Origin of the sequence: Marivivens aquimaris, from assembly GCF_015220045.1 — a bacterium.
Classification (GTDB): Bacteria; Pseudomonadota; Alphaproteobacteria; order Rhodobacterales; family Rhodobacteraceae; genus Marivivens; species Marivivens aquimaris.
The window spans coordinates 1-112454 of record NZ_JADBGB010000004.1; the positions used below are offsets into that span (position 1 = coordinate 1).

Here is a 112454-nt window from a genome sequence, read left to right on the forward strand (position 1 = left end):
GCGTTGGCCAGTTCGCCATTGGTGCCCCGCACCCAGTCCGGGGTAATCTCGAGAAGCTCGAACACCTCGAGCGAGGTGGCCTCGGTCGAAGAGCCGCGCATGCCGGGACCGAATTTCTGCCCCTCGAGCCCGGCGAGCTCGGTGATCTCGGCATCGCGGCGCACCACCACGTTCTGCGGTGCCAGCGAATAGGCCCAGAGCAGCTTCGACTCGACCGGACGGCCGTCAAACGACTTCACCCCGTTATAGGCATGATAGAGCGTCGAGGTGGTGATCAGGCCGATGTCCAACTGGTCGCGCGCCATCCGCTTGAGGTTGTCGACCGTGGCGCCGGTTTCCACCACCGAGGCCTGATAAGCATCGGGATAGGCATTGTTCACGATCTTCGCCAGCGAGGCGAAATAGGCGTAGTGCGCGCTTTGCGAATTGGTCGCGCCGAAGGCGAGCCGGGTCTCCGCCGCTGCCGGCAGGCTGGCCGCCAGACCGGCCAGCGTGAGTGCCGCGGTCGAAAGCAATTTGGTCACTGTCATGTCGAACCTCCCTTGAACATGAATCGCCCGACAATCGGGCGTCTGTCATGGGAGGAGCCACAAAACCAGGCGTCGTTGCAAGACCTGCCAAGCTCTATGAAATTTTTTCATCAGCCGCTTTCGCGTTCCTGCATCGTGCCCTGAAGGACCCGGATATCCCCCGCCTCGAGTGTCGCCTCGGCGCTGGTGAGAATATCGACTGCCTGCCGCAGCATCCGCCTCAGCGGCTGGCGCACGGTGGTCAACCGATAGGCCTCCCAAGAGGCCATCGGGATGTCGTCGAAGCCGATCACGGCGATATCATCCGGCACCGAGACCCCCTTGACCCGGGCCGCGTCGAGAAGGCCTATGGCCATGATGTCATTGGCACAAAACACCGCGTCCGGCAGCGGTCTCCGGGCCAGAAGCTCCTGCCCGACGTCAAACGCCTGCTGGTAGTCGAAACCGCCGTCGTATTGCTCGTCAATCGCCGTGCCGGCCACTTCAAGGTGGTCGCGAAAACCGCGCATCCGCTCGAGATGGGTCGAGGTATCCCGCCGCCCGCCGACAAAGGCGATTCGTTGCCGCCCCTGGGCCAGGAACCGCTCTGCGATTTGCCGCGCCCCGCCGTAATTGTCGCAGCAGACCGCCATCATGCTGCTGTCGGACTGCACGCGGTTCAGCAGCACTGCCGGCATTCCGTGCGCCCGGCAAGAGCGCGCCAATTGCGAGGTCATCGTCGAGCTTGCCAGAATCACCCCTTCGGTACGGAAATCCAACACCTGCCGTATCATCGTGTCGACCTCGTCAGCGGACGACACCACATGCACGATGGCGCGAAGCCCGCGCTCCGGCAACTGCCGGACCAGCTCGTCCACAGTGCCCGGGTAGAACGGATTGTGCAGCTCGCTGACCACCAGCGCGATGGTGTTGGTAGATTGTTGCGAGAGCACCTTGTCGACACTGCTGACAAAGCCCAACTCGTCGGCGGCGGCGAAGATCGCCTTGCGCTTGGCCTCGGCAATCGAGGCGTCCGCCCGATAAGCCCGCGACACCGCCGAAACCGACACCCCGGCCCGTGCGGCCACATCCTTGGCGGTGATCTTTTTCATGCTTTCAGTCATATCCCTATTTCAACTGAGCGTGAAATGTTTTCAACCAAGCATCGCCTGTTTCCGCGTCGGCAGCTGTGGCAGGGCAATCCGATGCCGCCCGACGATCCAACGCGGGCCGCGACCCTCGGGAGAAACAGGGCCGCGGTTCAGGTATCGCTCATACGCTGACAGGAAGTTTTCCTTGGCAGAATGGCCGTCTACCTGAACTTTGGCAGTCAAATTCTGCGCGCGGCGTAGCGATTTTAACTGGCGCCGGACGCCTGCATGATGATCGCCTGCCATCCGATCGACCTTGATGCTGACCGCGGCGTCGGGTTCCGCACCGCTCTCGTCCGCCGGCCCAGAGAATGGGGCGACGGCCCGGATGCGACGCTCGAGATGCTGGCCCCGGAATTGATGCCCTTGCCCACCACCCTGAAGCGCAGGCAAGTCTTGGGTCACACCCGGGGTTTTTGGTAGATTGCGAAGCATCCAGAGAACGGCCTTACCGTCCTACGCGTTCCGGATTGAGATCGGAAACCCGGCCGTTGCTTCCCCGAGGTCGGCTTTCATCAAACTGCAACCTGCATCTTGCACACGCGCCGAACTTCCGCTTTCCCGAAAGACTACCGAAGCTTTTGCAGCCGCAGCATGCGTCGGGTTTGGCTTGAAGAGCGGAAGACCTGTCTTGGCTTGGTTAGTATTGCGGCGACTGCGGTGCGTCAAACGGGCTTGACCGCGATCAGCGCCATTCTGTAGCGACCCTGCTGCGTCACCTCGTGGAACCGGCCTTTCTCTTCCATCCATGTTTCGTTGAACAGCTGCGCGACTTGCGCCGGTCAAGGTCTCAGCCATCGGGGCCGACACCAAAGGCCATTTGGTCAACACGGAGCGGAGAGCAGCAGGCGTGCGCCCGGAGAGCCGAGCCATCGCTGCGTCTGCCCGAGCCCCCCATGCGTCGATATCGTCCAGATGGCGCATCGCCGTCAGAACGGCACTGTTTAACCCATCCAGCCAGCAGGCCAAGCGCTCAATCGGCAAGCTGGAGGCACGCAGCCCCCCTGCCCCACCCATGGCCAGCGGCGCGAAGATGGCACCGCATCCCTCGCCGGCCGCGATCCTGGCTGCGGTGACGGCGGCTTCGATCTGATCGCCTTTGTGCCCGAGGCCGGCGAGGCGCCAGAGATGAAACCCCATGCAGGCGCTCGTGATCGGGTGGAGATCGGCCGCTGCCGTCATCACGTCACGCCATCCGCCCGCGCGATCATCGAAACGTTCGGCAATGTTCGCGAGCTTTTCGGGATCGCGGCGGTCCAGGAAGGCCGCCAGATCGGCCATCGGGCCCGGTCCTCCTGTCAGGCGACGCATGGCCCACCCGACCCGGGCAAAGGCATTTGAATCATCCCGCGCGCCCGACAGCCAAATGGACGTCCACAGCGCTAACCGATCAGAGCTCACTCGATCACCCGCGAACCAGCTGAGGTCGGCCGCCTCGATCAGAGCTAGCCGATGCCGCCAGCCTTCCGGGCCACGCAGCAGCCGATCATCCAGAGCTCCTAAGCGTCCAGCCACTCTTGCCAGTCGCGCAGCGTGAACGCCTTCTGCCTTTGCCCAGTCACCGATGACAGCAGTGTCTGGCGGTTCCGCCCGTGGCCCGGGAGGCAAATCATCCGGTTCTTCCTCGAGTGGCCCAGGCAGAAACCAGAGATGCTCTTCGTGAGCCTCTTCATCCTCCTCTATGGTGATGAGGGGATCGTTGAAATCATCAGTTAACGCGGATGCTTGGGGTTTCATATGTGCAAAATACTGTTCTTTTGCACATTACCCAAGTGATTTTGTGGCGGTTGCCTTTGCTCTTTATATAGTATGCGCGCGCGACTGCCGCTGGAACCTCTCAGATCGCGCTCAGCACTAGGAAACCAAGGGTTTTTGGACGAGCACGACGAGAGAGCACCTACTTGCATTCGTGTACAAACGGTCGTTTATTGATGATACATATAATTGCAAACGGCCCGTTTTCATGCCCCTGATAGGCTACGCCCGTGTTTCCACAGAGGATCAGACCCCCCTGCCCCAGTCTGAGGCCCTGCAGTCTGCGGGATGCGCCGAGATCTTTGAAGAGCACGCCTCGGGCGGCAATCGCGCGCGACCGGTGCTGGCACGCGTGCTCGAACGCGTCCAGAGCGGCGATACGCTGGTCGTTGTGCGGATCGACCGGCTTGCGCGATCTCTGTCGCACTTGCTGGAGGTGATCGAAAGACTGGAGGGAAAGGGGGCGTTCTTCCGCTCGCTCCAGGACCCGATCGACACTGCCTCGCCCCAGGGCAAGTTCACGTTGCAGGTTCTGGGCGCTGCGGCTGAGTTCGAACGCGCTCTGATCCGCGAGCGCACAAAGGCCGGGCTTGCCTCTGCGCGCGCCAAAGGGCGCGTAGGCGGCAACCCAGGGCTACGCGCCAAGGATCCCGCCGCGCTGCGCAAGGTGCGGCTGGCACGGCAGGACGGCTATATGGAACGCCTGAACGAGACCGCGCAGGATTGGGTGCCTCATGTGCGCCGCCTGCGCCCCGATATGGCTTGGGAAGACGTGCTGCGAATTATCAATGCCCCCCTGCCCCCAGATCACCATTGGACACAAGGCCGACTGCTCCGCGCTGTGAAGGCATATGTGCGCGACGGGTTCCTTCCTGCCGAGGTGCTTGGCCGCGCCGGACGCCGCGAAACCGATGACCGCCTGCCGGCCATCGTCGCAGCGATCAAAGGCGCGGACCCCGAAATCACGCTGCAGGCGATCTGCGATCGGCTAGAGTCGATGCGCGAACGGACCCCTCGAGGTCGTGCCAGCTGGCAGCCGTCTTCGGTCAAAATGTTGCTCGAACGAGCGGAGCGGCTTGGCCTAATTTCATCAGAATCGGCTCACTCCCAACTGTAACTAGCAGAGGCTCAAACAGCTGAATCTATCGCTCTAAACACCGTCAGAAGGTCAATTGTGCCATTGGTTGCATGGGTTTAGCCAATACCATCCAAACAATCCCCATGAATGGCTTGAAGCACGGTCTTTTGGATTTATCACCATAAAATCAACAACTTGCAGTTATCTTGATGTGACTGTACGTATTGGTGCTGTGGATAACTTTCACACTACATCTAGATTCTTCTTGCCGGACTCACTTGATCGTGGCATTCCCATTCTGACGGTAAAACGCGTCAGTCGCGCTGTACACCGTCAGAATGACCAAGAGCCTCAACAGAGGCCGAGAGTGGGCGGCAGGACATGGATGATCGTAACGTTGGATACGCGCAAGGCATAGGCTCTTCCGACATCGGAGCATTTGCCGACAATCTGGCTGAATCTTTGGATCGCCAGATGAAGATCGCTTTCGAGCCCGAAGAACGAAAGTCCCTGCGCCGATTCAGTTCTACCGAAGTTGCCAGCCTCCTGCGCGTTAGCACATCTAACCTGCGCAACCGGCACAAGGACGGCAGCTTCCCGGAAGTTCATACAGACAACCGCGGACACCGGTTCTACACAGCCCAAGAGATCGATAAGCTGCGCGACATTCTGGGGCGCACCGGAAAGAACGCAGAAAGCTACCGCCCCGGTCGACGTGAAGGCGATCGTCTCCAGGTGATATCTGTCGTCAATTTCAAAGGCGGATCGTCAAAAACAACAGCAACGATCCATCTTGCACAACGGTATGCTTTGCGAGGTTACCGAGTGTTGGTCTTGGATCTCGATCCGCAGGCAAGTTTGACCACCTTTTTCGGCTTTCGGCCAGAGCTCGAGTTCGCCGAAGGCGGCACAATCTATGATGCCCTGAGATATGAGGAACAAGTTCCGCTCTCAGCCGTCATCCAAAAAACCTACTTCCATAAGCTCGATATGGTCCCAGCGGGCCTGATGCTCTCGGAATACGAAACTGAGACGGCAAACGCCCTCGCCCGCCGGGTGCAACCCATATTTGCGGAGCGTCTTGCCTTAGCGCTTGAGGAAGTAGAGGCGAATTACGACATCGTTCTGATCGACTGCCCACCTCAACTTGGCTTTCTGACCCTAACGGCGTTGGCAGCCTCGACGGGACTCCTAGTAACGGTCGTGCCTGGCATGCTCGACATTGCTTCAATGAGCCAGTTCCTGAAACTTGCTTCGGAAACGGTAAAGGCTGTCGAAGAAGCCATTGGCAGGCGCGTTACATGGGACTTCGTAAAGTTCTTGATCACGAGATACGAGCCGTCGGACGGGCCTCAGACCCAGATGGCGGGCTACCTGAGATCGATCTTGGCCGGACAGGTCATGACTGAGCCAATGCTGAAATCTACAGCAATCTCGGACGCCGGTATGACCCAGCAAACCGTCTACGAAGTTGATCCGAGCCAATTCATTAGAAAAACGATTGATCGCGCTCTGACCAGCGTGAATGGCGTTGGAGATGAGTTGGAACAGACAATCCAAATGGCATGGGGGCGTCGCTGATGGCCCGAAATATCTTCAATCAGCCTCCAAAGGACGAGAAGGAGAGCGCGGCCCCCTCCCCTACCCCGCCAAAAGCAGCAAAACTGCCAGGATCTGTTGGCGGATTGCGCGACTCTTTGCGCGAGATTACCGCGAATTCGATCCGTGACATCGAGCCCGATCAGATTGACATGGATGGTCTGCGCGATCGGTTGGTGCTGGAGGATTCCAGTATTGATGAGTTGGCCGAAAGCATTCGCAAGCATGGACAACAAGTACCAATTATGGTCCGTCCATCAGCGCAACCGGACAGATACCGTATCATCTACGGACGACGCAGGCTCGCAGCGATCCGCATGGTCGGCGGAACGGTCAAGGCGATCGTTCGAAGCCTGGATGACGACGCATCTCTGATCGCACAGGGCCAAGAGAACAACCTCCGACTAGACCCGTCTTTCATTGAGAAATCTCTTTTTATCAAAGAGATGCAGGAATCAGGTTACAAGCCAAACGTCATTCAGGATGCTCTCGGCTTGACACGGCAGGGCGTGTCCAATCATCGCGTCGTCATAGAGCAACTGCCAGAAGGGCTTGTACAGCTGATCGGGCCGGCACATGGCATCGGACGACGGCAATGGGGTGACCTGGCCGCTTTGTCGAAAAAGATAGATCTGGTGAACACAGCCAAAGAGGTGATCGCCGCCCTGCCCGACGACACTCCAAGCGCGGATAAGTTTCAGGCAGTCTACTCGGCTTGCTCGAACAAGGCGCGTAGCGACAAGAAGCAAGCCAACCGCAGCCTAACGTCCGTTGTCAAAGATGGGGACGGTAGCTCTGTGGGAACGCTGACAGTCGACCAGAAAACGATCGCTATCAAGATCACCAAGAAGGACAACCCAGAATTCGGCCAATGGATCGAAGAGCGCGCGGAGGCAGCGCTTTTGAAGCTCTTCGAACAGTGGCGGAATGAGAGCGGCTCTGGGTCCTAAGCCCCGAGCCACACAGAGTAACTCGAGCAGAGGAGAAAAGCGAAGACCAGAAAGAAAAGAGCCCCCCAAAGTTTCCCCTGGAGAGCCCTCATCATTCGATTAGCACTCATGATGTAGCAACCTCCAGCAAACCGGTCAAGAGTCACCGATTCGGTGGACGGGTTTTTATTGCCTTTTTCTGAGCGAAATCTCGGGAAGAGACTGGGAAGTTGTGGGCCGAACGGTCGTCGTGAAGAAACCATGGCATTTACAAAACTATCGATCAGAACCGCTGATGCTGATGCATCACGCGGCTCAATTTCTGCGGCTGAAACCGACATCTGGACCATCTTCAGGGCACTAAGAGATGCACGTAGCGTATTCGGTCTGCGTCCTGGCCATATCCAAACACTTCAAGCCATGCTCAGTTTCTTGAAGCCCGGCCATGGCGAAACGGTTTTCGCGTCCAACGACTCGATTTGCCAGCGCGTCGGCGGAATCGACGAACGGACACTCCGCAGGCACATCAACCGCTTCGTCGAACTCGGGTTCATCAAACGCAATGACAGCTCGAACAGAAAGCGCTACCGCGTTCGCTCATCCAGCGGGGAATGCATCAGCTATGGACTGTCTCTAACCCCCCTCCTCCAACGTGCGAGCGAGCTTATCGCCATCGCACATGAGATGGAAAATAACCGGCGGGATCGGATATTTGTCCGCAAACAGATCCTGACAAAGCTCGCCCATTTGGAAGAGCATGATCCCAGCAACACATTCATCAACCACGCACGGAGAGCTCTACGCAGGAAGCTGAGCCTTACCGAATACCACGCGCTGCTCGCCGACACGGACAAAGAATGCCAGACTTTGTATACCCCAGATAACCCACCAGAAACTGTGGAATTGCCCGCCAATGACGGACAAACTGTCCGGCACCAATCTATGTCTGAAGAAGAAAAAAAAGATTTAGATAGCAACACAGGCAATGAAGCTCTGAAACCAGACTTGCTAACCTCAGTCTGCGATCAAGCGACATCGTTCTCCACAGAGAGACTTAGAGACTGGTTGGACATTGAAAACCATGCTCGAACTCTTGCACCCATGATGGGGATTCACCCAGAAACATTTGAGAAAGCCAAGAATGCAGTAGGAGCTCAGAAAGCGTCATGCGCGATCTTCATCATGCTACAACTTGGACAACGCATCAGGGATTTTGGAGCGTACTTTCACAGTATCACCTTGGGCCAACGTCAAGACCAGTTTGATCCAGTGGCTTTGATCAAGCGTCTATCCAAAACTGCTATGCAAACCGCCTAGTGTCCACCGCGGTGGACGTCTGGCCATCAACTAGTCCAATGACGCGCGGTCTCGCCACATGCATCAAAGCGACAGAGCCAAATTCCACTAGGGCGATACTACACAGTCAATCCATGTACCTCCGACCCGCCGATGTCCACCGCGGTGGACAGATCCGGCACCAAGTCTCACAACTCACATGCGCGACAGCCGCTTTTCGTCATCCACCACTTCCAAAGAACCCTTGTTGGCAGTCCAGGCCCACAGGACGATGTTGAAGTCCGTTGATGACGCACCCTTCGCAAAGCTTTGGATCAGAAGCCCCGCAAACCGATCTGCTATAAGGGCGCGTGCTAGCTCCTGTGTCGGTACCAATTGGCCATCGAGCATCTTCATGCGCCATGCAGAGTCGGCAAGCATCGCCTCGGTCACACCATACCGTTCGAGCTTGTCCTGATCGCGGGTATCGAAAATAGGCCCAAGGTCGGCTTTGTAGGACACCAGGATCGTGGGTTGCAGGCTGCCTACCTGGTTGGCTTCTCTAAGAGCGGTCGCGGGATCCAGCGAGGTGTAGAGGGCAGGGGTGCCCTTGGCGTTAAAGCGCCCTCCATAGAGTTCAGCGCCTCGTCCGGACAGAGGTTCACGCGCATAGACCGGGTTCAGGGCGCGATAGAGTGGCCCTGTGTAGCGTCCATCTTTCAGCGGCATCAGGCAAAGACGCCCGCATCGACCGCATCGATGTATTCCAGAACTTGCTGAGCTTTGCCTTCCTGCACCAGCTGCATGGCTGTCCGGCCATCAAAGCCGGGCAGGGGCTCTGACCGGTACCATGCATAGGCCATCAGTTCCGAGCCGAAGCGGGGCTCAACTTTGTTCAGCACTTCTACCAATTCGCGCAGGCGGCGCTGCGTCTTGTCCGAACCGATGCGGGCTCGCCTCTGCAACGCGTCTTTGCCCAAGCCGACGGTCAATGCGATCTCTTCTGCTGATGTGCGTAGCACCGCGGCGATCTTGCGCGGTTCGAATTGCCCAGCTTCAGCAAAGTTCGTGATGTGCATGATCTATGCTCCTACGGTGATACTGACGGTATATAGCGGCAAAATCGCTGAAATTCAAGCTGACAGGAGGCGCTGCGCCTTCGTTTCCCGTGCTTATCCGTAACGCTGCAGTGCTCTGAACGAAGCAAATCCTGATCTTTGGGCCTGAGAGGTCACCGTTGGAGCGCTTTTGCCGATCGAGAACGTCAGATAAGCTATTGATAATATGAGAAAGACTGCAGCAGTCGGGCCGGAGTTGCCGATATGGCTTGCCGATCTTGGATCGAAACCGCCACTTACTGCATGCCGTCACTGGGGTCCGCGGTGGTGTCGGACCCTCGGCCGTTACCCCGGACCAGTTGGCTGCTGAAAAGTAAAAGTGTCCTTCGGGTTTTGTGACTGACGGATGAGGGCCTTTGGGGTCCCTCGGATGGGTCCGGACCGGATTCCGGTCTGTCTTTCCTAATGAAGGGCATTCTAATGGAAACAGGTGTCTTGCGCGTGCTCCGCACAACCGCCGCCTCCTGGTGGCGGCATAGAGAGCTGCGCAGAACTGGCCAGACGGCGCTATCGCGGCAACTCGAGCGCGAGACCGTCCTGCGCGATCTTGGCTACCTCAGGCAGGCGGCATTATTGCCAAACGCGCATGTGATCTGCGGGGAGGGTGGGACGTTCCTTCATCTCGGCTGGACCACAGTGTCGACTTTCGCGCCGATCGAACGCTTTCCCTTGGCCGCTCTTGCGGTCGCACGAGGGACCCCGTTCATCGATATCCGACCCGTCACCGATGTTATCGCATTCGCGAACTTGCCGCGGGTGGCGCGGGACAGATCTGTCGATCCTGACCTTTCAGGTGCCGGCAGGTGCGTCTCGCTGACCACCTACATCGACACGGTCGAGCGGCTCGGCGCGAGGATCGTCAACGATCCGCGGCCCCGTCAGTCAATCTGATCACCACTCCCTCTCACAAACATTCGAAAGGAGGCCAGCCATGGCCCGATCCCCCACGCCCAAATTCGATGCCTCCGAGGTCATCACAAACGAAATCATCCGCATCATCGAGCGCGGCGTCCTGCCGTGGCGCAAGCCCTGGACCGCAGGCGGCAGCTCACGCCCCCTGCGCGTGGGCGGCGAACCCTACCAGGGGGTGAACAACTTCCTGCTGACGATGCGGACCGTGATGGCGGGCCACAGCTCTCCCTTCTGGATGACTCTGCCTCAGGCCAATGCGTTGGACGCAAAGGTCCGCAAGGGCGAGAAATCCTCTGTCGTCGTCTATTACGGCCAAAGCCGGAAAGACGCGGGCGGCGAGGACGACCGCAGCGATGGCGATGATCGCTCCGAGGAAGCCCGCATCTTCCGCTTCCAGAAATCCTACCGCGTGTTCAATGCCTGCCAGATCGATGGCCTGCCCGACAGCTTCTTCCCAGACCCGGAGCCCGCGCCCGAGCATCCGCCGTCCGAGCCCATCCCGCACATGCAGGCGTTTTTCGATGCCATCGACATCACGACCGTCTTCACGGGCACGGAGGCGTACTATTTGCCCCCCGTGGACAAGGTCTACATGCCATCCATCACGCGGTTCCAGGACCCGCGCAATTTCTACGGGGTCTGGGCGCATGAGCTGGCCCATGCCACGAAGGCCCGGCATCGACTGAACCGTGATTTCGGGTTCTCGAAGTTTGGCAACACCTCTTACGCGCGCGAGGAGATCGTCGCGGAATTGACCTCGGTGTTCCTGGGTCAGACGCTCGGCTTTACGGCGCATACGCTCGAGATGAATGCTGCCTACCTCCATAACTGGTTGCGCGTTCTTCGGTCGGACAAGGGTGCGATCTTCAAGCACGCCGCGGATGCGCAGCGCGCCTGTGATTACCTGATCGCCAGATCGGAGGCGGGCAGGGCAGGGGGCCGAGCCAAGGCCGCCTGACCACAGGGAGAACGGAGACGCCCATGTCACGTAAGGAACCCAAGACGCTGCGGGTGGCCTGCTTCAACGACGGCCGCCGCAAGATCATCACCTTCAAGCACGGCGCCTATTGGTGGAGCCCGTCCGAGGGCGCTTATCCGCTCTCGGCGGCACTTGAGACCATCAAGCACCAAGGCGGCTGGATCGAAACCATCCCCAACCCGAATTACAGACCCAAGCGATTGTTCGGGTAGGGCCCCTTCTGCTTCTGTCCTGCCGCCAGGGGGAAAAAGAAAAAGCTGGCTTTTGGAAGGGTGTTTCAACTTCTCAAAGGAGCACCCCATGTCCATGACAGGACAACCCCAGACAGACCGCCCTGATCCGAGTGTGATCGCAGCGCAGAACGACGCGTTTCGCAAGCTCGCGTGCCTCGGTGTGCCAACCGCCCAGTCTATTCAGGGCCGCATGCATGTCACCCGCTCAATTATGAATGCCGGTGACGGCTTCATGGCCGAGGCGGTGAAGGCCACGGGCATGTTCGAGACCTTCGAGCCCGAGAACGATCCCGAAGGATGGCATGATTTCGGGGCGGTCGAGGTCCGCGGCGAGACCGTGTTCTGGAAACTGGATTTGTACGAAGCGGATTCCGACTTCCGCTATGGCGCCGAGGCCCCGGACAATCCCGCCACCACCATGCGCGTGCTGACCATCATGCTGGCGCGCGACTGGTAGGGGAGGGGACACCCCTCCTGACAGCCCAGGCGATGAAGGCCCGCTGACCCCTCAAAGGGAGAGTGGGCCTTTTGTTGTGGTGATCCCTGAAGACGGGGATTGGCCGCGCATCTGAATGCGCGGGCCGCTCCAAACCCACCGAAAAGGAAACGCCATGACCACAAGCTTCAAACCCGTCTCCGTCGCCATCGGCGATCTGGTCTCACATCCCGCCAATGTGCGCAGCAACTCGCCGGAAACCTATGATCCTGAGAACATCGCCCATCTGAAGGCAAGCATCGCCGTTCTGGGTCTCCTGCAGCCGCTCATGGTCCAGAAGCTCGACGGCAAATATGCTGTCCTCGCCGGTGGCCGTCGGCATGCCGCGCTGAAGGAGCTGGTCGCGGACAGGGCCGCGAAAGGCTTCACGGCGAAGGCCAAGATCGACTGCCGTCTTGTGCCAGAGGATTGCGATGTCACCACGGCCCTGTCGCTCGCTGAGAACATCACCCAGGCGCCGATGAATGCCATCGACGAGTTCGAGGCTTTCGCGCGGATGATGGAGGTCGACGACCAGACGCCCGAGACGATCGCAAAGACCTTCGGCACCACGGTGGCGGCCGTGAAAGGCCGGTTGCGCTATGGCCTAATCCACCCCGACATCCGCGCCGCGGCCCGGGCCAAGACGATCACGCTCGACACGATGAAGGCCTTTGCGGAGCATCCGAGCCAGGAGGTGCAGCGCGAAGTCTTCGAGGCGCTCACCAAGGAAGATAGCTACCTGCAGGCCTATACGGTCCGCCAGGCGCTCAAATCCCGCGGCGTGCAGGTCAGTGACGATATCGGGGCCTTCGTGCGCGCGGACTACGAGGCGCGGGGCGGCGCTGTCGCCGCTGACCTTCTGGAAGAGCATTCCGTGCTCGAAGACGCCGCGCTGGTCGAGACCATCCTGCTCGAGAAGCTCGGTGCCGCCGCCGAAGAGGCCCGCATAAAGCTGGGCTTTGCCTGGGCCGATGCCATGGTCCGCTATGATTACGCGACCATGGCCGACTACGGCCGCGTTTATCCCGGCCCGATCGAGCCTGATGAGGCTGCGCAAAAGCGCATCGATGAGATCACCGCCGAGCTTGAGAAACTGCAGCTCGAGATGGAGGATGAGGGGCTCGAGGACGGTGCCTACAACGCGCTTTACGAGCGCGTGGACGCCTTGGAAGAGGAAGCCCGCGACCTGCAGGAGGCCTACAGCGCCGAGGACCTCGCGCGGTCTGGGGTAATCGCGTCCTGGTCGGGCGGGCAGGTGACCCTCCATGTTGGCCTCGTCCGCCCGGAAGACACCGTCAAAAAGGAGGGCGCGCGCGGCTCCTCGGCTAGCCCGACCGGGGAGGAGGCCCCAGACGCCGGCGAAATCACCTATCCGGCCTCACTGGCTGAGGACCTCAAGACCGAGCGAGCCATGGCGCTTGGGGCCGCGATGGCGCTGCATCCGGAAGCTACGCTCGATCTGACGCTCTTCAAGCTGGTGAGCGACGTTCTGGCCAGCGGCATGAGTGTCACGCAGGCGATCAAGATCGATGCCCGCAAGGAATACCGCAGCCATGCCAAGATGGACGAGATCGACGCAACCTCGCTCGAGCAGGTGGCGGCGGCGCATGAGGCGCTGGACCTCTCCTGGCTCGATGACACCCGCGCGCCCGCCGATCAGTTCGCGGCGTTTCGCGCGCTGGAGGCAGGCGAAAAGGCCAAGCTCGTGGCCTATGCCACGGCCAGCACCACGCAGTCCTGCTTCGCGCGGGACCGCCAGCGCGACAGCCTGATGCATGCGTTCGAGATCGAGATCATGCCCGACATCCGCTCCCACTGGACGCCGAATGCGGCGCTCTTCAACCGCTTCAAGAAGGCTTGGCTCCTGAAGATCCTCGGCGAGGATCTGGGTCTCGCCCAGGAGGCGGTGACGCTGGCCTCGTCGAGCAAGAAGGAGATCGTCGCCTTTTGTGACAAGCTCTTCGCCGAGCCCTTCGCCACGCTCACGGACGCGCAGCGCGCTGCCGTGGCCGCCTGGTGCCCGCCCATGATGCAGACAGCCGGTGTCGCCTGTGATGAGGCGGAGCCCGCGGCGGAAACCCCGGAGCCTGACGGCGACATCGCGCAAGCGGCCTGAGTCCTCACGCGACCCGCGCGTGGACCATGCCGCCCGCGCGGGTCGACCCTTCCAAACCGAACAGAAAGACATCCCCATGGCTATTCTCAAGTTCTCTGCGTCCGCTGTTGCGGCGCAGATCGCCCATGCACGCGCCTGCAAAACCTTCCTGCCCAACTGGAACGGGCCCGTGGACAGGCCCGCCCTGATCCTCATCGTCGGCAATGGCGTGCATCTGCGCTCAAACGGCATCGATGGCACGACCACCCGTATCGTCACCACCGAGCAGGCCGATCCGTCCTTTGCTTTCGCCGATGGCATGAACCCGTTTCGGGACACCGACTGGATGGCGCAGCGCCGCATGGCGTTTCGCGATCTGACCGGCCAGTTCTACACCGACATCCTGGATGACGTGCAGGTGCTCATCGACCGGGGGCGGGGTGCGATCCGGCTCGCCACCGATGGCCACAGCATCCGCGTCCTCAAACGCCGGGCCTCGGACTATCTCATCGGCGGGACCTACGAGGTGCCCTCGGGCCTCGGCGGCACCTTCCGGGTCATCCTCAAGGATGCCTGCGACACCTTCGCGATCGTGCAGAACTGCGGCAATTGCGAGGATTTCGACGCCATGCAGCCCTACCGCGTGCCGCTCGATGCGCTGATGGAAATCGATGACCGGAGGGCGGCGTGATGGGTTGGCTCTTCTACACCGACGGCCGCGTCCAGACCTACGCGGATGAGAAAGCGGAGATTGCCCGGCTCTGCACCTCTCATGGCGAAAGGCGCAAGACGGAACTGGTCAAAGCCTGCAAGGTGGGTTCGACTTGGTACGCGGCGGCAAAGGTCACAAATATCGACGGCACCCCTGTCGAAGACACGACCTATGTCACCGATGCGGATGGCTCCATCACTTTCGCCGCCGTATTCCTTACCCGATATGATGACGGCTGCTGGGGCTACAAGGACATGGAGGAAAGCGCGGGACCGGTCGAATCCCGCGCGCCACTGAGCCTATTGGCCCTGCTGTCCGAGCTGAAAGACCCAGACAGCTATGCTCATGCCTGGCGCCAGCGCTGCCAGGACTGGGCTGCGATCCCGGACTACGAGGAAGGCGACAAGATCAAGCTCGCAGCACCTGTGACGCTCACCGATGGCAGTACCTGCCAGATTGTCACCGCGACCCACTACAGGCGCGGGCGGCAAAAGCGCCGCTGCTACCGCATCGAGGAAACTGGTGGGCTCGTACGCCTGTCGAAGGCCTCGCTTGCGGGCTCGGAGCTGCTCAGCTCCGCGAAAGGTGCGGCTAGCCCGGTGCTGGCGGAGTTCCTGGCGGGGCGAAATTAGGTCCTGCGCCGGACGGTTCATCGACCTGCCCGGCGACAGCAGATGCTGCGGCTTGTCTTGACAAGGCAATGCAAATGCATTACCTATCGCGGGCAGCAAAGAACCTTTTCTTCAGGAGACTGCCATGACAGCCCTCGCACAAGATGTCTCGAAACTCACGGATCGGTATCAGACGACCGTGCCGGCGGGTGTGCGCAAACAGCTCAAGCTGGGCAAGGGCGACCAGATTCGTTACTGCACCGAGCCGAGTGGCAGGGTCTATATCGAGCCCGTGCGCAGCGACGAGGAAGATCCCGTGCTCGGAGCCTTTCTCGATTTTGTCGAGGCCGATATCAAGGCGCATCCGGACCGCATTCGGGCTTTCGATGGGGCTTTGCATGACCGTCTTGCAGCACTGGTCGGAGACGTTGATGTCGATCTCGATGCGCCGCTATCGCTCGAGGATGAATGAGCGGCGATAGCGTGCCCGCCCAAGCGCCCCTTGTCGTGAATGGATGGTCGATTTATGCGCACCCACTCTTTCTGGACCAGCTCGAAGGGCTGGTCGAGGAGGTAGAGGCGCGTAAGGCTCGCGATCCCAAGACCTGGCACAAGAAAAACCCGACGAAACGGCTGGCCGCCATCTTCAAGCTGGTCACCGAGGCCATACCTGCAGATCCGGGTGCCGCCGCCTTCCGGCAAGGCGGCACACTCGGCGATCACCGCAAGCACTGGTTCCGGGCGAAATTCTTCCAGCAGTATCGGCTGTTCTACCGGTTCAACAGCGATGCGAAGGTCATCGTGGTGGCATGGGTGAACGACGACAAGACCCTGCGCGCCTATGGCAGCAAGACGGATGCCTATGCGACGTTCAAAGGGATGCTGGAAGATGGCAACCCACCTGACAATTTCGACGCGCTCTTGAAAGAAGCTGCAGCGGCAGGCAAGCGGTTCGAGAAATCCCTTGAAGCGGTGCCCGATCGGTAAGTGGGCCAGCTTGCTATGACCCTTTGGCATTATCATTTACGACGCCACGCTCGAAGATGTAGCATCGGCTGATAATGCGGTCGGAGAAAGCACAATGAATGAGACGGAAAAGGATAGGCAGCACCTCGGTCTAGAGGAGCAATGCGCGCCTGACCTGACGGGGCACCGTTTCCCAATTGCTGTGCGCGTTGCAGACATGCCCGATGACCTCGGCAAGCTGCTGGATATCGGGCTCGAGGAGCATTTCCGTGGCCGCTGAAGCGAATTCTTATGACACGTGGTTTTGCGCGCAGGTGCAGGCCGCGCTGGAGGATGCACGCTCGGGAACATCTCAGGTTCAGGTGATGCAGGCCGCACAGGCATTGATTGATGCGAAGCGGCAGGTCGAACCCAAGTCCTGACCAAGCCTTTGAGGTCGGCGCGGTCTGACTACGTCACCCTGAAAAGCGAAAGCGGGCTTTTTGTCCTTTGGAACTCAGACCCTGATCCAAAGGAAAATCCCCATGTCCAAACCCAGAACGGCCAACCCGGCTCTCGCAATCTCCGAAGCCGATCTCGCCTCTGCCCTCGCGCAAATCGGCACGGAGGTCGATGACCAGCCCCTGCGCAGTTCAGCGCTCGCGCGTATCATGCGCGAGACGTTTCATGGCAGCGATGCCGGTGGCGCCTGGGACTGGCGCATGGCCTATGACATGATGCAGGCAGCGGCTGTCCAGGTGCTGCTGCGTGGGAACGGCGCGGCAGGTGACACCGCCGCTGCAAGGCTACTTGCCTCACGGCTCCTGACGGAAACCCGCCGGTCAGAGCAGCAGATCCGGCTACAGCAGTTTTCCACGCCGCTGCCATTCGCGGCGCTGGTTTTGCGGGCCGCGGCGATCCGCAAGGGCGAGACCGTTCTGGAGCCCTCGGCTGGCACCGGTGCCCTGGCTGCTTTCGCCGCCCGGGCCGGTGCCACGCTTCTGCTCAACGAGATCGACCCCTTTCGCCAGCGCCTCCTGCGCGCGGTTTTCGGCGGCGAGGTCACAGGCCATGACGGCGAGCATATCGATGATCTGCTGCAGACGCCGGTTCTACCCGAGGTCGTGGTGATGAACCCGCCCTTCGCCTCCTCGGTCGATCGCTCCCGAGACAAGCACATCGCCGCCAAGCATCTCATCGCGGCTGCAAAGCGCCTGGCACCCGGCGGGCGGCTGGTGGCGATCATGCCGCCGGGATTCACGCCCGAACGCGATGCCGCGCATTGGTCCCGCGCCTGCGGTCTCCTGACGCCGCGATTGGCGCTGACGATGCCGGGACAGGTCTATCGCAAGCTCGGCACCTCTGTCGAAACCCAGCTCATGATCTTCGACAAGGTGCAGGAGGATTGCGAGATGATCCGCGCCGTTGTGTGCGATCTGGATGAAGCCCTTCCTTTTGTCGACGCCGTGGCCGCAACCCGGCCTGAGATGCACCCCGCCCAACGGGCAGCAGCGATCCCGCACATTCGGCCGACCGTTCCATCCTCTGCTCCGCGCAAGACCGCCGCTGCGCCTGTCGCCGCCTCCAAGCCTCGGGCCAATGCCGTTGTCCCGCTAACTTTCACGAGCTTTGATATCCCGCGCGACAACACGCCCATCTCGGACATCTATGCGCGCTACCGTCCGCAACGGATCGAGATCGCGGGTGCGCAGGAACATCCCACCCCGCTCGTCGAGAGCATCGCCATGGCCTCGGTTGCCCCGCCCATGCCCTCAAATACGGGTCGTGATGACTTGCGCCTGCCCGCACGGTTGGTCGAGGAGGGTCACCTCTCCGAGGCGCAGCTGGAAACCATCATCATGGCGCATGACGCCCATGGGCGCGACCTGCCCGGTCGGTTTACCATCGATGACGACCAGACCAAGCTGACGCGCGCCGATGATGACCCGGATGCACGTGCCTATCGCCTTGGCTATTTCCTCGGCGACGGCACCGGTTGCGGCAAGGGGCGCGAATGCGCGGGGCTCATCCTTGTCAACTGGCTGGCCGGGCGCAGGAAGGCGATCTGGGTCTCCAAATCCGCCACGCTCATCGAGGACGCCATCCGCGACTGGACCGATCTCGGCGGCTCGCCCGCCGACATCCAGCCGGTCTCCAAATGGAAACCGGACCAGTCCATCCCGATGGGCGACGGCATCCTATTTGTCACCTACGCCACGCTGCGGTCCGCGGGCAAATGCGGCACCACGCGACTGAGCCAGATCCTCGCCTGGATGGGCGAAGACTTTGAAGGCGTGCTGGCCTTTGATGAGGCCCATGCCATGCAGAACGCGGCCGGGTCCGAGCAGGGCAGGGGGGTCAAACCCTCCCAGCAGGGCCTTGCTGGCCTCCGGCTGCAACTGGCAGCACCCCGCGCTCGCGTCTTCTACATCTCGGCCACGGGTGCGACGAGCGTCCACAACCTCGCCTATGCCGCGCGGCTGGGGCTCTGGGGGCAGGGCCCCGAATACCCCTTCCCAAGCCGCGAGAGCTTCGTTTCTGCGATGGAAGCCGGCGGCGTGGCTGCCATGGAGGTGGTCGCGCGCGATCTCAAGACGCTCGGGCTCTACACGGCGCGTGCCCTCAGTTTTGATGGGGTGGAGTATGACGTGCTCGAACACGCGCTGACCCCGGCCCAGATCGAGATCTACGACGCATACGCGGGTGCTTTTCGGATGATCCACCACAATCTCGAAGCGGCGCTGACTGCGACCGGCGTCAACGACGCCTCGGGGGAAACTAATGCGTCGGCCGCACGCGCCTCGGCCAAGTCCCGCTTCGAGAGCACGAAGCAGCGCTTCTTCAACCATCTCCTGATGGGCATGAAAGCCCCGACCATCATCCGTGCGATCAAGGACGACCTGGCGGCAGGCAATGCTTGCGTCATCCAGGTTGTCTCGACAGGCGAGAGCCTGCTGAAGCGTCGGCTTGAGGCGATGGACCCGGAGGATGAACTCGTCGAGGGTGCCTTGACGCCGCGCGACTATGTTCTGGGCTACCTCGAACAGGCCTTCCCGATCCATGCGCAAAAGCTCGTGGAGATCGACGGCAATATGGTGGCGGAACCCTTGCGGGATGAGACCGGGGCGCTCGTTGTCTCGCGCGAGGCGCTCGCTTTGCGTGACGCGGCCATGATGGAATTGATGACGCTGGCGCCGATCCCCTCGGCGCTCGATCAGATCCTCTGGGCATTTGGCGATGAGGCCGTGGCAGAAGTCACGGGGCGGTTCATCCGGCCACTCAAGGCCGAGGATGGCCATCTCTTCATCGAGAAGCGCAGCGCCAGCAGCAATTCGTCCGAGACCCAAGCCTTCATGGACGGCGAAAAGGATATCCTGATCTTCTCCGACGCGGGCGGTACGGGCCGGTCCTACCATGCGGCGCAAACCGCGAAGAACCAGAAACGGCGGCGGCACTATCTTCTGGAGCCCGGCTGGCGCGCGGATGCAGCCATCCAGGGGCTCGGCCGCACGCATCGCTCGGCCCAGGTCAGCGCACCGTTCTTTCGGGTCTGCACCTCCGATGTGCATGGCGAGAAACGTTTCACCTCGACGATCGCCAAACGCCTCGACCAGCTGGGGGCCCTGACCAAGGGCCAGCGCGAGACCGGCTCGCAAGGCATGTTCCGCGAGGAGGACAATCTCGAAAGCCCGATCGCGCGAGCGGCGCTGCGTGGGTATTTCGCCGATCTTGCCGCCGGGCGCGCCGAGGCGATGAGCTACGAGAGCTTCACCGACTGGACGGCCCTGCGGCTGATCGACAAGGACGGGGTGCTGCTCGAAGAGCTTCCCCCGATCCAGCGGTTTCTCAACCGGGTGCTTGCCCTTCCCATCCACATGCAGAACGCGCTCTTTGCCGAGTTCATGCGCCGGATTGCCGATCAGTCTGAGCGGGCGCGCGCGGCGGGCACGCTCGATCTCGGCGTGGAAACCCTACGTGGCGAAAAGATCGAGCAGGTCTCCACCGAGGATCTCTGGACCTGCCCGAAATCCGGCGCCGTGACGCGGATTATCGGACTTGAGGTGACGGACCCAGTGTATGTCCTGGTCGCCGAAGAGGCCATATCGCGCAATCCCGACAAGCTGCCGATGGTGAATCGCGCCTCCGGTCGCGCGGCGCTCATCTCGGCGCGGCCCATGCAGATGTATGACGAGGACATTGTCACGCTGATGCGCAAGGCGGTGCGGCCAAACGGGTCGAGCTATCTCGAAGAGGCACGGTTTGAGTCCTCGGCTTGGGAAGAGATCGACAGGCCCGAATTTGCGCAGATTTGGGAGGCCGAGGCTGCGTCCCTGCCAAAAACCACCACGACCAAGCTCTACCTGCTGACCGGGCTGCTGCTGCCGATCTGGAAGGACATTCCGACCACCAATGAGCGGATCTACCGTGTCACGCCAGACGGGGCGACGGCCATGATCGGGCGGACGCTGAGTGAGGAAGGGGCGGCCTCGCTGCGCGCCCGCTTCCTCGTCTCCAATCCGCAAACGCCACAGGAGATGTTGACCGCCGCCCTCGGCACCACCGCACCTGTCGATCTGGGCCGGGGTCTGACCCTGACCCGTCGCCGGGTCGCAGGCGAGATGCGCCTTGAGTTGGGCGGTGCGGATCGGGGCATGATCGATGGCCTCAAGGCGCTCGGCTGCTTCACCGAGATCATCGCCTTCCAGTTGCGTGTGTTCCTGCCGCATGGGGACGGGATCGACACGGGAAGCATTCTGGCCCGGATCGTGGGGCAGCGAGTCGCCAAGGTGGCAGAACAAGCCGCCTGAAAAGTCAAAGCGAGCTTCCGGTCGGGCGGCGTGGATGGGATTTGGCCGATCTGCGCTTTCCGGGCGCGCGCTGACCAATGCCAGGCCCGGCCCCCCCAAATTCAGATAAGAGGACAGACCCATGACCAATCCCCAGATCGACTATGCCGCAATGGCGGCTCAGTGGCGTGCAGAGCGCGAAACCACCTTGAAGGCATCCAGAGTGGAGCTGCTCGCGCAACTACGTGCGCTTGGCATCAGCGAGGTCGCTGTCGAATACGAAGGCTATGGCGACTCCGGCAATGTCGAGGATGTGACGGTGCAGCCTGCAGAGGTCCAACTGCCGGAGCCGCTTGCCACAGAGGTTGGCGACTTCGCCTGGTCGCTCGCCTATCACCATCACCCGGGGTTCGAAAACAACGAGGGCGGCTACGGCACGCTGACCTGGGACATCACCGCCGACAGTGTCACCTTGGATCATGCGGACCGCTACGTTGAATGCTCGCATAGCTATGACGAGGGGCTGTGAGATGGCGCATCCGCTTCATCATGCCGAAAGCTCGGCCCGGAAATTCGGCGGGGTGCCGTCTGACTATCAGGCTGTGCACGATTGGTTTGACGCCTCGAAAGAGCATCTCGCGCTCTTCACGCACCGAGCCATGCGCCACCACGCTCAAGGCCTGTTCGAGGCCGAACGTGTCTTCGGCCTGACCCTGACCAATAGCGCAGGTCGAGAGATCCCCGTGCGCTGGATCGGCGAGCAGCATGTCCGCGAAGACTGTCAGGGCCGTATCCCGAGCATGGCGGACTGGCTGCGACGGATACAGCCCGAGCCATGGATGGCCAATGGCCACATCGACCGGCATTCCGGCTCCGAGCCCTGCGGCGACCCAAGGGTTGCCTGGGCCTCCGAGGTCGCCGCCGGAAGAACGGTTCTTGGTCTGAAGGATTGGATGGCGGCGCACGCGACGCAAGCCACGCAAGTTGCCTGACAGCACTCGGCCGTTTGCCAAACGAATACTGCATGGAAGCCCGGTCGGACGATCGGGCTTCTTGCGTCGTTTCCCCACCATTCTTCGTAAGGAGGATCGCATGACACTCGATGAAATCAAAGCTGCGGTCGATGCCGGCCAAACCGTGCATTGGGCCAATACCGGCTACGTTGTCCACAAGGACCGGCTCGGTCAGTACCTGATCAGCTTTCTGCCGAACGGCAGCTGCATCGGTCTGACCGACCGGGGCAGGCATCGGTTGAACGGCAAAGAAGCGGAGTTCTTCATCGCGCGATCGGAGGACGGCGCGGAAAATCCGGGCAGCCAATCAAGACCAGACGGGCAGGAGGGGGGCGTAGCATCCGGAGGCGCGGGGGCACTCCCACTCGGACGGCAGATCTGACCCGTGGGCGGGACTGAAAGGAAAGCAGGCTTTCTGATTTGTGATCCCTCAAGGGGTCGAGAAAGCAATCCCGGATGCGTTGGCAAAAACGTCAGGCACCGGCCAATCCAAAAGGAACCATCCCATGTTCGCAGGAACCCTTACCCGCAATGTCGAGACCGCAGCCGCCGAATACACCGGCATGATCCATTCGACGCGCTTTGACATCGCCATCCAGCTTGAAAACCGCCCGAAGATGTCCGAACGCAGCCCGGATTTTGACGTAACGGCAGTCAACAAATCAGGCCGCAAGGTGCGCATCGGCACGGCCTGGAACGAGACCGGCAATACCAGCGGAAACCCTTACATCTCGATGCAGATCGATGTCGGCTTGGGCCCGTTCCGGGTCAATGCGGTGCAGACGAAAGAGGCGCGCGCGGCCCAGAGCGGCGAATTCGAGATCATCCCGCTGGTCTCGAACGGCCTGATGAAATCCGGCTCGATCTCGGGCGAGCTCACCGCTATGGACGCCGACAACGCCTTCACCGGCTACATCGCCAACATGATGTTCGATCTGGAATTCATGCTGATCGAGAACAGCTATAAATCCGAGGAGACTCACCCCGATTACCGGATCGAGGTCAGCTCGCCCCGGGGCACACCGATCCGCGTCGGCTCGGCCTGGATGGCGAAAAGCAGCCGCACGGGCAATGACTACCTGTCGCTGCTGATCAACACGCCCGATGGCGACCTGCGCGTGAACGCCGTGCAGAACGAAGAACAGCGCGGTGGGCAGACCTTCTCGATCATCCCGTTCATCGACAGCGGTGAGCAGCCGCAGGATGCAGGCACGGGGCTGTCGTTGGTCGCCTAATCGGCGCGCGAGATAAAACGATACGAACCGAAAGGGGAGCCGTGGGACCACGGTTCCCCTTTTTCCATGTCTGGCGGTACGACGCACACATCTGCTTGCGATCTGCTGAATATGATATACGATAATATATTATTGAGAGGACGAGGGTAGGCACATGGTGGCGAGACTGGGAAAAGCTCCGTGGTTCGAGAGCTTTGATGTAGACGCCGAGGTTGAAGAGCTTCTTGCTCATATCGTGCGTTGCACCGGATTTGCGCTGCCTGAACGACAGCGTGATGTCATCATGACCCATGCAAGGTCGAAGCTCGACAGGACAAGGCAGGCATATCTGGACGCCAAGGCAGGGGTCTGCTCCGGCTCAGTGCTAAATCCTACGTTAAGCAAAACCGGTCGTTCCTTCTCGATACAGCGAACGGCAGTTCAGAGCCCACTTTGACCGATGCTGCGTAAAGGATGTATCGCTGCTTTCGAGGGCGGTAGAAAACCTGCTTGATCGCAGCCGCGATGCGGAGGGAAAGCAGCGCCGAGTTGTCGGAACGCGTGAACCAAAAGGCGATCTAATCGAACGATTCAGCGCTTCACCCCGTCTGCGGCTGCCTCTCAAATACTGCGCGGTGCCCAGAGAATAATACCCGCACCGACAAGGCAAATGACCGCTCCAACTACATCCCATTGATCCGGGCGATGCCCTTCTACGCCCCATAGCCACAGCAGGGACGATACGATGTAAACGCCACCGTAGACTGCATAGGCGCGGCCCGCCTGATCGGCGGGGCTGAGCGCCAGTAGCCAGGCGAAAGCGGCAAGGGACAGCATGCCCGGTGCCAACCAAAACACGCTCTTGTCCAGCCGGAACCAGGCCCAGAAAGCAAAGCATCCGGCAATTTCGGCCAGCGCAGCGGCGAAGTAGATAAGAACCGTCTTCATCGGGCCAGACATACGTTCCGAGGAGGATCGGGTCTATTGCGAAAAATCTTTCAAATTCAGAGAAGCGAGCCCAAATCCGATCCAACACTTGGATAGGCCGCCGTCATCGACTTAAGTTGCTTGGCCGCCAGGCCCAGCTTGATTGCCAGCCCGAAGAAATTGATCAGTTCGCCGTATTCCGGGCCGAACAGGTGCGCGCCGAGGATCTTGCCGTTCGACTTGTCCACGAGGACCTTCGCGGCAGCAGAGGTCTCGCCGATCCGGTAGTTCGAATACCAATCGCCAGTGTCGGTGAACCGAACATCGACATCATACCCGGCGTCCCTTGCCTCACTTTCCAACATGCCGACACGCGCCACTTCCGGGACTGTGAAGACGGCTGTAGGAATACCGGCATAATCCGGTGCGGTCTGAGTGTCTTTGAGCATGTTGGAGGCCGCGACCTTCCCTTCGATCACTGCGACTGGCGTCAGCGGCATGCCATCGGTGTCGGCGGAATCTCCGGCGGCAAAGACCGCGCTGTTTGTCGTGCTTTGCAGATGCGGGGCTACAACGATGCCCTTGTCGCTGTAATCAACACCAGCCGCCTCAAGATTCAGATCGGCCAGGGCTGCCACACGGCCCGCGCCATGCACGACCAGATCGGTTTCGATTGTTCGGGTTTCATCGCCCGACTTCACCTCGACAGTGAATGCTCTACTGGCTTCCGAGACCGACACGATTTCGGTTTCGCGCATCAGGTCCACGCCGATACCGCCGCTGCGGTCGATCAGCATTTCGACCAGATCGGGATCGAAGCCGCGTAAGGGCCGGGCGCCACGATCCACGATGATCGGGTTGGCTCCGGCCCGTGCGGCGATATGCGCAAACTCGAAGGACACGAAGCCGCCACCGATAAAAAGAACCCGATTGGGAAGGGCCTCCAGGTTGAGGAAATCCGTGCTGTCGATCACGAGATCGGCCCCTGTGAAGCTCAGCGGCCTGGGCATGGCACCGGCGGCCACGAGGAACCGTTCCGACTGATATGCCGTTCCATCGACCTCCAGCGTGTTGCTTCCCGTGAACCGCGCGGCTCCATGCAGGGTTTCGACGCCGTTGCCCGACAGGCCCTTTTCCATCTTGTCCGGCACGGGATCGGTGAAGCCACGCTTGTGTGCCATCAGATCGGCCCAGTTGATCGACAGATCACCGGGATCGATCCCCTTGCCCTGCATGAGCCGTGCCGCGTCCATGATTTCCGCACCGCGCCGCAGGATTTTCTTTGGATCGCAGCCGCGCAATGCGCAGGTGCCGCCGTAGGGCAGCGCATCGACAATGGCGACACGCCATCCTGCCGCGCCACATTTGTTGGCCGCGGCCACGCCCGCCATGCCCGCCCCGATGACGATCAGGTCGTAGTCTTCATTCATTCTCCGGTCCTTGTCCTGATCTTCATCCGGCGCAGCAACTCAACTTTGCCACGTCCATATCGAAGGTTTGCGCCGCCAGCTTCAGCCCTTCCACGGTCGTCAGATAGGGGAAGATCGTCTCCCCGAGCGCCTTTGTGGTCATGCCAAACTTCAGCGCCATAACGAGGGTCTGGATCGTATCGGACCCCTCGGGCGCGATGATCTGGCCGCCAAGCAGCCGGTCGGACTTTCTGTCCGCCACCAGCTTGATCAATCCGCGCGTGTCGCGTGCGGCCAGTGCGCGCGGCACCTGATCGAGCGGTACGATGGACGTCTTGACGTCGAGGCCCGCGTCCCGCGCCTGGGCTTCACCGAGACCGACGCCCGCGACCTGCGGGTCGGAAAACACCACCCAGGGCATCGCGGCGTTGTCGTAGCGATGGTCTTCGCCGAGAACCGCATTTTTGGCCGCGAGCTTTGCACCATAGGCCGCCATATAGACGAACTGGTCGCGGTCGGTCACATCGCCTGCGGCATAGATGCCGCGCACCGATGTCTGCATGTCCTCGCCGACGACGATGGACCCACGCGCGTCGGTTTCCACGCCGATTGCGTCCAGGCCCATATCTTTGGTATTGGCCCGCCTGCCAGCGGTCGAAACGAGGTGATCCGCCGTCACTTCGACAGGCTTTCCGTTCTGGATCACGCGCAGTGTCACGCCCGCGTCGTCGCGGCGCACAGTGTCGTAGCTTAACCCGGTCAGAAGGGTGATGCCTTCAGCCTCGAACGCCGCCGCCAATGCCTCCGAGACCTCTGGTTCCGCGCCGGGCAACAGATGCGAACGGGCGACAAGCGTGACCTTCACGCCCATGCGGCTCATCATCTGGGCCAGCTCCGCGCCGATGTAGCCCGCGCCGATGAAGATCAGGCTTTTCGGCAGTACTTCGAGTTCCAGAAGACTGGTGCTGTTGAGCGCGCCGATTTCCTCGATGCCGTCGATGGTCGGCAGAACGGGACGCCCGCCCGTGGCGATGATGGTCCTCGGTGCTTTCAGGGTTCGCTCACCGACTGTCACGCCACCTTCGATCAGCCGCGCGGGACCGGCGTCGATGTAATCGACATCCTCATATTCCGGCAGAAGGTCCGCGTATTTCTTCTGGCGCAGGGTCGTGACCAGATCGTCCTTGGACTGAACGAGCGTCTGCCAATCATCCACTTGTGCCCGTCCCGACAGGCCGGGGAACCGCTTGGCAGCCCCCGCACAGTGCACGGCCTCTGCCGCACGGATCATCGCCTTGGAGGGCACGCATCCCACGTTGACGCAAGTTCCGCCGATGGTGCCATGTCCTACGAGGGCGACACGCTTTCCGGCATCCGCGCCGGTAATTGCGGCGGAGAACCCCGCCGATCCGGCCCCAAGAACGATCAGGTCATAGCCGCCCTGTTCATCGTCGTTTTTGTTCAGGTCTTTCATCTCAGCGCGCCTCGCCATGTTCGGGGTCTTTTGGTCTGGCGGCGAGCAGATATATGACCGCGCCGATGGCGATCAGCGGTGTCAACATGCCGAGGAGGCCGAAGACCATGCCGGTGGCGGTGCAACATCCCATCATCATAAGAGCGATCCTTTCTTTTGCGCACGGTTCAGGAGAACCGCGTAGAGTGCTGTGGCGGCGAAAACGCCGATTGTGATCCGTATTGCGAACCTGAATTCGAGAAGAATGATCAGGATCGACAGGGCCACCGCGAGGCCGGTGGCCCAAAGTTTCGGGGCCGGTCCCGGTTTGCCAGCGCGCAGCCAAAGGGCCTGTGCCACCACGGCGAGGCTGAAAAACAGCAGCGGGAACAGGGCGTAATCGAGCCAGCCCGTGAGGGCCGACAATCCGACGCCAGCGACGATGACGACCAGAAGCGGTGTAAAGCAGCAGAGCGCGGCGAAGAGCGCACCGCCAAGCCCCCATTTCAGCAGACGGTCGGAATTTTCAGGTGTGTCAGTCAAGGAGCCGTCTTTCTTTGTGATGGGTCGGGGCCGGAGGCGCGTTTCATTTGCGAACGACGCAGTGCGCGGACGATCAGGTAGGTCAGACCCGCCAAAACCAGCACGGCAATGCCACTCATTCCAGAGAGCCAAGCCCCAACGCCGCCGAACAACGCTGCAAGCACGGCAGTTCCGCCGCCGCAGCAGACGACCACGACCGGAGCTGCTATTCCGAAGGCCAGCAGGCCACCCATCAGATTGTCACGCATTGCAGGCGGCTCAGGAGGCTGTGTCGGGCAGCACCTGCGCCGGATAGCCATTGGCCGTCACCGCGCCGATGATGCTTTCGATGGAAGTTTCGGCGTCATCGTAGGTCACGCTGTAAACACCCTGCCCGTATTCGGGGCCGTCCTCGAATGCGGCGATCTCGACCGACGGAACACCGCGCATCGAGCTGGCAACAATGAACGAACAGGACGGGCATGTCAGTTCGCTGACGGCGATCTCGACCTGGCGCTCTTCAGCGAGGGCCGGGGTCGAGAGTGCGACGATGGCCAGGGCGGATAACAGGAGATGCTTCATGGTCATGGTCATGGTCCTCGTTCAGAATTTCAGGATGAAGGGGGTGATGTAGGGAAAGATCATGGCGACAGCGACAATCGCGGAAGCGGCCCAGAGGGTTGCGCGCATGATGCGGCGGTCGATGGGGCGGGCGCAGGTGCCATCGGCACAGGCCTCGGCATCTACAGGCTTGTAAGCCTTGTAGAAGCCGTATCCCAAAAACGCGGCGCTCAGCGCGAAGGTGTACCATTTGTAGGCATAGAGCGCCCCGAGCTGCGCGATGAACACGCCTGTCACGCCAAAGCTGACCAGCACCAATGGAAGGATGCAGCAAGAAGTCATCGCCAGCGCACCGAGGACGCCGAGGCCGGTCACGCCCCATCCCTTGGTGGTTTCGTCGCCAATTTTCTGCGACTGAGATTGCGGAAGTTCCGCCAAATGTTGTTCCATCGAATCTTCCTTGAACAGATGTTTCCACCGTTCTAGGGTCTGTAGTTGATACAGGCTCAAGGGATTTTTCGGCACAATGAGTAACACAAGCGTGAGATCAATTCGGCGGGGCGATTTGGCCCGCGCAACGGGCTGCAACCTGGAAACCATTCGCTATTACGAGAAAATCGGGATCATGCCGGACCCGCCGCGCAGTACGAAGGGCTACCGAAGCTACGACGATGCCCACGTCAAGCGGCTGAAATTCGTCATGCGGTCCCGCGATCTAGGCTTTTCTCTCGAAGAGGTTCGCGGGCTGCTTGGGCTGGTCGATGACCGATCCCGGACATGCGCCGAGGTGCAGATCATCGCCGAAGATCATCTGACTGACGTTCAGGCCAAGATTGCCGATCTGCAGCGCATCGAGCGCGTCCTGTCGGACACTGTTGCGCGATGCACCGGCGATGCTGCCCCAGAATGCGCGGTGATCGATGCGTTACTCGATGCTTAGTCCACCCTAAAGAAGAGGGGGCAACGGACCTTCGTGAACGGCGCAGCGAAAGCCCGAAAAGTCCCGCACTGTGTGATTTTATGCGCAGCGCAGCGAATGGCGGCTTTCACAAACGCAGGTTTGTAAAACGGATGTAAAATAGGCTCTCAGATAGCGAACTCGTGCATCTCAGCTCGTGTCTCAATGTAAATTCCGCAAAGGGTGCCAGCGTCAGGGAAAAATATTTCTTAACGTAGGATTTTGCACTGAGCCGGAGCAGACCCCAGGCAGCAGGAAAGCCGGTGTCCACCTCGCGGCGTGCGTATCTGACCGACCTGCAGGACACGATCTTCATGGCGATCCCGGAAGAGAACCTCGCGCTGATGCCGCTAAGCCAACAGGTCCTGAACGACCCTTCATTTTACGCGGACGCCATGCACTATGCCGCCGCGATCAGCGAGGATGAGCTCTTCATGGCGCTGTCCTCTTCGCTGAAGGACATGACGGTGCAAGACGCCCGGGCGTTCGTCTCGAAGCTCTGGCACAGCACGATCGATGACAATGCCCGCAAATATGCCGAAGCGTTGAAGCGCCCCGAGCGTGAAATCATGCCGCTGCGGCCTGGGAACACCGTGTAAGATCGGAGCCATTCTCTTGGCTTGAGCCCTACCGAGGTTGGCCGCCGCGAATCCCCTTTCCCGGAGGTGGCACCCTGTGCAGCGCGCGAAAGCCGTTGAAGGCGCTGTGGGGACGACTACTGTCGCCAACATGATGAACTGGGATCACATGCGCGTCTTCTTCCGGCGCACCGCGGCGCTTGCCGCTTTTGTCGCGCTGCTCTGGGCGATCCAAGTCGTCAATTGGATCACCGGCTACGGCCTGAACCCGGCCTTCGGCCTGATCCCCAGGCACGGCAGCGGGTTGGATGGTGTCATCGCTATGCCCCTCCTGCATGGGAGTTTCTCGCACCTGATGGCCAATACGCCGCCGCTCCTGGTGATGGGTGGGCTGCTGGTGGCAACGACCACGCGAGGCTTGCTGTCGGTGAACGCCGTGGTGATCGGCCTAGGGGGCGGTCTCGTGTGGTTGTTCGGCGGCTCGGCGATCCATATCGGTGCGTCGGGGCTGATCTTCGGCTGGTTTGGCTTCCTCATCGCGCGCGGTCTTGTGGATCGCTCTCCGATCACGCTGGGCGCGGCGCTGGTGGTCGGTGTCCTCTATGGCTCTATTCTCTGGGGCGTTCTTCCGGGCCAACCCGGCGTGTCGTGGGAGGCGCATCTCTTCGGCGCTATCGCGGGCGCGGGCGCTGCGTTCCTAATCCGAACGCATGTCCATGCGCCGCGCCTCGGCGGCGTCGATCTGAACTGAAACAGTGCAATCGGGCCTAAGCTGCCGATCGACCTCGTTTGGTGCAGCGTATGCTTCATGATCTTGCCAAGAAAGTGCTCTGAACGGTTGCCGTGACTTCTCGAAAGATGGAAATGGCCCACGTTGTTGTTCTCTCCTCTCGTAAACAGAGAAGAGGTGGAGAGGACCAGAACTTGCTCGGCAAGTGGGCTCGCAGGTCAGGGCCAAGGAAAAGTGTCGGATTGCGCCCTAGCAGCTACGCAGTCATAGTGCCACTGAGGGCAGGCGGGAGCAAATAGCATGGACGTTCGAATTCAAACCGGCTGGGACAACGACCCCGCAGGGCGCATTCGAAACTTATCGCTTGCTCCGAATGCCAAGAACTCACTTTTCCCACTTTTTGAAGCTGTGATGAACTCCATTCACGCCGTCGAAGACAGATTTGGCAAGGATAATCTCAGCAAGGGCGAAGTCACAATCGAACTGCACCGCACTGAATCTGGGGAGATGGAAGGCTTTACTATTTCTGACAATGGAATTGGCTTTAACGAAAGCAATCTCGAGTCTTTTCGCCGAATGGACTCACGTGCCAAAGAAAAGATTGGCGGAAAAGGCGTAGGGCGCCTTGTTTGGCTCAAGGTGCTGGACGAGGTGCGTATTCAAAGTGTTTACGATGACGGGTCCATCGGTCGTTCTATTTCTTTTGATTTCAAGGTTTCCAACCCAACGGACAATCTGACCCTTGCGCCAGCGGATCAAAGCACTCCAGGCTCAATTATTCAGTTGACTCCCTACAAACGTGACTACGCTCTGCACATACCGAAGAAGGCAAGCACGATCACAAATCGGCTTTTGGCTCATTTCATAAGTTACTTCATCAATATCAGTCATCCAAAAATTACGGTCTGTGATGTTGATGCCGAGATAGACCTGTTCGAGGCATTCTCAGAATCAGTTGAGCGCGATGCAGATTATCGGTTCACTTTATCCGCTTCTGGCGGGTCCGAAGATTTTGTCTGCCACTGTTTTCTGCTTCCCAAAGCAATCTCTGACGACGAAAGAAGCACGAACGCACTTTACCTTGGAGCAAACGGACGTGCTGTAAAACGGTTCGACATGGACGGGGTGATTGGCCTTAAGGCTATTGATAGTAAATTCGCATTCCTTGGGTATATTGAAAGTGCGGCCCTCGATGAATCTGTGAATGACACAAGAACGGACTTCTCTTTGTCAGAAGATGAGATTGAGAGCATCGTCGATCAGGCGAAAGAGCGCGTCAAGGAGTTCCTCGCCCCCGAACTCGCTGAGATTCGAGAGAAGCAGACAGGCATTGTCAGCGCCCTCCGCATCGAGCATCCTCGTTTCCTTAGTATTCAAGGTACGGATGCTGAAGTCGCGGAAACGCTCCATTACGGCACGAACCGGAAAGAGGACATATTTGTGGAAATGTCCCGTCAGTCGCTGCGTCAATATGAACGCCGTAAGAATGCTTTCAAACGGTCAATTGAGAAGAAGTTGCCTGACGTGGAGGCGAAGGCCAAAGAGTATGTCGCAGAACTCAAGCAAGAGTCGGTGTCGTCGCTTGCTGAATATGTCATGAAGCGCAAGTTGGTTCTCGATGTGTTCGAAGAGAGCTTGAAATTCAAGCCTAATACAGATCAAGATTCCGAGTATGAGGACGTTCTCCACGACATAATCTGCCCTCTGAAATCCACTTCCTCGGATTTGGATTACGACGATCACAATTTATGGATCGTTGACGACCGACTGGCATTCTACTCATATTTCAACTCTGACACCCGCATGGAAAAGCAAGTGTCAGATCCCACTCACCCAAAAGATAGGCCAGACGTCTCCATTTTCGACCTTGGCCTTGGCTTTGAAAATGAAGACAAGTCTTCCCCAATCACTATTGTAGAATTCAAGCGTCCGAAAATCGACAACTACACTTTGGAGAAAAACCCCATCACGCAAGTCCGAAAATATGTTGAAGACATGCGGAAGTCTGGTGAGGCGATCAAGTATGACGGGACTCCCATACGCTCAATCGAAGAAACTACGCCGTTCATGTGTCACATCATCGCGGATATAACACCCAAGCTACGTGATGTCATGAAGGCTCTCGGGAACTTCCACCGAAAGGCGGGTTCAAACACATACTATTCGTGGGACGCGTCCTATTCGATTTTTATCGAGGTCTCGTCTTTCAAAGACGTTCTCGAGTCCGCTAAGTCACGCAACCGAGCATTCTTCGAACGTATCGGGATCTCAGTATAATCAAGTTTGCTTCCGCGTTTCTCTGCCACTTTAACTAATACGCAGGGAACCACCACTTTCCACCCTTCCTTGCGGAACGTAGCGCCAACCCATTCCTCATAAAGAAGGGCGCACGGGTCGCTGTGACTGACCTGCAACGCAGCTTTTCTGAACCGGCCTTTTGGGACATCGTGCGGCAATGTCGGATAGCAGGAAGTCGGCGGGTCAGTTCCAGATGGCCTCGTACTCCCAGCCCTCCGGGAACCCGGCTGTCTGCGGACGAATTTCGTAAGGGAGGTCTTGGGTCAAGATCTTGTCGCGAAGACGGATGTGCCACCTGGTGCGCGGATAATACTGCCGCAGCATGAAGATCATGATGACGATCGCGCTGTAAATCTTTTTCGTGGGCGCATCGTCCCCCATCCTGGGCTGGCGGAGGTGGTCGAGCTGTCCAAATGTCGTTTTTGGGGGAACCCCAGGGCTGTTAACCAAGGGCTTGTTCCACGTTCGGGCGTGATGTGCGCAGCTGTTGCGGACGTCATTGAGCGCTGTGATCCATGAAGCGAATGTCTTCATGGGGAGGTCCGGGTGAATACGCGCCGCGATTGCCATTTTGTTTTTGTCGGACAGGTGGGCGATAATGTGGGTCAGGTTGCCCCAGGTCCATGTCCCAGCCTCGATCCAAATCGGTGGAGGACCAAAGTACTTTAGTGAGAAGTGCTTCGCGAAGTCCTCTTTAGAGCTTCTGAAGTGCTGATCCAGTCCGGCTATGAAGAGCTCGAGAGGCGTGCTGCCATCTTCGCCCTTTTCGCTGAAGCGATCCTTGTATGAGCGTCTGTCGCGATGCGCATGTGGTCCCAGCTCCCCAAGGACTTCAATCATCGCGGTTCTAACCGCGATCTCGATGCGCTCAATCGCGTCCAGAAGCTCGATGCGCAAGGTTTTGTCGAAGAGATAGAAGTTGATAGCCTGATCGAAGGACGTACCCTCTTTGAACTTGTCGCATCGAACCTTCTGCTCCGTCTCGCCGTCTGGAGTTGGGATCGGGCAGAAGTCACGATAAGGATACCCAAACGCGCTGAGTCGGTAGTATCCGATGCGGTGCAGGGAGCGCTCGGCATGGCCTCGGTCAGGGATTTCCATACCCCTCATCAACATGATGTCGATGCATTCATCGATCGACTTGTGCTGCTTGAGGTACTTCAATGTTGATACGGCGATGTCCAGAAATTAGAAGACCGGGCTGTAACGAGGCGACTGAGGCCAGGTCAGGGAGCACCGGTCATAAGGCAATAATGTATAATAGTGTCCGCGCTGACGATGTCAACATTGTAGACGGGGCACCGAACGGTGAGGCAACGCGGGATGTCAGTTCGGTGCGCCGAGACTTGATCATGGCTGCGCTTTGCGGCCATTGGAGCCAATTACAGCGAACTTCCGCTACCCGCCCATTACATCGAATGCTTGGACAAGTAATCCGTATAGTCGGTAGCGGCGTCGCCAGCACATCAACCCTGGCCAGAGCCTTGCGGCCTCCCCAGCTCGGCTTCGCGTGTCGCAGGGGAGAACGGCCCTTCGGTCCGTCGCGCATTCGGCCATGCGGCCTCACCGCGGCGTTGCGCCCGGCATCCCGGTTTGCCCGCCTCGCGAGCACGTCCCTCCCCGGTCGCTCCGCCGGATTGCGCTCTGGTCTGTTTTGGCCTTAGGCCAAAACGATCCCGCCACTCCATCCGTCTCCCGCGTCCGGTCGGGCCGTTTGCCTGCTCGGGTCGGGCAAACCTACCGTCAAAACACACACACATGAGCGCGGAAGCATATCCTCCGGATGGCCCCCAAATCAGCCCGCGTCAAGGATCGCAAAACTTTTCGGCGAGGGCGGAGCCGGTGGCGCGGGGCGGTCCCGTGCGCAAGCGCGCGCAAGTGTCGGGTGCCGCGCGCGGAAAACTTTTGCGCCCGGCAAGCCGGCGGCTACGCCGTCCCTGACCCGGGCAGATTCGGAAACCAGGCATTCGGCCATGCCCCCACACTCACGTGGTGGCCTTGGAACCGAACACTGGAGACCAGACATGGCTTACGACACTGCAAACACCTACGAGACCATCGAACTTTTCGGACTGACTGAAAAGGACGCGCAGCTGCCGATCCCGGAGGATCACGTTCTGACCGACCACATCGTCCGCGAGAGCTTCGAGGCTTTGCTCGGCCAGCTGCGCGGGACCGGGCTTGAAGCAGAAATCGAACCGCTGGCCCATGGGCTCGCGACGATCCTGCAGCGCCGCAAGGTGGCACTCGGCAAGGAGGTCGACCGCACCGCCGACAAGATCGGCGCGCTGGCAAAATCCCACGACGGATCGGAAATCGCCGAGACCGCGCTCGAAGAGGCGCAGGCGCGCTTTGTGCAACTGCGCGAGATTGTGAGCGCCATCGAGGTGATGAGCGAGGCGGCGGCGGAATGCTACGAGATCGAGACGGGCCACGCCTACATCCCGGCAGCCGGATCGCGCGCAAGCGTCCGGGCGAAAGAGACCGGGGCGGTCTTCGAGGCGCGGCAGCTGCTGGAGCAGCACGACCGCGAGACTGCCGAGAAGTCGAAAGTCGAGGGGGTGCCCCTGATCGTCTCAGGCGCCACCGACTGGACCGATGTTGATGTGATCTTCAACACGCTCGACAAGGTTCGCGAACGGATCAAGCAGAACCGCAACCAGGAGATCTTCCTCTGCCACAAGGGTGGCAAGCACGGGGCGGAGATGATTGCGGCCCGGTGGGCCCGGGCACGCGGGGTCGCGCAGGCGCGCTTCGATCCGCGCTGGTCCGCGCACGGGCGGGCGGCACCGTTCAAGTGCAACGACGAAATGCTGGACGACAAGTTCGCGGCGACGGGGGTTGTACTCTTCGGCGGCAACGGGGTCGCGCTGAACCTCGGGCAGAAGGCGGAAGCGAAAGGTCTGACGGTCATGCGGGTTGCGGACCCGGCGAAGAAGGCTGCGCAGGATTGAAGAGAGGGGGTCGCGCTTGGCGCGGCCCTTTCGTCATGTCTCATGGCGCGTGCGGTCGGTCACGCGTGATCGGTAGTCTGCGGCGGCCAGCAGCGTTATCCCTCTACCCGGTCCGTCAGAGTGCGGCCCATCCGCATCGGTACGGGCTGGGGATGGTACGCACCTCACGCACATCGAAAGCAGCGCAATACGCGAGGGGTCGAGACGTCGCATATGAGGCTGAACACCTGCACGTCCCTCGGGGCGTGTTTCGGAACATCGCATCCACGCGGGCGGGCTCCGTCAGCACCCCGGCCAGGATCGGCGGGACGCGGACGCGGATGGTGGCGGCTGCGTGTTGGCAAGGGTCATCCGGATCACTCCTTTTTGCTCATAGATGTGGATCGCACGGGGTCGGCCCAATCGTGCCCTCAGCTCACGCTTCGGCAAGCACAAATACGGCTTCCACGGCTGGCCGCGGACCCTCCGCATTTGCGCTTGCGACCGGACCTGTTGCCCCCGTGCTGGGTGATCCCCATCGCAACAAGGAGTAACCCAAATGACCAACCACTACGTCGCCACCGTCCCCGTCAAGTTCACCGATACCGATGGCCAGGAGCGCACCCGTTTTCAGCGCGTGGGTGCGATGTTTCGCAACACCCGCAACGGGGATGGAACGGAGTTCTTCAGCCTCAAGCTCGACTTCCCGGTCGCGGTCTCGGAGCTGGTGATGTTCCCACCGAGCGCGAAAGATCCCCAGGACTAAATCCTCTGACGAGGATGGGCCGCCCCAGGACGATCTTGGGGCGGCCCGATCCCTGTTCCAGGGATGCCGGTCCCTGCGCGTTCAACGGACGCACTCCGCCCGGAATGATCAGGCCGCGACAGACCGGCCAGTCAGCCTCAAGGGGGCCATCCACAAAAACCTATCGGCCAGGGCCTCCCGGTTTTTGCGGCAGAGATTTGGGGATCCAAATCTGGCCCTCCTTGACCCTGCCTGTCCGCCCTGTCGGTGGGGTTTGCGCCCGCCCGCGGTTCCGTCCGAACACATGCGTGTTCGGCCAGAGCCTCGGGCGGGGCTGGCGGACGGGACCCCTGGGACAGGTGTCGCTTGGAGGTGAGGGCGGCAGAGCCGCGTCCCTGCGGGCCGCGGCGTGAAGCGGACACCAAGGCTGCCTGAGCCTGGATGCGACGTAAGTATATAATTGACAGCTTGGTATATTATCGTAAGGTAGGGGCAGCCTTGGTGGAAGGTGGCAGGAAATAGGGGGTCTTTCTTCGCATGTCGCGCTCAAAACGTCTCACAGATGCGGACCGCATGGAGATCGTTCGCGAAGCTGCGGAAGGCGTTTCCACTTCAGTGCTGGCGGAACGGTTTGGCGTTTCGGTGCGGGCGATCCAGTACACGCTCAAAGCCGATGCCGAGCGCCAGACGGATGCCGCAATTCCGGTCTCAGCGGTCAGTGTGAAGGTCACGGCTGCGGAGCTTGAGGCGCTCGACGCGGTGCTGGCGAAGGCGGGGATCGAAAGCCGGGCCGAGGGGCTGCGGCGGCTCATTCAGGCGGCAGGCGGGGTGTTCGTTCCGGACGCGCAGATGGCAGCTGAGATGGCGCGCTACCGCGCCTCGCTGCACGAGGTCGGCAATGGGGTCGCGCAGATCGCCAAACAGATGACGCAGGCCAATCGGCAGGGGCAGGGGGCGAATGGCGGCATGAGTGCCGAGTTCACCGAACTGCGCCTCGCGCAGATGCGCGGGCTGGCGCGGTTCATCCTAGACAGCGCTGATGAGATCGACCTGCTCCTGCGCCGCCGTCGGGATGCGATGCAGCTGCAGGCCACGGCCGCGCTGAGGGAGTTTGCGCATGCAGCTGAATGATGCCGTCCATGCCGTCACGGGCGAGGTGTTTCGGGATGGCTGGAGCCGCGTCCGGGGCTCAATGCAGGGGCTGCACGTGGCCAAGCAGACCCAGCTTGTGCGCGCGGCAGCAGGCCACCGGCCAGCGGTCTTCAAGGCGATCCGGGGCGGGGGAACGCATACCAAATCGCAGCTCGCAAACCAGCTCGATTACCTCACCACCAAGTCCACCCATATCGTGGACAGTAGCGGGTTCCTGGATGGCAAGACGAAGCTCGAGGCGGGTGACATCAAGGATCTGACCGAGCGCTTTGCCAAGCGGTGGGATGCGGGCTTCAAGCCCAAGCTTGGGCAGACCACCCACATGCTCATGTCCTTCCCCATCGGCACGCGCGGGGAGGATGTGCGCGACATCGCGACGGATGTGGCCGAGCGGTTCTTCCAGACCGACGCGGGGCATTTCGACTACATCATCGCGGTGCATGAGGACCGCGATCACCCGCATGCGCATCTGGTGCTGAACCGCCGCTCGCAGGAAGGCGAGTTCTTCTTTCTGGGGCGCAACCACCGCTTCAACTATGACGACTTCCGCCTCGCCATGGTCGAGGAGGCCGAGAAGTATGGTGTACGGCTGGAGGCCACGCGGCGGGTGGATCGCGGCGTCGTGCATTACCCAGCCCGCACCAGCGAGGTCTACGCCGCGAAAGAAGAGGGGCGGGCACCCCGCGAGCGGGAACGTGTGGGGGCCGACCTGACCCGGACTCTGGCGGAGATCGCCAACACCAGAACCGTGTACCATTCGCTTGCCGCAGAGGCCTCCCGGGAGGCCCGGGAAGACATCGCCGCAGCACTCTTCCGCGCGGGCGAGGTGTTGGCGCATGGCGGGCAGGTGGACCGAACAGGAGATGTGTATATGGCCGAGGATCAAAGTTTCGAGGATCTCAGAAGCCTCTATGCGGAGAAGCTCGCGCGGGTGCAGGGCATGATCGCCGAGAAGTCTGACGCGGAACGTCCCATGCTGGAAAAACGTCTCATCGAGATCCAGACGCAGGTCCAGCACATGCAGCCTCTCGGATTGCGTTCATCCACGCTGTCAGAGACCCCGTCGGAGGGCGGGATCTATTCCGAAGCCAATATCGACGCCAGCCAGCGCGAGCGTCTGGCCGAGCCCGACCTGAGATCGCGCATTGACGCGGCACTACGCGGCACCGGGATCAGCACATCGGAAGTGGTGGCCCGGATCGAAACCGGGGCCTCGAGCGCCGCGCTGGAGCATCAATGGATCGCAGATGATCTCGCCAAGGTGGCCGAGGCGCGGGATCTGAACCTCGAACGCCGCGCTGATCTGGAACAGGCGCGCGACATTCTCAACGATGTGCATGTCGCGCTTGGCACGCTGCTGGAACGGGAGAACGTGCTGCGCCGGGATGGTGTCATGGAAGCGGAAGCGGTCAGCGAGCGGTTCCATTATCACCGGGACGCGGTGCAGGCGATGGAAGGGACAATCCGTCAGGAGATGCGCGTAGACGGCCTGACCGCGCAGCAGATCGAGGACCGGGACTGGGAGGTTGTCTCACGGGCGGAGCGCCGGATCGAGACGGAGCAGCGCGCGTATCTCGCGGCACACCCGGACTTGCTCGCACGCCCTGGCGATGTGATCGACCGGTCTGAGCCCTACAGGGAGACCATCACCGATGCGGCCCGCGCCAGCGAGATCACCCGCGAGGTCGACCGGATCATGGAGGTACGCGACGTCCGCACGCCCGTTGCAGATGCTGTCACAGATGAATTCAGGGAGCGCTATCCGGACATGCCGTCCCACCTCGCCCGCGGGCTTGGCGCGACCTATGCGGCCGTCGTCGAGATCCGCGACACGGAGGCCATCAACCAGGTCCGCCGCGAAACCGAGTTGCGCGAGGGGCTTGGGTCTGGCACGCGCGACGAAGCTCTCGCCGCCCGCGGTGAAACGACGGCGCAGTCTAACCATACCGACCGCCTTGCAGACGAGATTACGCGTGTTCTGGATCATGAGCGGGCCGGGGAGCTGTCCGCGCCCTTCGAGACCGAGGCGGAACGGGACGCCTTCCGCGGCGAGATCGCGCGGGTGCTGGATGGCCGCCAATTGGGCCGGCTCACATCCGGCGATGCCGATGCGCTGGACAAGGTTCTCGAGGACCGCCTCGACCGGCTCTATGTCGCCAAGGTCTACCTGCAATCGGATGCAGCGACGGCCAGCACGGAGGCCTTGCGCCAGGTGGTCGATGAACTGGCCGATGCTGAGTATGAAAAACACCGCGCCACAGACGTGGATGGCGAGACCGAGCGGGGTCAGGTCCATTGAGCGCCTCCATGGGAAAAGCGCGGATCGCCACGGGTGTCTTGCTCGTGACGCTGGTGACCGCCGCTATGGGCTACACCATCGCCTCGGCGGTGCTGACCTACCAGGATCTGGGCTTCGGGGCGGAGATCGACTTTGCCTATATCGCGCAGAACTATCTGGCGATCCTCGATCGCCGCCCGGAGGACGCGCAACTCATCCACCTGATCATCGGCAGCTTTGCCGCCGCCGGCATGATGCTGAGCCTCGCCCTCTCGGGGTCTGCCCTCACACGGTTTGGCCAAACCCATTGGCAGACCGCGCGGGAGATGAAGTCCAATGGGTTCTTCGGCGCGCCCGGGACCGGGTTCATCCTCGGCAAGCTTGGGACGCCCGGCTCCCGCGCAAAATACATTTGCTCCAAGGTCTTCCCGCATGCGCTGATCGTGGCTCCCACGGGTCGCGGCAAGACCACGGGGTTTGTCATTCCGAACCTGCTGACCTGGCAAGGCTCCGCCGTGACGCTTGATGTAAAGGGCGAGTGTTTCGAGGCCACGGCCCGGCACCGCGCCGCCCAAGGTGACAAGGTTTACCGCTTTGCCCCCACCGATTGGGAGGGCAAGCGCACGCATCGCTACAACCCGCTCCTGCGCATCTATCAACTGAAAGATCCCGCGCGGCAGCAGATGGAATTGCAGCTCCTGGCGACGCTCTTCCTGCAGAGCGACAACGACCGGGTGCAGGGGCTTCTGAAAGGCGGGATCGATCTCTTCGTGGCGGCGGGGCTTCTGGCTTTCCAGCGCAAGCGCCCGACCCTGGGCGAAATCTACCGCATTGCCGCGTCGGGCGGGAACAAGCAGAAGGAGTATTTCGCGCGTGGCCACGAGGTGGAGAACAGAGCCGCGAAACTGATCTTCACGCGGCTCGCCTCGACCAACAACGACACCCTGACCTCCTATGTCTCGCTCTTGATGACCTCGGGGCTCGATCAATGGCAGAACCCGGCCATCGATGAGGCGACGTCTGTCTCGGATTTTGACTTCCGCACGATCCGCAGGAAGCCCTTTTCGGTCTATCTCGTCGTCCAGCCACTCATGGTGAAGCCTCTGGCACCCCTGATCCGGCTCTTCTTCTCCGATCTCCTCTCGGCCATGCAGGAAAAAGACCCAGGGCCAGACGAGCCTTGGCCCGTGATGATCATGCTCGATGAGTTCAATCGCTTGGGCAAGATGCCCATCGTGGTCGAAAGCATCGAGACCCTGCGGACCTACCGCGGTCATCTGGCCGTGGTCACGCAGACCATTCCCGCCCTCGATGAAATCTATGGCGAGAACACCCGCCGTGCGCTGCAGGGCAACGCAGGCGTGAAACTCTACCTGACGCCCTCGGATGAAAAGACCGTCGAGGAGCTGAGCAAGGCGGTCGGCAAGACCACCAAGACTGTCGTCACGCGCTCACAGTCCATCGGCAAGAACCCCTTCGAGGGCCGCAGCCAATCCACACGGACCGAAGAGAGCTCTCTGCTCCCCGAAGATGAGGCGCGCCGCCTGCCACTCGACGAGATTGTCATGGTCATCGATGCCCAAATGCCGGTCCGTGCGAAGCGGATCCAGTATTTCGACGATCGGCTGTTCAAGGCGATCCACGCGGCGCAGACGGGCGATTTGCCGTTTCCGGAGCCGGGGGGAGGGGGGGAGCAGGGCAATCTACCGTTGAGTATGCGCGCCATGCCGATGACACCGCCGTCAAGCGGGCCCCGTGATTCTGAAGCTGATGTGGAGCGGGCACGCGAGGCTGTTGAAGGTCGACCGTCTGGCCAACCCGACGCCGTCTCAAAGAAGACCGCGCCCGTCGTTCAAGCTGTCATTGCAGAGGAACAGCGGCAAATGGAGATGGTTTTTGAGGGCCCGGTCGCGGATGCCGAGACAGTGGGCGTAGAAGATGAGGCGCAGATGCGTTCCGCCGTCGATGGCTTGGACGAGATGGAAGCGATGTTGCGAGAGGGGGCTCACGAAAAGCTGGTTTCTCGATAGGGAGTCGAGAATCGCTTGTCCGGCGGCGTTTCGACACCCTTTTGCGGTGCAGAAATCTGCATGATGGGCGGGAAGCAGTCTTTCGCTGCATTGGCATCAACCCGATCTCGTACCATCGAAGCGGACATTCATTTGGTGAGTAAGAGTTGGATTGGAAGTGTCGTTCGTAATTGCGGTAGCTCATGGCCGCTAGCACCCCCACAGAAAATTGCGTGCCTCGTGTCATAAATCCGTTTCGGACCAACAATGACTTGCAACCGTAAGTCGAGCGGAACAGACTGAAGAAGCAGCAACGGGATTGCGGCGAAATTCAGAGCAAGGAAGTTGGTATTGAGTAGTTCGATTAGTGATCGCTTTGAATTTGATGAATCTGCAGTCTCGATTGGTGACGAACCTACCCTGAAGGGTACCCTTTGGAGGGTCTACGATAAAACGAATGGGCATGCTGAACGTCTACTAAGAACTTGGCGGAAGACCGGAACTGACATCGACGACGAATTGCGGTCACTGTGGCGATACGAAATGCGGCAGGTGCGCCGTTTGACGCGGTACAGAGATGCGAGTGACCTAATTGTCGATGTTTTGGAAGAGTTGGAAGACGACGAAGAGTTTGCGCTCGTTTTGGCGGCTCGTGGCGATCCAATCTCGGAGAGGGGAAAGGGGCGACGTTCTCGCGAGAGTCCAATCGGGCGGCAAAGAATTCTTGTATGGCGTAACATTTCCCGTCTAGTTCGGGCTTTGGGAATTCTTCATGATCAGGCGATCGTGCATGGCGATTTGTCTCAGGACTGCATATTTTCAGAAGGTGGAGATGAGCCAGATTTTAGGCTTGGAGGATTTGAGTGGAGTGTCCGACTAAATGCGGACGACCAATCTCGAGCAATAAGATCGACACGGCGGCCAACCAAAACGTTCTCGTTTCGGGCCGATTGGGCCCAACTTGGAAAGATCGCGGCGGATTTGCTTGGTTCAGAACAATCAGACACGGCCATTTCGAATTTGACTTCCAAAGAACAACGGGTCTTGAGGTTGTTGACAGTGCCGCGGCCCAATCAACCGCTGGACGCCAAAACCGTGGCACGAGAAATCGAAACAGTTGTTTTGGATCTCCTCCGTTTAGAAAGTGGGCGGCAAGGGCAGCTGATATTGATGCCAAACCCAGCGACTTTGGGACCCAAGCTGATTGAGCATCTTGGCACTGCAATTGACCCCGACAACTTCTCAGATCACTGCGAGTGGCTTCAGGCTGATTTGCAGTCTGACGTTCGGGTTGCTCCTCGGTTCGACGGGGGGCAAAGTCAACAATGCGAAATTGTAACAAGTTCTTTTCGGTATGTAGTGGAACCACTTCGACATGCTCCGGATTGGCGCATTGGATATCTACGGGCGCTTATTCCGAATGATGGTAGGGGTACAGGAGCTGCCGAGCCCAGAGATCTTGACTCTCCAATTGTTGTGGTTCCGAATAGGAAAGAAGCCCTTGATTTATCGAGAAAGCTTGGGCCCTCGGCCATCGAGTGGGATCAATATTCGCGTCCCCCAGACGAAGACGAACTACCATCAGCTAATGTTTTAGACGCGCTCCTTTCCATCGAGGTGATTGAAGCAGTTGCTTCTACTCTGGATGCCTTTCCAGTGGCGGTCGTTGAAGACGCGTCTGACGGTCAATGCGTTGCGCTTCAACTTGTAGATGATGATGAGCACCAAACTTTGGTCGAGCAAGTGGGCTTGCGGCCGGACTCGGAGCGTCTCGGAGACCTATTGGATAGCGCCGACGACACTCCTTGGCGTTTGTCAAATTCTCCAAAACTCGGTTGGAGTGGTTTAGCAGACATTGATATTGATTTTACTCATTCTGATTTCGCTCCAAGTGGTGAACAGATTCATTTTTTTGATTGTCATGAAATTCCGACTGGCAAGCTCTTCCTCAAACCCCCGCGTGACATTAGAACTGAGAGCCAAGTTCGAAGACGCTTAAGAAATATCCTACTGCTTGAAGGGCGAACCGACGTTACGGTTGGATTTGATGACCCGTGGCTAGCTCGGCGGACACGATCCGCGAGCGAACTGGAAGGTGAGCCTGACAGCGATCTTGATGAACCAAAACGTCGCGCCTTGGACCTAATCGCCAATACGGAACCTTACGTATATGTGGTTGGCCCGCCAGGAGTGGGAAAGACTTTTCTCGTGTCTCGGGCGATCAAGCAGATACTAAAAAGCAAACCCGATGCGCGAATACTCGTTACCGCTCAAGGTCATGAAGCACTGAAGAATATTCAAGACGAGCTTAGAACGGTGATTCCTGACGATGCTACAATAATTAGAATTGGAAATGACGACGAGCGCTTCGCGGACCTAGACCATGAAGCTCAAAATGTTCTGTCGAGGTTGTGTAAGAGCGAAGCGCTCCAGACTCGTAGTTTTAGAAAGTTTCAGCTGTCTCTAAAGGAGACGCTAGAATCTACCGAAACGGCTGGAAACGCACGACACCCAGCGGTTTCACGAATTGGAGATCTAATTCTGCAGTCGGCGAACGTAGTGGTCGCAGGATTAAATTCTTTGACGATCAGTGATTTCGCAGAAGACGCAGAAGAATTTGACTGGTTGATCGTCGAAGAGGCCGCACGGGCGCTAGGGCCAGAGTTGGCAGGCGCGCTGCCGCTCGCTCCAAGAAAGATTTTGATTGGTGACCACAATCAGCTTCCTCCGCACAAAGCTGAAGAAATAGCGCGACGCTTTGAGCCAACGGTTGCAAAGAAGCTGCTGGGGATGGCCGAAGACAGATTGAGTTTCTCTACCGATACAGACCAGATTTTGCCACTCTTACGGGCACTTCTTGATGATGATGAGCGTTTCCAGGCAACAATCAGTCGAGCAAATCGGTTGCTAGAACCGTTTCGAACGATGGTTGAGGAGGACGAAAGGGCTATCGGGCAAAAGGGCACAAAACACGGGCGGATTTCTGTTACTCTCACTGAACAACGTAGAATGAACCCTGCAATAGCAGAGATTGTATCTAACGTGTTTTATGGTGGACATCTCAAAACGGCTACGTCGACTGGAGCCCGAGAGATACCCGTCAAAACCAGCGTTAATTTCCCTTCGGAACCGATAGTTGTCATCGACTTCCCTAGCCTGCAGAGCACGGATCGCATAGAAAACTACGAGAAGCGTCAGGGCAAGTCGCTGTCCAATCCAAGTGAAGCCGATGAAGTAATTCGGGCGGTCAAATGCCTCGAAGGAGGCGCTCTAGACGGGAAATTGCCATCGTTGGCAGTACTTTCACCATACAGAGGTCAGGTGGAATTGATTAGTCAACGACTACTCATTGAATATCCCAATAGCGGAGGGCCGAAGGGCTTTCGACCGGTTCGGGACGATTTGGGGTTTGTAGGGACTGTAGATGCCTTTCAGGGAAGTGAAGCTGATGTCGTTCTCCTGAGCTTAGTTCGTAACAATGCCCGAGTAGGTGGAGGCGGTCTCGGTTTTCTTCGAGACCGTCGACGGATGAACGTTGCGATCAGCCGCGCCAAACACAAGCTGGTTATCGTGAGCAGCTTGACCTTCATGGACCTCGCTTCGAAAGGAATAAATCCGAAAGGAGATAATCCTAAATGGGCATTTGTTCGGGACTTGGTAAACGAGCTGCGTGACAGAGATAAAGTATTGAACGGCGGAGTTCGTATTCTAGAACCGGGAAAATTTGGATAATGCAGACTGTTTTCTTACCTGCAGTTAGGTGGCGTTTCAGGGCGTTTGTGGCTCGGCAACAACGCTGGACGGTTGTGCACGAAGCGGTCCTCCTGAAACTCATACGTGTACCGTCTTCAATGCACGAACTGAGTAGTCAGTTGTCGGTCAATGGACACGTATTGACCGCAACCATGTCGCGCTTGATGCGCGCTGGCCTTGTGGAACTCTTGATCGAGAATGAAGTCGGTCGTTTTCGCGCGACTGGACTCGGGGCAGACATTATCGCCTCAGGGACAGAACCAAGGGTCGAAGAGGAAATTCGCCCCAGACCCATCAACACAGTATTTTTGCCGTTAATCGATAGTATAGTTCGTACAAGCGACGTTCGCTTTGTGCCGTTGAAGGACAGCCGACTAGAAGGTGGGTTGCTTGTTCCCCCGACAAGTAGATTGGACACTAGAGGCCACTACGACACGATTTTTGATCGGTTGACTGAAACTGTGAGGCTAAGACCAAACGAAGCTGTTCGGTCGGTAGATACAAATTCGATAGACGTTAGGGAGGGCTTTGTTGAGGTTCGCCATGAAACGCTACCAAACCTTCCGGAAAAAGATGCAAAGGCAATAGCCAAGATCGTCAACGCCCGTCGCAAGGGCAATGACGTAAAATCTCTGCCACGCGACAAGCCCGACAGTATGGATTTTCCTGAACTGACGGTGTCATGGAATGTGGATGACTTGGTCGTCGGCGGCAGCAGCCAACAGGCACTCTTTGAAAAGGTTGTTAATGCTGCGACCGAAAGAATAGTAGTTCTTTCAACTTTCATCGACACCGGCAACGTTGACAAACTTTGGCCTACACTTGAACGTGCCGCCGAGCGCGGTGTCAGCGTCGACTTGGTCTATGGGGCGGCCGGCGATGACGCTGCCAAGCACGGCGCCAGAGCACAAGAGCTCTCGATGCGGGCTGCCTCATCCCGTTACTCGAAACTCATAAAAATCCATAAGGATTCCATCACTTCCCACACAAAATTTTTGATCGCTGACGATGGCATGGGTAGCTACGTTGCTATCCTTGGATCCTGCAATTGGCTCTCAACCCCCTTCAACGCAGTTGAATTTTCATACATCATTAGGCATCCGGCTTTCGTTGCCCAAGTCGCTGCGGTGTTTCGGCGAACTTCGCAAGGGGCGAAACTCTCTAACGATCTTGTGTCATTTTTTGGATCGTTGAACCGCTGGGGTGACGCCACGGTATCTACCTCTCTTTCTACTGAAAACGTGGGTGTAAAGCTTAAACTCGTACTTGCGAATGAACATGCAGCAATAATTCGAAGAGCTGCCACAGAGGCAAAGAAACGTCTGATTATTGGCTCACACAGATTTGGTTCTACCGCCGAGCAAGCGATGCTAGTGGCGGCCGCCAATGCAGCCAAAAACGTTGAAGACATGCGCGTGATCTACAGCATGATCCGAAAACCGCAGTTTCGAAGCGACGTAACCGCACTTCGAAAACAGTACGAGCCAAAGGGTGTGAAATTTGTGCATTTGGATCCGCAAAAGAAGCGTACGCCCATCCACGGTAAGTACCTGATTTGGGATAAAGACAATGCAGTTGTCACGAGCCTCAATTGGGCTTCTGCCACGGTGAGTGATGAGGATCAAACATCTGAGCTCGGGATTCATTTCAAGGGTCCCGGAGTAGGCGAAGCAATCCTTCGAAAGTTGGAGAAAGAAGTTCCTCAAATTGATGGCGACTTTCAAACAAGTGCCAAGAGAAATTGATCATAGTCGCATACACTGCGAGTTTTGCGCCTGTTGCGAACGTCCGCTATGCGGGCTGCGGTCGCAGCATCCCGACTAGGTTTCCAAGGTCGAGAATGGGCCGACTGCTGAGGTCCACTGTAAGCATTTAGGGAGCAAACATTTAAGGAGCGTGGATTACGAGCCTTTGATGTTACTTGGTATAGTCAGGCAAGTCATCTAGTGTCGTCGGAAGTTTTGAAAGTTCCCATATCGAGCGTCCAATTGAAGTTTCTGCGATCCTCCCTAGTAGTTCTCATCGTTTTTTGTCTTGGCTTGTGGGTTGGACCGGTGGTCAGCACCATTGGTTGGAAACATGCGCTACGAGCGCTGATTGATACGGTTTATCAGGCTGGTGGCTTGATCCTAATATTGCTGGCTCTAATCGCCTTGGTATACGCTTTTCGCGCACGTTTGAGCGAACAAATCTTTGGCGTCGTGACCTGCCCCTTTTCTCAGGGCCACTTGTGAGAAGAGCCTGTTCCCCTTTTGTGTGCCATCATTCGGCTGCGTGAGCAATGGGCGCAGGCGCGGAGCCATCAGGTAGCTCAAGCGTCGGTGCCCATTGCGTTTTGTCGAAGGGCCGCGCTGCGGCGAACTCCTCCGGCGTCTGATACTTCAAGCTGCTGTGCGGGCGTTCCGTATTGTAATCGGCCCTCCATTCTTCGATAATCTCTCGGGCTTCACCGATGCTCGTGAACCAGTGCTGGTTCAGGCATTCCTCGCGGAACCGCCCGTTGAAGCTCTCGATGTAAGCATTCTGCGTAGGTTTCCCCGGGTCGATGAAATACAGCTGCACGCCGTGATCATCGGCCCATCTGTCCATGGCCCGACCACGAAGTTCCGGGCCGTTATCAACGACCAGGATATCGGGGTATCCTCGCTCCCGGGCAACCCGCTCCAGCATTTCCACAACCCGCTCACCAGGCAGAGAAAAGTCCACCTCGATCACCGGGCATTCGCGGGTGCAATCGTCCTTGAGATTGGCGGTGCGGAACTTCCGGCCATTGGCCAACGCATCGCTGGTGAAGTCGAGCGACCAACGCTGGTTGGCAGCGATCGGGCACCAACTGCCCTCACGCGCCTCGCGCGGGATCTTCTTGCGCTTCGTCCGGCGCAGCCATAGGCGCTCCTCCCGATAGAGGCGCTCGACGACCTTCACGTTCACCTTGAAGTCCTCGCGGACAAGCTTGGCATGCAGCATGCGATAACCATACCTCCTGTGTTTGCCTGAAAGAGTGATCAGGCGTTCTCGAAGTCGCACATGGCGGTCTGGCCGTGCCCGATAGGCCAGGCTCGACCGCGAAATCCCGACCAGCCTGCACGCCCGCCGCTCCGTGAACTGATGATCCGCCATCAGCGTCTTCACGGCATCCCGGCGGTGTGCAGGCGTCAGGAGTTTTTTGCCAGCAGCCCTTTCAGACCCGAATTGTCGAGCATGGCATCCGCCAGAAGCCGCTTGAGTTCAGCGTTCTCGGCTTCCAGATCTTTCAGGCGGCGCAGTTCGGAAACCTGCATGCCCCCATACCGGCTCTTCCACTTGTAGAGCGTCGCATCCGACATGCCATGCTTGCGACACAGCTCCGCGACCTTCGCCCCGGCCGTATATTCCTGCAAAATCCGGACAATCTGTTCTTCCGTGAAACGTGATTTACGCATTCTTTGTTCTCCTCGTTGCTTCGAACGTTACGAGAACAAACTCTCCTTTTGAATGGCCCAGTTTCTTGGGGGCAGGTCAGTCGCTCGAACGCGACTGGAGACAGTGCTAAGCCGCATCTTCGATATAGGCGACCTGTCAGCTCGTGCCTTCCAGAGCCAATCCACTCGACAAAAGAATATCTACGGAGCTCGGGTACGCAAGCATGTTCGGAGTACACTCGAAGAGTTTGCTTCCGCGTTCATCTTTACGATGGGCCTTCGATCCCTAGTGGGACTAGTAATCGGTTTAATGGCCACATTTGCAGCCACGGTCGGAACTTACTTACTCTTAGAACAGAATAAGCTTTTCGCCGAGCAGATTCAAACCATCCAAGATCAGGCGCTTGAGACTCTTTATTTGGAGACCTTTGACACTTTAGAACAAGATGGTGCTTCGACTCCTCGAGCTGAGGCCCGTGCAAGTTTGTTCTTTTCACGTTTACCAACTCCGCAACGGCAGGCGGTAGGACCGGAAGTGTCCGGACTCGTTGATTTTGGTAGATGCAACCAAGTCAAACTACAATCGGTGCCCGATCGCGTGCGAGGTCTGCTGGTTTTGGATTTGTCGCCAAGCGTTGTGCCGACCCGGATGATTGATTTGGCAGACTATCGTAGTAGCCAGGGTGACTTAGCAGGAGCTTTTCTTTCGTCACGTGTTTCTCGCGCACTTCTGGACGACGAGGTGATCTCGCGCGTAGGCGGTACATCGGCTTCTGATAGCATACTAACGAATGACTTGGCTAAGCGAGTTTCAATTTCATCTAGCAGCTTTGCAAACGTCACATGGCCAAGAATGATTGCTGAAGAAAGCCAGATTCAAGACAGTTGTTTCGACGGCTCAATTTTGTCAGATGCTAGTTTTGAGTTAGCATCTCTCCGCAATGTTTCTTTCGAAAGTGCTGATTTGGATCGCGCCAACTTCGACCAGGGTAAACATGTTAATGTTGACTTTTCAGACGCTCGGATGCGGGGCAGCAACCTTGATCAGACAGTACTCCGCAATGTGCAGTTCAAGGGCACAAATCTGGCCTTTGCTCGCTTTGGTTCAGTTGACGAGAACTTGATTTTCGAAAACGTCTCTTTTGAAGGTGCAAATCTTTCGGGAGCCGTGATTACCGAAGTGCGAGAATGGCAGGTCATCGGGCTTGAAACCGCATGCACGCATCCCAGATGGCCAGTCTGTATAGAAGGACAGGGTGTAATGGACTTGTCCTCTGGCGACCAACGCTGCAACGCGAACGAAACCCCAGAAATTCTGTCTGAGATTTTGGACTCTTTCTTTGCCAGCCATGCCGATTTGAGTGATCACCTAGAACGCTACAATTCTTGCATACGCTCCGAGAGCTTCTGAGCGGCGATGAGCGCTCTCAGCCAAAGTCCGCTTTGGTGAAGCTGCGTTGCGGCATCGACATTTTACATGAAAGGCAGCTATGGGCCGAAAAATGCACAATGTGTTTGACCGCCATGCCAAAAGTTCGACATGGCGGTTTTCTCTTTGATCAATCGGACTGAGGGTTGAACCCCGGTGCCAGGACAAGCGTGGAGACGTCCCCATCTGTTGTCGCGATCCGTGCAGGGCGTAGAGCAGAGTAGTTGTCCGTGCTGAAGTACATCTCGGCCGCGTCCATGCTGGGAAAGCGAACAACGATCGTCAGGTTCGCGCCGTTGTCGCCCTCGAGCTTTGTGACTGCAGGCGCGACAACCAACACTTCCGCGCCGACATCGGCCAGCAAGGGGCCAAGGTGGTTGGCATAGTCGCTGGTGTAAGTCTCGAAGTCTTCGACGTAGAGGTTGGCCAGCAAGTAGGCCGGTGTCGAGACGTTGCTTTCGTCGGCTGCGGCGAACGAGGCGGAGAAACCGAAGATGGCGCCCGCCAGAATTGCTGCGGGTCTTTTGATCATCATTTTCATTTCTGTCTCCCTCAGAGATTTGCTTTGGCCCAAGGTCAATCGGCCAAGGCGAGGCCTACAGCGGCTCGCCCTTCATTTGTCTTGATAGAGAAGTCGGTCCCAAGATGTGGGTCGGCGTCGGGTCCACATAGCCAGAGCAAGGCTTTGGCCACCCATTCCGGTGGGATATGCACATTAGGATCAAGCTGGCTTACCGGGTTGATGCCAGAGGTGCGTATCGATACCTGCATGTCAGTTGCGACCGTGCCGGGGCTCAGCCCGATGACCCGGACACCTTGAGGGCCATACTCCTTGTGCGCGACACGCGTGAGCGACAGGACAGCCGCCTTGGTGGCGCAATAGTGGCTCCACCCTTCAAGGGCGCTTGTCGCCGCCCCGGAACTGATGTTGAGGATCGTGCCGCCACCGGACTCGACCATCCAAGGGATGGCGTAGCGCAGGCCGTGATAGACGCCCTTGAGGTTCACATCCACGATTTGCCCCCACGCCTGCGGGTCGCTGTCTGCAAGTCTCGCAATCGGGTCAATCGTGCCCGCGTTGTTGACAAGCACGTCGATCGCGCCGGTTCTTGCACGCACTTCGGTCATCAGCCGCTCGACATCTGCCGCTTGGCTGACATCACAACGTATCGCCAGCGCTATGCCGCCCTTCGCCGCGATGTCTTCTGCGATATCGCGGATGCGCGCCTCGTTCCGCGCGGACAGAACGACCTTCGCACCCGCTTTCGCAAAATACCGCGCCGCAGCCTCGCCAATGCCTCGGCTCGCACCGGTGACTACGACTGTGTTGTTCCTGATCCGGGTCATAGTCCCGTCTTCTGTTCCGACGGTCATCACATCATCTCTCCAAAGGCGGCCTCGACAGATTTCTGATCGGTGCGCCAAGCATCGAAGACATCCGCTGCGGATGCCGGGTAGACGTCCTCATGGCCCGCGACGACGGCGGCCAGAACATCGCGCACGACGGCCTCGGGGCTGTCCTTGGGGGCGTCGACGCCCGCGAGCATGTCGGTGTCGATGCCAGCAGGAAACGCGTTTATGATCTGGATGCCTTTGGGCCGCAGATAGGCACGCAAGGACATGGCCATCGACCATGCCGCTGCCTTCGATGCGTTGTAGCCCGCAAAGCCCGGCGCACTGACGAATGACAGAAGCGTCAGCATGTTGACCACAGCCCCACCGCCATTGGCCTCGATGATCGGCGTGAAGGCTTGTGTCATGCGGCGCAAGCCGTCGTTGTTGACCGCCATATCCGTGGCCAACCCGGCATCGGTCGCCTCAAGAGCACCGCCAAATGTCAGGGAGCCCGCGTTGTTGATGAGCAAATTGACATCGCCTGCCGCTTGTGCAGCAGCCTCAACGGAACCAGAATCCGTGACATCAAGCTGAAGCGGGACAACGCGGCCCGGGTCGAGGGCAACCGTGGCGCCAAGGCTGTCCGGATTGCGCGCACAGGCGTAGACTTTCGCAGCCCCGGTCTTGATCAGTTGAGCCACATATTCCTGTCCGACGCCGCGATTGGCGCCCGTGACAAGAACGATTGAGTCTTGGATTTCCATGAGTGCTCTCCATGAGTTGGTTTGATGGAGAACAATTACTCGTGCGAAAAAAGTTGAAAAAGTCTTCCGTGCGAACAGCAATCGTGCAAAATATGCATTAATGAATATCAACGACCTCAAGATTGTCTCGCTCGTAGCAGAGCAGGGAAGCTTCGCCGCGGCATCCCGTGTTCTGTCCGTCGATCCGTCCTCGGTCTCGCGGACAGTGGCGGCTGTCGAGGCCAGATTGGGTCTGCGGCTGTTTCGGCGCTCCACTCGTTCATTGTCCGCTACCGAAGAGGGCAAAATCTATCTCAGTCGGCTACGACCTTTGTTGGACGAGCTGGATCAGGCCCAAGACGCCGCCCGCGAAGTCTCCCGCCGACCATCGGGCACCTTGCGCCTGACCGCCTCGGTCGCCTTTGCGCACAAATGCATCGTGCCGCACCTTTCAGACTTTCAGGCGCTCTATCCCGATATCGCGCTCGAAATCCTGCCAAGCGACGCTAACCTCGACCTTACGGCAAACGCGATCGATCTTGCGATCCGGCTCGCTCCGTCCCCGTCCGGCGACCTTGTCAGTACAAAGCTGATGGGCACGGTTTATCGGGTCATTGCATCGCCAGAGTATCTTTCCCGCTCCGGGCCCCTGTCGAAACCAGAGGACCTGCAGGCCCATAACTGCCTGCGATTCGCACTGCCAGAATTTCGAACCCGCTGGCGCTTTCGGTCCGGTGGGGACGCGCCGACGGACGTCCCGGTGTCAGGAAACCTGATCATCGCGAATGCCTTGTCGCTTCGACAGGCCGCGCTCAATGGCCTCGGCCCAGCCTTGCTGGCCGATTGGTTGATCAACGATGATATCGCGCGAGGAACGCTTGTGGACCTTTTTCCGGACACCGATTGCACAGCAACGGAATTCGATACAGCGGCCTGGGCCCTGTATCCCTCGCGCAGCTACCTGCCCAGCAAAGTGCGCGTTGCGATCGACTTCTTGCGTGAGAAGTTGAGGTAGAGCAAGGGAGCCGGACATAGAAGGAATCGGCGTCGCGAGCTCGGCCTGTGTGTGACGAACGGCAGCTTTGAAAGGCTGCGCCGCAGCGAATGAAACAAAGGCTAGTTGTCCGCAAAGGTCGTCACCGCCTGCCGAGGCGCCCCAACCTTGAAAGCTGCGCCAGCATTCGGGCGCCGGTTCCGGTCCCGTCGCCGGCGGGGGATGCGGTTGCCCCGCCCGCAGTATTGGGTCGGCTCGGCAAGGCTTGCACGCCGAAGAATTGTCGCGCGCGAAGTGCTGCGTATTCCGCGCCAGTCGCACCTCCGATGGCGTACCGGTTGTAGACTTGTTGGCTGCCAGCGAGCCCTTGGGCAAAGGCATAGCTACCGCCGAAGCCGGCCGAGAGTGCCGGCATCATGATGTTTCCGGAAATCGCTCGAACCAGGAATGGCGTAGCTATGATGAATCCCTTTGCCATCAGCACCATCATGAAGAACGGAATGAGCGCGCCGATGTTGGAGGCGCCTTCCGGGTCGCCCAGTTCAGCAAGAAGCGCACGCGAGACACCCGTGATGGTCGCAAATACGCCGGCAACAACGATGGGGTACATCGCAAAGGAAATCAGCGCCGAAAGCCAGCGCGCGAAATATTCCTTGGTCACGTCGAAGAGGGTCAGGAAAATCATGACCGGCGCGATACCGATCAGCAGAGCGATCATGAGCCTGGACGCAACGACGATAAACGCCGCCAAGCCACCGAGGATCGAGAGCAGCAAAACCCCAAGAGTGTCTAGCAGGGCACCTGCCATCCAGTTCAGTTCAGACCCCGCGGCATTCAAATAGTCCCCGAGTGCCGCGATCAGGTCATCGAACTCCTCTGCGAAGGTGCCAGACGGTCCGGGTGATCCGCCGCCGACCGAGGCCACAAGCGATCCTGCAATGCTGTCGATCCCATTTAGGATCGCCGCAGCAAGGATGTTGAACTGAACCCAGTTGGTTGCAAATGCGCCTATCAGTCCGATCTTCACAGCGAGCCAGAAGGCCGTGCGCCCGTCCATGGCGCGATACTGGTAGATCGTGTTGACGAAAACCAGAATGACAACGAGCGTAGTGCCGAGTACGAGTATCGTTCCGACTGTTGCGGCGACCGCTCCGAATTGCGTCTCGGCAGCGGTATTAAGATAGCCTTCAGCCGTTTCCACGAAGTAGGTGACGACGCTCATGGAACCCTACCAGTTTCCAGCAGCTTCGCAGATTGGCATGGCTTCGCGCCGAAGCTCATTGGCCTGGCGTCGGTACGTGGACGTCGCTTCCACGATGTCCCAGTATTCAGATGCGGCGAAATGCTCGAAGTAGACGCCTTCAGCTGCCTCCCAAGTCGGATACCGCGTTGGACATTCACAGCTTTGGGCTTCAACGATGCGTCGCATGCTCTCAGCCCGATAAATCTGTTGGATCAGGAGCCGTTTGTGGGACTCGCGCACATCTATGTTTTGCATCCACTGCGGCTCTGGAGGCTGGTCGGGACAGACATCTGGCTGGTTATCGAGCGTTGGGATCAGGTTCCGTTCAGCGACGCCGGCGGTTGTGCAGAGAGCGATGAGCAGGCCTGCTGACGCAACGACCCGCATCATTCTGAAGCCACCTTCGTCGCCAAAGATTCACGCTTCAAGAACGTGGTATAGCCGTAGTCACCTGCTTCAGCTGTAATGACTTCCCATCCCTCTGCGCCGCGCTCATTCAAGGCGCTTCGCATCGCGTCGTAGTCCTTTTGCTTCTTCACCTGGAAAAACAAGATGTCATATTCAAAGGTCCTCATTGGGAAGCTCCGATCTCATTGGCGCCGGGGAGGTAGAATTCGGTGATGCCGCGCCTGCCGTCGTGGCGACCGGCCTGGATGATCACATCGATGGAATTCTCGATGTACTGGATCATGTCGGCATAGGTCATGGGGATCTCTGTTTTGAGGGCCGCGATCGCGAGCCGCTGTACGGCCAATTGCGGGGTTTCGGCGTGTAGCGTGGTCATGGACCCCCCATGGCCGGTGTTGATGGCTTCTAGAAAGGTCATTGCCTCCTTGCCCCGCACCTCGCCGAGGATGATCCGGTCGGGGCGCATGCGCAGCGTGGCAGTGAGCAGAACATCGGCTGTCTGGAATTCCGCGTCGCGGTTGGCGATCAGGGTCACGGCATTCGGCTGGGTCGGCAGAAGCTCGGCGGCTTCTTCGATGGTGACGATGCGTTCTTCGGCAGGCACATGAGCGAGGATCTTGCGCGCGGCGACGGTCTTGCCGGTGGAGGTGCCGCCCGAGACGATCATGTTGAGCTTGTTGTCGACGCAGAACGCCAGCGCATCGTCGATGACGCCCGCAGCGACCACCTCCCGCAGTTCCCGGGTTTTCTCGAGGCGGAGTTCTTCGAGTTTGCGCTCCTTGCCATACAGGAAATCGAGCGCGATCCCGCCGAGCGGCAGGCTCGAAAAAAACCGCAGGCTGATCGACATGGCCGAGAGCACGGCAGGCGGGGTGATGACCTGCGCTCGGATCGGTCGGCCCTTGTAGGTGATCGAGACCGAGACGATCGGGCGATCCTTACTCATCGTGGTGTTGGCGGAAGAGGCGATCTGGTTGCCGAGGTCCTTCACTTCGGTTGCGGTCAGCTTCTGGTCCAGCTGCCGCATGAAATGATCGCCCTGGAATTCTCCCCAACAGGTCCCGTCGGGGTTGATGCAGATCTCGATGACATCGTTGCGGGCGGCGGCGTCGATCCGATCAAGCGAGGTCTGGAGATAGCTCAGCGACATGGGCTCAGAAAATCTCCAGATCGCGGTCGACCATCACCGTGACGCGGGCCCCTTGGTCGACATAGATGACGGGGCCGATGGAGAGATAGTCGCCAATCACGCTGTCCGTGGCATCGGCAAGATCATCACCCACGTCTTCGAGCACATCCGCGGCGGTCTCTTCCTGAACATTTGCGGCGGCGGCGCTTGGGGCTGCCGAAATCAGTGAAATCAACGCCGCCGAGCCGAAACGCTCATCGAAGCGGGTATCGACAAAGCCGGTCACGCCCGAGCGGCCCAACTCATCACCGCCGAAGGAGCTGATCTGGATCGTCTGATTGTCAGGCAGGATGATCCGGTCCCAGGCGATGGTGACGCGGCGCTGCGCGATATCAACGCCGGAACGATATCGCCCGATCAGGCGGGATCCGCGCGGGATCAGGAGGCGCGCGCCATCGAAACTGAACACATCTTCGGACACGACGGCCCGGGTCTGGCCGGGCAGGGAACTGTCGAGGGCGGTCTCCATGACGGCCTGGATCATCGTGCCCTGGATGATGGTGTTGGACGGATTGGCGATGACCTCGGCTTGCGACACGGACGTGGGCAGCGCGCCGTTCAGCACGAAATCCGTCACTTCGCCAAAGGTGCGCTCGGTCAGCGCCGTCTCATTCGCACCGGACGTGCCGCCAAAGGCGATGGTGGGCGAGGTGATGCGGCGCTCCTGAAACGCACGTTCTTCAGCCGCGCGGCGTTCAAGTTCCGCGAGCCGTCTTGCTTCCTGCTCGCGACGCAGCCGTTCTTCTTCCCGAGCGCGCAATTCGTCCTCAGTGGGGCCGATGGGTGCCGGAAGCGGGCGATTGGCTTCGAGTTGCGCAAGTTCGAGGTCCATGCGGAGTTGCTCCAGCTCGCGGTCGCGCGCCGTGAGCTCATCGCGAAACTGCTGTTGCGCGGCTTCCGAGGCGGACTGCAGCGCCGCGATCTGGGCGGTTAGTGCATCGATGGCTTCGGCGGCAGCGGTATCTTCTTCGACCACCGGTTCGGGCGCGTTGCGCAACTCCTCGATCTGGGCCTGAAGGGCGGCGAGCTGCGCCAGAAGCTCGGCATTCGGTTCCACCGGTTCCGGCGCGACCAAAACGACTTCGGGCTCCGGTGGGGGAAGGGTTTCGATGGCGCCGAACCCGTCGCCTTCGTTCTGGAACACGTCTGGCGTGGCCGTGGGCAGGGCTTCTTCTTCCTCGGGTTGGGACAGGAGATAGAGCAATGCACCGCCGGCACCGATCACGAGGACGACGACCAAAGCGAGCAGCGGTGAGCGCCGTGGGGCAGGGGGCGAACTTGCGCCTTTGCCTTGTTCTAGAGCAGCGAGACGTTTCTCCAGGTCCGCGTTTCCGGTGTCGCTCATGATCCGACCCCCGCAGGTGGTGTGGCCTCGATACAGACCACCTCTTCCCCGATCCGCAGCACCCATTGCCTGTTCACCCCGGAAACCCGGATCACGCCATCCTCGGTGGCTTGCGTGTTGACCGTCCGTTCGCGGCCATTCGCGTAGCGAAAGATCGCGGGCACCGGCGCGTTCCGCGGGAATTCGAAATACGTGAAGGTCCCGTCATCCCAGACGCGGGTCGGGGTGAACTCGGTGCGCGCGCTGGCACCGTAGTTGTAGTTCGGCGCTTGGGCCGCGATGGCACGCGTGGGACGCGCATTGTCTTCAGGATAGCGGAACTGGACCACGTAGAAGGTCGGGCTGCGGGTCTCCTGGACGTTGAAGTAGTAGCTGCGGCGGTTGGTATAGACGGTCACATTGGTATGAACGCCGCGGGCAACGGGCTTGATCGCGAAGGCCTGCCCGCCCGGCACGCCGTCGATTTCGAAGCCTTCCGTGTCGCCGGCGATGATCGAGCGGATGCTTTCGCCCTCGCCAAACTCGATGGTGGTCACATGGGTCAGCGAGACATTGAGGCGATAGACCTGACCTTCTTGATAGGTGGCCAAGCGCACGCGATTGTCATTAGGCCCGCCACGCGGGATGGCTTCGGCTGCGACCAGACCCGGCAGCAAAACGATAAAGACAACAACTGTAATTCGTACGAGCAACAAGATCAGTTCTCCAATCTGTCGGAGCGGATGGAATATTCGAGGACCGTAAAGCCAAAAGGATTGGTCCAGACCTCATCGATGGAGCGGCGAGTCTCAGGGCGGAACTCGAAGAGAAGCGTGGCGGTGAAGAGCCCGGTCTGGACGCCATTGATGGATGTCAGACGTTTGCGCAGGCGGACCGTGGCGCGGTTCGTTCCGATGCGATTGATGCTGAGGATTTCCACATCGAGACGGGCATTAGGGCCATAGATCGTCGGCGGGTAGTTCTCGTTGGCGCTGTTCCAGATCTGGCGCAGCCCGCTCTCGGCAGCCCCGTCCGAGCGGCGCAAGACGCTGCGGATGCGCAGATCGTTGTCGAGCTGGTTATAGACCTCTCGGTCGGTCACATAGCGGAAGACCTCCGCCTCGATGACCGCCTGGTTGGCTGTGATCGAAGTCGCGCCGACCGAAGCCTCTGGCAGGGCAAAGCCTGTCTCGGGATCATAGGGCACGACCACAGGCGGCGGATCGACATCAAGGATCGCGACAGCCGCGGCGCTCAGACATCCGATGATGCCGAAGATGAGCCCGATGAGCCCAAGGCGCTGCCAGAGCCGTTCGCGGCGCAGCGCCCCATAGACCAGCTCTTCTTCGATGATGTCCTGTTCAGTAGCCACCCCTCATTCCCTCACGATCAGTCAGCCCGCAGGTCCGGCAGGGTGAAATCCATGAAGCGCTGTTCCTCGGCGATAGTGGCGGCGTCGATCACGCCGCCCGTGCCGTCACCCACGGTTTGCACCGCTTCGAGCTGCCACATGGCGACGAGCGCGATCGCCAGTTCCGCCGTGACACGCGTGTTGAGATCGATGCTTTCCTTAAGCTCATCCATGTCATCGATCAGCCCGACGAGCCGGTCCACGCGTTCCAGTGACTGGCCGGCATCGTCATAACTGTTCTGGGCGGCAGCAGAGACCAGCGCGCCGGTCGTGGCTTGCGTGGCCACGCGATTGGCCCCGGGATTGCCGCTGGTGGCCATTTCCGAGAGCGTGTCATCGTCAAATCCGAGATCGGCCAGGACCCGGTCCATCTGGGTTTCGATCTCGCCCGCACCGGAGCCCGACAGGCCGGAGAAATCCCCCGTCTTGATGGCTTCGATGGTGGCGAGGATATCGCCGAATTCCTGATCGAGCAGGCCGTTCAACTCGTCTTCCATCTCGGTGCGGATGATTTCCGGCAGTTCGGCAAGGCGGGTGAGGGCTTCATAGGTTCTTTGCAATTCGCCAAGTTGTTCCGTGAGTGTCGCAAGCTGTTCGCGGAGCTGCGTCAGCTGCTCGTTTTGCAGGATCTCGTCTTCGATCATCTGCCGCAGCTGCTGGATATTTTGCGCGATGTTCTGGGTGTCGACGACGGGCACACCTTGCGCAAGGGCAGGGGACAGTGTGCCGACATGCAAACCGATCCCAAGCGTCGTGGCCAAGGCCGTCCTCACGAGTAAGTCTCTCATCAGTCTATCTCCCTGATCGTGAATTCCATGAACGCGCCCTCGGCCATGCGGGCGCTGGCCTGGGCCAGCTCTTCGGCGGAGAGAACGCGGGTGCGCGCCGCCTGTAGCCGGATGCGGGCCGCGACGAGTCGCACGAGTTCGGCGCGGGCATAGGTGTTGAGCGCAACGCTCTCCTGCACATCCTCGGTCTCGGAAATCCGTTCGACGATATCCGCAATACGTAGGGCGGCTTGCCTGATCGCGGCGGGTGAGTTGTTGCCATAGAAGGCCGCGCCGTGCCCAGTGAGCGAGAGGTTGGCATTGGCCAGAAGCGCGGGGTCGATCGTGCCAAGCGCTTCGATCCCGCCGATACGGGTCAAATAGAGGTTATAGCGTTCGGGGATCACCTGGACGTAGTGCTGGGTCTCGCGAAAGGGTGGCACGCCGCCATACTCGAAAACCCGGCCGGGTCCCGCGTTATAGGCCGCGAGCGCATTGATGATATTGCCGTCGAAGGTGTTGAGCTGTGTCGCGAGATAGCGTGCACCGCCATGCACCTGCAGGTAGGGGCTGTCATAGTATTCCGGATTGATGCCCAGATCGCTGGCGGTACCGGGCATGATCTGGGTGAGGCCAAAGGCGCCGACGGGAGAGCGTGCACCGATGGTGAAACGGCTTTCCTGCCAGATCAGCGCCTGTAGGAGTGCGCGCCATTGGACCGGGGAGAGGCCCGCGCGGCCAACGCCGGCAAAGCCGCTGGTCTCCTGAGCCACGCGGATAATGAGCTGCTCGATGTTTTCCGCCGCATCCCCGAACATCTGCGCACCGCCGGGATTGGGATCAATGTCACCCGTGCCATAGACCGCCTCGACAGAGCGGGCTGGATCGCCACTGCCGCTTTCCAAGCCCGAGACCATCACCGGCAGTCCCTGACCGCCGAAGCTTGTCTGGGCATCGAGGATGCGCTGGAGTGTGGCCAATTGCTCGCGTTCGATCTCGGCAATGAGTTCGCGCACCGAAAGCTTGTCCGCCTGGATCGCAAGGTCGGTCTCGCGATCGCCTGTTTCGACGATATCACGCGCGGTCAGCCCACTGTCATTGGTCGGCACGCCTTGAGACGAGGCCAGACCGGGCAGCAGGCAAAGCGCCACGATATGAGGCAGGCTAGACTTCAATGTCGCCCTCCGGCGCGCCGAGGGGCTTGAAGGTGCAATCTGGCGCGACGGGGGCCGTCGAGGCCAGGAAGGTGAAGCAATTGGCGTGCGGCTCCTGGTACTGGGCGCAGGAGGCCAGCGCGCCGAGCGACGTCACAGCTAGAAGAATACGAATCATGAAAGCCTCCAAAAGTCTTGGCGGTCGCGGTAATCGGCGCCCACGAGCGCCTCGCCTTTTTCCATGCCGCCGAGGATGGTGAGATTGGGCCCGAGGGCGCTTAGATCGGCATCAATGACGATCGAGCCCTGGTCGTCGCGGATGAGGGCCAAGCGGCTGTCGCTGCCGGTGTTGAGAAGCACATCGAGTTCCTTCTCATAGAGGTTCAGCATCGCGTAGTCGGCCGCATGGGCGCGGATGTTCGGAAGCAGGATTTGCGTCGGCACGGCCTCGACGATGGTCTTGCCGGTCCGGGTGCGCTCGAGCTGGCTGGCGTATTGCGTCATCATCACCGCGACGGTGTTCTGCTTGCGCGCGGTCACAAGCCAGTTCGACAGCCGCTCGGCGAAATACGCGTTGTCGAGCGCCTTCCAGGCCTCGTCGATCACGATGATGGTGGGGCGGCGGTCCTCGATCTCGCGCTCGACCCGGCGGAAGAGATAGGAGAGGACCGCCATCCGCTCCTTCTCGGCCTCGCTGTCGAGAATGCCGGTGAGATCGAAGCCGACCACATCCCCCTCGAGTGAGAAGGTGTCTTCCAGAGTCGGCCCGAAGATCCAGCCGTAGCGGCCCTCTTCGGTCCACTCGATCAGGCGCTGATGCAGATCGCCGCCATCATCAGTGGACACAAAAAGCGATGCAAAATCCCGCCAGTTGCGCAGGGCCGGGTTCGTCGCCTGCGCGTTCTGGCGCACAACTTCCTGGATGCGGTTGGTCTGTGCCGGGGTCAGGGGCTTGTCGGCGCGGTAAAGCAGTGTTGTGAGCCAGTCCGAGAGCCAGGCGGTGCCGCGCGCATCGGTCTCTGTCCAGAGCGGGTTGAGGCCTGTGGGCTGACCGGCGTTCAGAGACGCGTAGCGCCCGCCATTGGCGCGGACCGCCATCTCCATGCCAAGACGGTAATCGAAGACGAAGATCCGCGCCCCTGCGCGACGGACCTGGGTCATCAGGAAGGCCGAGAGCACCGATTTGCCCGACCCGGGCCGTCCCATGATCAGGGTATGCCCGCTGGTCGGTTCTTTGTCGGGCGCGCCCTGCTCGTGATAGGAAAACCGGTAGGCGCTCTGCTCCGGCGTGGGAAAATATGTGACGACCCGGCCCCAGGGGGTAAGTGCTGCAGGTTTGCCGAGCTGTGTCCGGTGGAAGGCCGCAAAATCCGCGAAGTTGCGGTTGGTGACGGCGCTGGCGCGGACGCGCTTGGGCTGGTTGCCGGGATGCTGGCTGAGGTAATGCGCTTTGGCCGCGACGCGCTCGCCGATCATCTTCACGCCCTCGGCGGCGGCGGCGTTCACGATCTCGGCGCTCAGAGTCTGCAACTCGTCCAGCGTGTCGCAGAAGATCGTCACGACCATGTGGTGCTCGCCAAAGCTCTGGCGCTTGGCCTCGAGATCATCGGCAGCAATGTCGAGCGCTTCCATGAGCGACAGGGCCGCGTCCTGCGAAGCCTGCATCTGGCGCTTTTGCCGCTTGATGCGGCCCGCCATGAGGTTCGAATTGATCGGTGTGAAGGAATGCGTGACGATCATGTCGACCGGCAGGTTCAGCATGTCGAACATGGTGCAGGAGGTGGCTTCGGAATATTCCCCGATGGTGAAGCTCTTGCCGTAGCGATGCCCCACGACGCCTTCTGAAAGCTCAAAATGATCCTCGAGGAAGGTCACGCGGGTGTTAGCGACGTTGAAGGACAGGAAGCCGTAGGTATTGGCGGGGTAGAGCGGCAGTTCTGTCCCCGTGTTGAGCGCCCCGAGAAACCCAATGAGCTCGCCGCTCTTCGCGGAAAGGACATGCGGGTTCAGCTCCGTCAGGCCCGAGAGGAAGACATTCACGGCCTCGCCCAGGCGGCGCAGGCGTTTCTGGGTTTCTTCCTTGAAGCGATCCGGCGCGCTGCGGTTGAGGAACGGCAGGAAACTCTTCGGGGGAGGGCGGTGGATCACCGTTAGGGTAAGCGTCTTGTCCCGCAGCCCGCTCGTCTCAAGCTTCTTGCGCCAAAGCCGGTCCACCTCGCCTGCGAAGCTGCCCTCGCACACCGGCTCCAGCTCCGGTGCGATGGCCTTGGATACCTTGTGGACATAGTAGCTGAACTCCGGTCCCAATTGCGCGATGATCCGGGCAAAGAGCGCCGTCACTTTGTCGAGATAGGCATCGTCCGTCGTGTAGCTGTTGGCCCCGTCGAGGCGGATGCACTGGAAAAGCTCGTTCACCCGCGTCCGCACGGTCCGATCATCGACCAGGCTGACATATGGGAGCATATGCGCGAGACGGGTTTCGCGGGCATACCAGTCCGGTGTCATCGTGCGGAGATCGAGGGCGTCGTCCAGTACTTCACTATGGCGCATAGCTGTCCCCGCCGTGGATAGAGCGGTTCCGCGTGGGAGGCGTTTCCTGCAACGCCGTCATCATCACGTCGATGAAGCGCGGGTCCCAGTCTGCGGCCTTCCAAAGCACGGGATAGAGCAGGGCGGCCACGCCCAGCACCGCAATGTGCTGGAGCCAGACGAAGAGCAGCACCGAGCCGAAGAGCCAGACCATCGCATACATGATGGGCAGGCCCAGAAGCTTGGGCGGGCGCACGAGGCCGAGAAAGAGAGGCGAGCGCTCAGCCACCGGCAAAGACCGCGGCAACGATGGTGGGAGCGGCGGCGACACCAGCGATGCCGACAAGCACCCAAAGCGCTTGGCGCAGGTCGATGATATTGAAGAACCAGCTCAAGAAAACGCCAAGGACTGCGAGTGTGGCGATCACGACTCCGAGCGGGCCAGTCAGAGCATCGACAATGCCCTGCAATAAGCTTTGGATCGGGGAGAGATCGATGCTTTGGGCAAGGGCTGGCTCGGCAATGAGCAGGAAGATCGCCAGTGAGGCGACAAAGAGGTTTGAAATCTGTTTCATGAATTTGATCCTTCCAATCGTGCCACAACGGCCATGACGCGGGCCACGTGGTTCTGGGTTTCTCGGTAGGGGGGGACGCCGCCATACTGGCGGACCGCATCGGGTCCGGCGTTGTAGGCAGCCAGCGCCAGGTGCGGATCGCCGAACATCTCCAGCATCATCGCGAGGTAGCGGGCGGAGCCGTCGAGGTTCTGCAGCGGATCACGCGGGTCGACGCCCAGATCACGCGCCGTCGCAGGCATCAATTGACCAAGGCCAATAGCACCTGCATTTGAAATCGCATCCTGCCGGTAGGCGCTCTCAACCTCGATATTGGCCCGAAAGAGAGCCAGCCAATCCGTCACGGAAAGCCCCGCGCGACGCAGGCCGGGATGGCCGGCATAGCGCAAGGCCGTGGTCTGAATCCCGGAGAGGACATCGGCGCGGGGCAGGGGAGTTGGGCGGGCAAGGGCCGCGACTTGGACGCCCTCTTGCTCGGCCTCTACCTCGCCGAAGATCGCGATCCCATCGGAGGCCGAACCCTGACCAATCCCGTCATTGTAGTTTCGGGCAAAGCTGCTTTGGGAGCGGGACGGGATCAAGGAGCCGTCGCTCTCCATGACCAGGACCATCTGTGCGGAGGCAGGTGCTGCGACCAGCCAGAGACAGACGAGGCTAGGTGTCAGCGCCCTTGTCTGATGGGACTTTGTCTGGCGGGGCGAATTTGTGCGTACGGCTTGTCCCCGCCTCAAGCGGCAGGTCGACATGCGCAAAGCCAAGGCCAATGAAGAATGACACCACGCCGGAGATCGTCTTGAACTCGCGGATCTTGATATCGTTGTAGGTCGTCCGCGTACGGGCGGTGACGAGGAGCTTTTCCACGCCATCATCAGAGACAACGCGCATGATCCAGACCCCGTAATAGCTGGGGCCTTTCTTGTGTGCCGACGCTTGGCACAGGATTTCAGCGCTATAGCCGCTTTCCACGAGTTCGCGGAAACGTGCTTCCGTAACCACATTTGGTGCTTCGATGTCCCAGTTCATGGCCCGGCTCACGCTTTCTCCAATGGCGCGACCCTAGGCATTCCCACTTGAAGCCCAGAGTTACGATAGTATATTATCAACCGCAAGATGTAATATCATGCTTTGGCTGTAGTTTGGTCACGCAAACACTAGTCTCGGCCAGTGTCCGCGATCAAGGAGATAACAGGTTTGAGAAACCCGAGGTTGATATGCCTGCTCCCATTGCAAGCTCTGGCCCTTCTGATCTGCGTTCCCGGGCCGGTTTTGGCGGAATCCTGCTTCGCCCCGCCCCGCCCCTTCCTGCCAAGTGATTCGCAGGCCGCGCGGGACTATGCGGCTATCATCCGCGGCGATTTCGAAAATTACATCCAGGATATCCAGAGCTACTTCCGTTGCCTCGACAGCGAACGCGCCCGCGCTTTCGAAGAAGCGCGCGAAGTCAGCGAGGACTATGGCCGGTTCCTGCAATTGGTAGGGGATTGATGGGCAACCTCGGGAGCATCAGACTTGCAGCCCATGGAAACCAGACGCCGATAACACCCTCATATATCTACTTTTTAGATAACAGATTTCATCCGCTAGCGACGTCACAAAAGGTATGTGACGCGTGGCGAAAACAATCAGAACAAATGGCCAGTTGGCGCTCGTCCGTGCGTTGGTTGATGCACGTCAGAATGCGGGTCTCAGCCAGCAGCAATTGGCGGCGAAGCTCAAACGCCACCAGTCGTTTGTGGCACGTCTCGAAAGCGGGGAGCGTCGTATCGACGTCGTGGAATTTACAGTTCTGGCGAGGGTCATCGGCTTTGACAAAAATGATGTTCTGTCGATCGTCGAAGCCGCCACGGAGCCCGACCACAAGATTTGAGACGCATGTAATTTTGGGACGCTCCGCTTTGTGCGTCCCCATGTGAAATGAGTTCCTCAACAAAGAGCAATTAGCCAACATCCCCAAGCGCGGCATGTGGTGCAGACGAGCGCCGTACCTCGTCACGCTGCAAAATCAGAGCCTCAGTGCAGGAAGTCAGTAAACAGTGAACGATGATAGAGGAGAAGGCGTCGCGATCGCCAATCTGATCGGGACCGACGGGTGCAGCGTGGTTGGTTGGGTGTATCGCTGGACGACAGGCGTGCACGCGGTGATGTGGGACGTCCACGGGCCCCAGCCGGTATTGGAAACCCAGCCGGATCTGTCTGAAGAACAGAAGCAGGAAATCGACTTCGACGCGCTCACGCGGATCGGACGAGGCGGCGGCGGATAGGCCTCCAAGGCAATCGCCAGTTCATCTTTGTTGGATAAGGTCCGCCGACATAACGGACATTGGGGCCGCGCGCGGCGAATGCGGACTCTGAGCCCACTTTGACCGATGCTGCATAATGCACGAGCGTCAGCTTTGCAGATTTTGGCCCCATCTCAAAGGAAACGCCGCACGCGCTTTGAGTAGTCTTCGAACGCTGTGCCGTATTGGTCTTTGAGCCAAGGCTCCTCGGAAAATGGAGCGGCAACAAGCACCGCTATTCCAGCCAGCCCGACCACCATAGCCCAAGGCGATGCTGATAAGATCATCCAGCCACTTACGATGCCGATGTCAGCCAGATACTGCGGGTTGCGAGAGTAGCGGTACATGCCCTCGGTGCGAAGGTTGCCCTTGGCTCCCCCGGTCTGCGGCACGCCAAAATGTGAGACTTCCATCCACACGACGGTGTTGCCAATTAGGATGAGAGGCAGGCCGACGCCAAACCGTGCCCAACTTGGGATTACTAGATCAGCCCAACCCCAGACACCAAGCAGAATGATAATCCCGAAGAGCATGAAAGTCGGAATCCAAACAAGGATGGGCGTGAGTGTCGTATAGTGTTTTGGCGGCCATATCCGCCTGACAGGAAAGGCAATCGACCAGAGGATTGCCGCCAGAGTCGTAGCGGCAATTCCAAGACCCAGAATGACGAGAAAGTTCTGCATCATGCCTCCGCGTGCTCGTGGTCGATAATTTCCGCCCGCTCTGCCAGAGCTTGCCGGACAATCTGGAAGGCCGACGACAGGAACAGTCCCGCCATGATCGTTGCAACGATCAGGTCCGGCCAGCCGGTTGCCGTTCCCCAGACGCCCAAAGCAGCGAACATGACGGCAACGTTGCCGATGGCGTCGTTGCGCGAGCATAGCCAGACTGAACGCACGTTGGCATCACCATCCTTGTAGCGCACCAGCAAGACCACGCTGGCAAGGTTGATGAGCAATGCCAAAAAGCCAACAGCGCCCATGATTTCGGCAGTGGGTACACCGACATAAAAGACGCGGTAGACGGTCGATCCGAAGACCCAAAGCCCCATCAACAAGAGGCTGAGACCCTTGAACAGCGCGGCATTTGTGCGGGCGCGAAGTGAGGCACCAATGACGGCCAGAGAAATGCCGTAGGTCATCGCATCACCCGCGAAGTCGAGGGCATCAGCTTGCAATGCCTGAGACTTCGCCAAGTGACCCGCAGTCATTTCGACCGCGAACATTGTCGCGTTCAGCGCAATGACGATCCAGAGTCGTCGCTTGTAATCATCTGACACGCCGTCAAACTTGGCGTCGTGTCCACAACACCCTGACATCACACGGCCTCCTTCAGAAAGATTGGTGCCTGTTTGGGAAGAAGGTTCTCTGCTCCGCCGGGGATGATTGGCACATGGCCTTGCCTGATCCGCGCCACGCGCCGGTTCATCCAGTGCCTTATGACAAGACGGTACAGCAACCCGCGCAAACCGGACAGCTGGCGGTGGTCCTTGTAGAAATCATCTGGACTGTCAAAGACACCGAAGTCGTGGTTGATCCCGGTCTTCTGGATATACGTGCTTTGGCCAGACCAATCGACGGGCGGGGCCTGAAGACAATTTGTCCCTGCACCATAGGCACAGAGCGACGTGCGATCCGGGAAGGCCTGCTGAAGCGCTCCCAGAACGCCTTGATCGAGGATAAACCCTTCGAGATTGATCCACTTGCCGTCGATCAGAACTTCCACCCAGGAATGGATGATGCTTCGGGGTGCCAGCGGGAAAACCAACTCTGGCACAACGCCACGCTGCAAGCCCTTGTCGATGGTGAAACCATGAAACCGGCAGGGGATGTCCAACGCCCTGAGCAGCGCCATCAGGAGCGTGCCCTTGGTGTTGCACTGCCCATAGCCGTCCGCCAGCACTCGGGAGGCAGGCAGCGCATCGTCGCTGTTGTATCCGAACAGGATTTCGTTCCGGACGAAATCATAGGCCGTGCCGATGCGTGCGGTGGGGTCAAGAGAAGACCACCCGCGCTCGGCGATCAATGCCTGGATCGCATCGGATCGAAAATCGAGTATGGGGGTTTCGGCGAGGTATTTCTGGGACATGGTTCACTCTGGTTTCAGCGTCCCAACTGATATACGATCTCTAGTGACTAGAGGTTCAAGAGGTATTTTCATGTTTTCCATTGGCGAGCTATCGCGGCGCACGAACGTCAAGGTTCCAACGATCCGTTATTACGAAGAGTCTGGGCTTCTCGACGCACCGGAACGGACGGAAGGCAATCAGCGTCGGTATGATGTGGCGGGGCTGGAGCGCCTGAGCTTCATCAAGCACGCCCGCGACCTTGGCTTCTCGATTGAAGCTATTGCTGCCTTGATCGAGCTACAGGGCCACCCGGACCGGTCGTGTGCAGAGGCCAATGATATTGCAACGGCTCAGCTCGCCGATGTGCGCGCAAAGATCAAACGTCTGCGGGCGCTCGAAAAAGAACTGGTGCGTATTTCCAAGGGCTGCGATGGCGGCGGAGTGACCGAAGACTGCTATGTTCTGGCCTCTTTGTCGGAACATGGCCTTTGCGAGCGCGAGCACTGAAAAGGTAAAGCAGACTATCACATAGTATAGCCAAACGTCGGCAAAGTCCTGCGCACGAGACCTTCAACCTTTGAAAATGCTGCACAATGCGCGAATGTCCGGTCTGGTGAAGCTGCACCGCGGCGTTGAAGGGGATCATGAATGGCCGGTTTGGACCGATCCTCATGCAAGCCTCAGTAGCTCTGATTTTCCTACCCCAACGCGAACTTGAGTGACTTACCCACAGTCCAGACGCTTTCCAGACTTTCTGGATGCATCGCAAATCGGACACGTTGATCTAGTCAAGCAACACTGAAATCGCGACTTCTATCGGCCGGTGATTCCGGGAAAGGCGATCAAGACGGCGAGCGCCAGCACCTGTAGGCAGATGAATGGCAAAAGCGCTCGGAAGATCTCTCCCAACGAAATGTCGGGCGGGGCCACGGATTTGAGGTAGAAGGCCGCGGGGCCAAAGGGTGGCGAAAGAAAGCTGACCTGCATGTTCATGCAGAAGACCACCCCGAACCAGACCGGATCGTAACCCAGATCGCGGACGATGGGCACGAAGATCGGCATGGTCAGCAGGGCGACGCCGACCCAGTCAAGGAACATGCCGAGCACAAAGAGGATCGCCATCATGAAAAGGATGATGACGATGGGTTCCTCGGAAAACCCGGTGATCAGGGCGGACACGAAGCGGATACCCCCCATGAAGTTGAAGACCCCGACAAGGGCCGTCGCACCGATCCCGATCCAGACGATCATCCCGACTGTCTGGAGCGTCTGAAGCGCGGCATCCTTTAGGAGTGTGAAGGTGAATTCTCCCCGCACAACGGTGGACAGGATGACGCCCATCACACCGACGGCGGAGGCTTCGGTCACGCTGGCAATACCGCCGTAGATGGAGCCCAGAACGGCGATCACCACCAAAATAGGCAGGATCAACCCTTTCAGCAGGCGCATCTTTTCGGTCCATGTCGTCTCATCTGGCTCGGCGATCGGGGCCATGGCGGGGTTCAGATAGGCACGGATCAGCACATAGGCCACATAGAACCCGGCCAGCATCAGCCCAGGAATGAAAGCGGCGGTGAAGAGATCACCGATAGAAACGTTGGCTGTCAGACCATAGATAATCAGCACGATGGATGGGGGCACCATGGTTCCCAGCGCGCCGCCAGCGCACACCACGCCGATGGCCAGCTTGCGGTCATAGCCCAATCGCAGCATCTGTGGCAGCGCGATCAGGCCAAGTAGAACGACTTCTCCGCCAATGATGCCGGACATGGCGGCAAGGATCACGGCGACGATGATCGTCTGGATCGCCACGCCGCCGCGCAACCGTCCTCCGACAAGCTTCATCGCATCGAACAGGTCTTTCGCGATGCCCGACCGGTCAAGGATTGCCGCCATCAGAACGAACATCGGCACCGAAACGAAGACAAAACTGGCCACGAATGAATAGACACGGCTGGTGATCAGCGGCACCACCATCGGCCCCGTCCACCCGAGCGCAAAGATCAGCGCTACGAGCAGCGTGACAAAGGCCAGTGGCATGCCTGTGATCAGCAAGCCCAAAAGCATCGCGAACATCAGAAGTGTCGCGCCCTCGATCCCGAGTCCCTGAAGACTTCCGAACAGCTCCATCATTTGCGACCTCGTGCATAATTGTAGGCCAGGATCAGGAACTGAAGGGCCATGAGAACCAGAACGATGAATAGGAATACCTTGGACAAACCGGGAAACACCGGGTCCCAGGCGCTGCCGGAACGTTCCAGCCGGAAGCTGCCGTCAGGCGTAAAAGCAGAGCGGAGCACCATCTGCCACGCGGCCCATGCAAACATGGTAGATGCGCCAGCACTCACAATGGAGATGACGACATCAAAGGCCCGCCGCAGGCGCGGCCCAAGCATATCATAGATCAGGACAACACGGATGTGACGGTCCCGGGCGGTGCAATAGAGCCCGCCATAGATAAAGGCGACACCAGATAGGAAGATCGTCGTTTCATGTGCCCAGATCGTCGGCGCATTCAGCACATAACGCAGAAAGACTTCTTGGATCAGGATCAGCATGGCGGCGACGATGCCAAGGGCAAAGACAACGCCCAATCGGTCGATCAGCCCACCCAACCAACCGGCTTGCGGAATAGCGCCCGGATCGGCCTTGCTTTCGTGTGGATTTTCCATGGCAGCCTCCCCGGCCGGTGGTCAAATGGGGGGCGGCGTATGTCGCCGCCCCGTGGTTTCATCGCGAAGGTCGCGATTGTCTCAGTTCAGCAGTCCTGCATCCGCGAGATAGGTCGTCAGCGTGTCATACACCCGCTGCGCGTTCTCGGACCGTGCCGCAACTTTCTCCCACTCGCCAGTGGCAATGGTGCGGAATTTCGCACGCTCTTCTGCAGACCAGTCATGCACGGTGATATCGCCAGAGGCCTGCGCCTCTGCTACCGCCGCCATATCGGCCTCGCGCAGCGCCGCGACCTGCATCGTTGCAAATTCGGTCACCGATTCCGCGAGTGCGGACTGGATGTCAGCTGGCAGGCCGTCCCATGTTGCCTTGTTCATCGAAATCTCGACCAGTGGCATCGAATGGAAGCCAGGATAGACAGGATGCGGTGCCACGTCATGCATGCCCTGTGCGTGGTTGGTCGAGAAGACGGTATAGTCCGCCGCCTCGATCACCTTCTTGTCGAGCGAGGTAAAGACCTCTGACCCCGGAAGGTTGACCGGTGCAGCACCGGCAGCAGCAAAGACCTGCTGTACAAGACCCTCTGGCGCACGCATCTTTAGGCCCTGCAAGTCGTCAACACCATTAAGCGGCACGGCAGACACAAACGCCTCAAGCCCGGGGGTTGTCGCACCGATGAACTGAAGGCCGTAGGGGTTCAGCAGCTCATTCATCAATTCACTGCCGCCACCGTCGTTCATAAATGCGAACATCTCTTCCGGTGCCGACCATGCGCCGACCGGGTTGGCGATCAGGCCGAATGCCGGGTCCTTGCCAGAGAAATAAGAGGTGTCTGTGATGTGGCCGTCGAGGATACCAGCGGCAATCGCGTCCTGGGTTTCGTTGTGAGCAACGATGGATTCGACCGGCAGAAGCTCGATCGCGACTGCGCCGCCGGTCTTGTCTGCGACCATTTCGGTCCACTGCTGTTGCAGCAGGAAGTTCGGGTTACCCGCTGGGTCCGAAGACTGAAAGCGGAAGCTGTATTCCTGCGCAGAAGCTGCGCCAGCAAGTGTGCCCGCAAAGATGAGTGTTGTGATAAGGTTTTTCATGGTTCCTCCCAAGGTTTCCAAGTCGTGATGATCAGGGTGTCAGGCTTCCGGCCCGACTGGTGATGTGAGACAGGGCGCGGTTCACAACCGCATCCTGCGAGAGCGCGACGTCAATCGCGATGACGTCAGGGCTGCTAGGTGGTTCCAGATCGGCGAACTGACTTTCCAGCAGGCTGACAGGCATGAAATGATCGCGCCGGGCTGCCATGCGTTCTGACAAGAGGCCATGGGCCCCAAAAAGGTGGATGATGATCGGCGCGCCAATCTGCGCAGACAGCCGATCGCGGTATGATTGCTTGAGTGCCGAACAGGCGATGACGCAGCGCCCTTGAACATCGCTGACATGTGCCGCGATATCGTCGAGCCAGCCCTGCCGCAAAGCATCAGTCAGCGGCTGGCCGCGTTGCATCGCCGAGAGGTTTTCGGCGCTGTGAAAATCATCGCCTTCGACAAAAGCTGCGCCGAGTTCTTGTGCAATAGCGCGACCAGTGCTGGATTTCCCGCACCCACAGACCCCCATGACAAGAACATGCCGCATCGACGAATCTCCTCCCTATCTCCCGATGACAGCCCTATCATTGATTGACAGCGCTGTCAATCATGCGAGATAATCTGACCATGCGCAGGGTAGAGATATGAAAAAACGCGTGACGCTCGATGATGTTAGCCGTGCTGCGGGTGTCAGCCCGATCACTGTCTCGCGCAGTCTGCGCAAGCCCGAGATGGTGTCTGAAAAGATCAGGGACCGCGTACAGCGTGCTGTCCGCATACTCGGTTACGTGCCAAATACCGCCGCCCAATTTCTTGCCACAGGACGGTCAAACGTTATCGGCGTGGTTATCCCGTCGGTCACGAATAATGTCTTTGCGGACGTCCTGCGCGGAATCTATGCAGAAATCGAACAGTCGAGTTTTCAGGTGCAGGTGGTCAACTCTCGCTATTCGGCGAAAATCGAAGAGGGATTGCTGCGCCTGTTCCAGAGCCAAAGCCCGGCAGGCATGATCGTCGCCGGCTTTGATCAAACCGAGGCAGCACGGGAGATTCTGAAATCTATCGATTGCCCCCTGGTGCAGATCATGGAATGCGGACCAGACCCGATTGATCACAGCATAGGCTTTTCCCACTTCGATGCCGCAGCCGCAGCCACAAGGCACCTTTTGGATCAGGGCTATCGGAAACTGGGGTTTATCGGCGCAAGGATGGACCCGCGCACGCGCAGCAGGTTTTCCGGCTTCCGCAAAACGGCCCTGGCCGCTGCCAGCTTCGACGACGCTCGGGTGATCCAAACCGATGAAGCGTCATCCGTCGCCCTTGGCGCCGCACTTTTCTCGCGCTTGCGCAGGCAAGCACCAGAGGTCGATGCCGTGTTCTGCAATAACGACGACCTAGCGCTCGGGGTGCTTTTTGAGGCCCTGCGGCAGCAGATCCCGGTTCCCGACCAGTTGGGCATCTGTGGTTTCAACGATCTGGAGATGATGGCCGCGGCAGAGCCGCCGATCACCAGTGTTCATACGCCGCGATACGACATCGGCCGGGATGCAATCCGATATATCCTCGCACGACTGGAAGACGGTGCGCGGCCGGCTGAAGCGGTTGATACCGGCTACAAAGTCGTGGCTCGGCAAAGCACAAGGAAGCTGGCATCAAGTACCGCAAAGGATTGAACGCCCCTTGCAGCGTTGAACGGTCGATCAGCCTTCGAATAGTCGATGGCAAAAACCCGACGCAAACGAATGGCAGCTATGCAGGCTGCGACTGCAGCATCCCAACAGTGAACTGACCGTCCGGTAAGGGCCGCCAGTGAAGGCGACCCAAATTCCCTAGATTTCAATGGCTTCTGCGATGGCCAGCGCATCCTCGAGTTCGACGCCTAGGTAACGGACTGTGCTGTCCATTTTGGTGTGACCGAGAAGAAGCTGAACAGCTCGCAAGTTGCCGGTCTTCTTGTAGATTTGGGTGACCTTGGTTCGGCGCATCGAATGGGTGCCGTAAGCACTCGCCTCGAGACCGATCGACGTAACCCAGTCGCGGACAATCCTTGCGTACTGCCTGGTCGAGATGTGCAGGCGCTCATGAAACCGACCAGGCCATAGGTACTCGGAGCCGACCATCAACTCGTCTTCCATCCACTTCTCGACCGAGGCTCGAGTGCCTTCAGAAATCTCAAAGCGTACCGGTTTCTGTGTTTTGCTCTGTAAGACCGATGCCCTTTCTTTGATCTGACCAGATGCCATGACGTCGACGACTTTCATCTTCACTAGGTCGCAACCACGCAATTTACTGTCGATAGCCATGTTGAACAGTGCGAGGTCGCGATGGTTCGCGGCGAGCTCAAGCCTAACTCGGATTGCCCAGACATGTTTCGGCTTCAGGGGGCGCTTTTGACCGACGATACGTCCCTTGTTCCAAGCGGGACGAAGCGCACGAATGGCAGGTAGGTTTGGTGTTTCCATGACTGATCCTCCGATCCGCCATGCCCTCCCACAACGACAACCCGACGTTGACCAAAGCACCATATCACAGGTTGCCGCGCTGCCCTCGAGGTCAGGTATGAGCCCTTAATGATCAATGCTGCGACGTTGATGTATGTCCGCTCTCAGGAGCAATTATCAGCGAGCGTATTGGATGCGGTAGCGAGCGATCGCTTTTGAAATAGCGCCGTTGCGGTCAGATAGGTGGACTGACGAACGCTCTCGGCCAGATCGGAGTCTGGGAGTGCCTTGGCCAAGACCATGCCACCGACGCAGAGTGCGGCTAGGGCTTGGGCGTCGCGCCTGTCATCCCCTGAGCTAGGCTGCATATTGGTCTCAAATAGCCAAACCATCGCCTCTAACAGGCGTTGAAACGATTCTTGCGTTGCTGTGTCAGCGCGCGCGACATCAGAAGGCAAAGCGATCATAGGACACTGACCATCGAGATCGCCCAAGTGTTTACGAGACAAATAGGCGTCTATCATGTGCTGCGCCATTTCCGGCTTCAGGTCCGACAGGTCAATGCCCGCATCGTCCCGCCATTTCGCGCCACGGCCCATCAGAAAGCTTTGAACCGCCTCACTGAACAGCTCTTCTTTGTTCTTGAAGTGGTTGTAAAATCCACCACGGGTGAGACCTGCGTCTGACATCACCATATCAATCGTGACCATCTGAAACCCGTACTTGTTGAACAAGATCCGAGCCGTCTCAATGATCTTGGCCCTCGTCTTGCGTTTGTGTTCCGCGCTGTACGGCATTGAGAATCTCCTAACTGACAGCAGCGTAGCACTCATCTAAATATGTTCTTTAACATATTTAGGGCATTTCTATAACGAATCGTGAACAGACAATTAGGAGTACAAAAGTTGCCGCAGTTTATTCTCGCATATCACGGAAAACCCGACGTCCAGTCACCAGAGCAAGGGGCCGAACTGATGCGGCACTGGAAAGTGTGGCAAGATGGACTTGGCGATGCCATTTCTGGCCCAAGCACGCCTACCGGAGCATCAAAGACGTTAACGCCAGACGGCGTCGTGGACGGTGGCGGGGTGAATCGGCTTTCTGGAATCACAATCCTCCAGGCTGACAGTATCGAGGACGCGATTGTTAGGGCGAAAAGCAATCCACACCTCAGCGGCACAGGCACAATTGAAATTGCTGAAGCCATCGAACTGGACATGTAAGTCCCGCCGACAAGGAACCTCTAAAATGAACTCTCTCTTTGACGCCCTGCCGTTTCTGGCAAGCTATCAGCCGGCCATTATCGTTTTGGCCGCCCTGTCGCTGACCACCTTGGTTCAGAACCTTTTGACGGCTCCATTTTCCTTCAACAAGGAAGAACAAATACCTGGAATGCCGCTCAGGTTTGACCATTCAAAATTCAGCTTCCGTGTCTTGCGGACATTTTCGAACTCGGCTGAAAGCCTTCCGGCGTTTGGCTGGGCGTTGCTTGTTGCTGTCGCTGCCGGGGCTTCGCCCTCGTTGGTAAACTGGTTGGCGGGGCTCCACTTTGCGTCTCGTATGGCCTTCTGGCTGATTTACTACATTGGCGTTGGAAAAGAAGCTGGTGGACCCCGTACGATGGCCTTTGTTGGCGGTCTTGCAACAAACATAGTTTTGGCCGTTACGGCCCTGTGGGCTGCTATCACGGTCGTCTAAAAAAGACGGCCTTTTCACAAACACTATCGAGGTATGACACGATGGCATCCTGGCTCATTCCGGCAAACACCAAATTTTACGACGTTTTTTTGGCTTTTGAGCGCTCTGAAACCTACTGGCCGATGAACGCAAAGGTGGCGACAGGTGACATCGTCTATATCTACCTGGCCGCCCCCTACAAACAAATCGGGTTCCGCAGCAAGGTCCTGGGGATTGGGTATGACTTGGCCGAAATCCTTGATCAGGTTCGTCCCCTTATCAAAGGGGACGTGGATCACGGGTCAGGATCAAAGCCGTTTATGAAGCTTGGCGCACCCTGCGCCGTTCCAATTGATCCCAATGCCGCCTTGTCGCTGAACAACCTTCGCGAACATGGGCTAAAGGGGATGCTGATGGGCGCGCGGAAATTAGACAACAACCTGCCGCTTTTGGAATTCACCGAAAAGGCCTTCAAATGAGTTACGAAAGCGCGCTCAGCGCCATCCTCGCGCAGGATGGCGTCGAAACATCGACGATGATGAGTGCCCCCTGCCTGCGATATCGGGGCGGTTTTCTTGCGATGATGTTAGAAAAGCCGGAGGCGTTGATCATCAAGGTATCTGCTGAACGGGTGAATGACCTCATCACCTGCGGTATTGGCATCGAATTCAATGTCACCACAAAGCGCTTCAAGGAATGGGTTTTGATCCCGCAAGAACATGAAGGCGACTACGAAGCGTACGTGTTCGAGGCCTTGGCCTATGCGCAAGAGCGTCAGGATAAGTGATGTGTCGGCCTAGGAACATTCTAGAAGTCGAATGGGCGAGACCAGACATTGGAGCATGTGCAGCGAAAGTCTGAAGAGTCCCGTCAGCTGACCTAGGCTTCGACAGCAGCGAACGACCGGTGATTGAGTAGGTCCGAGCACTTACGCCGACACGGACGAATGCCAACGCTGTCTTTGTCGGTGCTAGTAGTTCACCTGCTCAAAGCCGTAGTGCCCTTCATAGTCACGCCAGTCGACGAAGACAGAACGGTGATAGATGCCGGGGCAGTTCTGGCCCCAGCGTTCGAGGCCGATATGGGCGGAGGGTAGGGCGCTGATGGAAGACCTCTGCCAGGCGAAATCGCCTTGGGTTCCGTATGTGCCGAGGACCACGGTGGCGCTACGGTTGCAGTCGCCGTCACGTCCGGATTCATGCTGTCGCGCATACCGGACATCGAAGACTCGGATGGATCGTACGAAGTTGAACTCAGGTCCGCTGATATCGATGTCCGCGCGATCTCGAATGAGCCGAAGGGCCTGGTCGGCAGGAACGAAGTCACTAGGTGTTTCTGGAATGCGCCAAGCAGCCATAATTGGATCAGCGGGAACGCGCGCTGGAAAAGACTGTCGCGGTCTAGTGCTGTTGTTCTGGAAAAACGCTTCAAAGATGCGGTTTGCACTGTCTTCTGCTGGAGCGGTCTGAAGGGACGCGCCCATAGGACAGCGCCAGATTTGAAGCGGCGGTTCCACCGGCCATGGCGTAATGCGTCGAATGAATTCGGCGCGCGCTCGTGCGCAAGGGACGGAAGCAGGCCAGCCGCCAGACAGGCACAGGAGGATCGCGCAATCGATTGGGTATGTCTGCGCGCGGGCGGGCATCGGCAGAGACGTACTTGTCACAGTCAGAGCGACTGCGACCGAGGGGAGGAGCTTCTTGAATAGATGACGCATGCTGAGGACCCTCTGTAATAGGGTCAGCATACATACGATAATATACTATCGCAACACTAAGTATAAAATCGCATAATGAAGTTTATGTTAAAGATATTGACGTTATGCCAGATACGCGTGGCATGACACCTGCACGGAGTGCATCAACCAAATTCACTCCGCAGTTTGTTGATTAGAAAAAGTGCTCCTGCGGCTCACCATAGCTATGGCAACCCATACGACCAGGCGTAGGGTCATTGCGCCCATCGTTCGCATCTCGAAGGCTTCGCCGGACAAGATGCGGAAACCAAAAAACAAGAACACAACCGCGATAGAAATCGCCAGGAGGATCGAAAGTGAGGCCGCCCAGCGACGCCGCGTCGCGATCCCGACCCCCGCCAGCACATAGGCAAATCCTGACAGGAAATTGAACCACAGGACAAACCAGACGACGTTCCCCGCGGCTGCCCGCGCCGTGTCATCCCCGAACAGCACGCGACCACCTGACAGGATCGTCAGGAGGCCGAACAGAATGGCTACGCCGGTAGCCGTTCGTATTGGCCAGCTCTTGTATGCACGGTTCTTCACGTCGCTTCCTCTCCTTGAACTTCCAGAACCCCATCGCGCAGATGAAACAAACGGTCGAAGCGGTCGTAGATCTTTTCGTCATGGGTGACGGCGACAATGCAGGCATCCTGTTCGGCAGCCAGTTTGCGCAGAAGATCCATCACGATCCCCGCGCGTTTGCTGTCCAGCGCCGCCGTAGGCTCGTCCGCAAGGATGATGCGCGGACTGTTAGCGAGCGCGCGCGCGATGGCCACGCGTTGCGCTTCACCTCCGGACAGGAGTGCCGGCATGGCGTCCTTTCGATGGCCTACTTCAAGATAATCGAGCAACTCCACAGCCTGCGCTTGAGCCTCCGCAGACGACCGACCTGCCAGCGTCAACACCAAGGCGACGTTGTCGCGCGCGTTGAGAAACGGAAGCAGGTTATGGAACTGAAAGATGAAGCCGATCTTGTCGAGCCGTAGGCGGCGCAGATCGCCGCGCAGGGCGCGGTTGTCATAGACCAGTTCGCCGTCCAGCGTCACCCGGCCTACGGTCGGCGCGATGATGCAGCCGATGACGTTGAGCAGTGTGGTCTTGCCCGACCCCGACGGGCCCAGCAGGGCCACGACCTCGCCACGGCGTACGGTCAGGCCAATGTCGCGCAGCGCATCGACGCGCGCCTCGCCCTCGCCAAAATGCTTGGAGACGCCGGCGATCTCGATCAGGGGCTGGCGCGCGTCATCCATTGTTCAGCCTCCGATCGCTGTTGCCGGATCGACCTTCAGCGCTGCGCGGACACCAAGCCCGCTGGCGACGATACAAACCACGATGATAATCCCGCCGAGTGCCGCCGCATTCACCGGCTCCAGCACGACGCAGCGGGGGAAGTAGTCCTTGACCAGCAGGATCAGGATCAGGCCGAAACTCCAGCCAACCATACCCAGGGCTAGCGATTGTTGCACGATCAGGCTGACGATGGTGCGATCGGGCGCGCCGATCAGCTTCAAGGTGGCAATCTGTTTGAGTTTTTCCATCGTCATCGTGTAGATGATCAGCGCGATCACCACGGCCGAGACCGTCAGCAGAATACCGAGGAACAGGCCGATCTGCCGCTTGGCGCGGTCCACGACCGACCCGATCAGGATCGCCTCCTGCTCTGCCTGCGTCAGCGCGCCGAGGTGCTTCCACTGACGAACAGTGGTGGCGACACCCTGCGGATCGGCCGCGGGTTCGAGCCGGGCGATGACCGCCGCAACGGTGTCGGCGCTTTCCAGCAGGCCGGCACCCCGCGCGGTCTGGACTCGCTGGGCTGGCGGGGCAAGTTGCGATTGCAGGGTTTGCGCATCGACGAGTGTGATGAACGCGGCAGGGTCGCCGCCCGAATTCATCGTATCCTCGACGAGGCCAACGACAGCAAAGCTGTTGCAGGATCGTCACAATCGCCAGCACGGGCGATTAATGATCTGGCTGTGTCATGAGCACGGGGCCTTTCAGAAGTCGTTAGGTCCGTTGGTAGATCACAGGAAACCAATCTTCGCGCAGCATCTGCCCCGGTGTCATGCCATGGCCCAGAAACGGCGGCGAGGTCGGACCGGGGCGCTCTACATAGCGGGCATCATCCCCAACGAGGCGCAAGGAAAATGCGCGGCGGCGGGACTCTGTGGTGTTGCCGCGCGCGCCATGCAGCGTGCCATAGTTGAAGGCCACCGCATCACCCGGCTCCATCTCCCATTCGCGGATTTCCATGCCTTCGGCATCGGGATCCGGCACCGGCATGTAGTCATCCTCGTTCGGGTAAAAACTGGTCTCTGCGAGCCAACGGGTCGGCAACACGGGCTTTTCCCAGGCATGGCTGCCCGCGACACAGCGCAGGCTTGCGCCCCTGACCGTGTCCATCGGCGACCAGAAGCTGACATTCTGCATTCCGTCGACGAAGTAATATGGGCCGTCCTGATGCCAGGGCGTCGGCTTCGACGTGCCCGGCTCCTTGACCAGCACATGATCATGGAACACCTGAACGCGCTTCGATTGCATCAGGTCGGCGGCCACTTCACCCACGTCGGAGTTGCGGATCACCTCTTCAAATTCGGGAATGCGGGTCCAGTTGCAATAGTCATCGAAGAAACGGCCGCCCTCGCCTTCCTTGAGGTTCTCGGCAGCATAGGGACCGGGTTCTTTCATGTTGCGTTCGATACCGGCGCGGATCGTCTCGACATGATCGGCAAACAGACCCTTGATCAGCACAACGCCATCGCGCTGGAAGGTATCGACATGGTCTTGGGTAAGAAGTGCGTGCATCTTGTGATCCTCCGTATTCGGGGCAGGCATACGCAACAAAAGATTTAACTTCTAATAATATTTTATCATACTAATAATAGCGTAATGTTAAACATTACCCTGCGCCAGTATGACTATATCGTCGGCGTTGCCGACGCAGGCAGTCTGACCAAAGCAGCGGCGCAACTGAATGTGTCGCAGCCATCGCTTTCGGTCGCAATCACTCGGGTCGAACAACACCTAGGGAGAGCGATCTTCCTGCGCGGAAAAGGGTCAGCAATCGAGATCACCCCTTTCGGGCACCGTCTCATAGCGCAGGCGCGGTCCCTGTTGACGCTTGCAACCGAGATTGAGCAGGGCCACGACGCTACGCATACTTGGGGCGTTGGCTGTTTTGCAGACATCGCGCCGTGGTATCTGGCGCCCGCGCTCAAACGACTTGCGGACCGTTTTCCAGCATTGTCCTTTTCGGGACGCGAAGGGCGTTTTGCGGATCTGGCGCGCGATTTGGCCGAAGGACTGTTGGACTTCGTGATTTCCTATGATGTTGGGTTCGAAGGGAATTTCATGCGCCGCAAGCTGACCGATATTGCGCCTGTGGCTTTTGTCGAAATTGATCATCCCCTGACCGGACGGGATGAGCTGGAACTGTCCGACCTCGAGGGCATACCCCTGATCCTGTTCAATGAGGACCTGTCGCAGGGATTCATGCGCGATCTGTTCGCGCGGATGCACCTGACACCGGTGATCCAGCAAAAGGTGGCATCGCTGGAGATGATGCGATCGCTGGCTGCCAATGGTGTGGGTGTCGGCATCAGCTATTCCCGCCCGCCCGGTGATCTGAGCTATGACGGCAAACCCCTTGTGACCGTGCCGATTGCCACGCCACAGGCGAAAACAGAGATCTCCCTGATCTGGTCAAGCCTGCGGGAAGACAGCCCCGATTTCCGCGCCATACTTGATGTGCTTTCACCGTGAAGTCAGGCACATTCGCCAAGGACCTGATCCAGAACAGCGATGATCATCCCCACATCCTCCGCCTCAATTGTCAGCGGCGGGCGGATCTTGAGGATATTGTCCCTTGGCCCCTCACTGCCGATGAGGATGCGGTGATCGCGCATGCGGTTCTTGACGTAGGCGCATATCTCTGTGGCCTCAGAGCCATCGGTCCGGATCAGTTCCACCCCCAGAAACAGCCCCATGCCGCGCACGTCGCCCACGCAATCATGTTTCGCTTCCAGCGCTTTCAGACCTGCCATCAACTGGCCGCCGATCACGCGGGCGTTTTCCTGCAAGCCTTCATCGTCCACGATCTGCAGCACCTCACGTCCGATCCGGCAGGACAGGGTTGAGCCTCCGAAGGTCGAGAAAAACTCGATCCCGTTGTCAAAGCTCTCCGCAATTGCCTTGGTCGTGACGACCACTCCCATTGGATGCCCATTGCCAATTGGTTTGCCCAGCACGACGACGTCCGGCAGCACCTCTTGGTGTTCGAAGCCGAAATAGTATTCACCCAATCTCCCCAGCCCGGTCTGCACTTCGTCCGCGATGCAGATGCCGCCCGCCGCGCGGAACTTGGCATAGACCGCCGACAGATAGCCTTTGGGCGGAATGATCTGACCGCCAACCGACGGGAAGGTTTCGGCGATGAACCCCGCGACGCCCTGCCCTTTTTGCCGCAAGGACGCGATCGCAGGATCGACAAGGTCTGCGAATTTCTGGGCGCGCTCAGGGTCGTTGCGGCGGAACGAGCCGCGGTAGTCATCTGCGATTTCCACCAGCTCCACCCAATCGGCCTGGCCAACACCGCCTGGCTTGTTGAACTTGTAAGCAGAAATATCGACCGCACCCGTAGTGTTCCCGTGATAGCCATGATCGGGCGTGACCATACCTTTGGCACCGGTGTGCGCCCGCGCTAGCCGCAGAGCCAACTCGTTCGCTTCAGACCCCGAGTTCACGAAATAGCAGACCTGCAAGTGGCCGGGCATCTTGGACAGGATCTTGTCCGCAAAAGCGGTCTGCGCGGGATGCAGATAACGCGTATTGGAATTGATCCGCCTGAGCTGATCCGCCGCCACCGCCTGAATGCGCGGATGGGCGTGGCCCACATGCGGCACATTATTGTAGGCGTCGAGATAGGGGCGGCCCCATTCGTCAAAGAGATGGTGCCGCCAGCCGCGCACCAGCATCACGGGGTCATCATAGGTCAGGCTGAGATTGCCGCCGAAATGCGCCTCACGACCCTGCCTGATCCCAGCCTTGTCTGTCGGGACATAGCAAAGCTTGTCGTCGGGCAGGTTCAGCAAGGCGGCCGGGTTGGGACAGACCGCGCGCCACAGATACATCTCGTCAGGATCGCCCACACCGGGCCAGTCGGCCTCGATCCCTTCAGTGGTCAGCGCAAGCTGGAAATGCACATGCGGTGCCCAGCCGCCATTCATGCTTGGATCACCAAGGCGGCAGAATTCCTCACCTTTCTCGATCACCTGACCCACGCGCAGGCGGTCCAGAAACTCTGGGTCGAGGTGCCCATAGAGCGTGAAGAACGGATCACCCTCGGGCGTTTCATGGCGCAGGATGATCACCCCACCGTAATCCAGATGCCCCGCGCGATACTCCGCGATGAACACTTCGCCCCGCAAAGGCGCGAACATTGGCGTCCCGGCGGGTGCAAACACATCGACGGCCAGATGCACCGTGCGGCGGTCGCTGGCCTTCCATGGCCCCTTGCGAAAGGCAGGCTCGGCATAGATCAGGCGTGGCTCGTGATAGTAGCCCAGCCACATGCGCCCGTGATCCTCGAATTCCTCGCCCACGCGGGCGGCTTCTTCCAGGGGCATATGAAACGGGTTCTGCGGCCAGGCCGATTCCTCGACGGACAAGGACCCCAATGGGGCCTGCGACAGATCGCACCCCATCAGGGGCGCGAAATGCCCGCGTTCCCGGTCAAGCCATGTCGCCACACGGTCCGCCCCTTCGACCACGGGCAGGCCGCAGGCAGCACGCAGCCTTGCGCTGAGCAATCCGCCGTGCAGCGCGCAGCCTTCCAGGAACCGCCACGCGGGCGCCTGCGAAATCGTGACATAGGGGTCATCGGGGTTCTCTGCGGCCATCAAGGTGGAGTTCACAACGCTTACCGCCAGCCGCATCCGCAGCAGCGGCCAGATCAAGTCCACCTCTTGCGCCGCAAGCGGATTGGCCTCGTGATAACCCGCGACAAAGGCCGCCAACGCGGCTTCGGGCTTTGGATGATCCAGCACGATGTAGGCCGCAGCAATGGCCAAATCGCACACACGCGGGGCGGCGCACATATCGCCAAGATCAATCAGGCCGGACACGCGGCGCGCGTCGTTCCATGTGCCCTCGACCAGGATGTTGTAGTCATTGGCGTCGTTGTGGATCGCCTGATGCGGCAGGGCATCCAGCGCAGGCTTCAGCGCCGCGAACCGGGCATGGATCCCCTCGACGATCCGACGCCGCGCCGGATCGGGGATGCAACCCGTTTGATCCGCGATCCACCCGGCGCGCATCAGATCCCATTTGAAATCACGCACCAAACCGGCATGCTCGAAATCTGCCAGCGCCAGGGCCGTCCCGCCCAGCACCTGCCCGATCTGGTGGATCAGCGCCCGACTTTTTGGCGCCACATGGGCATAGCAGCGCCCTGGCAGTTGGCGCAGAACCCAGGCTAGGCGTTCCGCGCCTGTCTCGTCCTTCAAAGTCACAACCGATGCGCCCCCGGCGGCCCGTACAACCACCGGACACGGCAGGTCAGGTCGTTTCGCGGTGATGTGCTCGAAGGCGCTGACCTGCATATCCACCAGCCACGCTTCGCATCCCGTGCGCATGACCTTGAGGATGTACCCGCTGTCATCATCGGCTTTCGCCAGAAAATTCAGATCATACTCACCGTCAAGCGGGCTCAGCTCCGCAGTGATGCCCCAATGCTGTGCCAGGGCCGTCTGCCAATGCTGGATGTGCCGCATGGAAATGTCCTTGGTTCTGGAAAAGCCGAAACGCGGGCCACCTAGATTTGCGTGCGCAGTTTGTAGCCGGGCGCAAAAAGCAGCCTGACCTTTGTGACGGATACTGCGTTGTCCCAAGTCACCCGGTCAATGGCAAACAAGGCGCTGTGGGGGGCGATCCCAAGCACCTCCGCATCCTGCTGGTCGGCCTGCACGGCGGAAAAGGCGATATCCCCGTGCGTGTAGGGCGCGTGTTGCATCAACCATTCGTTGGCGCTGAGCACATCGAACGGTTCCGCCGCAGCGTCGGGGACCACGCTTGTATTGATCCACCTGTCTTCGACAGCATAGGCCGCGTCATCGGCCAGATGCAGCGCGCGCAGATTCAGCAGCTTGTCTTGCGCTCTGGTTTTCATCGTCCCGCTGACAGGGGCCGGCGGCACGGCAACGCTGCGCGAAATCAATTGATAGCCGTAGGTCGCGCCGTGTTCCTCGACCTCATGCCGGATCACCGCGATATCAAGCGTTGCCTTGGCAACCGGTTGCGCGGCAACCCGAGTACCCGCCTTGCGTTTACGGTCAAGCCAACCGCTTTCAGCCAAGGATCGCAAGGCACGGTTCACCGTGGACCGGGCGCAGCCAAACTCGATCGCCAGATCGGCTTCGTTGGGGATCAGGGCGCCGGGCGGCCATTCGCGGGCATGAATGCGGCGCAGGACTTCGTCCTGCACGCTTTGCCAGTTCCGAAACGTGGGCGAGTTCACAAGGCGTCTCTCAATGCGTCAATCGTGCGTTTATAGGCAGCGACAATACTGGTGCGCTGCACATGCCGGCCGTGCTTTACCATATGGCGGCCAGCGGACCAAACATCCGTCACCAGGCGATCGTCGCCTGCGAAAATCCAGGCGTCCAGCGCGGTGTCGAGCTGCCTGCCCCACATATGTTCAGAGAGTGTATCCAGCGCCAGCATATCGGCCCAGCATCCCGCCTCGATGCGCCCGGTCTTTCGGCCAGAGGCCTGTGCGCCGCCTTGCAGCATCCCGTCGAACATTCGCCGACCGGTCGATTTGTCCGGCGTCGCCAGTGCTGCGCGCGTGCCGTCGCGCAGGCGTTGCGAGTAATCCAGCGTGCGCAATTCCTCGCTTAGCGAAATGCGGATGTTGCTGTCTGACCCGATGGCAAAAGCCCCGCCATTGTCCAGCCAGCGCACCGCGTCAAAGATCCCGTCCCCCAGACTGCTTTCAGTGATCGGACACAGACCGGCGACGGCACCGGAACGGGCCAGCGCGATGGTCTCGTCCGGTGTCATTTGGGTGCAATGGATCAGGCACCAGCGCCCATCCAACTGCATGTTATCGAGCGCCCAGGCCACCGGCCGCGCGCCCCAATGCGCCTCAACCTCAGCAACCTCTGCGCGTTGTTCGGCAAGGTGCATGTGAATGGGTCCATCGGGAAAGGCGGTGTTGTAGCCCTTGAGATCCTCGATCCCGACCGCGCGCAGGGAATGCGGGGCGACACCGATGGCGCTGTCGGCGGATGCTTGTTTGATGAGGGCCGCTGCCGCGTCATGAAGCGTTTGAAACTGTTCGAACGTATTGCCGAACCGGATTTGCCCCGCGCTCAGCCCGCGTTGATCACAGCCGCCGAACTGATAGTGCACAGGCAGCAGGCACAGCCCCATGCCGGTGCGATCCGACGCCGCGACGACACGGGCGGATGTTTCCGCGATATCGTCATAGGCAACGCCACCGGGCTGGTGATGCAGATAGTGGAATTCGACCGACGCGCCGTAGCCCGCTTCAAGCATTTCCATCTGCACAAAGGCGGTGATCGTCTCGATATGCTCGGGCGTCAGACGGTCCAGAAAGCGGAACATGAGCTGCCGCCAGGTCCAGAAGCTGTCGCTTGGATCAGGGCCACGGCGTTCTGTCAGGCCCGCCATGGCGCGTTGAAACGCATGGCTGTGCACGTTGACCGGCGCGGGCAGCAGCAGCGGAACCTGCGTGGCCTGATCCGGCGCAGAGGCCCCGCGTTGCACGCCGCCGATCCGGCCCTGCCCGTCAATCTCGACAAGCACTTTGTTCGCCCAGCCGGTCGGCAACAAGGCCGTTTCAGCCCAGATCATCTGCATGGCACACTCCGCTTGACAGGTTATTATGTACGCACATAAAGACATTAAGCACCGTAATTTGCAAGTGAGTCGGCCATGCTCCTGACGAATGCCACGATCGCGACACTGAAAGACAACCAGACCTACGGTCTGATCGAAGACGGCGCGATTGCCCTTGCGAATACCCGCATTGCCTGGGTCGGTCGGGCGGCAGAGCGTCCCGCAGCCTATGCCGACGCGCAAACGCATGATCTGGGCGGACGGCTTGTCACGCCCGCGCTGATCGACTGTCACACGCATGTTGTCTTTGGTGGCAACCGGGCGGCGGAGTTTGAGCTGCGCCTGAACGGAGCCAGTTATGAAGAGGTGGCCCGCGCAGGCGGCGGGATCGTATCCACCGTGTCGGCAACCCGCGCGGCCTCCGAGGACGCGCTCTTGGCCGATGCGCTGACCCGCGTGGACGCTCTGATCGCGGAAGGCATCACCCTGATCGAGGTGAAGTCCGGCTACGGTCTGAATCAGGACACCGAGTTGAAGATGCTGCGCGTGGCCCGTCAGATCGCGCAGGCGCGGCCTGTCGAAGTGCGCACCAGCTTTCTTGGTGCCCATGCTGTGCCGCCCGAATACAAGGGCAGGCCCGACGCCTATATCGACGAGATCTGCATTCCCACCCTGCGCGCCGCCCATGCCGAAGGGCTGGTCGATGCGGTGGATGGGTTTTGCGAGGGCATCGCCTTTGACACAGGCCAGATCGCCCGCGTCTTTGACGTCGCCGTGGAATTGGGGCTGCCGGTCAAGCTGCATGCCGAGCAGTTGTCAAACATCGGCGGCACGCAGCTTGCCGCAGAATACGGCGCGCTCAGCGCGGATCATGTGGAATATGCCACCGATGCGGATGCGCAAGCCCTGGCGGCGTCTGGCACGGTGGCTGTCGTGCTGCCCGGCGCGTTCTACACCCTGCGCGAAACCCAAAGCCCGCCGATCCAGTCCTTTCGCAATCACGGCGTGCCGATGGCGCTGGCCACCGATTGCAACCCCGGCTCATCCCCGCTGACCTCGCCCCTGCTGGCGATGAACATGGCCTGCACGCTGTTTCGCATGACACCGCTTGAGGCCTTGCTGGGTATGACCGCCCATGCGGCGGCGGCTTTGGGCATGGCCGATCGCGGGCGCATCACCGCAGGGGCGCAGGCCGATCTGTGTGTCTGGGACGTGACCCACCCGGCAGAACTTGCCTACCGCATTGGGTTCAACCCGCTTCACCAACGCATCTTCAGGGGATCGCTATGACAATCACGCTTACGCCGGGTGCCGCAACCCTGGCCCAGTTGCAGGACATCTGGGCCAAAGGCCATGCTGTCGCGCTAGACCCTGCCTGCCATGCCGGCATCGCCGCTGCGCAGAAACTGGTGACAATGGCCGCCAACGGTGACGCGGCGGTTTACGGCGTCAACACTGGGTTTGGCAAACTGGCCAGCGTCAAGATCGCGGCAAAAGACGTGGCCACTCTGCAGCGCAACCTGATCCTGTCCCACTGCTGCGGTGTGGGAGAGCCATTGGACGAACCCACGACGCGACTGATGATGGTGCTCAAGCTGTTGTCGCTGGGGCGCGGTGCCTCTGGCGTTGCCATGACCACAGTCGAGATCCTTCAAGACATGCTTGCGCGCGGCGTCACGCCGGTGATTCCCAGCCAGGGGTCGGTTGGCGCGTCCGGCGATCTGGCCCCGCTCGCCCATATGGCCGCAGCGATGATCGGAGAGGGTGAAGCCACCTATGACGGCACCCGCATGCCGGCCGGTGAGGCGCTGGCCAAGGCGGGGATCACGCCCATTGTCCTGGGTCCCAAAGAGGGGCTGGCCCTGATCAACGGCACGCAATTCTCGACCGCTTGCGCGCTGGTGGGTCTGTGGGGCGCCTGGCGTAATGCCGCGACCAGCGTGCTGACCTGTGCGCTGTCCACCGACGCGATCATGGGCTCCACCGCGCCTTTGCAGGATGCCATCCACACCCTGCGCGGCCATGCCGGCCAGAACGCTGTGGCCCGCGCCCAACGCGCGCTGATGGAGGGCTCGGAAATCCGCGAAAGCCACCAGGACGGCGACACCCGCGTGCAAGACCCTTATTGCATCCGTTGCCAGCCACAGGTGACGGGCGCCGCGATGGACCTGCTGCATTTCGCGGCGCGCACGCTTGAGGTTGAGGCCAACGCTGTCACCGACAATCCGTTGGTTCTGGTCGAGGACGATCTGATCGTCTCGGGTGGGAATTTCCACGCGGAGCCCGTTGGTTTTGCCGCTGATCAGATCGCTGTCGCCATTTCCGAGATTGGCGCGATTGCACAGCGGCGCGTGGCTTTGATGGTGGATCCAACGCTCAGCTTTGATCTGCCGCCCTTCCTGACGCCTGATCCCGGCCTCAACTCCGGCCTGATGATCGCCGAGGTGACGACTGCCGCATTGATGAGCGAAAACAAGCATCTGGCGAACCCCTGCACCACCGACAGTACGCCCACCTCTGCCAACCAGGAAGATCACGTGAGCATGGCAGCCCATGCCGCGCGCCGCCTGTTGCGGATGAACGCGAACCTGAACGTGATCCTCGGGGTGGAGGCGATGTGCGGTGCGCAGGGCATCGAATTCCGCGCGCCCCTGCAAACCAGCGCACCGCTTCAGGTGGCGATGGCAACCTTGCGCGAGGCCGTGCCCAGCCTTGCCGAAGACCGCTACATGGCGCCCTCACTTGAGGCGGCCGCTGCTCTGGTGGAAAACGGTGCGTTGGCCGCGTCTGTGGACCTGCCTGCCTTTGTCAGAGGGTACGCGGCATGAATCCGGTTTCCGTTACCCAGGGCAGCGGCCCTGTCGTTCTGGGCCTGCCGCACACAGGCACCTTCGTTCCTGACGCCATCATGGCGACGTTGAACGAAAATGGCCGCAAGCTGGCGGATACAGATTGGCATATCGACCGGCTCTATGCGGGCTTGCTGCCCGACGCGACGACCGTTACCGCCAATTTCCATCGCTACGTGATCGACGCCAATCGTGATCCGCAGGGGGAAAGCCTTTATCCCGGCCAGAACACGACAAGCCTGGTCCCGCTCACCGATTTTGACGGTGCCGCGATCTGGGCCGAACCGCCCACGGCGACGGATATCGACACCCGCCGCGCGGCTTTTCACGCGCCCTATCACGCGGCGCTGGAAGCCGAGCTGAAGCGCGTGCATGCCTTGCACGGCTGCGCGATCCTGTATGATTGCCACTCGATCCGGTCGCGCATTCCGTTCCTGTTTGAAGGCACCTTGCCGGATTTCAACATCGGCACGAACCAGGGGCGCACCTGTGCGCCAGCCGTTGAGCAATCCGCACGTCAGATCTGCGAAAGGGCCGCAGACTATTCCAGCACGTCCAATGGCCGGTTCAAGGGCGGCTGGACCACGCGGCATTATGGCCAGCCCGCACAGGGCGTCCATGCAATCCAGATGGAACTGGCACAGTCCACCTACCTGCAAGACGAAGCCGCGCCCTGGGCCTATGACGAAACCAAAGCGGCAAAGCTGCGCCCGCATCTGGCCGAAATCCTGACCACTCTGGCCGATCTGGCCCCGACCCTAGGAGGCACATCATGACCAACCCCCGCCACAACCTGCGCGACATATACCCCCCGACCGGCCCCGAGATCACCGCCAAAAGCTGGCTCACCGAGGCACCCATGCGGATGCTGATGAACAACCTGCATCCCGATGTAGCTGAAAACCCGCACGAGCTGGTCGTTTACGGCGGCATCGGCCGTGCCGCGCGCACCTGGGAAGACTTTGACGCCATCGTCGCGGCGCTCAAGGATCTGGACGATACACAAACGCTGCTGGTGCAATCGGGCAAACCCGTAGGCGTGTTCAACACGCACAAGGATGCGCCGCGCGTGTTGATCGCCAACTCCAATCTAGTGCCGCATTGGGCCACCTGGGATCATTTCAACGAGTTGGATAAAAAGGGCCTGGCGATGTACGGCCAGATGACCGCCGGGTCGTGGATCTACATCGGCACGCAGGGCATCGTGCAGGGCACCTATGAAACCTTCATGGAAGCGGGCCGCCAGCATTATGAAGGCAACCTGAAAGGTCGGTGGATCTTAACTGGGGGTCTTGGCGGCATGGGCGGCGCGCAGCCGCTGGCCGCGGTGATGGCGGGTGCATGCTGTCTGGCTGTCGAATGCGACGAGACCCGCGCCGATTTCCGTCTTCGCACGCGCTATGTGGATGAGAAAACGCACGATCTGGACGAAGCGCTTGCGATGATTGAGCGCTGGACTGCGGCGGGTGAAGCCAAGTCCGTGGCTCTGATCGGCAACGCCGCCGATGTTTTCCCCGAACTGGTCAAGCGCGGCGTCAGGCCGGATATGGTCACCGACCAGACCTCGGCCCACGATCCGGTCCACGGCTACCTGCCCCAAGGCTGGAGCGTTGCGGAGTGGCGCGAAAAGCAGGAAAGCGATCCCAAGGCTGTCGAGGCTGCCGCGCGCGCCTCGATGAAGATCCAGGTCGCGGCGATGGTCGATTTCTGGAACGCAGGCGTGCCGACGCTGGACTATGGCAACAACATCCGCCAGGTCGCGCAGGAGGAAGGGCTTGAGAACGCCTTTGCCTTCCCCGGCTTCGTGCCCGCCTATATCCGCCCGCTGTTTTGCCGCGGCGTCGGGCCGTTCCGCTGGTGCGCGCTGTCGGGTGATCCCGAGGACATCTACAAGACCGATGCCAAGGTCAAGGAACTGATCGACGACCCGCATCTGCACAACTGGCTCGATATGGCGCGCGAGCGGATCGCGTTTCAGGGCCTGCCCGCCCGCATCTGCTGGGTCGGTCTGGGCCTGCGCGACAAGCTCGGCCTTGCTTTCAACGAGATGGTGCGCAATGGCGAGTTGTCGGCACCTGTGGTCATTGGCCGCGATCACCTGGACAGTGGGTCGGTGGCTTCGCCCAACCGCGAAACCGAGGCGATGAAAGACGGCTCTGACGCGGTTTCAGACTGGCCACTCCTGAATGCGATGCTGAACGTCGCAGGCGGCGCGACATGGGTGTCGCTGCACCACGGCGGCGGCGTCGGCATGGGGTTCTCGCAACACTCCGGCATGGTGATCTGCTGTGATGGCACCGAAGACGCGGATCGCCGGATCGCCAATGTCCTGTGGAATGATCCGGCCACCGGCGTCATGCGCCACGCCGACGCGGGCTATGACATCGCGCTGGACTGCGCGCGCGAAAAAGGGCTGAACTTGCCCGGCATTCTGGGGAGATAACACATGTTCCTGAAAAACGCCTGGTACGTCGCCGCCTGGGATCATGAGATAACCCGCGACTTGCAACAGATCATGGTGCTTGGCGAGAAAATCTGCGTGTTCCGCAGCGAGGTTGGCGCGCTTGTCGCCCTCGAAGACGCCTGCCCCCACCGCAAGCTGCCCCTGTCCAAAGGGCGCATCAAAGGCGATACTGTCGAATGCGGCTACCACGGCCTGACATTCAACTGCGTCGGCCAATGCGTCTGGGCGCCCGGATCCGGCGGAATCCCGTCCAATGCCAAGGTGCACGCCTATCCGTTGCACGAAAAATACGGGCTGGTCTGGATCTGGATGGGTAACCCCGCGCTGGCCGATCCGGCCGACATCTTCGAGATCGAGAATTACGACAACCCGGCCTGGGGCATCAATCGCGGTGCCGCGATGGAACTGGACTGCAACTATCTGCTGATGTGCGACAACCTGCTGGATCCGACCCACGTGGCATGGGTGCACCAAAGCAGCTTTGCCGCGGACGCCACCAAGGACACGCCGCTGCGGATCACCAAAACCGAAAATGGCGTGATCGTGCACCGCTGGATGATGGATCACGAACCCGCGCCATTTTACAAAAAAGTGGTGGAGTTCGAGGGCAACTGCGACCGCCTTCAGCATTACGAAGTGCGCTATCCGTCCCATGCGCTCATCAAGGCGGTGTTCACCCCCGCCGGCACCGGAGGGCCGGACGGTTCGTTGCACGAAAACACCTTCATCATGGACAGCTACAATTTCATGACCCCCACAGATGAGGGGCGGACGCGCTATTACTGGTTCCAATTGCGCAACATCAGGCCCGATGACGACGAGCTTTCCAGGATGATGTCCGAAGACGTTCAGCACGCTTTCGAAGAGGACAGGGACGTGCTGAACGAAGTGCAAAAGGGCATGAGCAACAAGACCTCGCCACATATTGATCTGCCCATTGACGGCGGGCAATTGCGCTTCCGCCGCCAGTTGCAGGCCATGATCAACGAAGAACGACAAGTCGACCGGCAAATGGCCGAATAGCGGTATGTGCCACTGGGTCCACCCCAAATTCTCGATGTCGGCTTGGACAAGGCCGCTCGGGCCATTAGCATTGCCGTTGTGGTGAACCAAAATGACCCTGATCTTGGCCTCGGACCTGAAGTAGTCCCGGAAGGTGCGTTTTTCTTCCCTGTGGAAGACTTCAAAGTACCTTTGGATCTGGGGTTCTTGCTCTTGCCGCGTTTCACGCTGCTGGCCTTCAGTGCTGCCCTTGATCCACTGCGTATCGCCAATCAGCTTGCGCAAAAGCCACTCTATCGATGGACCGTTTTTTCCGAGAATGGTCAGGCCATCACCTCATCTTCCGGGATGGATGTAAGCGTCCATGGCAGCCTGGATTCCTTGCCAAAAGACCTGCGTTTGCTGGTCTGCTCAGGCAATCAGGGGTTGGACGCGGCGTCAGACGCGACGGTTGCGCGGCTTCGCAAACACGTCCGCTTTGGTGGCAAGGTCGGGGGGATTTGTACGGGCGCCGCCACTCTTGCACGTGCAGGTTTGCTGAACGATCGCATCTTCACCATGCATTGGGAAAACCAGCCCGGGTTTGTGGAAAGGTATCCTGACTTGATCCCTTCGCCGAAGCGGTTCGAGATTGACGGTGATCTCTGGACATGTGGTGGCGGTGCTGCTGCAACCGAGATGATGCTTTCGATCATCCAGCGCGATTATGGTCGGGATTTCGCGATTGTCGTCTCTGACATGTGCCTCAACTACGGTGAATTGGCACCGCACGCAGCACAAAGGTCCTCACTTGCTCGCGCGCTAAGTACCCGCAACGCCAAATTGGTTCAGGTCGTTCAGGCGATGTACAACAATATCGAAGAGCCGGTATCCTTTGATGAGCTGAGTGAGATAACCGGGCTGTCTCGTCGACAGATCGAGCGTCAATTCAAGCAATATTTGGGGGAAAGCCCCATGATTGCGTACCGCAACATCCGGCTGGATCGAGCACGCGCACTTGTCGTTGAAACTGATATGACTGTTGCGGAAATTGCCATTGCGAGCGGGTTCAGTTCTACTGGAGTACTTTCCCGCCACTACAAGGACCGGTTTGGAAACTCTCCTTCTGCGCACCAGAAAAACAAACAGAAAAGTGAATGAAGTGAGCAATAGTTATTGCTCACTTCAGATGTCTGCAAACTAGCCAACCACGTTGAACTCAGGGCCGTACGGATAACCCGTGATGTTTTCGTTGCCATCCTCGGTGATGACAAGGATGTCATGCTCGCGGTAGCCGCCTGCCCCGGGCTGACCTTCGGGAATGGTCAGCATCGGCTCCATCGAGATCACCATGCCCGGCTCAAGCACCGTATCGATGTCCTCGCGTAACTCCAGACCCGCCTCGCGGCCATAGTAGTGCGACAGAACGCCGAAGGAATGGCCGTACCCAAAGCTCCGGTACTGCAGCAGATCATGCTCTGCAAAGAAATCGTTGATCTTGTGCGTAACCTCGGCGCAAGTTGCACCCGGCTTCAGCAGGCTAATGCCTAGCTCATGCGCGGCGACGTTGGCTTCCCAGATTTTCAGACTGGCGGCGTCAACTTCTTCAACAAACAATGTCCGTTCCAGCGCGGTGTAGTAGCCTGAGATCATCGGGAAGGTGTTGAGCGACAGGATATCGCCACGCTCCAGAACGCGGGTTGTCACCGGGTTGTGGGCCCCATCGGTGTTGATGCCGGACTGGAACCAGACCCAGGTATCGCGGATCTCGCTGTCCGGAAAACGCCGGGCGATTTCCAACTCCATGGCATCACGGCCTGCCATCGCCACATCGACCTCGCGGACGCCTGCTTTGATCGCATCCTTGATCGCATAGCCACCCACGTCAGCGGTCGCAGCACCTGCGCGGATCAGTTCAATCTCAGCCGCAGACTTGTGCATACGCAGTTTCATCGTCGTGGGTGCGATATCTTTCTTCGCCGACGGGGACAGGAATTCATCCAGCAAACCCAACTGCGCGAAGGATATGTGATCGCCTTCAAAGCCAATGACCTTGCCCGACCCTGTCACGGACTGGATCGCGCGCCAGTAGTTGTTCCGCTGCCAGTCGGTGTAGGTGATGTTGTCGCCATAACCGCGCCGCCACGGCTGCGCCGCGTCGATGCCAGCGCTGAAGGTCACGGTTTCAGTGGGCGTCACAACCTGTGCGTAGGGACGACCAAAGGAACAATAGAGGAAACCTGAATAATAGGCGACGTTGTGCATCGACGTCAGGACGCAAGCGTCGACGCCCATCTCAGCCATCTGCGCGCGCAGTTTGCCTAGGCGCGCCTCATATTCGGCATCTGAAAACGGCAGGGTCTTCTGACCCTGGTGAAAGCGATAATGTTGTGGACGCTCCATAAATCCAACTCCTATCAAGCGTTTGAGCGATGGAGATGGAAATCTCTCCTCATCGCGCAAACGACAAAGCAAGATCCCGGCGTTCAGGATGGTGAAAGAGGGTGTGCACTTTGTGCTGGCGACGCCATCACCGACCCTTGTCGCGCTGATAAGATACTGACACGCAACCCGGCTAACACCTTCACGCCACTTCATGTCGCTTTTGGCAATTCTTCAGCCAATTTTTTCTGCGTTATCCGAGCCGTTGGCCTCATCGTGATGAGAGTCTACGTGACCAACGCGCGTTTCTGGAATTCCGCGTCCTTGAAGCGTTCTTCCTCAAGGATGCGTTCCAGCTTGTCGACGGCATCGATGATATCGGCCTCATTCACGAACAGCGGTGTGATGCCAAAGCGCATGACGTCAGGGGCCCGAAAATCACCAATCACGTTGTCAGCGATCAACGCTTGCATGGCGGCATAGCCGTGCTCGAATGCGAAGGACACGTGGCTGCCGCGCGCGGCCGGATCGCGCGGGCTGACCAACTTCAGGCCGGGGCATCGGGCTTCAACCTCGCGGATGAACAACTCTGACAGTTCGATGGACTTGGCGTGAACCTCGCCCATGTCGGCCTTGTCCCAGATGTCCAATGCAACCGACAAAAGCGCGAAGGACGCGATCGACGGTGTGCCGATGCGCATCCGCTCGATCTTGCCCGGCATCGGACGGTAGTCGGTGTCGAAGGCAAAAGGTGCCTCGTGGCCGTACCAGCCCGACAGGAACGGCTCTACCGTCTCCAGCAGGCGGGGCGCGACGTATATAAAAGCCGGGGCGCCAGGGCCGCCATTGAGGTATTTGTAGGTGCAGCCGATGGCGAAATCGGTGTCAAATCCGCCCACATCGACCGGCACCGCGCCCGCTGAATGCGCCAGGTCCCACACGACCACTGCCCCAACTGCATGCGCCTTTTCAATAACGGCTTTCATGTCATGGCGGCGGCCCATTCGGTAATCCACTTCGGTCAGCATCACCACGCCGACCTCCTCGGTGATGGCCTCCATAACATCCTCGGGGGCGGGCGTGTGAAGGGTGTAGCCCGCATCCTTTAGTTTCATCAGCCCCTCGACCATATAAAGATCCGTGGGGAAATTGCCGCTGTCCGAAAAAACCACGCGGCGCTCCGGCACCATGGCCATGCCGGCAGCAACGGCCTGAAACACTTTGATCGACAGCGTGTCGCCGACCACCGTGGTGCCCGCTCCCGCCCCAATCAAATGCCCGACGCGGTCACCCAGCGTGTTGGTCTGCGTGAACCAGTTTTTGGTATTCCAGCCCTTGATCAGCTCTGTACGCCATTCGTCGGTGAGAAAGTTGGTCATGGCAGGCACGGAGGCGCGCGGCATCGGGCCAAGTGAGTTGCCGTTCAGATAGATCATGCCTTCTGGCAGATCGAATTGCTGTCTTGTCCATTCAAAATCAGGGGAGTGGGCAAAACTTGGGGGTGTATGTGTATGCTGGTGGTTCATTGAGAGGGGAACTGCCATGGACGTGCGGATTATTATTGAGACAACCTTTGAGAATGGAACCACAAAGAGGCATCATCTCGGCCGTTTGTCCCGCCCGTTTCGAAGCACGCAGCCTGAGGGGTTCGGGTTGTTGCTCGAAGATGCGAAGACCATCCTCGGGCAATTGCAGAAAGCGATCCTGCTCGACCAGATCGAGGAGATTTCCCAAGCCAGCAGGATCTGTCCCGACTGCGACGGGGTCCGGGCCATACATGATTATCGGTCGCGGGTGCTCGACACGCTCTTCGGCATGTTCGAGGTCAAGGTGCCGCGCATTCGCCTCTGTGCCTGCAATGCAAAATCCGATGTTGTGTTGGGCGGACCGCTTTCGCCTCTCGCGCACTTTTTTCCGGATCGATCGACCCCGGAACTGCGACGCCTTCAAGCCGAACTTGGGGCGCGTCATTCCTTCCGGGAAGCGGCGCGTATTCTGGAAACCTTTCTGCCTTGCGCGAAGCAGGTGAATACATCGGTGCGCAATCGACTGGGCAAAGTTGCCCGGGAAAACTGCGACAGCGAGCAGAACGAGCCGCTGGTCCCTTCATCCGCCGAAGCGGCGCCTGCGCTGACGGTTTTCCTGGACGGTGCGCATATCCGATGCAGGCCGGAATACCAGAAGCGACACCTCGATGTTGTGGTCGGCAAGATCGAAAGCCACGATAGGTGCCGTCGCTTCGGCTTGGTGCAACAGGCGGTCCTGTCACCTGCTAGTCAGCTTCGCCAGGACTTGAAGGCTCTCGGTTGGGATCACGAACAAGCCGTCACGGTAATTTCGGACGGAGAACCAGCCCTGCCAAACCTCGTCCGCAATGCCGTCGATGGAAAGGTCCGCCACATCCTCGACTGGTGGCATATCTCGATGCGTATTCAGCACGTCGAGAACGCCGTAAAAGGCCTGCTGCAGAGCAGGGGTTTCTCCGGCATTCCAGTGCTGTTCAAACGTCCCACCGAAAAGCTGCGATGGTACCTTTGGCATGGAAAAGTTCTAACGGCCACGACCAGTCTGCAATGGTTGATGGTCGATTGCGCGCGGCTGGTTACAGATGACCGCGTGGTGACTGAAGCGGCTCAGCGCGTGCAAGCTCGGTGCCGGGACCTCTATTCCTACCTTGCGAACAACATGGACAGCCTGACTGACTATGGTCGGCGGTATCGCACCGGTCTTCCGATTTCTTCGTCCCGGGCTGAGGGCTGCGTGGACGGCATCGGCAACACCCGCATGGGAAAGCGACGCCGCATGAGATGGTCACCCAAGGGAGCCCACCGAGTGGCTGTTGTCCGCGCCGCCGTTCTCGACGGTCGGCTAACCGGAGCCTACCAAAGAGCAGCTGCATGACCCCCAAGTTTTGCCCACTCCCGCCGTTGATTTCATTGGATTTCTCATCTCACAATTAAGGGCTACGCGACACCGGTGGAAGCCGGCCCGGGAAAGTTCATTGCACAAGCCCAATCAACGGATACATTATCCAATAAACGATTCGCCCTCTCCGACGCACTTGCACGAAAGCACAGCCGACATGACCTACTCTCCGCATGGCAAACATTTGATCGCAGGCACGTGGCAGGCTGGCACCGACACGTTCGACTCCTGCCCTGCGCATGGGCCCGGTCACGCCTATTCGGTGGGCCGCGTCAGCGATGTCGTGGCCGCTGCCCGCGCCGCCGAAGAGGCATTCTGGAGCTACGGAGCCACCTCACGCAAGGCACGCGCCGATTTCCTCCACGCCATTGCCGACGAGATCGACGCGCGCGGCGCGGCCATCACCGAGATCGGCACCCAGGAAACCGGCCTGCCCGAAGCGCGCCTTGAGGGCGAGCGCGGGAGAACCACCGGTCAGCTCCGGATGTTCGCCGCGCATATCCTCGAAGGCGCCCACCTCGACCGGCGCCACGACGAGGCCCTGCCCGACCGCAGCCCCCTGCCCCGCCCCAACCTCAAGATGGTCCAACGCCCGATCGGGCCGGTCGCGGTCTTCGGCGCCTCGAACTTTCCGCTGGCCTTCTCCACCGCGGGCGGCGACACCGCGGCAGCGCTGGCCGCGGGCTGTCCGGTGGTGGTCAAGGGCCATTCAGCCCACCCCGGCACCGGCGAGATCGTGGCCGAGGCGGTGCTGGCCGCGATCGCCAAATGCGACCTGCACCCCGGCGTGTTCAGCCTGATCCAGGGCGGCAACCGCGAGGTCGGCGCGGCGCTGGTGCAGCATCCGCTGATCAAGGCGGTGGGCTTTACCGGCTCGCTCGCCGGGGGCCGCGCGCTCTTCGATCTCTGCGCCGCCCGCCCCGAGCCGATCCCCTTCTTCGGCGAGCTCGGCTCGGTCAACCCGATGTTCGTGCTGGAGGGCGCGCTCGCCGCCCGCGCCGAGGAAATCGGCACCGGCTGGGCCGGCTCGCTGAGCATGGGCGCCGGGCAGTTCTGCACCAACCCGGGCATCGCCGTGGTGACCGCGGGCGCGGCGGCTGAGACCTTCGCGGCCGCCGCCCGCGACGCCCTGGCCGAGACCGGCGCGCAATGCATGCTGACCGACGGCATCGCCGCGGCCTATCGCGGCGGGCAGGCGCGCGTCGCCGGGATCGAAGGCGTCGAAGAACTGCTGCGCTCGACCAGCGAGGCCCGCAGCGCCACCCCCTTCCTCTACCGGGTCACCGCGCGCACCTGGCTGGACAATGAGGCGCTGAGCGAGGAGGTCTTCGGACCGCTCGGCCTGATCGTCGTGGCCGAGGATGCCGAGGAGATGCGCGCCGTCGCCCGCGGCCTGCAGGGCCAGCTGACCTGCACGCTGCAGATGGAGACGAGTGACATGGCCGCGGCGCAGGACCTGCTCCCGGTGCTCGAGCGCAAGGCGGGCCGCGTGCTGGCCAATGGCTTCCCCACAGGGGTCGAGGTGGCCGACGCGATGGTGCATGGCGGCCCCTATCCGGCCTCGACCAACTTCGGCGCCACCTCCGTCGGCACGCTGTCGATCCGCCGCTTCCTGCGGCCGGTCTGCTACCAGAACATGCCCGACGCGCTGGTGCCCGAGTTCGGCGCAGAGGCATGAGCCCGCACCGCCCACGCTGATCCGAAGGCGCGGCATTACCGATCCGCAGGGCGTCCTCCCCCCTCCTTGCGGATCCTGGCCGGGCCTTCCCTCCCGGGCCCGGCCAAGTGAACCGAAACAGGCACCTCCTGCAGTATTGCTAAAATTCGTTTTAGCGGTGTAGTTTCATGTCGACCGCCGGTCTCCAGGCCCGGCGAAATGAAGCAGAACCGGAACCGGGGGCAGGACATGGACAGGGCGGCAGACAGCAACAAGACGAAACGCCGGGACGACCCGGTGCAGCTGGGCAAGGCGATCCGGCGGCGGCGCAAGGCGCTCGGCATGACTCTGGTACAGGTGGCCGAGGACACCGCGCTGACCACCGGTTTCATCTCGCAGGTCGAACGCGGGATCAGCTCGCCCTCGCTGGCCTCGCTACTGGCCATCGCCGCCACCCTGCAGAGCAGCGTCGAGGAATTGCTCAGCGTTGACGAGGGCTTCCGGGCCTACATCCCCAAGGATCAGCGCCAGACCTATGCCCTTGGCGTCAACGGCCGCAGCTACGAGAAGCTCGGCCCGGGCTTTTCCGGCGCGCTGTGCTATCCCTCGATCATCCACCGCCCGCCCGGCCATGTCTCGGAGCAGATGTGCCACCCGGGCGAGGTGTTCTGCTACCTGATGTCGGGCACGCTGGAATACCACCTGGGCGACGCGGTCCACCACATGCAGGCGGGCGACACCATCCACCACGACACCGCGACGCCGCATTATTCCATCGTTACCAGCGACGCGGAATCGGTCGAACTCTGGGTCAGCACCATGCCAATGAAGGAGAAATCCTGAGTCTGGCTGCAAGAAATGCAGCTAGGCTAAAATTTATTTTAGCAATACTGCAGAATCTGAGATAGGGTGCCGATACACAGGGACGAGAATCACATTGGAGCACCCCACCCATGACCAAGAAAATGACCGTTGCCGCGGCCTTGCTAGCCTCCGTCGCGGCGCTGCCCGCCCTCGGCCAGGAGCGCGGCGGCGTGCTGAACTTCGCGCGCTATGACGGGTCGAACCTGATCGATCCGATCTATGCCGATCGCAACCCCGACATCTGGATGGTCGGCAGCCTGTTTGACACGCTTCTGCGGTCGGACGAAAACGGCAGCATCGTGCCGGGCCTCGCCGAGAGCTTTGATGTCTCCGAGGACGGCAGCGCGGTCACGCTGACGCTGCGCGAAGGGCTGAAGTTCTCGGACGGCAGCGCGCTGACCGGCGAGGACGTGGTCTTTTCGCTCGACCGCGCCCGCAACCCCGACCTCGGCCCCTGGGCCGGCCTCCTGGGCAATATCGATAGCGTCAGCCATGACGGACGCAAGGTCACTATCGAGTTGAGCACCCCGGACCCGACGATCCTGTCGATGCTCGCCACCTTCACCACCGGCATCGTATCGAAGGCGGCCTTCGAGGCCGCGGAAGGCGAGACCGATCAGGACAAGTCGGCCGCGCTCTTCGCCGCCACCGCCCCCGGGGTCGGCTCCGGCCCCTTCTACCTCTGCGGTTTCGAACAAGGCACCTCGATGGAGTTCTGCGCCAACCAGCATTACTGGCGCGCGGGCGCCGACGGCGAACCCCTGCCCTATCTGGACGGCGTGCATTTCGAGATCATCCCCGACGACGCCACCCGCGTGCTGAAGCTGCAGGCCGGCGAAGTCGACGCGGCGGAATTCATCCCCTTCTCGCGCGTGGCCGAACTGGAAGCCGATCCGTCGATCGAGATGAACCTCTTCCCCTCGACCCGGATCATCTATGCGCCGATCAACACCCGCGAGACCCGCGCCGACGGCAGCCCCAATCCGCTGGCCGATCCGAAGGTCCGGCAGGCGTTAAATTATGCCACCAACAAGCAGGCGCTGATCGGGCTGGTGCTGCAGGGCGCGGGCAAGCCGATGACCTCGCCGCTGATGGCCGCGGCGACGCAGCTGGCGACGGAGACCGACCCGCTCTACGGCTATGACATGGAAAGGGCCAAGGCGCTGATCGACGAGGCCGGGCTGGCGCCGGGCACCGAGATCACGCTGACCACGCTGGCGGGCTCTGCCGATGACGGCACCATCTTCGCGGCGCTGCAACAGATGTGGGCGCCCTTGGGCATCAAGCTGGTGGTTGAGCAGGTCGATAATGCCACCCGAGGGGCCAAGAACCGCTCGGGCGAGTTCGACATCCACACCTACGGCTGGGTCAACGACGTGAACGACCCGAGCCAGGTCACCGGCTGGCTGGGCTACACCCCCACTGCCAACGCGGTCGGCACCGGCTGGGAAAATTCGGAGTTCAACACGCTCTTCGAGGAATCCGCAAAGGAGATGGACCCCGCGGCGCGCGCGCAGCAATACGCCGAGATGCAGGAGATCTACGCCGAGGCGGCGCCGCTTCTCTTCTTGTACGAGACCCCCTTCGCGGTGGCGGTCTCGGACGCGGTCGAGGGCTATGTCCAGACGCCGCTCGGCAACAACCAGTTCGAAGAGGCCACCGTCTCGCGCTGAGCCCACCCTCACGAAATCGCACCAACGCCGTCCGCCCCCCCCAAGGGCAGGCGGCGCCCCTGAACGGAGGCCGCCATGGCCGCGATCCAGTATATCCTCAAGCGCCTGTTGCTGATGATTCCGACCTTCTTTCTGGTCATGATCATCATCTTCCTGCTGGTCCGTCTGCTTCCCGGTGACCCGGCGATTGCCATCGCGGGGGACCGGGCCTCCGACGCCGACCTGGCCGCGATCCGCGAAAGGCTGGGGCTGAACCAGCCGCTCTGGATGCAGTTCTGGCACTTCGTCACCAACACGCTCCAGGGCGACCTCGGCCGGTCGATCCTGATGCGCGCGCCGGTGATCGAGGTGATCGCGAACCGGCTGCCGACGACGCTCTTCCTGACGATCTACGCGGTGCTGCTCTCGGTGCTGATCGCGGGGCCCCTGGCCTTCGTCGCCGCGCTCAACCGCGGCCGCTGGCCCGATGCGGTGATCCGCACCGTGTTCCAGATAGGCCTGTCGATGCCGGTCTTCTACATCGGGCTGATCCTGTTGACCTTCCTCGCCGCGCAGCTGCGCTGGTTCCCGGTGGGCGGCTACGGCGAGACCTTCGGTGCGCGGCTCTATCACCTGTTCCTGCCGGCGGTGGCGGTGGCGCTCTATACCTCGGCGATCATCATGCGGAACCTGCGCTCGGCCATCATCGAGGTGGTGGATGCTGAATACGTGCAATTCGCTCGCGCCAAGGGGCTGCCCGCGCACCAAATCCTCGGCCGCCACGTATTACGCAACGCACTGATCTCCACCGTGACGCTGCTGGGCCTGTCGATCGGCAACCTGATGAGCGGCACGCTGGTGACCGAGACGGTCTTTGCGGTGCCGGGCGTCGGGCGGCTGATGCTCGAGGCGATCTTTGCCCGTGACTATCCCCTGATCCAGGGGCTGACCCTGACCTTCGCGCTGCTGGTCTCGGTGGTCTTCCTGCTGACCGACCTGATCCAGAGCCTGCTTGACCCGAGGATGCGTCTGACATGAGCGATATCTCCGCACCGCAAGCCACCACCGCGCCGCCGGGCCTGATGCGACGGATCGCGGCCAAACCCGGATTGATGCTCGGGCTTGTCATCATCGGGTTCTCCACCCTGCTGGCCATCGCGCCCGCGGCCTTCGCGCCCTATGATCCGAACTTCATCGACTACACCGCAGTGCGCCAGCCGCCGAGTTGGGCGCATCCCTTCGGCACCGACATGCTGGGCCGCGACAGTCTGAGCCGGGTGATCGCCGCCTATTCCGTCAACATGCAGATGGCGGTTCTTGCGACGGTCTTTGCCATGCTGATCGGCGTCACAGTGGGCGCGCTGGTGGGCTATTACCGCGGCATCGCCGACGTGATCTTCGGGCGTTTCGTCGATGCGATCATCACCTTTCCCTTTCTGGTACTGGTGATCGCCGTGGTGGCGGTGCTGGGGCCGGGGCTGGTGAACATGTATATCGCCATCACGCTGGTGAACTGGGTCTATTACGCGCGGCTGATGCGGGCCGAGGTGATCGCGCAGATGGGCAACGATTATGCCGCCGCCGGCATCGTCATGGGCTACAGCGACCGCCGCATCATCTTCCGGCACCTGCTGCCCAATGCGATCACGCCGGTGATCGTCTACTGGATGACCGACATGGCGCTGGCGATCCTTCTGGGCTCGTCGCTGGGCTATCTCGGGCTTGGCGCGCAGCCGCCGCAGGCGGAATGGGGCGTGCTGATCGCCGAGGGCCGCAATTTCATCACCACCGCCTGGTGGCTGAGCCTGATGCCCGGCATCGCCATCGTCATCACCGGGATCGGGTTTTCCCTGATCGGCGACGGGCTGGCCGACCTGCTCCGCCCGCGCGGCTGAATGCGAAAGGATGATCCCATGAACACGCAGCCGATCCTCGAAGTGGACAATCTCTGCACATCCTTCGGCCGCAATACCCGCATCCCTGCGGTGCGCGACGTGAGCTTCTCGGTGCGGCAGGTCGAGGTGCTGGGCCTTGTCGGCGAAAGCGGCTCGGGCAAGAGCGTCACGCTGCGCTCGATCCTCGGGCTCAGCCGCCGCTACGGAGAGGTCACGGGCCAGATCCGCTGGAAAGGCCGCGACATCTCGCGCCTGTCGGAACGCGCGCTGCGACCCATTCGCGGCGGCCAGATCGCGATGATCTTCCAGGAGCCGATGACCTCGCTCAATCCGCTGCTGACCGTGGGCCTGCAACTGTCGGAAACGCTCCGGGCCCACACCGACCTGTCTCGCGCCGGGCGAAGGGCACGGGCCATCGAGATGCTGGAGCACGTGGGTATCCCGTCGGCCGCCTCGCGACTGGACGATTACCCGCACCAGTTCTCCGGCGGGATGCGCCAGCGGGTGATGATTGCCATCGCGCTGGCGGCCGAGCCGGAACTGCTGCTGGCCGATGAGCCCACCACCGCGCTCGACGTGACCATCCAGGCGCAGATCCTCGACCTGATCCTGAAGCTCTCGGACGAGATGAACATGGGCGTGATCCTCGTGACCCATGACTTGGGCGTCGTGGCCCAGACCTGCGAGAGCGTGGCGGTGATGTATGCCGGGCGCATCGTCGAACAGGGTCCGGTCCGGCAGGTGCTGCGTGCGCCGCGCCATCCCTATACCACCGGCCTGATGCGCTCGGTGCCGCAGGACGTCGCGCCCCGCACGCCGCTCTATTCGGTGCCCGGCACGCCGCCCAGCCTGCTGGCCCTGCCGCCTGGCTGCGCCTACGCGCCACGCTGCGCCTCTCGTACCGAGCACTGCCTGACCGCGCGCCCGCCGCTGGAGCAGATCGCGCCGGGCCGCCGCGCCGCCTGCTTCAACCCGGAACCCGCCATCCGGAGGGACATCGCATGAACGCCCCCCACCGCGGCGCCACCGACGCGCCGGTAATGGAGATCACCGATCTCGGCCTGACCTTCCACCTGCCCCGCACGCTAGGCGATGTGCTGGCCCGCCGCGCGGGCCGCGCGGTGCGCGCGCTCAACGGCATCAGCCTCGAGCTGCGCGAGGGCGAGACGCTGGGCGTCGTCGGCGAATCCGGCTGCGGCAAGTCCACCCTGGCCCGCTGCATGGTGCGGCTTTACGAGCCTCAGAAGGGCGCGATCCGCTACCGCGGACGGGACATCTTCACCGATCTGGGGCGCGGCGACCGTGCCTTCAATCGCCTCGTGCAGATGATGTTCCAAGATCCCTATTCCTCGCTCAACCCGCGCATGACCTGCGGCCAGATCCTGTCGGAGGCGCTCAGTGTCCACAGGATGCGCCCGGCAGACGAGATCCCAGCCCGGGTGGCCGAACTGCTGGACCTGGTGCGCCTGCCCCAGGATGCGGCGCACAAGCTGCCGCACGAATTCTCCGGCGGCCAGCGGCAGCGAATCGCCATTGCCCGCGCGCTCGCGGTGGAGCCGGATGTGCTGATCGCCGACGAGCTGGTCTCGGCGCTCGACGTCTCGGTGCAGGCGCAGGTGGTGAACCTGCTGCTGGAACTGCAGGAGAGGCTGGGACTGACGATCCTCTTCGTCGCCCATGACCTGCGGCTGGTGCGGCACGTCTCGCATCGCGTCGCGGTGATTTACCTCGGCCGCATCGTCGAGATCGGCGACAGCGAGACGCTCTTTGCCAACCCCGCGCATCCGTATTCGCAGGCGCTGCTCAGCGCCGCGCCCTCGCTCGACCCGGACGACAAGGGACAGGCCATGCACCTCGAGGGCGAGCTGCCCTCGCCGCTGAACGTCCCGCCGGGCTGCCCGTTCCACGTCCGCTGCCCCCATGCCACGAACATCTGCAAACGCGACGTTCCCGCCCTGCGCCAGGTCGGCCGGGCCGGTGAGGTCGCCTGTCACCTAGCCGAAGAGATCAATGACCATGTCTGACCCTCACGCCCGCCTTTCGATCATCACCGCCCTGCGCCAGCGTCTGTCGGAGCTTGACCTCGACGCCTTCATCCTGCCGCGCTTCGATGCCCACCAAGGGGAATACGTCACCCCGCGTGACGAGCGGCTGGCCTACGTGACCGGCTTCACCGGCTCGGCCGGCATGGCGATCGTGGCCGAGGAGGAGGTGGCGATGTTCGTGGACGGCCGCTACAGCGTGCAGTTGCGCGGCGAATGTGCCGGCGGCGATTTCACCTATCACCACCTGATCGACACGCCCGCCGAGAATTGGCTGGCGCAGCACGCGCAGAGCGGCTGGCGCGTGGGCTATGACGCGATGCATCTGCCGCCCGCTTGGTACGACCGGTTTGCCACTGCCTGTGCCGCGCAGGGGGCCGAGATGGTCGCCGTCGCCTCCAACCCGGTGGACGATATCTGGCAAGACCAGCCCGAGCCGCCACTGGGTCAGGTCACGCCCTTCCCCACGCAGTTTGCCGGGCGGAGCTCTGCCGACAAATGCGCCGTGCTGGCCGAGCAGCTTGCGTCGCGCGGGCTCGACCTGATGGTCGAGACCCAGCTCGACAATATCGCCTGGCTCTTGAACGTGCGCGGCGACGACATCGCCTTCAATCCGATGCCGCAATCCTTCCTCATGGCCTCCCGGTCGGGTGCCGTCGGCTGGTTCGTCGACCCGCGCAAGCTGACCGAGGAACTGCGCGCGGGCCTGCCGGAGTGCGTCACCTGGCACCCTATGGAGACGCTGCTGCCGGTACTCGATACCCAGGTCGCGCCCGGCACGCGGGTCGGCTTCGATCCCGACTTCTCTGCCGTGGCGATCCGCCAGGCGGTGGAGGCCCGGGGCGGCATCGCCGAGCCGGTGGCCAGCCCGCTAACGCTGGCCAAGGCGGTCAAGAACCCGGTCGAGCTTGCCGGGCTGCGCGATTGCCACGTGCAGGACGGCGTCGCCTGGACCGAGTTCACCGCCTGGCTGCTGGCCACCGTCCCTGCACGGGCGGCAGAGGGCAACCCGGTGACGGAACAGGAGGCGCAGGAGCACATCCTCGCCCTGCGCACGGCACGGTCCGGGTTCTTGGGGCCGAGCTTCCAGTCGATCTCGGCCGCGGGCGGCAATGCCGCCATGTGTCACTATGCGGCGGTGGGCAACCGCAACGCCCCGATCCTGCCGGAGAACCCCTACCTTCTGGACAGCGGCGGCCAGTACGAAACCGGCACCACCGACACCACCCGCAGCTACGCCTTCGGCCCCCTGCCTGAGGGCTACGCCCGCGCCTATACTGCGGTGTTCAAGGCCTTCCACGCGCTTTCGACCCTGCGCTTTCCCAAGGGCACGCAAGGCCACCATGTCGACGCGATCTGCCGCCGGCCGCTCTGGGACCTCGGGCTCGACTACGATCACGGCACCGGGCATGGCATCGGGCATCGGCTTTCGGTGCATGAACATCCGCAGCGCCTCGGCAAGCCTTACAACCCGGTGGACCTGGTGCCCGGCATGGTGCTCTCGATCGAGCCCGGTCATTACGTCTCCGGACTGTACGGCATCCGCATCGAGAACGTCTTCGAGATCGTCGACCTCGACGACGGTTTCATGGGCTTCCGCAACCTGACCTACGCGCCGATCCAGATCGACATGCTGCTGCTGGACGCGTTGACCGAACCCGAGCGCGCCTGGCTGGACGGCTACCACGAGGCGTTGCGCAACACGTTGGACCCCTGGCTCAGCGCGGATGCAAAGGCCTGGCTGGAGACGCTGCCGAAGTGCGCGTAAGGCGCCGGTTCCGCCCGGACATTCCCGCATGATTCCACGACAGGCTCTGCCCGCGGGCGGAGCCTGAAGTGCTTTGAGCAAGTTCTGTTCTGCCGAAGCCTGCCGGAAAAACCGGCTCCACCAGACCCTTACGCGGATCCACGCACGCTGAATCTTTTCTGTTGGATTTTGGATATTGTTGACGATATACAAAAGTTCATCGCTTTCGGGAGGAGGAGCCCTTGGCCACACCCATGCAGTTGCACCCGTGCCGGTCGGCCTTTACGCTGGCCGACGCCTGGCCGCACCCCGAAACGTGACACGACGCGCAAAGCGTGAAACCGGGCGGCCCCGCCCCAAACCGATCAATTCCCAACACGGAGGAACCCAAACCATGACCCGCCTGTGGACAGCCCTTGCCGCCAGCGCCCTCGCGCTGCACACCGCCACCCCGGCCTTCGCCGAGGACATCACCCTGCGCTTTGCCGGCGTCTTCCCGATCGACCACCAGGGCACCAAGATGATGGAACAGGTCGCCGCCGAGGTGAACGCCGCCGACGTCGGCCTCGACATGACCGTCTATCCGGCCAGCCAGCTCGGCTCGGGCGAGGCGCTCTTCGAGGACGTGGCCCGCGGCAACATCGATTTCGCCTCGGCCTTCATCTACTCCGACACCGACTCGCGGCTCGAGTTTTTGAACATGCCCTTCCTCGTGAGCAGCTATGACGACATGGAGCGCGTGCTGCTCGACATGGACTCCGACTATAACCGCATCCTGCAGGACATCACCGACGAATACGGCGTCCGCGTCATGGCCGCCAACCCCGAGGGTTTCGTCGGCATTGTCGCCACCAAGGCACCCGACAACTGGAACACCTTCGACGACAAGGGCATGAACATCCGCGTCTGGTCGTCCAACGCGGTGAAGTCCACCGTCGAGTCGCTGGGCTACCGCGCCACCACCATGGCTTGGGGCGATATCTTCCCGGCGCTGCAATCGGGCATCGTCGATGGCGCGATCTGCTGCACCAAGACCGCGACCTACTCGATCTTCGCCAAGTCCGACGTCGGCACCCACTTCGTTGAGTACAACGCCCTGCTCGAGCAGACCTTCTACTACGGGTCCGAGCGCACGCTGGCCAAGCTGAACGACGAACAGCGCGCCGTGATCCAGGCGGCGATGAACAAGGCCTCGGCCGACTTCTTCGCCTACAACCGCGAGAATGACGCCGCCTTCGGCCAGAAGCTGATCGACAGCGGCTACACCATTCTCAAGCTGAACGAGGAAGACCAGAAGGCGATGACCGACTACGTGCGCGCCGAGATCTGGCCCACCATGGAAGGCGCCGTCGGCAAGGACGTGATCGAAAAGGTCCTCGACGCCGTCCAGTAACCGAAACGTCGAAGGGGCGGCTCGCAAGCCGCCCCTTTTGCCTTTACCGGACCTTGATACGAAAAGAAGGGAGTGACCATGGTGCGCATAACGGATGAACTGCCGCGGCTCATCGGCGTTCCGATGGATTGGGCGATGGTCGTGATGAAGGCGATCGTGATCCTTGCAGGCGCGCTGATGGCGGTGACCTTCGGGCTGGTCGTGGTGGTGCGCTACGGCTTCGGCGGGGATCTCTTCGCCTACGAGGAGTGGCTGCTGGCCATCAGCATCGTGGGCTTTTTCGCCGGCGCCGTGCTGGCCTCGGAGCGCCGGCTGCACATCAACGCCGACATCCTCGAGGTCGTCATCACGAACCGCAGCGCCATCTGGTGGCGCAGCTTCGCGGTGCTGGTGATCGAACTCGCGGTGACGCTCTTCATCGTCTACGCCTGCTACGTCTCGCTGGCCGACGATTTCTCCTTCCCGCGCCTGCGCGCGACACCGGCGCTGCGCATTCCCTTCGTATCCTGGCGGATCGCGATCATGGTGGCCTTCGGCTTCATCGCGATATTCTCGGCCGCGCATCTCTACGTTCACATCCGCAAGGGGCTTGGCCTGCCGCTCCGCTCCGAGACCGCCGGGGAGGCGCAGACATGATCATCCTCGGAAGCCTTGCCATCGTCTGCACCATGCTGCTCCTGGGGGTCAGCGTCTTCGTGGCCTTCGGCGCGGTGCTGATGTTCATCGCGCTGGTCGGCGACCAGTCGATCACCGGCTACCTGCCCACCGGCTCCACCGGTCTGCGCTCGCTGGTGCTGCTGGCCATCCCGCTCTTCATGATCGCCGGCGGCGTGATGGAGCGCGGCCGCATCGCCGCGCCGCTGGTCTCCATCGCCGAAATGTTCGTGGGCCACCTGAAAGGTGGGCTGAGCGCGGCGGCGGTGCTGGCCTGCGGCGTCTTCGGCTCGATCGCGGGCAGCGCCAATTCCACCCTGACCTGCATCGGCGGCATCATGCTGCCGCACCTCAGGCGCGCCCGCTATCCCGAGGGCCAATCCGCCGCGCTGCTGGTGGCCGCCAGCCCGCTCGGCCTGCTGATCCCGCCCAGCACCAACCACATCCTCTACGGCTGGGTGGCGCAGCAGCACGTGCTGAAGTGCTTCCTCTCGACGGTGATCCCGGCGCTGGTGCTGATCACCCTCTTGATCGTCACCAACGCGGTGATGCTGCGCAAGCATCGCGACATCATTTTGACCGAGCGTCCCTCCCCCTTCCTGCCCGCCCTCGGACGGCGCGCGCGCCTCGCAGGGCCCGCGCTTATGATGCCGATCATCATCCTGGGCGGCATCTACGGCGGCATCATGACGCCGACCGAGGCGGCGGGCATCGCCGTGGTCTACGCGGTGCCGGTGGCGATCTACTACTACCGCGGGCTGACCTGGAAAGGCCTCGCCGAGACCATCCAGAAGTCCGGCATCACCATCGGGGTGGTGATGATCATGATCTTCATGGTGTTGATCGTGTCGGACAACCTGATCGCCCAGGGCGCGCCGCAGGTCGCCAAGCAGCTGGTCTATGCGGTCTCCGACGATCCGGTCATTGTGCTCCTGATGATCAACGTCGTGATGATCCTGATCGGCATGCTGATGGACGACATTTCCGGGCTGCTGCTCTCGACACCGATCCTTCTGCCCATCGCGCAGAGCGTCGGCATGGACCCGATCCATTTTGCCGCCGTGATCGGCGTCAACCTCGGCATGGCCAACATCACCCCGCCGACCGCGCCGCTGCTCTACCTCGGCGCGCAAGTGTCGGAAACGCCGGTGGCGCGGATGCTCTGGCCGACGCTGGTGTTCATCCTCTTCGCCTGGCTGCCGGTGCTGATGCTGACCACCTTTGTGCCCGCGGTGGCGCTCTGGCTGCCCGAGCTTCTGCTGGGCTGACCAACACGCCACGAAATCATCGCAAGGCAAAGAAGCCGGCGTTCTGCGTCGGCTTCTTCGCGTTCGGCCATCTCTTCGGCCCCCAACCCGCAAAATCCTCCGCGCTCCCGCAAAATTAGATTGGATTTTGGATACAAAAGCCTGTATTACCCTCGCAGAGACTCGCCCACGCGCCCCACCCCGGCCCCAGGCCCGCCGCGCACCAAGACAGGAGCCCCCATGTCCAGCAATATCTTCACCGGCACCATGCCCGCCCTGATGACACCCTGCAAAGCCGACCGCACGCCGGACTTCGACGCCCTTGTCCGCAAGGGCAAGGAGATGATCGAGGCCGGCATGTCGGCGGTGGTCTACTGCGGCTCGATGGGCGACTGGCCACTGCTCACCGACGACGAGCGCAAGACCGGCGTCGCCCGCCTGGTCGAAGCCGGCCTGCCCGTGGTGGTGGGCACCGGCGCGATCAACTCGAAATCCGCGGTGGCGCTGGCCGCCCATGCGCAGGAGGTGGGCGCCGCCGGCCTGATGGTGATCCCCCGCGTGCTGTCGCGCGGTACCTCCGCCATCGCGCAGAAGAACCACTTCAAGGCCATTCTTTCCGCCGCCCCGGACGTACCAGCGATCATCTACAACAGCCCGGTCTACGGCTTTGCCACCCGCGCGGAT

The 112454-nt window shown here is 60.3% G+C and carries 114 protein-coding genes and 1 pseudogene (1 of these 115 running past the window's edge); 62 read left to right on the forward strand and 53 right to left on the reverse strand.

Annotated elements, in window-relative coordinates; genetic code table 11:
- The 4 genes and pseudogenes from IF204_RS17955 to IF204_RS17970 form a co-directional block, all read right to left on the reverse strand.
- On the reverse strand, positions 1-530 hold a 530-nt coding region (locus IF204_RS17955; RefSeq protein ID WP_194098516.1), incomplete at its 3' end, for a TAXI family TRAP transporter solute-binding subunit.
- Positions 531-640: 110 nt separating this feature from the next.
- Positions 641-1621, reverse strand: a complete 981-nt coding sequence (locus IF204_RS17960) for a LacI family DNA-binding transcriptional regulator (RefSeq protein ID WP_194098517.1) — start codon at positions 1619-1621, stop codon at positions 641-643.
- Between the two features lie 42 nt (positions 1622-1663).
- Positions 1664-2095, reverse strand: coding sequence for a hypothetical protein (locus IF204_RS17965; protein WP_194098518.1), 432 nt, complete (start codon positions 2093-2095; stop codon positions 1664-1666).
- 230 nt (positions 2096-2325) lie between these two features.
- Positions 2326-3397: pseudogene (locus IF204_RS17970) on the reverse strand (hypothetical protein).
- 226 nt (positions 3398-3623) lie between these two features.
- On the opposite strand from IF204_RS17970, the gene IF204_RS17975 reads away from it, so the two are divergent.
- The 4 genes from IF204_RS17975 to repC all read left to right on the forward strand — a co-directional run bounded on the left by IF204_RS17975 (position 3624) and on the right by repC (position 8338).
- Positions 3624-4532, forward strand: coding sequence for a recombinase family protein (locus tag IF204_RS17975; RefSeq protein WP_043754160.1), 909 nt, complete (start codon positions 3624-3626; stop codon positions 4530-4532).
- 342 nt (positions 4533-4874) lie between these two features.
- Complete coding sequence (gene repA / locus IF204_RS17980; protein WP_043754158.1) at positions 4875-6074, forward strand: plasmid partitioning protein RepA; 1200 nt, start codon at positions 4875-4877, stop codon at positions 6072-6074.
- Entirely contained in the window at positions 6074-7042 is a 969-nt protein-coding gene (repB, locus tag IF204_RS17985) for a plasmid partitioning protein RepB (RefSeq protein WP_223229246.1), read from the forward strand. The genes repA and repB overlap by 1 nt, the downstream gene beginning before the upstream one ends.
- Before the next feature lie 240 nt (positions 7043-7282).
- Complete coding sequence (gene repC / locus IF204_RS17990) at positions 7283-8338, forward strand: plasmid replication protein RepC (RefSeq protein WP_085870099.1); 1056 nt, start codon at positions 7283-7285, stop codon at positions 8336-8338.
- Positions 8339-8512: 174 nt separating this feature from the next.
- Here repC and IF204_RS17995 read toward each other — a convergent pair whose 3' ends face one another.
- Both IF204_RS17995 and IF204_RS18000 read right to left on the reverse strand, forming a co-directional pair.
- A complete protein-coding gene (locus IF204_RS17995) occupies positions 8513-9025 on the reverse strand; it encodes an RES family NAD+ phosphorylase (RefSeq protein ID WP_043754138.1) in 513 nt (170 codons plus the stop codon).
- Positions 9025-9375 carry an MbcA/ParS/Xre antitoxin family protein gene (locus IF204_RS18000; RefSeq protein ID WP_027264271.1) on the reverse strand — a complete coding sequence of 117 codons (351 nt, stop codon included), beginning with the start codon at positions 9373-9375 and terminating at the stop codon, positions 9025-9027. Before IF204_RS18000 ends, IF204_RS17995 begins: the two co-directional genes overlap by 1 nt.
- 444 nt (positions 9376-9819) lie before the next feature.
- Here IF204_RS18000 and IF204_RS18005 point away from each other — a divergent pair, with 444 nt between their 5' ends.
- From IF204_RS18005 to IF204_RS18080, 16 genes are all read left to right on the forward strand, one after another.
- A complete protein-coding gene (locus tag IF204_RS18005) occupies positions 9820-10305 on the forward strand; it encodes a hypothetical protein (RefSeq protein ID WP_043754136.1) in 486 nt (161 codons plus the stop codon).
- A 40-nt stretch (positions 10306-10345) separates the two neighbouring features.
- Positions 10346-11284: an ArdC family protein gene (locus tag IF204_RS18010; RefSeq protein WP_043754134.1), complete on the forward strand. Its 939-nt coding sequence runs from the start codon at positions 10346-10348 to the stop codon at positions 11282-11284.
- A 23-nt stretch (positions 11285-11307) separates the two neighbouring features.
- Entirely contained in the window at positions 11308-11517 is a 210-nt protein-coding gene (locus tag IF204_RS18015) for a DUF6330 family protein (RefSeq protein WP_043754132.1), read from the forward strand.
- An 88-nt stretch (positions 11518-11605) separates the two neighbouring features.
- Positions 11606-11995: a DUF3768 domain-containing protein gene (locus IF204_RS18020; RefSeq protein WP_043754131.1), complete on the forward strand. Its 390-nt coding sequence runs from the start codon at positions 11606-11608 to the stop codon at positions 11993-11995.
- A 154-nt stretch (positions 11996-12149) separates the two neighbouring features.
- Entirely contained in the window at positions 12150-14132 is a 1983-nt protein-coding gene (locus IF204_RS18025; RefSeq protein ID WP_043754129.1) for a ParB/RepB/Spo0J family partition protein, read from the forward strand.
- A 76-nt stretch (positions 14133-14208) separates the two neighbouring features.
- A complete protein-coding gene (locus IF204_RS18030) occupies positions 14209-14802 on the forward strand; it encodes a hypothetical protein (protein WP_043872249.1) in 594 nt (197 codons plus the stop codon).
- The gene (locus tag IF204_RS18035) at positions 14802-15455 is read left to right on the forward strand and encodes a DUF6927 domain-containing protein (protein WP_043872250.1); all 654 of its coding nucleotides are present in this window, start codon (positions 14802-14804) and stop codon (positions 15453-15455) included. Before IF204_RS18030 ends, IF204_RS18035 begins: the two co-directional genes overlap by 1 nt.
- A 124-nt stretch (positions 15456-15579) precedes the next feature.
- Positions 15580-15906, forward strand: a complete 327-nt coding sequence (locus IF204_RS18040) for a type II toxin-antitoxin system PrlF family antitoxin (protein ID WP_005668772.1) — start codon at positions 15580-15582, stop codon at positions 15904-15906.
- The gene (locus IF204_RS18045; RefSeq protein WP_024099306.1) at positions 15903-16421 is read left to right on the forward strand and encodes a type II toxin-antitoxin system YhaV family toxin; all 519 of its coding nucleotides are present in this window, start codon (positions 15903-15905) and stop codon (positions 16419-16421) included. The genes IF204_RS18040 and IF204_RS18045 overlap by 4 nt, the downstream gene beginning before the upstream one ends.
- A gap of 94 nt (positions 16422-16515) precedes the next feature.
- The gene (locus tag IF204_RS18050) at positions 16516-16680 is read left to right on the forward strand and encodes a hypothetical protein (RefSeq protein ID WP_009819683.1); all 165 of its coding nucleotides are present in this window, start codon (positions 16516-16518) and stop codon (positions 16678-16680) included.
- Positions 16670-16822, forward strand: a complete 153-nt coding sequence (locus tag IF204_RS18055; RefSeq protein WP_043754116.1) for an antitoxin PaaA2 family protein — start codon at positions 16670-16672, stop codon at positions 16820-16822. The genes IF204_RS18050 and IF204_RS18055 overlap by 11 nt, the downstream gene beginning before the upstream one ends.
- 102 nt (positions 16823-16924) lie before the next feature.
- Entirely contained in the window at positions 16925-21187 is a 4263-nt protein-coding gene (locus IF204_RS18060; protein WP_102875867.1) for a strawberry notch family protein, read from the forward strand.
- Positions 21188-21308: 121 nt separating this feature from the next.
- The gene (locus IF204_RS18065) at positions 21309-21695 is read left to right on the forward strand and encodes a DUF6878 family protein (RefSeq protein WP_090525086.1); all 387 of its coding nucleotides are present in this window, start codon (positions 21309-21311) and stop codon (positions 21693-21695) included.
- Position 21696: 1 nt separating this feature from the next.
- The gene (locus IF204_RS18070) at positions 21697-22158 is read left to right on the forward strand and encodes a DUF6915 family protein (RefSeq protein WP_194098519.1); all 462 of its coding nucleotides are present in this window, start codon (positions 21697-21699) and stop codon (positions 22156-22158) included.
- A 100-nt stretch (positions 22159-22258) separates the two neighbouring features.
- A complete protein-coding gene (locus IF204_RS18075; RefSeq protein WP_194098520.1) occupies positions 22259-22561 on the forward strand; it encodes a hypothetical protein in 303 nt (100 codons plus the stop codon).
- A 124-nt stretch (positions 22562-22685) separates the two neighbouring features.
- The gene (locus tag IF204_RS18080) at positions 22686-23414 is read left to right on the forward strand and encodes a DUF736 family protein (RefSeq protein ID WP_194098521.1); all 729 of its coding nucleotides are present in this window, start codon (positions 22686-22688) and stop codon (positions 23412-23414) included.
- A gap of 600 nt (positions 23415-24014) precedes the next feature.
- Here the strand turns inward: IF204_RS18080 and IF204_RS18085 are convergent.
- The 8 genes from IF204_RS18085 to IF204_RS18120 are packed head-to-tail and all read right to left on the reverse strand — an operon-like array spanning position 24015 to position 28715.
- Entirely contained in the window at positions 24015-24341 is a 327-nt protein-coding gene (locus IF204_RS18085) for a YnfA family protein (protein ID WP_040546036.1), read from the reverse strand.
- Positions 24342-24397: 56 nt separating this feature from the next.
- Positions 24398-25750 (reverse strand): dihydrolipoyl dehydrogenase family protein, encoded by a 1353-nt coding sequence (locus IF204_RS18090; RefSeq protein ID WP_017467591.1) that lies wholly within the window; start codon positions 25748-25750, stop codon positions 24398-24400.
- Positions 25751-25772: 22 nt separating this feature from the next.
- Positions 25773-27203 carry a mercury(II) reductase gene (merA, locus tag IF204_RS18095; protein ID WP_057796628.1) on the reverse strand — a complete coding sequence of 477 codons (1431 nt, stop codon included), beginning with the start codon at positions 27201-27203 and terminating at the stop codon, positions 25773-25775.
- A gap of 1 nt (position 27204) precedes the next feature.
- Positions 27205-27342 (reverse strand): hypothetical protein, encoded by a 138-nt coding sequence (locus tag IF204_RS18100; RefSeq protein ID WP_007803572.1) that lies wholly within the window; start codon positions 27340-27342, stop codon positions 27205-27207.
- Positions 27339-27725, reverse strand: a complete 387-nt coding sequence (merF, locus tag IF204_RS18105; protein WP_007803570.1) for a mercury resistance system transport protein MerF — start codon at positions 27723-27725, stop codon at positions 27339-27341. The genes IF204_RS18100 and merF overlap by 4 nt, the downstream gene beginning before the upstream one ends.
- A complete protein-coding gene (locus tag IF204_RS18110; protein WP_072629817.1) occupies positions 27722-27973 on the reverse strand; it encodes a hypothetical protein in 252 nt (83 codons plus the stop codon). Before IF204_RS18110 ends, merF begins: the two co-directional genes overlap by 4 nt.
- A 10-nt stretch (positions 27974-27983) precedes the next feature.
- Positions 27984-28292: a heavy-metal-associated domain-containing protein gene (locus tag IF204_RS18115; protein ID WP_007803569.1), complete on the reverse strand. Its 309-nt coding sequence runs from the start codon at positions 28290-28292 to the stop codon at positions 27984-27986.
- 15 nt (positions 28293-28307) lie between these two features.
- Entirely contained in the window at positions 28308-28715 is a 408-nt protein-coding gene (locus IF204_RS18120) for a mercuric transporter MerT family protein (RefSeq protein ID WP_007803565.1), read from the reverse strand.
- A gap of 76 nt (positions 28716-28791) precedes the next feature.
- Here IF204_RS18120 and IF204_RS18125 point away from each other — a divergent pair, with 76 nt between their 5' ends.
- From IF204_RS18125 to IF204_RS18140, 4 genes are all read left to right on the forward strand, one after another.
- Positions 28792-29205, forward strand: a complete 414-nt coding sequence (locus IF204_RS18125; RefSeq protein ID WP_153218054.1) for a MerR family transcriptional regulator — start codon at positions 28792-28794, stop codon at positions 29203-29205.
- A 281-nt stretch (positions 29206-29486) separates the two neighbouring features.
- Entirely contained in the window at positions 29487-29822 is a 336-nt protein-coding gene (locus IF204_RS18130) for a hypothetical protein (protein WP_234994812.1), read from the forward strand.
- A gap of 148 nt (positions 29823-29970) precedes the next feature.
- Complete coding sequence (locus IF204_RS18135; RefSeq protein ID WP_072702366.1) at positions 29971-30552, forward strand: rhomboid family intramembrane serine protease; 582 nt, start codon at positions 29971-29973, stop codon at positions 30550-30552.
- Between the two features lie 279 nt (positions 30553-30831).
- Positions 30832-32808: an ATP-binding protein gene (locus tag IF204_RS18140; RefSeq protein ID WP_072702316.1), complete on the forward strand. Its 1977-nt coding sequence runs from the start codon at positions 30832-30834 to the stop codon at positions 32806-32808.
- 204 nt (positions 32809-33012) lie between these two features.
- On the opposite strand, the gene IF204_RS18145 is transcribed toward IF204_RS18140, so the two are convergent.
- Complete coding sequence (locus IF204_RS18145; protein ID WP_072702319.1) at positions 33013-33993, reverse strand: Abi family protein; 981 nt, start codon at positions 33991-33993, stop codon at positions 33013-33015.
- A gap of 860 nt (positions 33994-34853) precedes the next feature.
- Between IF204_RS18145 and IF204_RS18150 the strand changes: the two genes are divergently transcribed.
- From IF204_RS18150 to IF204_RS18180, 7 genes are all read left to right on the forward strand, one after another.
- Positions 34854-35783, forward strand: a complete 930-nt coding sequence (locus IF204_RS18150) for a DUF2493 domain-containing protein (protein WP_090525676.1) — start codon at positions 34854-34856, stop codon at positions 35781-35783.
- A gap of 538 nt (positions 35784-36321) precedes the next feature.
- A complete protein-coding gene (locus IF204_RS18155; protein WP_090525678.1) occupies positions 36322-36528 on the forward strand; it encodes a hypothetical protein in 207 nt (68 codons plus the stop codon).
- A gap of 516 nt (positions 36529-37044) precedes the next feature.
- Positions 37045-37638 (forward strand): helix-turn-helix domain-containing protein, encoded by a 594-nt coding sequence (locus tag IF204_RS18160; RefSeq protein ID WP_194098522.1) that lies wholly within the window; start codon positions 37045-37047, stop codon positions 37636-37638.
- A complete protein-coding gene (locus tag IF204_RS18165) occupies positions 37625-39958 on the forward strand; it encodes a relaxase/mobilization nuclease domain-containing protein (RefSeq protein ID WP_194098523.1) in 2334 nt (777 codons plus the stop codon). The genes IF204_RS18160 and IF204_RS18165 overlap by 14 nt, the downstream gene beginning before the upstream one ends.
- An 8-nt stretch (positions 39959-39966) precedes the next feature.
- On the forward strand, positions 39967-41967 hold the full coding sequence (locus IF204_RS18170; RefSeq protein WP_194098524.1) for a type IV secretory system conjugative DNA transfer family protein: 2001 nt from the start codon (positions 39967-39969) through the stop codon (positions 41965-41967).
- A 330-nt stretch (positions 41968-42297) separates the two neighbouring features.
- Entirely contained in the window at positions 42298-45678 is a 3381-nt protein-coding gene (locus tag IF204_RS18175; protein ID WP_194098525.1) for a DEAD/DEAH box helicase, read from the forward strand.
- Positions 45679-45839: 161 nt separating this feature from the next.
- The gene (locus tag IF204_RS18180) at positions 45840-47444 is read left to right on the forward strand and encodes a phospholipase D-like domain-containing protein (protein ID WP_194098526.1); all 1605 of its coding nucleotides are present in this window, start codon (positions 45840-45842) and stop codon (positions 47442-47444) included.
- A 517-nt stretch (positions 47445-47961) separates the two neighbouring features.
- Here the strand turns inward: IF204_RS18180 and IF204_RS18185 are convergent.
- A protein-coding gene (locus IF204_RS18185; protein WP_194093722.1) for an IS3 family transposase occupies positions 47962-49121 on the reverse strand; the annotation gives its coding sequence in 2 pieces (ribosomal slippage) (positions 47962-48869 and positions 48869-49121; 1161 coding nt in all).
- A 289-nt stretch (positions 49122-49410) separates the two neighbouring features.
- On the opposite strand from IF204_RS18185, the gene IF204_RS18190 reads away from it, so the two are divergent.
- Positions 49411-50511: a pentapeptide repeat-containing protein gene (locus tag IF204_RS18190; RefSeq protein WP_194098527.1), complete on the forward strand. Its 1101-nt coding sequence runs from the start codon at positions 49411-49413 to the stop codon at positions 50509-50511.
- Between the two features lie 148 nt (positions 50512-50659).
- Here IF204_RS18190 and IF204_RS18195 read toward each other — a convergent pair whose 3' ends face one another.
- Genes IF204_RS18195 through IF204_RS18205 form a run of 3 tightly spaced genes read right to left on the reverse strand, consistent with a single transcriptional unit; the run spans position 50660 to position 52628 of the window.
- Complete coding sequence (locus IF204_RS18195; RefSeq protein WP_194098528.1) at positions 50660-51070, reverse strand: DUF1330 domain-containing protein; 411 nt, start codon at positions 51068-51070, stop codon at positions 50660-50662.
- 35 nt (positions 51071-51105) lie between these two features.
- Complete coding sequence (locus tag IF204_RS18200) at positions 51106-51876, reverse strand: SDR family oxidoreductase (RefSeq protein WP_194098596.1); 771 nt, start codon at positions 51874-51876, stop codon at positions 51106-51108.
- A 26-nt stretch (positions 51877-51902) separates the two neighbouring features.
- Positions 51903-52628 carry an SDR family NAD(P)-dependent oxidoreductase gene (locus IF204_RS18205; RefSeq protein WP_194098529.1) on the reverse strand — a complete coding sequence of 242 codons (726 nt, stop codon included), beginning with the start codon at positions 52626-52628 and terminating at the stop codon, positions 51903-51905.
- A 100-nt stretch (positions 52629-52728) separates the two neighbouring features.
- Here IF204_RS18205 and IF204_RS18210 point away from each other — a divergent pair, with 100 nt between their 5' ends.
- Complete coding sequence (locus IF204_RS18210; protein ID WP_194098530.1) at positions 52729-53622, forward strand: LysR family transcriptional regulator; 894 nt, start codon at positions 52729-52731, stop codon at positions 53620-53622.
- 121 nt (positions 53623-53743) lie between these two features.
- Here IF204_RS18210 and IF204_RS18215 read toward each other — a convergent pair whose 3' ends face one another.
- The 15 genes from IF204_RS18215 to IF204_RS18285 are packed head-to-tail and all read right to left on the reverse strand — an operon-like array spanning position 53744 to position 65224.
- The gene (locus IF204_RS18215; protein ID WP_194098531.1) at positions 53744-54823 is read right to left on the reverse strand and encodes a type IV secretion system protein; all 1080 of its coding nucleotides are present in this window, start codon (positions 54821-54823) and stop codon (positions 53744-53746) included.
- Positions 54824-54829: 6 nt separating this feature from the next.
- Positions 54830-55234: a hypothetical protein gene (locus IF204_RS18220; protein ID WP_194098532.1), complete on the reverse strand. Its 405-nt coding sequence runs from the start codon at positions 55232-55234 to the stop codon at positions 54830-54832.
- The gene (locus tag IF204_RS18225) at positions 55231-55419 is read right to left on the reverse strand and encodes a hypothetical protein (protein ID WP_194098533.1); all 189 of its coding nucleotides are present in this window, start codon (positions 55417-55419) and stop codon (positions 55231-55233) included. The genes IF204_RS18220 and IF204_RS18225 overlap by 4 nt, the downstream gene beginning before the upstream one ends.
- On the reverse strand, positions 55416-56402 hold the full coding sequence (locus IF204_RS18230; protein ID WP_194098534.1) for an ATPase, T2SS/T4P/T4SS family: 987 nt from the start codon (positions 56400-56402) through the stop codon (positions 55416-55418). Before IF204_RS18230 ends, IF204_RS18225 begins: the two co-directional genes overlap by 4 nt.
- A 4-nt stretch (positions 56403-56406) precedes the next feature.
- Positions 56407-57786, reverse strand: a complete 1380-nt coding sequence (locus IF204_RS18235) for a TrbI/VirB10 family protein (RefSeq protein WP_103911542.1) — start codon at positions 57784-57786, stop codon at positions 56407-56409.
- Positions 57783-58478, reverse strand: coding sequence for a TrbG/VirB9 family P-type conjugative transfer protein (locus IF204_RS18240; RefSeq protein WP_407658948.1), 696 nt, complete (start codon positions 58476-58478; stop codon positions 57783-57785). The genes IF204_RS18235 and IF204_RS18240 overlap by 4 nt, the downstream gene beginning before the upstream one ends.
- A gap of 5 nt (positions 58479-58483) precedes the next feature.
- The gene (locus tag IF204_RS18245; RefSeq protein ID WP_103911544.1) at positions 58484-59137 is read right to left on the reverse strand and encodes a virB8 family protein; all 654 of its coding nucleotides are present in this window, start codon (positions 59135-59137) and stop codon (positions 58484-58486) included.
- Positions 59138-59154: 17 nt separating this feature from the next.
- A complete protein-coding gene (locus IF204_RS18250; protein WP_103911545.1) occupies positions 59155-59964 on the reverse strand; it encodes a type IV secretion system protein in 810 nt (269 codons plus the stop codon).
- Complete coding sequence (locus IF204_RS18255; protein ID WP_228069643.1) at positions 59964-61118, reverse strand: lytic transglycosylase domain-containing protein; 1155 nt, start codon at positions 61116-61118, stop codon at positions 59964-59966. The genes IF204_RS18250 and IF204_RS18255 overlap by 1 nt, the downstream gene beginning before the upstream one ends.
- A complete protein-coding gene (locus IF204_RS18260; protein WP_194098535.1) occupies positions 61108-61275 on the reverse strand; it encodes a hypothetical protein in 168 nt (55 codons plus the stop codon). Before IF204_RS18260 ends, IF204_RS18255 begins: the two co-directional genes overlap by 11 nt.
- On the reverse strand, positions 61272-63647 hold the full coding sequence (locus IF204_RS18265; protein WP_194098536.1) for a VirB4 family type IV secretion/conjugal transfer ATPase: 2376 nt from the start codon (positions 63645-63647) through the stop codon (positions 61272-61274). Before IF204_RS18265 ends, IF204_RS18260 begins: the two co-directional genes overlap by 4 nt.
- Positions 63637-63915, reverse strand: a complete 279-nt coding sequence (locus IF204_RS18270) for a type IV secretion system protein VirB3 (protein ID WP_194098537.1) — start codon at positions 63913-63915, stop codon at positions 63637-63639. Before IF204_RS18270 ends, IF204_RS18265 begins: the two co-directional genes overlap by 11 nt.
- Positions 63908-64201 carry a TrbC/VirB2 family protein gene (locus IF204_RS18275; protein WP_194098538.1) on the reverse strand — a complete coding sequence of 98 codons (294 nt, stop codon included), beginning with the start codon at positions 64199-64201 and terminating at the stop codon, positions 63908-63910. Before IF204_RS18275 ends, IF204_RS18270 begins: the two co-directional genes overlap by 8 nt.
- Complete coding sequence (locus tag IF204_RS18280) at positions 64198-64812, reverse strand: lytic transglycosylase domain-containing protein (RefSeq protein ID WP_028284975.1); 615 nt, start codon at positions 64810-64812, stop codon at positions 64198-64200. The genes IF204_RS18275 and IF204_RS18280 overlap by 4 nt, the downstream gene beginning before the upstream one ends.
- Before the next feature lie 43 nt (positions 64813-64855).
- Positions 64856-65224, reverse strand: a complete 369-nt coding sequence (locus IF204_RS18285) for a hypothetical protein (RefSeq protein ID WP_028284974.1) — start codon at positions 65222-65224, stop codon at positions 64856-64858.
- A gap of 210 nt (positions 65225-65434) precedes the next feature.
- On the opposite strand from IF204_RS18285, the gene IF204_RS18290 reads away from it, so the two are divergent.
- The 3 genes from IF204_RS18290 to IF204_RS18300 all read left to right on the forward strand — a co-directional run bounded on the left by IF204_RS18290 (position 65435) and on the right by IF204_RS18300 (position 66462).
- Complete coding sequence (locus tag IF204_RS18290; protein WP_317963157.1) at positions 65435-65686, forward strand: hypothetical protein; 252 nt, start codon at positions 65435-65437, stop codon at positions 65684-65686.
- A gap of 124 nt (positions 65687-65810) precedes the next feature.
- Positions 65811-66068, forward strand: coding sequence for a helix-turn-helix domain-containing protein (locus IF204_RS18295; RefSeq protein WP_194098539.1), 258 nt, complete (start codon positions 65811-65813; stop codon positions 66066-66068).
- A gap of 166 nt (positions 66069-66234) precedes the next feature.
- Positions 66235-66462, forward strand: coding sequence for a hypothetical protein (locus IF204_RS18300; protein WP_194098540.1), 228 nt, complete (start codon positions 66235-66237; stop codon positions 66460-66462).
- A gap of 152 nt (positions 66463-66614) precedes the next feature.
- Here IF204_RS18300 and IF204_RS18305 read toward each other — a convergent pair whose 3' ends face one another.
- The 3 genes from IF204_RS18305 to IF204_RS18315 are packed head-to-tail and all read right to left on the reverse strand — an operon-like array spanning position 66615 to position 68568.
- Complete coding sequence (locus IF204_RS18305; RefSeq protein WP_194098541.1) at positions 66615-67163, reverse strand: methyltransferase family protein; 549 nt, start codon at positions 67161-67163, stop codon at positions 66615-66617.
- A complete protein-coding gene (locus tag IF204_RS18310) occupies positions 67163-67798 on the reverse strand; it encodes a cation transporter (protein ID WP_194098542.1) in 636 nt (211 codons plus the stop codon). The genes IF204_RS18305 and IF204_RS18310 overlap by 1 nt, the downstream gene beginning before the upstream one ends.
- Positions 67798-68568: a transglutaminase-like domain-containing protein gene (locus tag IF204_RS18315; protein WP_194098543.1), complete on the reverse strand. Its 771-nt coding sequence runs from the start codon at positions 68566-68568 to the stop codon at positions 67798-67800. The genes IF204_RS18310 and IF204_RS18315 overlap by 1 nt, the downstream gene beginning before the upstream one ends.
- Positions 68569-68638: 70 nt before the next feature.
- Here IF204_RS18315 and IF204_RS18320 point away from each other — a divergent pair, with 70 nt between their 5' ends.
- Complete coding sequence (locus IF204_RS18320; RefSeq protein ID WP_194098544.1) at positions 68639-69055, forward strand: MerR family transcriptional regulator; 417 nt, start codon at positions 68639-68641, stop codon at positions 69053-69055.
- A 306-nt stretch (positions 69056-69361) separates the two neighbouring features.
- Here IF204_RS18320 and IF204_RS18325 read toward each other — a convergent pair whose 3' ends face one another.
- The 4 genes from IF204_RS18325 to IF204_RS18340 all read right to left on the reverse strand — a co-directional run bounded on the left by IF204_RS18325 (position 69362) and on the right by IF204_RS18340 (position 72850).
- Entirely contained in the window at positions 69362-70678 is a 1317-nt protein-coding gene (locus tag IF204_RS18325; RefSeq protein ID WP_194098598.1) for a TRAP transporter large permease, read from the reverse strand.
- Positions 70678-71220 carry a TRAP transporter small permease subunit gene (locus IF204_RS18330; RefSeq protein WP_194098545.1) on the reverse strand — a complete coding sequence of 181 codons (543 nt, stop codon included), beginning with the start codon at positions 71218-71220 and terminating at the stop codon, positions 70678-70680. Before IF204_RS18330 ends, IF204_RS18325 begins: the two co-directional genes overlap by 1 nt.
- An 81-nt stretch (positions 71221-71301) precedes the next feature.
- The gene (locus tag IF204_RS18335) at positions 71302-72312 is read right to left on the reverse strand and encodes a TRAP transporter substrate-binding protein (protein ID WP_194098546.1); all 1011 of its coding nucleotides are present in this window, start codon (positions 72310-72312) and stop codon (positions 71302-71304) included.
- 31 nt (positions 72313-72343) lie between these two features.
- Complete coding sequence (locus IF204_RS18340; protein ID WP_194098547.1) at positions 72344-72850, reverse strand: gluconokinase; 507 nt, start codon at positions 72848-72850, stop codon at positions 72344-72346.
- A 97-nt stretch (positions 72851-72947) separates the two neighbouring features.
- On the opposite strand from IF204_RS18340, the gene gntR reads away from it, so the two are divergent.
- Complete coding sequence (gntR, locus tag IF204_RS18345; protein WP_194098548.1) at positions 72948-73976, forward strand: HTH-type transcriptional regulator GntR; 1029 nt, start codon at positions 72948-72950, stop codon at positions 73974-73976.
- A 156-nt stretch (positions 73977-74132) separates the two neighbouring features.
- On the opposite strand, the gene IF204_RS18350 is transcribed toward gntR, so the two are convergent.
- Positions 74133-74765: a tyrosine-type recombinase/integrase gene (locus tag IF204_RS18350; protein WP_194098549.1), complete on the reverse strand. Its 633-nt coding sequence runs from the start codon at positions 74763-74765 to the stop codon at positions 74133-74135.
- A 143-nt stretch (positions 74766-74908) separates the two neighbouring features.
- Complete coding sequence (locus IF204_RS18355; RefSeq protein WP_194098550.1) at positions 74909-75541, reverse strand: TetR/AcrR family transcriptional regulator; 633 nt, start codon at positions 75539-75541, stop codon at positions 74909-74911.
- A 108-nt stretch (positions 75542-75649) separates the two neighbouring features.
- Here IF204_RS18355 and IF204_RS18360 point away from each other — a divergent pair, with 108 nt between their 5' ends.
- The 4 genes from IF204_RS18360 to IF204_RS18375 are packed head-to-tail and all read left to right on the forward strand — an operon-like array spanning position 75650 to position 77208.
- Positions 75650-75967, forward strand: a complete 318-nt coding sequence (locus IF204_RS18360; RefSeq protein WP_194098551.1) for a hypothetical protein — start codon at positions 75650-75652, stop codon at positions 75965-75967.
- Positions 75968-75992: 25 nt separating this feature from the next.
- On the forward strand, positions 75993-76442 hold the full coding sequence (locus IF204_RS18365; RefSeq protein WP_194098552.1) for an MAPEG family protein: 450 nt from the start codon (positions 75993-75995) through the stop codon (positions 76440-76442).
- Positions 76443-76483: 41 nt separating this feature from the next.
- On the forward strand, positions 76484-76900 hold the full coding sequence (locus tag IF204_RS18370) for a hypothetical protein (protein ID WP_194098553.1): 417 nt from the start codon (positions 76484-76486) through the stop codon (positions 76898-76900).
- Complete coding sequence (locus tag IF204_RS18375) at positions 76897-77208, forward strand: hypothetical protein (protein ID WP_194098554.1); 312 nt, start codon at positions 76897-76899, stop codon at positions 77206-77208. The genes IF204_RS18370 and IF204_RS18375 overlap by 4 nt, the downstream gene beginning before the upstream one ends.
- 183 nt (positions 77209-77391) lie before the next feature.
- On the opposite strand, the gene IF204_RS20340 is transcribed toward IF204_RS18375, so the two are convergent.
- From IF204_RS20340 to IF204_RS18400, 5 genes are all read right to left on the reverse strand, one after another.
- Positions 77392-78138 carry a hypothetical protein gene (locus tag IF204_RS20340; RefSeq protein ID WP_194098555.1) on the reverse strand — a complete coding sequence of 249 codons (747 nt, stop codon included), beginning with the start codon at positions 78136-78138 and terminating at the stop codon, positions 77392-77394.
- A 153-nt stretch (positions 78139-78291) separates the two neighbouring features.
- Positions 78292-78705 carry a hypothetical protein gene (locus IF204_RS18385; protein WP_160764844.1) on the reverse strand — a complete coding sequence of 138 codons (414 nt, stop codon included), beginning with the start codon at positions 78703-78705 and terminating at the stop codon, positions 78292-78294.
- Positions 78702-79412 (reverse strand): ABC transporter ATP-binding protein, encoded by a 711-nt coding sequence (locus IF204_RS18390; protein ID WP_194098556.1) that lies wholly within the window; start codon positions 79410-79412, stop codon positions 78702-78704. The genes IF204_RS18385 and IF204_RS18390 overlap by 4 nt, the downstream gene beginning before the upstream one ends.
- Positions 79413-79415: 3 nt before the next feature.
- A complete protein-coding gene (locus IF204_RS18395) occupies positions 79416-80054 on the reverse strand; it encodes an ABC transporter permease (protein ID WP_228069644.1) in 639 nt (212 codons plus the stop codon).
- Positions 80055-80166: 112 nt separating this feature from the next.
- Positions 80167-80964, reverse strand: a complete 798-nt coding sequence (locus IF204_RS18400) for a phytanoyl-CoA dioxygenase family protein (protein ID WP_093994260.1) — start codon at positions 80962-80964, stop codon at positions 80167-80169.
- Between the two features lie 84 nt (positions 80965-81048).
- Between IF204_RS18400 and IF204_RS18405 the strand changes: the two genes are divergently transcribed.
- On the forward strand, positions 81049-81921 hold the full coding sequence (locus tag IF204_RS18405) for a LysR family transcriptional regulator (RefSeq protein ID WP_194098557.1): 873 nt from the start codon (positions 81049-81051) through the stop codon (positions 81919-81921).
- Positions 81922-81923: 2 nt separating this feature from the next.
- On the opposite strand, the gene IF204_RS18410 is transcribed toward IF204_RS18405, so the two are convergent.
- Genes IF204_RS18410 through IF204_RS18420 form a run of 3 tightly spaced genes read right to left on the reverse strand, consistent with a single transcriptional unit; the run spans position 81924 to position 87039 of the window.
- Complete coding sequence (locus IF204_RS18410) at positions 81924-84929, reverse strand: aminotransferase class III-fold pyridoxal phosphate-dependent enzyme (protein WP_194098558.1); 3006 nt, start codon at positions 84927-84929, stop codon at positions 81924-81926.
- 41 nt (positions 84930-84970) lie between these two features.
- On the reverse strand, positions 84971-85672 hold the full coding sequence (locus IF204_RS18415) for a UTRA domain-containing protein (RefSeq protein ID WP_072704116.1): 702 nt from the start codon (positions 85670-85672) through the stop codon (positions 84971-84973).
- The gene (locus IF204_RS18420) at positions 85669-87039 is read right to left on the reverse strand and encodes a formimidoylglutamate deiminase (RefSeq protein ID WP_194098559.1); all 1371 of its coding nucleotides are present in this window, start codon (positions 87037-87039) and stop codon (positions 85669-85671) included. The genes IF204_RS18415 and IF204_RS18420 overlap by 4 nt, the downstream gene beginning before the upstream one ends.
- 75 nt (positions 87040-87114) lie before the next feature.
- Between IF204_RS18420 and hutI the strand changes: the two genes are divergently transcribed.
- From hutI to IF204_RS18450, 6 genes are read left to right on the forward strand one after another with little or no spacing between them, the layout of a single operon-like run.
- Positions 87115-88308: an imidazolonepropionase gene (hutI, locus tag IF204_RS18425; protein WP_194098560.1), complete on the forward strand. Its 1194-nt coding sequence runs from the start codon at positions 87115-87117 to the stop codon at positions 88306-88308.
- Positions 88305-89846 carry a histidine ammonia-lyase gene (hutH, locus tag IF204_RS18430; protein WP_194098561.1) on the forward strand — a complete coding sequence of 514 codons (1542 nt, stop codon included), beginning with the start codon at positions 88305-88307 and terminating at the stop codon, positions 89844-89846. Before hutI ends, hutH begins: the two co-directional genes overlap by 4 nt.
- Positions 89843-90643 (forward strand): N-formylglutamate deformylase, encoded by an 801-nt coding sequence (hutG, locus tag IF204_RS18435; protein ID WP_093994250.1) that lies wholly within the window; start codon positions 89843-89845, stop codon positions 90641-90643. The genes hutH and hutG overlap by 4 nt, the downstream gene beginning before the upstream one ends.
- The gene (hutU, locus tag IF204_RS18440; protein ID WP_108887217.1) at positions 90640-92310 is read left to right on the forward strand and encodes a urocanate hydratase; all 1671 of its coding nucleotides are present in this window, start codon (positions 90640-90642) and stop codon (positions 92308-92310) included. Before hutG ends, hutU begins: the two co-directional genes overlap by 4 nt.
- 3 nt (positions 92311-92313) lie before the next feature.
- Positions 92314-93354 (forward strand): aromatic ring-hydroxylating dioxygenase subunit alpha, encoded by a 1041-nt coding sequence (locus IF204_RS18445; protein WP_072704131.1) that lies wholly within the window; start codon positions 92314-92316, stop codon positions 93352-93354.
- Positions 93355-93396: 42 nt separating this feature from the next.
- Positions 93397-94473, forward strand: coding sequence for a GlxA family transcriptional regulator (locus IF204_RS18450; protein ID WP_228069645.1), 1077 nt, complete (start codon positions 93397-93399; stop codon positions 94471-94473).
- A 39-nt stretch (positions 94474-94512) separates the two neighbouring features.
- Here IF204_RS18450 and IF204_RS18455 read toward each other — a convergent pair whose 3' ends face one another.
- Both IF204_RS18455 and kynU read right to left on the reverse strand, forming a co-directional pair.
- On the reverse strand, positions 94513-95715 hold the full coding sequence (locus IF204_RS18455) for an aminopeptidase P family protein (RefSeq protein ID WP_072704134.1): 1203 nt from the start codon (positions 95713-95715) through the stop codon (positions 94513-94515).
- A gap of 266 nt (positions 95716-95981) precedes the next feature.
- Complete coding sequence (gene kynU, locus IF204_RS18460; protein ID WP_194098562.1) at positions 95982-97220, reverse strand: kynureninase; 1239 nt, start codon at positions 97218-97220, stop codon at positions 95982-95984.
- A gap of 16 nt (positions 97221-97236) precedes the next feature.
- Here kynU and IF204_RS18465 point away from each other — a divergent pair, with 16 nt between their 5' ends.
- From IF204_RS18465 to IF204_RS18525, 13 genes are all read left to right on the forward strand, one after another.
- Positions 97237-98595: an ISKra4 family transposase gene (locus IF204_RS18465; RefSeq protein ID WP_194098563.1), complete on the forward strand. Its 1359-nt coding sequence runs from the start codon at positions 97237-97239 to the stop codon at positions 98593-98595.
- Positions 98596-98776: 181 nt separating this feature from the next.
- Entirely contained in the window at positions 98777-100297 is a 1521-nt protein-coding gene (locus IF204_RS18470) for an aldehyde dehydrogenase (NADP(+)) (RefSeq protein ID WP_194098564.1), read from the forward strand.
- 198 nt (positions 100298-100495) lie between these two features.
- Positions 100496-101119, forward strand: a complete 624-nt coding sequence (locus IF204_RS18475; RefSeq protein ID WP_228069647.1) for a helix-turn-helix domain-containing protein — start codon at positions 100496-100498, stop codon at positions 101117-101119.
- 110 nt (positions 101120-101229) lie between these two features.
- Positions 101230-102813: an ABC transporter substrate-binding protein gene (locus IF204_RS18480; RefSeq protein WP_194098565.1), complete on the forward strand. Its 1584-nt coding sequence runs from the start codon at positions 101230-101232 to the stop codon at positions 102811-102813.
- Positions 102814-102888: 75 nt separating this feature from the next.
- Positions 102889-103830, forward strand: coding sequence for an ABC transporter permease (locus IF204_RS18485; RefSeq protein WP_194098566.1), 942 nt, complete (start codon positions 102889-102891; stop codon positions 103828-103830).
- Positions 103827-104687 (forward strand): ABC transporter permease, encoded by an 861-nt coding sequence (locus IF204_RS18490; protein WP_194098567.1) that lies wholly within the window; start codon positions 103827-103829, stop codon positions 104685-104687. The genes IF204_RS18485 and IF204_RS18490 overlap by 4 nt, the downstream gene beginning before the upstream one ends.
- A gap of 18 nt (positions 104688-104705) precedes the next feature.
- Positions 104706-105692 carry an ABC transporter ATP-binding protein gene (locus IF204_RS18495; RefSeq protein WP_194098568.1) on the forward strand — a complete coding sequence of 329 codons (987 nt, stop codon included), beginning with the start codon at positions 104706-104708 and terminating at the stop codon, positions 105690-105692.
- Positions 105689-106711 (forward strand): ABC transporter ATP-binding protein, encoded by a 1023-nt coding sequence (locus IF204_RS18500; RefSeq protein ID WP_194098569.1) that lies wholly within the window; start codon positions 105689-105691, stop codon positions 106709-106711. Before IF204_RS18495 ends, IF204_RS18500 begins: the two co-directional genes overlap by 4 nt.
- Positions 106698-108497: an aminopeptidase P family protein gene (locus IF204_RS18505; RefSeq protein WP_194098570.1), complete on the forward strand. Its 1800-nt coding sequence runs from the start codon at positions 106698-106700 to the stop codon at positions 108495-108497. The genes IF204_RS18500 and IF204_RS18505 overlap by 14 nt, the downstream gene beginning before the upstream one ends.
- Before the next feature lie 373 nt (positions 108498-108870).
- Positions 108871-109869: a TRAP transporter substrate-binding protein DctP gene (gene dctP / locus IF204_RS18510; protein ID WP_194098571.1), complete on the forward strand. Its 999-nt coding sequence runs from the start codon at positions 108871-108873 to the stop codon at positions 109867-109869.
- Positions 109870-109947: 78 nt separating this feature from the next.
- Positions 109948-110505 carry a TRAP transporter small permease gene (locus IF204_RS18515; protein ID WP_194098600.1) on the forward strand — a complete coding sequence of 186 codons (558 nt, stop codon included), beginning with the start codon at positions 109948-109950 and terminating at the stop codon, positions 110503-110505.
- Complete coding sequence (locus tag IF204_RS18520) at positions 110502-111791, forward strand: TRAP transporter large permease (RefSeq protein WP_194098572.1); 1290 nt, start codon at positions 110502-110504, stop codon at positions 111789-111791. The genes IF204_RS18515 and IF204_RS18520 overlap by 4 nt, the downstream gene beginning before the upstream one ends.
- Before the next feature lie 219 nt (positions 111792-112010).
- Positions 112011-112454, forward strand: partial view of a dihydrodipicolinate synthase family protein gene (locus IF204_RS18525; RefSeq protein ID WP_194098573.1) — the 5' end (the start) only. The gene runs 516 nt beyond the window's last position; the window shows 444 of its 960 coding nt (coding positions 1-444); its start codon is at positions 112011-112013; the stop codon falls past the right edge of the window.

What these genes read in the sequence shown, in the direction of transcription:
- IF204_RS18120 (WP_007803565.1), bottom strand. Translation starts at nt 28,715, where the DNA reads ATGGAACAACATTTGGCGGAACTTCCGCAATCTCAGTCGCAGAAAATT.
- IF204_RS18015 (WP_043754132.1), top strand. Translation starts at nt 11,308, where the DNA reads ATGTCACGTAAGGAACCCAAGACGCTGCGGGTGGCCTGCTTCAACGAC.
- IF204_RS18085 (WP_040546036.1), bottom strand. Translation starts at nt 24,341, where the DNA reads ATGAAGACGGTTCTTATCTACTTCGCCGCTGCGCTGGCCGAAATTGCC.
- IF204_RS17995 (WP_043754138.1), bottom strand. Translation starts at nt 9,025, where the DNA reads ATGCCGCTGAAAGATGGACGCTACACAGGGCCACTCTATCGCGCCCTG.
- hutU (WP_108887217.1), top strand. Translation starts at nt 90,640, where the DNA reads ATGACCAACCCCCGCCACAACCTGCGCGACATATACCCCCCGACCGGC.
- IF204_RS18470 (WP_194098564.1), top strand. Translation starts at nt 98,777, where the DNA reads ATGACCTACTCTCCGCATGGCAAACATTTGATCGCAGGCACGTGGCAG.
- IF204_RS18490 (WP_194098567.1), top strand. Translation starts at nt 103,827, where the DNA reads ATGAGCGATATCTCCGCACCGCAAGCCACCACCGCGCCGCCGGGCCTG.
- IF204_RS20340 (WP_194098555.1), bottom strand. Translation starts at nt 78,138, where the DNA reads ATGCGTCATCTATTCAAGAAGCTCCTCCCCTCGGTCGCAGTCGCTCTG.
- IF204_RS18165 (WP_194098523.1), top strand. Translation starts at nt 37,625, where the DNA reads ATGCAGCTGAATGATGCCGTCCATGCCGTCACGGGCGAGGTGTTTCGG.
- IF204_RS18520 (WP_194098572.1), top strand. Translation starts at nt 110,502, where the DNA reads ATGATCATCCTCGGAAGCCTTGCCATCGTCTGCACCATGCTGCTCCTG.
- kynU (WP_194098562.1), bottom strand. Translation starts at nt 97,220, where the DNA reads ATGAACCACCAGCATACACATACACCCCCAAGTTTTGCCCACTCCCCT.
- IF204_RS18355 (WP_194098550.1), bottom strand. Translation starts at nt 75,541, where the DNA reads ATGCCGTACAGCGCGGAACACAAACGCAAGACGAGGGCCAAGATCATT.
- IF204_RS18480 (WP_194098565.1), top strand. Translation starts at nt 101,230, where the DNA reads ATGACCAAGAAAATGACCGTTGCCGCGGCCTTGCTAGCCTCCGTCGCG.
- IF204_RS18495 (WP_194098568.1), top strand. Translation starts at nt 104,706, where the DNA reads ATGAACACGCAGCCGATCCTCGAAGTGGACAATCTCTGCACATCCTTC.
- IF204_RS17960 (WP_194098517.1), bottom strand. Translation starts at nt 1,621, where the DNA reads ATGAAAAAGATCACCGCCAAGGATGTGGCCGCACGGGCCGGGGTGTCG.
- IF204_RS18070 (WP_194098519.1), top strand. Translation starts at nt 21,697, where the DNA reads ATGGCGCATCCGCTTCATCATGCCGAAAGCTCGGCCCGGAAATTCGGC.
- IF204_RS17975 (WP_043754160.1), top strand. Translation starts at nt 3,624, where the DNA reads ATGCCCCTGATAGGCTACGCCCGTGTTTCCACAGAGGATCAGACCCCC.
- IF204_RS18390 (WP_194098556.1), bottom strand. Translation starts at nt 79,412, where the DNA reads ATGGATGACGCGCGCCAGCCCCTGATCGAGATCGCCGGCGTCTCCAAG.
- IF204_RS18050 (WP_009819683.1), top strand. Translation starts at nt 16,516, where the DNA reads ATGAATGAGACGGAAAAGGATAGGCAGCACCTCGGTCTAGAGGAGCAA.
- IF204_RS18320 (WP_194098544.1), top strand. Translation starts at nt 68,639, where the DNA reads ATGTTTTCCATTGGCGAGCTATCGCGGCGCACGAACGTCAAGGTTCCA.
- IF204_RS18190 (WP_194098527.1), top strand. Translation starts at nt 49,411, where the DNA reads ATGGCCACATTTGCAGCCACGGTCGGAACTTACTTACTCTTAGAACAG.
- IF204_RS18065 (WP_090525086.1), top strand. Translation starts at nt 21,309, where the DNA reads ATGACCAATCCCCAGATCGACTATGCCGCAATGGCGGCTCAGTGGCGT.
- IF204_RS18150 (WP_090525676.1), top strand. Translation starts at nt 34,854, where the DNA reads ATGGCTTACGACACTGCAAACACCTACGAGACCATCGAACTTTTCGGA.
- IF204_RS18350 (WP_194098549.1), bottom strand. Translation starts at nt 74,765, where the DNA reads ATGGAAACACCAAACCTACCTGCCATTCGTGCGCTTCGTCCCGCTTGG.
- IF204_RS18280 (WP_028284975.1), bottom strand. Translation starts at nt 64,812, where the DNA reads ATGGTCCTGGTCATGGAGAGCGACGGCTCCTTGATCCCGTCCCGCTCC.
- IF204_RS18205 (WP_194098529.1), bottom strand. Translation starts at nt 52,628, where the DNA reads ATGGAAATCCAAGACTCAATCGTTCTTGTCACGGGCGCCAATCGCGGC.
- IF204_RS18405 (WP_194098557.1), top strand. Translation starts at nt 81,049, where the DNA reads ATGTTAAACATTACCCTGCGCCAGTATGACTATATCGTCGGCGTTGCC.
- IF204_RS18030 (WP_043872249.1), top strand. Translation starts at nt 14,209, where the DNA reads ATGGCTATTCTCAAGTTCTCTGCGTCCGCTGTTGCGGCGCAGATCGCC.
- IF204_RS18230 (WP_194098534.1), bottom strand. Translation starts at nt 56,402, where the DNA reads ATGTCGCTGAGCTATCTCCAGACCTCGCTTGATCGGATCGACGCCGCC.
- IF204_RS18125 (WP_153218054.1), top strand. Translation starts at nt 28,792, where the DNA reads ATGAGTAACACAAGCGTGAGATCAATTCGGCGGGGCGATTTGGCCCGC.
- IF204_RS18330 (WP_194098545.1), bottom strand. Translation starts at nt 71,220, where the DNA reads ATGGAAAATCCACACGAAAGCAAGGCCGATCCGGGCGCTATTCCGCAA.
- IF204_RS18395 (WP_228069644.1), bottom strand. Translation starts at nt 80,054, where the DNA reads ATGAATTCGGGCGGCGACCCTGCCGCGTTCATCACACTCGTCGATGCG.
- IF204_RS18505 (WP_194098570.1), top strand. Translation starts at nt 106,698, where the DNA reads ATGACCATGTCTGACCCTCACGCCCGCCTTTCGATCATCACCGCCCTG.
- IF204_RS18475 (WP_228069647.1), top strand. Translation starts at nt 100,496, where the DNA reads ATGAAGCAGAACCGGAACCGGGGGCAGGACATGGACAGGGCGGCAGAC.
- IF204_RS18485 (WP_194098566.1), top strand. Translation starts at nt 102,889, where the DNA reads ATGGCCGCGATCCAGTATATCCTCAAGCGCCTGTTGCTGATGATTCCG.
- IF204_RS18455 (WP_072704134.1), bottom strand. Translation starts at nt 95,715, where the DNA reads ATGGAGCGTCCACAACATTATCGCTTTCACCAGGGTCAGAAGACCCTG.
- IF204_RS18305 (WP_194098541.1), bottom strand. Translation starts at nt 67,163, where the DNA reads ATGCAGAACTTTCTCGTCATTCTGGGTCTTGGAATTGCCGCTACGACT.
- IF204_RS18400 (WP_093994260.1), bottom strand. Translation starts at nt 80,964, where the DNA reads ATGCACGCACTTCTTACCCAAGACCATGTCGATACCTTCCAGCGCGAT.
- IF204_RS18170 (WP_194098524.1), top strand. Translation starts at nt 39,967, where the DNA reads ATGGGAAAAGCGCGGATCGCCACGGGTGTCTTGCTCGTGACGCTGGTG.
- IF204_RS18375 (WP_194098554.1), top strand. Translation starts at nt 76,897, where the DNA reads ATGAGTTACGAAAGCGCGCTCAGCGCCATCCTCGCGCAGGATGGCGTC.
- IF204_RS18220 (WP_194098532.1), bottom strand. Translation starts at nt 55,234, where the DNA reads ATGATGCGGGTCGTTGCGTCAGCAGGCCTGCTCATCGCTCTCTGCACA.
- IF204_RS17965 (WP_194098518.1), bottom strand. Translation starts at nt 2,095, where the DNA reads ATGCTTCGCAATCTACCAAAAACCCCGGGTGTGACCCAAGACTTGCCT.
- IF204_RS18200 (WP_194098596.1), bottom strand. Translation starts at nt 51,876, where the DNA reads ATGACCCGGATCAGGAACAACACAGTCGTAGTCACCGGTGCGAGCCGA.
- IF204_RS18005 (WP_043754136.1), top strand. Translation starts at nt 9,820, where the DNA reads ATGAAGGGCATTCTAATGGAAACAGGTGTCTTGCGCGTGCTCCGCACA.
- IF204_RS18210 (WP_194098530.1), top strand. Translation starts at nt 52,729, where the DNA reads ATGAATATCAACGACCTCAAGATTGTCTCGCTCGTAGCAGAGCAGGGA.
- IF204_RS18365 (WP_194098552.1), top strand. Translation starts at nt 75,993, where the DNA reads ATGAACTCTCTCTTTGACGCCCTGCCGTTTCTGGCAAGCTATCAGCCG.
- repB (WP_223229246.1), top strand. Translation starts at nt 6,074, where the DNA reads ATGGCCCGAAATATCTTCAATCAGCCTCCAAAGGACGAGAAGGAGAGC.
- IF204_RS18515 (WP_194098600.1), top strand. Translation starts at nt 109,948, where the DNA reads ATGGTGCGCATAACGGATGAACTGCCGCGGCTCATCGGCGTTCCGATG.
- IF204_RS18315 (WP_194098543.1), bottom strand. Translation starts at nt 68,568, where the DNA reads ATGTCCCAGAAATACCTCGCCGAAACCCCCATACTCGATTTTCGATCC.
- IF204_RS18195 (WP_194098528.1), bottom strand. Translation starts at nt 51,070, where the DNA reads ATGAAAATGATGATCAAAAGACCCGCAGCAATTCTGGCGGGCGCCATC.
- IF204_RS18010 (WP_043754134.1), top strand. Translation starts at nt 10,346, where the DNA reads ATGGCCCGATCCCCCACGCCCAAATTCGATGCCTCCGAGGTCATCACA.
- IF204_RS18060 (WP_102875867.1), top strand. Translation starts at nt 16,925, where the DNA reads ATGTCCAAACCCAGAACGGCCAACCCGGCTCTCGCAATCTCCGAAGCC.
- hutI (WP_194098560.1), top strand. Translation starts at nt 87,115, where the DNA reads ATGCTCCTGACGAATGCCACGATCGCGACACTGAAAGACAACCAGACC.
- IF204_RS18275 (WP_194098538.1), bottom strand. Translation starts at nt 64,201, where the DNA reads ATGAAACAGATTTCAAACCTCTTTGTCGCCTCACTGGCGATCTTCCTG.
- IF204_RS18160 (WP_194098522.1), top strand. Translation starts at nt 37,045, where the DNA reads ATGTCGCGCTCAAAACGTCTCACAGATGCGGACCGCATGGAGATCGTT.
- IF204_RS18110 (WP_072629817.1), bottom strand. Translation starts at nt 27,973, where the DNA reads ATGCGTGACAATCTGATGGGTGGCCTGCTGGCCTTCGGAATAGCAGCT.
- IF204_RS18500 (WP_194098569.1), top strand. Translation starts at nt 105,689, where the DNA reads ATGAACGCCCCCCACCGCGGCGCCACCGACGCGCCGGTAATGGAGATC.
- IF204_RS18025 (WP_043754129.1), top strand. Translation starts at nt 12,150, where the DNA reads ATGACCACAAGCTTCAAACCCGTCTCCGTCGCCATCGGCGATCTGGTC.
- IF204_RS18215 (WP_194098531.1), bottom strand. Translation starts at nt 54,823, where the DNA reads ATGAGCGTCGTCACCTACTTCGTGGAAACGGCTGAAGGCTATCTTAAT.
- merA (WP_057796628.1), bottom strand. Translation starts at nt 27,203, where the DNA reads ATGAAAGACCTGAACAAAAACGACGATGAACAGGGCGGCTATGACCTG.
- dctP (WP_194098571.1), top strand. Translation starts at nt 108,871, where the DNA reads ATGACCCGCCTGTGGACAGCCCTTGCCGCCAGCGCCCTCGCGCTGCAC.
- hutH (WP_194098561.1), top strand. Translation starts at nt 88,305, where the DNA reads ATGACAATCACGCTTACGCCGGGTGCCGCAACCCTGGCCCAGTTGCAG.
- IF204_RS18115 (WP_007803569.1), bottom strand. Translation starts at nt 28,292, where the DNA reads ATGACCATGAAGCATCTCCTGTTATCCGCCCTGGCCATCGTCGCACTC.
- hutG (WP_093994250.1), top strand. Translation starts at nt 89,843, where the DNA reads ATGAATCCGGTTTCCGTTACCCAGGGCAGCGGCCCTGTCGTTCTGGGC.
- IF204_RS18325 (WP_194098598.1), bottom strand. Translation starts at nt 70,678, where the DNA reads ATGGAGCTGTTCGGAAGTCTTCAGGGACTCGGGATCGAGGGCGCGACA.
- IF204_RS18075 (WP_194098520.1), top strand. Translation starts at nt 22,259, where the DNA reads ATGACACTCGATGAAATCAAAGCTGCGGTCGATGCCGGCCAAACCGTG.
- IF204_RS18140 (WP_072702316.1), top strand. Translation starts at nt 30,832, where the DNA reads ATGGACGTTCGAATTCAAACCGGCTGGGACAACGACCCCGCAGGGCGC.
- IF204_RS18250 (WP_103911545.1), bottom strand. Translation starts at nt 59,964, where the DNA reads ATGAGAGACTTACTCGTGAGGACGGCCTTGGCCACGACGCTTGGGATC.
- IF204_RS18445 (WP_072704131.1), top strand. Translation starts at nt 92,314, where the DNA reads ATGTTCCTGAAAAACGCCTGGTACGTCGCCGCCTGGGATCATGAGATA.
- IF204_RS18340 (WP_194098547.1), bottom strand. Translation starts at nt 72,850, where the DNA reads ATGCGGCATGTTCTTGTCATGGGGGTCTGTGGGTGCGGGAAATCCAGC.
- IF204_RS18260 (WP_194098535.1), bottom strand. Translation starts at nt 61,275, where the DNA reads ATGATTCGTATTCTTCTAGCTGTGACGTCGCTCGGCGCGCTGGCCTCC.
- IF204_RS18000 (WP_027264271.1), bottom strand. Translation starts at nt 9,375, where the DNA reads ATGCACATCACGAACTTTGCTGAAGCTGGGCAATTCGAACCGCGCAAG.
- IF204_RS18080 (WP_194098521.1), top strand. Translation starts at nt 22,686, where the DNA reads ATGTTCGCAGGAACCCTTACCCGCAATGTCGAGACCGCAGCCGCCGAA.
- IF204_RS18420 (WP_194098559.1), bottom strand. Translation starts at nt 87,039, where the DNA reads ATGCAGATGATCTGGGCTGAAACGGCCTTGTTGCCGACCGGCTGGGCG.
- IF204_RS18265 (WP_194098536.1), bottom strand. Translation starts at nt 63,647, where the DNA reads ATGCGCCATAGTGAAGTACTGGACGACGCCCTCGATCTCCGCACGATG.
- IF204_RS18235 (WP_103911542.1), bottom strand. Translation starts at nt 57,786, where the DNA reads ATGAGCGACACCGGAAACGCGGACCTGGAGAAACGTCTCGCTGCTCTA.
- IF204_RS18045 (WP_024099306.1), top strand. Translation starts at nt 15,903, where the DNA reads ATGAGCGGCGATAGCGTGCCCGCCCAAGCGCCCCTTGTCGTGAATGGA.
- IF204_RS18040 (WP_005668772.1), top strand. Translation starts at nt 15,580, where the DNA reads ATGACAGCCCTCGCACAAGATGTCTCGAAACTCACGGATCGGTATCAG.
- IF204_RS18135 (WP_072702366.1), top strand. Translation starts at nt 29,971, where the DNA reads ATGCGCGTCTTCTTCCGGCGCACCGCGGCGCTTGCCGCTTTTGTCGCG.
- IF204_RS18285 (WP_028284974.1), bottom strand. Translation starts at nt 65,224, where the DNA reads ATGAACTGGGACATCGAAGCACCAAATGTGGTTACGGAAGCACGTTTC.
- repA (WP_043754158.1), top strand. Translation starts at nt 4,875, where the DNA reads ATGGATGATCGTAACGTTGGATACGCGCAAGGCATAGGCTCTTCCGAC.
- IF204_RS18335 (WP_194098546.1), bottom strand. Translation starts at nt 72,312, where the DNA reads ATGAAAAACCTTATCACAACACTCATCTTTGCGGGCACACTTGCTGGC.
- IF204_RS18370 (WP_194098553.1), top strand. Translation starts at nt 76,484, where the DNA reads ATGGCATCCTGGCTCATTCCGGCAAACACCAAATTTTACGACGTTTTT.
- IF204_RS18100 (WP_007803572.1), bottom strand. Translation starts at nt 27,342, where the DNA reads ATGATGATGGGATGTTGCACCGCCACCGGCATGGTCTTCGGCCTCCTC.
- repC (WP_085870099.1), top strand. Translation starts at nt 7,283, where the DNA reads ATGGCATTTACAAAACTATCGATCAGAACCGCTGATGCTGATGCATCA.
- IF204_RS18155 (WP_090525678.1), top strand. Translation starts at nt 36,322, where the DNA reads ATGACCAACCACTACGTCGCCACCGTCCCCGTCAAGTTCACCGATACC.
- gntR (WP_194098548.1), top strand. Translation starts at nt 72,948, where the DNA reads ATGAAAAAACGCGTGACGCTCGATGATGTTAGCCGTGCTGCGGGTGTC.
- IF204_RS18310 (WP_194098542.1), bottom strand. Translation starts at nt 67,798, where the DNA reads ATGTCAGGGTGTTGTGGACACGACGCCAAGTTTGACGGCGTGTCAGAT.
- IF204_RS18090 (WP_017467591.1), bottom strand. Translation starts at nt 25,750, where the DNA reads ATGAATGAAGACTACGACCTGATCGTCATCGGGGCGGGCATGGCGGGC.
- IF204_RS18465 (WP_194098563.1), top strand. Translation starts at nt 97,237, where the DNA reads ATGGACGTGCGGATTATTATTGAGACAACCTTTGAGAATGGAACCACA.
- IF204_RS18225 (WP_194098533.1), bottom strand. Translation starts at nt 55,419, where the DNA reads ATGAGGACCTTTGAATATGACATCTTGTTTTTCCAGGTGAAGAAGCAA.
- IF204_RS18035 (WP_043872250.1), top strand. Translation starts at nt 14,802, where the DNA reads ATGGGTTGGCTCTTCTACACCGACGGCCGCGTCCAGACCTACGCGGAT.
- IF204_RS18020 (WP_043754131.1), top strand. Translation starts at nt 11,606, where the DNA reads ATGTCCATGACAGGACAACCCCAGACAGACCGCCCTGATCCGAGTGTG.
- IF204_RS18410 (WP_194098558.1), bottom strand. Translation starts at nt 84,929, where the DNA reads ATGCGGCACATCCAGCATTGGCAGACGGCCCTGGCACAGCATTGGGGC.